Source organism: Nesterenkonia natronophila (genome assembly GCF_003595215.1).
In the GTDB taxonomy this organism is placed as follows: Bacteria; Actinomycetota; Actinomycetes; order Actinomycetales; family Micrococcaceae; genus Nesterenkonia; species Nesterenkonia natronophila.
Map to the genome: position 1 here is coordinate 113585 of NZ_QYZP01000001.1, position 115343 is coordinate 228927.

General features: G+C 59.9%; 107 protein-coding genes, 2 tRNA genes and 1 riboswitch (2 of these 110 running past the window's edge). Of the genes, 52 read left to right on the forward strand and 57 right to left on the reverse strand.

Annotation, left to right across the window (positions count from 1 at the left end; all coding sequences use genetic code 11):
- Positions 1-1098, forward strand: the 3' portion of a protein-coding gene (locus D3250_RS00565) for an aspartate aminotransferase family protein (RefSeq protein WP_225973063.1). 318 nt of this gene lie to the left of the window's left edge; the window shows 1098 of its 1416 coding nt (coding positions 319-1416); its start codon lies beyond the left edge, outside the window; its stop codon occupies positions 1096-1098.
- A gap of 248 nt (positions 1099-1346) precedes the next feature.
- Positions 1347-1535 carry a hypothetical protein gene (locus tag D3250_RS00570; RefSeq protein WP_119901435.1) on the forward strand — a complete coding sequence of 63 codons (189 nt, stop codon included), beginning with the start codon at positions 1347-1349 and terminating at the stop codon, positions 1533-1535.
- A 283-nt stretch (positions 1536-1818) separates the two neighbouring features.
- Here the strand turns inward: D3250_RS00570 and D3250_RS00575 are convergent, their stop codons facing one another.
- The 7 genes from D3250_RS00575 to D3250_RS00605 all read right to left on the reverse strand — a co-directional run bounded on the left by D3250_RS00575 (position 1819) and on the right by D3250_RS00605 (position 11301).
- Complete coding sequence (locus D3250_RS00575; protein WP_225973064.1) at positions 1819-3177, reverse strand: APC family permease; 1359 nt, start codon at positions 3175-3177, stop codon at positions 1819-1821.
- 10 nt (positions 3178-3187) lie between these two features.
- A complete protein-coding gene (locus D3250_RS00580; protein ID WP_119901437.1) occupies positions 3188-4837 on the reverse strand; it encodes an amidohydrolase in 1650 nt (549 codons plus the stop codon).
- Positions 4838-4945: 108 nt separating this feature from the next.
- Positions 4946-6673 (reverse strand): amidase, encoded by a 1728-nt coding sequence (locus D3250_RS00585; RefSeq protein ID WP_119901438.1) that lies wholly within the window; start codon positions 6671-6673, stop codon positions 4946-4948.
- 128 nt (positions 6674-6801) lie between these two features.
- The gene (locus D3250_RS00590) at positions 6802-8253 is read right to left on the reverse strand and encodes a flavin monoamine oxidase family protein (RefSeq protein ID WP_119901439.1); all 1452 of its coding nucleotides are present in this window, start codon (positions 8251-8253) and stop codon (positions 6802-6804) included.
- Positions 8254-8635: 382 nt separating this feature from the next.
- Positions 8636-10042, reverse strand: coding sequence for a glycosyltransferase family 2 protein (locus D3250_RS00595; protein WP_119901440.1), 1407 nt, complete (start codon positions 10040-10042; stop codon positions 8636-8638).
- Positions 10039-10389 (reverse strand): hypothetical protein, encoded by a 351-nt coding sequence (locus D3250_RS00600; protein WP_158583028.1) that lies wholly within the window; start codon positions 10387-10389, stop codon positions 10039-10041. The genes D3250_RS00595 and D3250_RS00600 overlap by 4 nt, the downstream gene beginning before the upstream one ends.
- 66 nt (positions 10390-10455) lie before the next feature.
- The gene (locus D3250_RS00605; protein WP_158583029.1) at positions 10456-11301 is read right to left on the reverse strand and encodes a HEAT repeat domain-containing protein; all 846 of its coding nucleotides are present in this window, start codon (positions 11299-11301) and stop codon (positions 10456-10458) included.
- A gap of 44 nt (positions 11302-11345) precedes the next feature.
- On the opposite strand from D3250_RS00605, the gene D3250_RS00610 reads away from it, so the two are divergent.
- Positions 11346-11792 (forward strand): response regulator transcription factor, encoded by a 447-nt coding sequence (locus D3250_RS00610; protein ID WP_119901443.1) that lies wholly within the window; start codon positions 11346-11348, stop codon positions 11790-11792.
- Positions 11793-11802: 10 nt separating this feature from the next.
- Here D3250_RS00610 and D3250_RS00615 read toward each other — a convergent pair whose 3' ends face one another.
- From D3250_RS00615 to dnaA, 12 genes are all read right to left on the reverse strand, one after another.
- Positions 11803-12399 carry a glycoside hydrolase family 16 protein gene (locus D3250_RS00615; protein ID WP_119901444.1) on the reverse strand — a complete coding sequence of 199 codons (597 nt, stop codon included), beginning with the start codon at positions 12397-12399 and terminating at the stop codon, positions 11803-11805.
- A gap of 51 nt (positions 12400-12450) precedes the next feature.
- Complete coding sequence (locus D3250_RS00620) at positions 12451-15234, reverse strand: PAS domain-containing hybrid sensor histidine kinase/response regulator (RefSeq protein ID WP_119901445.1); 2784 nt, start codon at positions 15232-15234, stop codon at positions 12451-12453.
- A 254-nt stretch (positions 15235-15488) separates the two neighbouring features.
- A tRNA-Ala gene (locus D3250_RS00625) sits at positions 15489-15561 on the reverse strand.
- A gap of 11 nt (positions 15562-15572) precedes the next feature.
- The gene (locus tag D3250_RS11875; RefSeq protein WP_225973066.1) at positions 15573-15692 is read right to left on the reverse strand and encodes a DLW-39 family protein; all 120 of its coding nucleotides are present in this window, start codon (positions 15690-15692) and stop codon (positions 15573-15575) included.
- A gap of 2 nt (positions 15693-15694) precedes the next feature.
- Positions 15695-15768 (reverse strand) — tRNA-Ile (locus D3250_RS00630).
- Between the two features lie 97 nt (positions 15769-15865).
- Complete coding sequence (locus D3250_RS00635; RefSeq protein ID WP_438830119.1) at positions 15866-16516, reverse strand: DUF3566 domain-containing protein; 651 nt, start codon at positions 16514-16516, stop codon at positions 15866-15868.
- A 60-nt stretch (positions 16517-16576) separates the two neighbouring features.
- Positions 16577-19180, reverse strand: a complete 2604-nt coding sequence (gyrA, locus tag D3250_RS00640; RefSeq protein ID WP_119901446.1) for a DNA gyrase subunit A — start codon at positions 19178-19180, stop codon at positions 16577-16579.
- Positions 19181-19247: 67 nt separating this feature from the next.
- Complete coding sequence (gene gyrB, locus D3250_RS00645) at positions 19248-21356, reverse strand: DNA topoisomerase (ATP-hydrolyzing) subunit B (protein ID WP_498365834.1); 2109 nt, start codon at positions 21354-21356, stop codon at positions 19248-19250.
- Between the two features lie 220 nt (positions 21357-21576).
- Positions 21577-22125 (reverse strand): DciA family protein, encoded by a 549-nt coding sequence (locus D3250_RS00650; RefSeq protein ID WP_119901448.1) that lies wholly within the window; start codon positions 22123-22125, stop codon positions 21577-21579.
- The gene (gene recF, locus D3250_RS00655) at positions 22118-23347 is read right to left on the reverse strand and encodes a DNA replication/repair protein RecF (RefSeq protein ID WP_119901449.1); all 1230 of its coding nucleotides are present in this window, start codon (positions 23345-23347) and stop codon (positions 22118-22120) included. The genes D3250_RS00650 and recF overlap by 8 nt, the downstream gene beginning before the upstream one ends.
- Before the next feature lie 21 nt (positions 23348-23368).
- Positions 23369-24496, reverse strand: a complete 1128-nt coding sequence (gene dnaN / locus D3250_RS00660; protein WP_119901450.1) for a DNA polymerase III subunit beta — start codon at positions 24494-24496, stop codon at positions 23369-23371.
- Positions 24497-25054: 558 nt separating this feature from the next.
- Positions 25055-26584 carry a chromosomal replication initiator protein DnaA gene (gene dnaA / locus D3250_RS00665; protein ID WP_119901451.1) on the reverse strand — a complete coding sequence of 510 codons (1530 nt, stop codon included), beginning with the start codon at positions 26582-26584 and terminating at the stop codon, positions 25055-25057.
- A gap of 261 nt (positions 26585-26845) precedes the next feature.
- On the opposite strand from dnaA, the gene rpmH reads away from it, so the two are divergent.
- The 8 genes from rpmH to D3250_RS00705 all read left to right on the forward strand — a co-directional run bounded on the left by rpmH (position 26846) and on the right by D3250_RS00705 (position 32665).
- Positions 26846-26983 (forward strand): 50S ribosomal protein L34, encoded by a 138-nt coding sequence (gene rpmH / locus D3250_RS00670; protein ID WP_119902207.1) that lies wholly within the window; start codon positions 26846-26848, stop codon positions 26981-26983.
- Positions 26984-27065: 82 nt separating this feature from the next.
- A complete protein-coding gene (gene rnpA, locus D3250_RS00675; RefSeq protein ID WP_119901452.1) occupies positions 27066-27440 on the forward strand; it encodes a ribonuclease P protein component in 375 nt (124 codons plus the stop codon).
- 173 nt (positions 27441-27613) lie between these two features.
- Complete coding sequence (gene yidD / locus D3250_RS00680) at positions 27614-27886, forward strand: membrane protein insertion efficiency factor YidD (protein WP_225973143.1); 273 nt, start codon at positions 27614-27616, stop codon at positions 27884-27886.
- An 87-nt stretch (positions 27887-27973) separates the two neighbouring features.
- A complete protein-coding gene (gene yidC, locus D3250_RS00685) occupies positions 27974-28987 on the forward strand; it encodes a membrane protein insertase YidC (RefSeq protein WP_119901453.1) in 1014 nt (337 codons plus the stop codon).
- Positions 28984-29529: a Jag family protein gene (locus tag D3250_RS00690; RefSeq protein WP_119901454.1), complete on the forward strand. Its 546-nt coding sequence runs from the start codon at positions 28984-28986 to the stop codon at positions 29527-29529. The genes yidC and D3250_RS00690 overlap by 4 nt, the downstream gene beginning before the upstream one ends.
- A 15-nt stretch (positions 29530-29544) precedes the next feature.
- A complete protein-coding gene (gene rsmG / locus D3250_RS00695) occupies positions 29545-30228 on the forward strand; it encodes a 16S rRNA (guanine(527)-N(7))-methyltransferase RsmG (RefSeq protein ID WP_119901455.1) in 684 nt (227 codons plus the stop codon).
- Positions 30229-30318: 90 nt separating this feature from the next.
- Positions 30319-31209: a ParA family protein gene (locus D3250_RS00700; RefSeq protein ID WP_119902209.1), complete on the forward strand. Its 891-nt coding sequence runs from the start codon at positions 30319-30321 to the stop codon at positions 31207-31209.
- 187 nt (positions 31210-31396) lie between these two features.
- Complete coding sequence (locus D3250_RS00705; protein WP_225973067.1) at positions 31397-32665, forward strand: ParB/RepB/Spo0J family partition protein; 1269 nt, start codon at positions 31397-31399, stop codon at positions 32663-32665.
- A 78-nt stretch (positions 32666-32743) separates the two neighbouring features.
- On the opposite strand, the gene trxA is transcribed toward D3250_RS00705, so the two are convergent.
- The 5 genes from trxA to D3250_RS00730 all read right to left on the reverse strand — a co-directional run bounded on the left by trxA (position 32744) and on the right by D3250_RS00730 (position 37762).
- Complete coding sequence (trxA, locus tag D3250_RS00710; RefSeq protein ID WP_119901456.1) at positions 32744-33070, reverse strand: thioredoxin; 327 nt, start codon at positions 33068-33070, stop codon at positions 32744-32746.
- A 35-nt stretch (positions 33071-33105) separates the two neighbouring features.
- Positions 33106-34107 carry a thioredoxin-disulfide reductase gene (trxB, locus tag D3250_RS00715; RefSeq protein WP_119901457.1) on the reverse strand — a complete coding sequence of 334 codons (1002 nt, stop codon included), beginning with the start codon at positions 34105-34107 and terminating at the stop codon, positions 33106-33108.
- Between the two features lie 70 nt (positions 34108-34177).
- Positions 34178-35398: a hypothetical protein gene (locus D3250_RS00720; protein ID WP_119901458.1), complete on the reverse strand. Its 1221-nt coding sequence runs from the start codon at positions 35396-35398 to the stop codon at positions 34178-34180.
- A 77-nt stretch (positions 35399-35475) separates the two neighbouring features.
- The gene (gene murJ, locus D3250_RS00725; RefSeq protein ID WP_225973068.1) at positions 35476-37245 is read right to left on the reverse strand and encodes a murein biosynthesis integral membrane protein MurJ; all 1770 of its coding nucleotides are present in this window, start codon (positions 37243-37245) and stop codon (positions 35476-35478) included.
- 22 nt (positions 37246-37267) lie between these two features.
- Positions 37268-37762, reverse strand: coding sequence for an NUDIX domain-containing protein (locus tag D3250_RS00730; RefSeq protein ID WP_119902212.1), 495 nt, complete (start codon positions 37760-37762; stop codon positions 37268-37270).
- A gap of 93 nt (positions 37763-37855) precedes the next feature.
- Here D3250_RS00730 and D3250_RS00735 point away from each other — a divergent pair, with 93 nt between their 5' ends.
- Together D3250_RS00735 and D3250_RS00740 are read left to right on the forward strand one after the other, a co-directional pair.
- Positions 37856-39280 (forward strand): CCA tRNA nucleotidyltransferase, encoded by a 1425-nt coding sequence (locus D3250_RS00735; RefSeq protein WP_119901459.1) that lies wholly within the window; start codon positions 37856-37858, stop codon positions 39278-39280.
- A 112-nt stretch (positions 39281-39392) separates the two neighbouring features.
- Positions 39393-39716, forward strand: a complete 324-nt coding sequence (locus D3250_RS00740) for a DUF4333 domain-containing protein (RefSeq protein ID WP_119901460.1) — start codon at positions 39393-39395, stop codon at positions 39714-39716.
- Here the strand turns inward: D3250_RS00740 and D3250_RS00745 are convergent.
- Positions 39689-41134, reverse strand: a complete 1446-nt coding sequence (locus D3250_RS00745; protein ID WP_147383449.1) for a glycosyltransferase family 87 protein — start codon at positions 41132-41134, stop codon at positions 39689-39691. The genes D3250_RS00740 and D3250_RS00745 overlap by 28 nt on opposite strands.
- A 90-nt stretch (positions 41135-41224) precedes the next feature.
- Between D3250_RS00745 and D3250_RS00750 the strand changes: the two genes are divergently transcribed.
- The 11 genes from D3250_RS00750 to rplI all read left to right on the forward strand — a co-directional run bounded on the left by D3250_RS00750 (position 41225) and on the right by rplI (position 50862).
- Positions 41225-42310, forward strand: coding sequence for an inositol-3-phosphate synthase (locus tag D3250_RS00750; protein WP_119902213.1), 1086 nt, complete (start codon positions 41225-41227; stop codon positions 42308-42310).
- A gap of 21 nt (positions 42311-42331) precedes the next feature.
- A complete protein-coding gene (locus tag D3250_RS00755) occupies positions 42332-43537 on the forward strand; it encodes a DUF418 domain-containing protein (RefSeq protein ID WP_119901462.1) in 1206 nt (401 codons plus the stop codon).
- 110 nt (positions 43538-43647) lie between these two features.
- A complete protein-coding gene (locus D3250_RS00760; RefSeq protein WP_119902214.1) occupies positions 43648-44571 on the forward strand; it encodes an ABC transporter ATP-binding protein in 924 nt (307 codons plus the stop codon).
- Entirely contained in the window at positions 44568-45437 is an 870-nt protein-coding gene (locus D3250_RS00765; RefSeq protein ID WP_119901463.1) for an ABC transporter permease subunit, read from the forward strand. The genes D3250_RS00760 and D3250_RS00765 overlap by 4 nt, the downstream gene beginning before the upstream one ends.
- 12 nt (positions 45438-45449) lie before the next feature.
- Positions 45450-46883, forward strand: coding sequence for a sensor histidine kinase (locus D3250_RS00770; protein WP_119901464.1), 1434 nt, complete (start codon positions 45450-45452; stop codon positions 46881-46883).
- Positions 46880-47713 carry a response regulator transcription factor gene (locus tag D3250_RS00775; protein WP_119901465.1) on the forward strand — a complete coding sequence of 278 codons (834 nt, stop codon included), beginning with the start codon at positions 46880-46882 and terminating at the stop codon, positions 47711-47713. Before D3250_RS00770 ends, D3250_RS00775 begins: the two co-directional genes overlap by 4 nt.
- Before the next feature lie 22 nt (positions 47714-47735).
- Complete coding sequence (locus D3250_RS00780) at positions 47736-49049, forward strand: M18 family aminopeptidase (RefSeq protein WP_119901466.1); 1314 nt, start codon at positions 47736-47738, stop codon at positions 49047-49049.
- Between the two features lie 138 nt (positions 49050-49187).
- Positions 49188-49487 carry a 30S ribosomal protein S6 gene (gene rpsF, locus D3250_RS00785; RefSeq protein ID WP_119901467.1) on the forward strand — a complete coding sequence of 100 codons (300 nt, stop codon included), beginning with the start codon at positions 49188-49190 and terminating at the stop codon, positions 49485-49487.
- A 58-nt stretch (positions 49488-49545) separates the two neighbouring features.
- The gene (locus tag D3250_RS00790; RefSeq protein ID WP_119901468.1) at positions 49546-50064 is read left to right on the forward strand and encodes a single-stranded DNA-binding protein; all 519 of its coding nucleotides are present in this window, start codon (positions 49546-49548) and stop codon (positions 50062-50064) included.
- 74 nt (positions 50065-50138) lie between these two features.
- Entirely contained in the window at positions 50139-50381 is a 243-nt protein-coding gene (gene rpsR, locus D3250_RS00795; RefSeq protein WP_119901469.1) for a 30S ribosomal protein S18, read from the forward strand.
- Between the two features lie 28 nt (positions 50382-50409).
- A complete protein-coding gene (gene rplI / locus D3250_RS00800; RefSeq protein ID WP_119901470.1) occupies positions 50410-50862 on the forward strand; it encodes a 50S ribosomal protein L9 in 453 nt (150 codons plus the stop codon).
- Positions 50863-50988: 126 nt separating this feature from the next.
- Here rplI and D3250_RS00805 read toward each other — a convergent pair whose 3' ends face one another.
- Both D3250_RS00805 and D3250_RS00810 read right to left on the reverse strand, forming a co-directional pair.
- Positions 50989-52128 (reverse strand): LLM class flavin-dependent oxidoreductase, encoded by a 1140-nt coding sequence (locus tag D3250_RS00805; RefSeq protein ID WP_119901471.1) that lies wholly within the window; start codon positions 52126-52128, stop codon positions 50989-50991.
- Between the two features lie 761 nt (positions 52129-52889).
- Entirely contained in the window at positions 52890-53672 is a 783-nt protein-coding gene (locus tag D3250_RS00810; RefSeq protein WP_119902215.1) for an alpha/beta fold hydrolase, read from the reverse strand.
- A 132-nt stretch (positions 53673-53804) separates the two neighbouring features.
- On the opposite strand from D3250_RS00810, the gene D3250_RS00815 reads away from it, so the two are divergent.
- Complete coding sequence (locus D3250_RS00815) at positions 53805-55181, forward strand: condensation domain-containing protein (RefSeq protein WP_119901472.1); 1377 nt, start codon at positions 53805-53807, stop codon at positions 55179-55181.
- 93 nt (positions 55182-55274) lie between these two features.
- Positions 55275-56639 carry a replicative DNA helicase gene (gene dnaB, locus D3250_RS00820; protein WP_438830120.1) on the forward strand — a complete coding sequence of 455 codons (1365 nt, stop codon included), beginning with the start codon at positions 55275-55277 and terminating at the stop codon, positions 56637-56639.
- A 13-nt stretch (positions 56640-56652) separates the two neighbouring features.
- On the opposite strand, the gene D3250_RS00825 is transcribed toward dnaB, so the two are convergent.
- The 3 genes from D3250_RS00825 to D3250_RS00835 form a co-directional block, all read right to left on the reverse strand.
- On the reverse strand, positions 56653-57078 hold the full coding sequence (locus D3250_RS00825) for a hypothetical protein (protein WP_119901473.1): 426 nt from the start codon (positions 57076-57078) through the stop codon (positions 56653-56655).
- A 55-nt stretch (positions 57079-57133) separates the two neighbouring features.
- Positions 57134-57343: a hypothetical protein gene (locus D3250_RS00830; protein WP_119901474.1), complete on the reverse strand. Its 210-nt coding sequence runs from the start codon at positions 57341-57343 to the stop codon at positions 57134-57136.
- A 139-nt stretch (positions 57344-57482) separates the two neighbouring features.
- Positions 57483-58286, reverse strand: a complete 804-nt coding sequence (locus D3250_RS00835) for a pyroglutamyl-peptidase I (RefSeq protein ID WP_119901475.1) — start codon at positions 58284-58286, stop codon at positions 57483-57485.
- On the opposite strand from D3250_RS00835, the gene D3250_RS00840 reads away from it, so the two are divergent.
- Positions 58287-59099 carry a transglutaminase-like domain-containing protein gene (locus D3250_RS00840; protein ID WP_119901476.1) on the forward strand — a complete coding sequence of 271 codons (813 nt, stop codon included), beginning with the start codon at positions 58287-58289 and terminating at the stop codon, positions 59097-59099.
- A 36-nt stretch (positions 59100-59135) separates the two neighbouring features.
- Here D3250_RS00840 and D3250_RS00845 read toward each other — a convergent pair whose 3' ends face one another.
- The 3 genes from D3250_RS00845 to D3250_RS00855 all read right to left on the reverse strand — a co-directional run bounded on the left by D3250_RS00845 (position 59136) and on the right by D3250_RS00855 (position 62973).
- Positions 59136-60776, reverse strand: coding sequence for a sodium:solute symporter family protein (locus D3250_RS00845; RefSeq protein WP_119901477.1), 1641 nt, complete (start codon positions 60774-60776; stop codon positions 59136-59138).
- Complete coding sequence (locus tag D3250_RS00850; RefSeq protein ID WP_119901478.1) at positions 60773-61411, reverse strand: OsmC family protein; 639 nt, start codon at positions 61409-61411, stop codon at positions 60773-60775. Before D3250_RS00850 ends, D3250_RS00845 begins: the two co-directional genes overlap by 4 nt.
- Positions 61412-61420: 9 nt before the next feature.
- A riboswitch (SAM riboswitch) is annotated at positions 61421-61517 on the reverse strand.
- A 124-nt stretch (positions 61518-61641) separates the two neighbouring features.
- Positions 61642-62973 carry a galactokinase gene (locus tag D3250_RS00855; RefSeq protein WP_119901479.1) on the reverse strand — a complete coding sequence of 444 codons (1332 nt, stop codon included), beginning with the start codon at positions 62971-62973 and terminating at the stop codon, positions 61642-61644.
- Between the two features lie 150 nt (positions 62974-63123).
- Between D3250_RS00855 and D3250_RS00860 the strand changes: the two genes are divergently transcribed.
- Positions 63124-63552, forward strand: a complete 429-nt coding sequence (locus tag D3250_RS00860) for an organic hydroperoxide resistance protein (protein ID WP_119901480.1) — start codon at positions 63124-63126, stop codon at positions 63550-63552.
- 89 nt (positions 63553-63641) lie between these two features.
- On the forward strand, positions 63642-64898 hold the full coding sequence (locus D3250_RS00865; RefSeq protein WP_119901481.1) for a pirin family protein: 1257 nt from the start codon (positions 63642-63644) through the stop codon (positions 64896-64898).
- 38 nt (positions 64899-64936) lie between these two features.
- Here D3250_RS00865 and D3250_RS00870 read toward each other — a convergent pair whose 3' ends face one another.
- The 5 genes from D3250_RS00870 to D3250_RS00890 form a co-directional block, all read right to left on the reverse strand.
- Complete coding sequence (locus D3250_RS00870) at positions 64937-65830, reverse strand: PaaX family transcriptional regulator (protein WP_119901482.1); 894 nt, start codon at positions 65828-65830, stop codon at positions 64937-64939.
- A gap of 122 nt (positions 65831-65952) precedes the next feature.
- A complete protein-coding gene (locus D3250_RS00875; RefSeq protein WP_119901483.1) occupies positions 65953-68346 on the reverse strand; it encodes a bifunctional salicylyl-CoA 5-hydroxylase/oxidoreductase in 2394 nt (797 codons plus the stop codon).
- A gap of 13 nt (positions 68347-68359) precedes the next feature.
- Positions 68360-70012, reverse strand: coding sequence for an AMP-binding protein (locus tag D3250_RS00880; protein WP_119901484.1), 1653 nt, complete (start codon positions 70010-70012; stop codon positions 68360-68362).
- A gap of 25 nt (positions 70013-70037) precedes the next feature.
- On the reverse strand, positions 70038-70958 hold the full coding sequence (locus tag D3250_RS00885) for an acyl-CoA thioesterase (protein WP_119901485.1): 921 nt from the start codon (positions 70956-70958) through the stop codon (positions 70038-70040).
- Positions 70959-70964: 6 nt separating this feature from the next.
- Positions 70965-71447 carry a cupin domain-containing protein gene (locus D3250_RS00890; RefSeq protein WP_119901486.1) on the reverse strand — a complete coding sequence of 161 codons (483 nt, stop codon included), beginning with the start codon at positions 71445-71447 and terminating at the stop codon, positions 70965-70967.
- A 119-nt stretch (positions 71448-71566) separates the two neighbouring features.
- Here D3250_RS00890 and D3250_RS00895 point away from each other — a divergent pair, with 119 nt between their 5' ends.
- The 8 genes from D3250_RS00895 to D3250_RS00930 all read left to right on the forward strand — a co-directional run bounded on the left by D3250_RS00895 (position 71567) and on the right by D3250_RS00930 (position 80573).
- Positions 71567-71965, forward strand: coding sequence for a RidA family protein (locus D3250_RS00895; RefSeq protein WP_119901487.1), 399 nt, complete (start codon positions 71567-71569; stop codon positions 71963-71965).
- A 366-nt stretch (positions 71966-72331) separates the two neighbouring features.
- Positions 72332-73222 (forward strand): fumarylacetoacetate hydrolase family protein, encoded by an 891-nt coding sequence (locus D3250_RS00900; protein ID WP_119901488.1) that lies wholly within the window; start codon positions 72332-72334, stop codon positions 73220-73222.
- A 102-nt stretch (positions 73223-73324) separates the two neighbouring features.
- The gene (locus tag D3250_RS00905) at positions 73325-74689 is read left to right on the forward strand and encodes an MFS transporter (RefSeq protein ID WP_225973069.1); all 1365 of its coding nucleotides are present in this window, start codon (positions 73325-73327) and stop codon (positions 74687-74689) included.
- The gene (locus D3250_RS00910) at positions 74686-75426 is read left to right on the forward strand and encodes an alpha/beta hydrolase (protein ID WP_119901490.1); all 741 of its coding nucleotides are present in this window, start codon (positions 74686-74688) and stop codon (positions 75424-75426) included. The genes D3250_RS00905 and D3250_RS00910 overlap by 4 nt, the downstream gene beginning before the upstream one ends.
- Positions 75427-75461: 35 nt before the next feature.
- The gene (locus tag D3250_RS00915) at positions 75462-77102 is read left to right on the forward strand and encodes a thiamine pyrophosphate-binding protein (RefSeq protein WP_119901491.1); all 1641 of its coding nucleotides are present in this window, start codon (positions 75462-75464) and stop codon (positions 77100-77102) included.
- A gap of 49 nt (positions 77103-77151) precedes the next feature.
- Positions 77152-77931 (forward strand): cyclase family protein, encoded by a 780-nt coding sequence (locus tag D3250_RS00920; RefSeq protein WP_119901492.1) that lies wholly within the window; start codon positions 77152-77154, stop codon positions 77929-77931.
- A 279-nt stretch (positions 77932-78210) separates the two neighbouring features.
- Entirely contained in the window at positions 78211-78747 is a 537-nt protein-coding gene (locus D3250_RS00925) for a flavin reductase family protein (RefSeq protein WP_119901493.1), read from the forward strand.
- A gap of 194 nt (positions 78748-78941) precedes the next feature.
- A complete protein-coding gene (locus D3250_RS00930) occupies positions 78942-80573 on the forward strand; it encodes a phytoene desaturase family protein (RefSeq protein WP_119901494.1) in 1632 nt (543 codons plus the stop codon).
- 12 nt (positions 80574-80585) lie between these two features.
- Here the strand turns inward: D3250_RS00930 and D3250_RS00935 are convergent, their stop codons facing one another.
- Positions 80586-81614 carry an AraC family transcriptional regulator gene (locus tag D3250_RS00935; RefSeq protein WP_119901495.1) on the reverse strand — a complete coding sequence of 343 codons (1029 nt, stop codon included), beginning with the start codon at positions 81612-81614 and terminating at the stop codon, positions 80586-80588.
- 252 nt (positions 81615-81866) lie between these two features.
- Here D3250_RS00935 and D3250_RS00940 point away from each other — a divergent pair, with 252 nt between their 5' ends.
- Both D3250_RS00940 and D3250_RS00945 read left to right on the forward strand, forming a co-directional pair.
- Positions 81867-82643, forward strand: coding sequence for an SDR family oxidoreductase (locus tag D3250_RS00940; RefSeq protein WP_119901496.1), 777 nt, complete (start codon positions 81867-81869; stop codon positions 82641-82643).
- 40 nt (positions 82644-82683) lie between these two features.
- Positions 82684-83919, forward strand: coding sequence for a styrene monooxygenase/indole monooxygenase family protein (locus D3250_RS00945; protein ID WP_119901497.1), 1236 nt, complete (start codon positions 82684-82686; stop codon positions 83917-83919).
- Positions 83920-83977: 58 nt separating this feature from the next.
- On the opposite strand, the gene D3250_RS00950 is transcribed toward D3250_RS00945, so the two are convergent.
- Positions 83978-84838: a methylenetetrahydrofolate reductase gene (locus D3250_RS00950; RefSeq protein WP_119901498.1), complete on the reverse strand. Its 861-nt coding sequence runs from the start codon at positions 84836-84838 to the stop codon at positions 83978-83980.
- A 144-nt stretch (positions 84839-84982) separates the two neighbouring features.
- Positions 84983-85699 (reverse strand): GNAT family N-acetyltransferase, encoded by a 717-nt coding sequence (locus D3250_RS00955; RefSeq protein WP_119901499.1) that lies wholly within the window; start codon positions 85697-85699, stop codon positions 84983-84985.
- 50 nt (positions 85700-85749) lie between these two features.
- Between D3250_RS00955 and D3250_RS00960 the strand changes: the two genes are divergently transcribed.
- Together D3250_RS00960 and D3250_RS00965 are read left to right on the forward strand one after the other, a co-directional pair.
- Positions 85750-86292: an NADPH-dependent FMN reductase gene (locus D3250_RS00960; RefSeq protein ID WP_119901500.1), complete on the forward strand. Its 543-nt coding sequence runs from the start codon at positions 85750-85752 to the stop codon at positions 86290-86292.
- Between the two features lie 57 nt (positions 86293-86349).
- Positions 86350-87639 carry an alpha-hydroxy acid oxidase gene (locus tag D3250_RS00965; protein ID WP_119901501.1) on the forward strand — a complete coding sequence of 430 codons (1290 nt, stop codon included), beginning with the start codon at positions 86350-86352 and terminating at the stop codon, positions 87637-87639.
- On the opposite strand, the gene D3250_RS00970 is transcribed toward D3250_RS00965, so the two are convergent.
- The 9 genes from D3250_RS00970 to D3250_RS01010 form a co-directional block, all read right to left on the reverse strand.
- A complete protein-coding gene (locus D3250_RS00970) occupies positions 87629-88267 on the reverse strand; it encodes a prepilin peptidase (protein ID WP_119901502.1) in 639 nt (212 codons plus the stop codon). The two genes, D3250_RS00965 and D3250_RS00970, sit on opposite strands and share 11 nt — an antisense overlap.
- The gene (locus tag D3250_RS00975; RefSeq protein ID WP_119902217.1) at positions 88264-89163 is read right to left on the reverse strand and encodes a type II secretion system F family protein; all 900 of its coding nucleotides are present in this window, start codon (positions 89161-89163) and stop codon (positions 88264-88266) included. Before D3250_RS00975 ends, D3250_RS00970 begins: the two co-directional genes overlap by 4 nt.
- Before the next feature lie 5 nt (positions 89164-89168).
- Positions 89169-90122, reverse strand: coding sequence for a type II secretion system F family protein (locus D3250_RS00980; protein ID WP_119901503.1), 954 nt, complete (start codon positions 90120-90122; stop codon positions 89169-89171).
- Positions 90119-91606 (reverse strand): TadA family conjugal transfer-associated ATPase, encoded by a 1488-nt coding sequence (locus tag D3250_RS00985; RefSeq protein WP_119901504.1) that lies wholly within the window; start codon positions 91604-91606, stop codon positions 90119-90121. Before D3250_RS00985 ends, D3250_RS00980 begins: the two co-directional genes overlap by 4 nt.
- Entirely contained in the window at positions 91603-92793 is a 1191-nt protein-coding gene (locus tag D3250_RS00990) for a CpaE/TadZ family protein (RefSeq protein ID WP_119901505.1), read from the reverse strand. The genes D3250_RS00985 and D3250_RS00990 overlap by 4 nt, the downstream gene beginning before the upstream one ends.
- Positions 92790-93503: a CpaB family protein gene (locus D3250_RS00995; RefSeq protein ID WP_119901506.1), complete on the reverse strand. Its 714-nt coding sequence runs from the start codon at positions 93501-93503 to the stop codon at positions 92790-92792. The genes D3250_RS00990 and D3250_RS00995 overlap by 4 nt, the downstream gene beginning before the upstream one ends.
- 9 nt (positions 93504-93512) lie before the next feature.
- Complete coding sequence (locus D3250_RS01000; RefSeq protein WP_119901507.1) at positions 93513-94493, reverse strand: pilus assembly protein TadG-related protein; 981 nt, start codon at positions 94491-94493, stop codon at positions 93513-93515.
- Positions 94481-94867: a TadE/TadG family type IV pilus assembly protein gene (locus D3250_RS01005; RefSeq protein WP_119901508.1), complete on the reverse strand. Its 387-nt coding sequence runs from the start codon at positions 94865-94867 to the stop codon at positions 94481-94483. Before D3250_RS01005 ends, D3250_RS01000 begins: the two co-directional genes overlap by 13 nt.
- 105 nt (positions 94868-94972) lie before the next feature.
- Entirely contained in the window at positions 94973-95185 is a 213-nt protein-coding gene (locus tag D3250_RS01010) for a Flp family type IVb pilin (protein WP_119901509.1), read from the reverse strand.
- 312 nt (positions 95186-95497) lie between these two features.
- On the opposite strand from D3250_RS01010, the gene D3250_RS01015 reads away from it, so the two are divergent.
- On the forward strand, positions 95498-96172 hold the full coding sequence (locus D3250_RS01015) for a TetR/AcrR family transcriptional regulator (protein WP_119901510.1): 675 nt from the start codon (positions 95498-95500) through the stop codon (positions 96170-96172).
- 11 nt (positions 96173-96183) lie between these two features.
- Here the strand turns inward: D3250_RS01015 and D3250_RS01020 are convergent, their stop codons facing one another.
- Positions 96184-97119, reverse strand: coding sequence for an electron transfer flavoprotein subunit alpha/FixB family protein (locus D3250_RS01020; protein WP_119901511.1), 936 nt, complete (start codon positions 97117-97119; stop codon positions 96184-96186).
- Positions 97116-97913 carry an electron transfer flavoprotein subunit beta/FixA family protein gene (locus D3250_RS01025; protein ID WP_192892537.1) on the reverse strand — a complete coding sequence of 266 codons (798 nt, stop codon included), beginning with the start codon at positions 97911-97913 and terminating at the stop codon, positions 97116-97118. The genes D3250_RS01020 and D3250_RS01025 overlap by 4 nt, the downstream gene beginning before the upstream one ends.
- 137 nt (positions 97914-98050) lie before the next feature.
- Between D3250_RS01025 and D3250_RS01030 the strand changes: the two genes are divergently transcribed.
- Genes D3250_RS01030 through D3250_RS01040 form a run of 3 tightly spaced genes read left to right on the forward strand, consistent with a single transcriptional unit; the run spans position 98051 to position 102105 of the window.
- On the forward strand, positions 98051-99412 hold the full coding sequence (locus tag D3250_RS01030) for a GntP family permease (protein ID WP_119901512.1): 1362 nt from the start codon (positions 98051-98053) through the stop codon (positions 99410-99412).
- 16 nt (positions 99413-99428) lie between these two features.
- Positions 99429-100574, forward strand: coding sequence for a glycerate kinase (locus tag D3250_RS01035; protein ID WP_119901513.1), 1146 nt, complete (start codon positions 99429-99431; stop codon positions 100572-100574).
- A gap of 10 nt (positions 100575-100584) precedes the next feature.
- Positions 100585-102105: an AMP-binding protein gene (locus tag D3250_RS01040; RefSeq protein ID WP_119902219.1), complete on the forward strand. Its 1521-nt coding sequence runs from the start codon at positions 100585-100587 to the stop codon at positions 102103-102105.
- A gap of 24 nt (positions 102106-102129) precedes the next feature.
- On the opposite strand, the gene D3250_RS01045 is transcribed toward D3250_RS01040, so the two are convergent.
- Positions 102130-103026, reverse strand: a complete 897-nt coding sequence (locus D3250_RS01045; protein ID WP_119901514.1) for a LysR family transcriptional regulator — start codon at positions 103024-103026, stop codon at positions 102130-102132.
- 105 nt (positions 103027-103131) lie between these two features.
- On the opposite strand from D3250_RS01045, the gene D3250_RS01050 reads away from it, so the two are divergent.
- From D3250_RS01050 to D3250_RS01060, 3 genes are all read left to right on the forward strand, one after another.
- Entirely contained in the window at positions 103132-104526 is a 1395-nt protein-coding gene (locus D3250_RS01050; RefSeq protein WP_119901515.1) for an NAD-dependent succinate-semialdehyde dehydrogenase, read from the forward strand.
- A gap of 71 nt (positions 104527-104597) precedes the next feature.
- Positions 104598-105752: a M20 family metallopeptidase gene (locus D3250_RS01055; RefSeq protein WP_119901516.1), complete on the forward strand. Its 1155-nt coding sequence runs from the start codon at positions 104598-104600 to the stop codon at positions 105750-105752.
- A gap of 19 nt (positions 105753-105771) precedes the next feature.
- Entirely contained in the window at positions 105772-106611 is an 840-nt protein-coding gene (locus tag D3250_RS01060) for a hypothetical protein (protein ID WP_119901517.1), read from the forward strand.
- On the opposite strand, the gene D3250_RS01065 is transcribed toward D3250_RS01060, so the two are convergent.
- The 3 genes from D3250_RS01065 to D3250_RS01075 all read right to left on the reverse strand — a co-directional run bounded on the left by D3250_RS01065 (position 106597) and on the right by D3250_RS01075 (position 109078).
- Positions 106597-107259, reverse strand: coding sequence for a cyclase family protein (locus D3250_RS01065; RefSeq protein WP_119901518.1), 663 nt, complete (start codon positions 107257-107259; stop codon positions 106597-106599). The two genes, D3250_RS01060 and D3250_RS01065, sit on opposite strands and share 15 nt — an antisense overlap.
- Positions 107260-107273: 14 nt before the next feature.
- A complete protein-coding gene (locus tag D3250_RS01070; protein ID WP_225973070.1) occupies positions 107274-108674 on the reverse strand; it encodes a purine-cytosine permease family protein in 1401 nt (466 codons plus the stop codon).
- 101 nt (positions 108675-108775) lie between these two features.
- Positions 108776-109078 carry a hypothetical protein gene (locus D3250_RS01075; protein WP_119901519.1) on the reverse strand — a complete coding sequence of 101 codons (303 nt, stop codon included), beginning with the start codon at positions 109076-109078 and terminating at the stop codon, positions 108776-108778.
- A gap of 156 nt (positions 109079-109234) precedes the next feature.
- Between D3250_RS01075 and D3250_RS01080 the strand changes: the two genes are divergently transcribed.
- The 4 genes from D3250_RS01080 to D3250_RS01095 all read left to right on the forward strand — a co-directional run bounded on the left by D3250_RS01080 (position 109235) and on the right by D3250_RS01095 (position 113488).
- Positions 109235-109813: a helix-turn-helix domain-containing protein gene (locus D3250_RS01080; protein WP_119901520.1), complete on the forward strand. Its 579-nt coding sequence runs from the start codon at positions 109235-109237 to the stop codon at positions 109811-109813.
- 105 nt (positions 109814-109918) lie between these two features.
- Positions 109919-110890, forward strand: a complete 972-nt coding sequence (gene speB / locus D3250_RS01085) for an agmatinase (protein WP_119901521.1) — start codon at positions 109919-109921, stop codon at positions 110888-110890.
- A 39-nt stretch (positions 110891-110929) separates the two neighbouring features.
- A complete protein-coding gene (locus D3250_RS01090; RefSeq protein WP_119901522.1) occupies positions 110930-112315 on the forward strand; it encodes an NAD-dependent succinate-semialdehyde dehydrogenase in 1386 nt (461 codons plus the stop codon).
- A 57-nt stretch (positions 112316-112372) separates the two neighbouring features.
- Positions 112373-113488: a zinc-binding dehydrogenase gene (locus D3250_RS01095; RefSeq protein WP_119901523.1), complete on the forward strand. Its 1116-nt coding sequence runs from the start codon at positions 112373-112375 to the stop codon at positions 113486-113488.
- 89 nt (positions 113489-113577) lie between these two features.
- Here D3250_RS01095 and D3250_RS01100 read toward each other — a convergent pair whose 3' ends face one another.
- On the reverse strand, positions 113578-115343 hold the 3' portion of the coding sequence (locus D3250_RS01100) for a beta-phosphoglucomutase family hydrolase (RefSeq protein WP_119901524.1). The gene runs 1459 nt beyond the window's last position; only the last 1766 of its 3225 coding nucleotides appear in the window; the start codon falls outside the window, past its right edge; the stop codon is at positions 113578-113580.

Here is a 115343-nt window from a genome sequence, read left to right on the forward strand (position 1 = left end):
GCGTCTGATGCGCCTGGAGACCTCAACCGCGTGTTTTTCACAAACAGTGGCAGCGAGTCAGTGGAAACGGCGTGGAAGCTAGCTAAGCAGTACTACAAGCTCACCGGAAAGCCCAGCAAGCACAAAGTCATCAGTCGCGCAACGGCATACCACGGCACCACTCAGGGGGCCCTATCCATTACCGGAATCGCCGACCTGAAACAGAACTTCGAACCACTGGTGCCCAGCACGTTTCACGTAAGCAACGCCAACGCCTACCGCGCTCCAGAACTCACAGCAGGGGCTCTTGAAGTCACGGACCGCGAGAGCCTCGAGCGTTTTGGCCGCTGGGCCGCGGATCAGATCGCCTTGACCATCGAAGCACAAGGTCCCGAAACCGTGGCCGCCGTCTTCCTAGAACCGGTCCAGAACGCTGGTGGTTGCTTCCCTCCCCCGCCCGGCTACTTTGAGCGGGTACGGGACATCTGCGATGAATACGACGTCCTGCTCGTCTCCGATGAGGTGATTTGCGCCTTCGGGCGCCTGGGCCACATGTTCGGCGCCGAGCACTTCGATTATCAACCGGACATAATTACCACCGCCAAAGGAATCACCTCTGGTTATGCACCGCTAGGTGCTGTTATAGCCTCCGACAAGCTCATGGAACCGTTCCTGAAGCCCGGTGAAATGTTCGGTCACGGCTACACTTTCGGCGGGCATCCAGTCTCCACCGCCGTGGCACTTAAGAATCTCCAGCTCTTCGACGAGGAGAAGATCCTGGAGCACGTCCGCAGTAACGCCGGAAGCTTCCGCGGCACCTTAGAAAAGCTGCTCAACCTTCCAATCGTTGGTGACGTCCGCGGTGAAGGATTCTTCTACGGGATCGAGCTTGTCAAGGACAAAGTCACCCGAGAGAGTTTCAACGCCGAGGAATCGAACCGCATTCTCTACAAATTCATCTCAAAGAAGCTCTTCGAAGAAGGGCTGTACTGTCGCGCTGATGATCGCGGAGACCCAGTGATTCAGCTCAGCCCCCCGCTTATCGCCGGGCAGTCTGACTTTGAAGGGATCGAACAGATACTCCGCGGCGTGCTCACCGAAGCCTGGACTCTTATCTGAGGTATGATCCGCCAAAGTCGACGGGCTCCCCATCGCGGTGACGACCCGGGCTCTGCAGCTCTCTATTTAGCGATAACTATCGGGAGCTGGATGCGCTATTCGATTCTCACCGCCATGATCCTGAATACGGCTACCGATTCTTCCTCGTTGAGGCCCGTGATGCCCGCCAGTCCACGACAGATCACACGGCATCGCGAATCTTTCGCAAAGTTAGTTAGCCCGGCACGCCTGTCCACAATGACCGGGTCATGCGCGATTGCGCCGCCGATGGCCTCAATCAGCTCTGGCTCAGCGACATCACAGAGCCCAAGGCCGCGGAGGGAAAGCTCTACCTCTACGCCATCCAGGACGTCTCCTCAAACCGGTTCCTAGAGTATTCGGTCAGTGACCGGATGAAGGCGCACACGCAAGCTGGTGCGCGCTCTGGGCCGGCATGACCTCCCCGGATCGATGGGCAGAGTCGGTGCCGCCAGTAACGGTGCGGCAATGAAATGCTTTCTCTCGTCGCTTCGGCAATGCGTCCTGGATCGCCGTTAATGATCCTCACGAGAACAGCTGCTGATCGCGATCGTAACCTGGTTCGACCGCACCTACCACCGTCGACGCAGTCAGAAACTGCTCTATGGACTGACCCCCTTAGAGGACGAAGCAATGATGAAGACCTGCGTTGCTCTCGCGGCGTGACGACAACTGTCAACTACTCGCGCGGCAGACCCACGATCATGAGCTGACCTCCTGCATGTCCAGGGTAGGTGCCGAGCGGCGGAAGCCTCTAGTCAGTACGATCAACCAGAGAAGACCTATGGCAACCCATCCGAAGCCCACCATGAAGGTCTCTGCAGTGAGTGAGGTCCATAGCCAGAGGCAGAGCCCCACCCCGAGAAGCGGAAGCATCACATACTTAACCGCGTCGTACCCGACGTACCGCTTCTGATCGATCGCGTAGTGCTTGAGGACGCTCAAGTTCACGAAGCTGAACGCAATCAGTGCTCCGAAACTGATCATTGAAGAAGCCAACCCCAGCGGGAACACCAGCGCCAGAAGCGAGACCCCTCCTACGATCAGCGCCGCCACATACGGCGTCCGGAACCGCTTGTGGAGCACACCGAAGATCTTTCGAGGCAGCACACCGTCGCGCCCCATGGAGAAAAGTATTCGCGAAACTGAAACTTGGGAGGCGATTGCCGAAGCGATACAACCCGACACATACGCAGCTGTGAAGAATGCTGCCAAGAAGGCGCCACCGGCCTGAGTCATCACATCAACAGCCGCTGTATCGGGATCAGTAAAGCTTTCGTAATTGGGGAAGACCATGTGGCCAACCCAGGAGAGGAAGACAAACAACGCGCCCGCCGTCAGTGTGCAGATCACAATTGCCCGCGGAATGGTCGTGCGCGGGTTCTGAGTCTCCTCTGACAGGGTCGAGACCGCGTCGAATCCGAGGAACGAAAGGCAGAGGATCGCTGCCCCGGCTGCAATAGCTGTAAATTGGAAGTCAGCGTTCATGAACGGCTCGAACGGACTGATGGTCTCGGCGTAACCACTAAATGTCACGAAGCTCATCAAAGCGAAGACCACAATGAAGACCACCTGTATGCCAACCAACACACTGTTCATACTGGCAGCGACCTTGATGCCAAGAATGTTCATTGCGGTGACTAAAACAATGGCAGCGACAATGATGGCCCAGACGGGAAGATCAGGCATCGCGGCGTTCAAATATAGACCAATAACCATGAAGTTGATCATGGGAAGGAACAGATAATCGAGCAGCAGGGCCCAACCAGCCGCAAAGCCGATCCCTGAGCCGAAGGACTGTTGTGTGTAGGTGTATGCCGAACCCGCGATGGGGAACGCCTTCACCATATTGGCATACGCTAGCGCCGTGACGATCATCGCCGCGAGCGTGAACAGATAAGCCATAGGCAGATGACCGGCTGTGACCTGAGTGACGATGCCGTAGGTAGTGAATACTGTCAGCGGCACCATATATGCGAGACCGAAAAATACCGCTGCAGGGAGCCCTAGGGTGCGCTTGAGGCCTGCGGGGGCCCGGGTAGGCGTTTGAATGGAGGTCAAGGGGGTCTCCTTATGAGTGATAAACGGGCGCGCCACCGAGCATGGTGAGCCGTACCGGTAGGTTGACGAGTTGATCTGCATCCGCCGTGAGGGGATCTTCCTCCCAAAGCGTCAGGTCCGCGATGGCTCCTGGCGCAATAACGCCGAGGTCCCCATGGCCAAGGGCCTCGGCAGCCCACCGCGTATACGCAAGGAGCGTCTCCTGACCGCTCAGACGCTGGCGGGGTTCGAAGACCGGTGCCTCTGGATTTCCGGGCTCCCGGCGCAACCTGGCCCAAGCCATTCCCACCCGGGCGTCCTGCTGGGCCACGGGCCAGTCGGAACCCAAGACAACCCGACCGCCCGCGTCGAGGATGTCTTTAACCCGATACGCGTGTGCTACCCGTTCGGAGCCGAGGCGAGCTGCGAAGGAATCAGAGTTGTCCCCCTCTCGCCATTGCATATGCAGCGGCTGCATGGAAGCCACAACTCCGGTGTCGGCGAGCGCGGCAACGTCTTCGTCAGTCAGCGTCTCAAGGTGTTCAACTCGATGTGGGGTGCCCTTGAGTGAGTGGGCAGGACCGGTGGGGCCATCCAATGAGCGGTAGACGGAGACAGCTTGGGCTACTCCGGCATCGCCACAAGAGTGGGTGGCAAGCTGATATCCAGCGTGGTGATAGGCCCGGCAAACTTCCTCATAACGCCCTACGGAGTGCCAGAAGGGACTGGATGAATCCCCCTCAGTATCCGGCTCATGGAGCCAGGCTGTGCCGTTGTCTATGACGCCGTCGATGAACATCTTGATCATACTGACTTGGTAACGAGGCCCCCCGGGATACCCACGGCCACATCTCCCCCGCAACCGTAGACGTTCCTCGACTGCCGCATCATCATCGCCCGGTTGGTGCCAAAGACCGAGGTGAAGGCGTACCGGTAGGCCACCGGGAAGTTGCTCCACGGCGTCGAGGGTTTGGAACGTGGCGGGTCGTCCATCCATTACAGCTGCGCTAGTGACACCGCTGGCCGCGCTTCTGAGGAGAGTCCTTCTCACCCGCTCCGCGAGGTTGCCATTCTCCTGGTCAGGGGCGGCGTCCAGTAATCTCATATACGCGGGAATCTCCCGCAACTCACCGGTTGGCTTTCCGTCGGGACCCACTACAATCTCACTGGCGTCCGAGAAAGTTTCACTACCGTTGATGTTTGCGGCTTCCATAGCCGCAGCGTTGGCCAGACCGGTATGCAGGTCGTAGAAGACAAGTGCTAGAGGCCGCCCAGCCGCAGCCTCCTCAAAGAGGTCACCCCGGATTCCCGTGGCATCAAAGGCTTTGTAATCGAGATTCCATCCGCGGATCCACGCACCGGGCGGAAGATTTACCGAGAACGCCCCAAGCGCCTCACGCACCTGATTCAGAGTGGTCAATCCTCCAAGATCGAGTCCTACGGTGAGTTCAGTGCCCCACACTGGGTGCATGTGGGAGTCAATGAGCCCCGGCGTGAGAACTGCCCCAACTGCGTCGATGATGTGCGTAGTGCTCTGTGCGAGCGCCAGGACCTCCTTATCTCGACCGACCGAGACGATTCGTCCGTCCGAGATGGCGACCGCGGTTTCAACTGCATATCCGACTCCCGCCGATTGGCTCATGGGACGAATACGCGCGTTAAGGATGATTGTGTCTACCATATCGACACCTTACATCGATTTATGCTTCGTTATCAGTAGTAGAAACGAATTTTATGCATGAAAAGCGAATTAACCGCGCTCTCTCTGGTTAACCTAGAGTTGCAGCCTTTACAAGCGCGGCGTTCGAACAGGCTCAGTCCTTCGCGGCCCTGTCTGCTCGAACGCAGCCGCGATCTGAAGCAACCTTGTGTCGTCGTAGGCCCGCCCTGCAAAGGTCAACCCAACCGGCATGCCGATGCCATCAATCGTTCCCATCGGTACCGTTACCGTGGGGACCCCCAAATGCCGAGGTACCAGGTTGCCATTGGCAACCCACACCCCGTTCCGCCACGCGATGTCGGCAGACTGGAGATTATGGTCTGCGTCCGCCGGGGCCACGTCAGCAACCGCTGGGAAAACCACCGCGTCGAGTCCGAGAGCATCCATCCAGTCCTCGAGATCTAGGACGCGGCTTCTTTCCAGTCCGCGCAACCCCCTTTCCAAGTGGGGGATGGCCGTCAAAGGAAACCGGCCCTTTTTTCGCAGAAACTCGGGGTAAGTGGCAATATCGTCATGAAATCCGGTGTATCGATCAGGAAGAGCTCCTTCGGGCGCCGGGAAGATTTGTTCCCCGTCGACATCTGCCAGGCGGTTCAGAGACGGATCACCATTCGCTGCAAGGAAGTCATCCCAAGCCCAGGCGGACAGGTCAAGGAGCTCGTGTTCTAGAAAGGCTGGATCGACCAACCCACGGGTGGCAATCGTCGGCATGCCCGGGCGGTCACCCTCATAGCGGGAGACGACGGGAAAGTCCGTCTCAACGACTGTGGCACCGGTGCGCTCCAGGTCCTCCCGGGCCCTCTCCCAAAGCTCGATGACACCCGGTCGCACCCGAATAGCCTGTCCAGTTGCCCCACCTATGCCTCGCCTCTGGCCTTCGCCTCCCGGGCCGCTCCCGGCGGCCGGGTCGGTCCCGATGTACATCTTTGGTGCGCCAAAACGCAGCCCGGAGAGCAAACTGTGAGCCGCGGTCTCGTTCTCAGGACGCAACGTTGGGTAGCTCCGCGGCCGGACGCTCTCGACTCTGGGGAGAGCGACCCAAGGCTGAGTCCGCCACAAATCGCCACGAGATGAGGAATCCTCCTTGACGATTACATCAAGAACTTCAAGCAGGTCCGCCATGGTGCGAGTGTGCGGCACGACCACATCCATCGTGGGCACCAGAGGCCAATTCCCTCGTAAAGAAACCACCCCGCGCGAGGGCGTGTAGGCGCAGAGAGCATTATGTGACGCTGGAGCCCGTCCGGAGGACCAAGTTTCCTCTCCAAGTCCGAAAGCTGCGAAGCTAGCCGCCGTCGCAGTGCCGGATCCGTTGGAGGATCCAGAAGCAAAAGCCGATGTCAGGTACTCACCGTTATAAGGACTTTCAGCCCGCCCGTAAAGTCCGCGCTGCATGCCGCCATTGGCCATCGGCGGCATATTCGTGAGACCAAGCAGGATCGCTCCTCCGGCTCGGAGCATTTCGATAACGAAGGCATCCTGCTGGGCCACGAGATTTGCGAACGCGGGGGAACCTGCAGCGACGGTCAGGCCACGAACTTTGAAGCTGTTCTTGGCTGTGTAGGGGATTCCATCGAGAGGACCCAGTGTCTGGTTGCGGCGCCGTCGACTGTCCGAAGCTCTTGCCTCCGCTAACGCGTCTAGATTGTCGACTATGACCGAGTTCAGCTGAATACCGTTTCGATCATAGGCCGCGATTCGACGCATGTACTCTTCCACCAGCTTCTCGCTGGTCGTCAGACCCTTTTCAAGTGCGGCACGCAACTCTGAAATGGTTGCCTCAACAACGTCGACCAATGCTGCTGCTCCTCTACGTCCAGCAGTTCTAACTGGCCGGACTTTGGTCGGTTTACGAATCGAACTCGCGCGGCCTCGCGGTCACTGGTTGGTCGTCAGAACGCGCACCAGGAGCCATGGGCTGAACTTCATCTCTCTTGAGCCAGACCCGCATGCAGAGCAAGGATGTCCTCAGCTGCTCGTCTGCCTTGTCGAAGCGCACCGTCCACGTGCTGGTAACCTTCCGCTGCAATATCGGAACAAGCCCAATGCAGAGCCCCCACCGGCTCTCGTTGGAGTGGACCATAGCGGTGCAGACCTCCAAGATCGAAACTGGCGGCGTAGGCGCCACGAGTCCATTCTTCAGAAGCGAAATCCGACTCATAGTAAACTTCCGGCTCACGCGCCTCGTGTCCCAGATACCGCGACAGCGACTCCAGAATTTTGGCTCGCCGATCAGCGTCCGAGACTGCGAGTAGCTCGTCTGCTGTCTCATCGCTTACGAAGGCAACCAGGGTCCCTCGCTCATCGTTGTAATTAGTGTTGTCATAGACTTCCTGGCAGGTCTCAGCGGGTCCAAAGCCGGTGCCGGATAGCCCCTTGGTCCGCCAGAAGGGTGTGGAGTAAACCGCATGAACCTTGATGACAAGTCCCATGGATTGATGTTGGTGCATTTGGTGCTGTTCTCGAGGCAGCGGGGGATCAAAATTGATAGCCCCATAAAGGTTCGGAGGAACTGCGATTACTGCGAACCGGGACTCCACGGTCATCTGATCGGACCAGACGGTGATTCTGCCCGCAACGCTGCCTTTGGCCGCTTGGGGTTCATCACGAGCTTGCGCGGTTGCCTTCCTGCGAATAGCGCGAACCGGCGTGTTGAGGTGAACGACTCCCTCACCTAGTTCCAAAGCGAGTCTTTCGGAGACCGACTGCATGCCCCCAATCACTCGACGGTCGAGGATGAAGTCTTCGTCGGTGAGGTTGGAGAAAGATCCAGCCGACGCAGCCATCAATATTGCCTGAAGGGCAGAGAATGCGTGGGCCGGCTTAGTGAGCATGCCGCCGGCAACGAAGAGTCCCACAGTTTGGCAGGCCAATTCGTCCCCAGACTGGAGCCTTAGCCAATGATGAAAAGAGACTGTGTCTAACTCCCGAGCCCGAGGATGAGCCCATGGTGCAGCGGGATCAATTTCATCCGAAAGTTCGTCGAGTAAATGCGTCAGCCGGTTGATCTCCAGGGTGGTCTCTGCCGTGCCAGGGAAGTCGTTCCCGTCATAAATGTGCCGCTCACCGTCAGGAGCCATGTAGACACTTGACCCGTCACGATGACGGGCAAATGTTTGCATATCCAATGCATCCAAAAGGCCAAGTAACTCGGTTTGATCCGGCGATACCCACTGTCCCCCGACCTCCAAGCGTGCCCCATTTACAGTACTTGACCAGGTCCGCCCACCCACACGGTCTCGTGCCTCCAACACAATGACACTTAGTCCGTCCTCCTGTAAGCGGCGCGCAGCCATCAACCCAGCCGGTCCGGCTCCGACCACGACTACGTCACTGCGGATGGGATGTTTGCTTCCTATTGTGCGCGTTCCAACCATGCTCCAACAATATACGCAATCAGCGCTCTAAGCCTATCTGTATGACGAAATTAGTTGCAATATGGTCTAAACACGACGGAAGAATGTCCACACGCACGGTTCCTTTTCGACCGCAAGAAGTAAGAGCTCTCCGTTGCGGCGTTGCCCCCAGCCATATTCGCTCGTCCACCTCATCGAACCCCAGAGGGGCCCCGAGTTACTCATCCCCCGAACCACCAACGAGAACTTCATCAACGATTCGCGGCATAATCGAAGAACACTCAGACGCAGACGCCCTTAGCTGCGCAGAGACTCAACTTGCCCCGCGTGTGACGCTCGGTGATATCTGTCAACATCGCCTCGTCCGGGCCCTCGGAGATAGGAGCTTAAGCCCTAGGGTGATCTAGTTCCCATGCCTGTCAAAACCCTGTCGCTCCATGGCGCCCCAGGACTTGTTTTTTCTTAGGTAAGTGAGAATGGCGAAGGCCCTCCAGAGGGCGTTCAGCTGCCGGTATCCAAAATTTTCCAGCACGGCATAGGCCGTGAGTCTAACCAGATCCGACCATCGGTGATAGCGCCGAAGTCGCATTTCCTCTAGCAGAACAGCCGCGATAGATAATATGATTCCCAGCCCGACGGCTGCGACGAAGAAGGCCAAGGCGAATCCGATGTCAAGGATTCCTAAAAACAGTCCTGTTGCAAATGCTAAATATCCGACGAGCTCTATTACTGGCCCTACCGCTTCAAAGAAAACAAAGTAAGGCATTCCCAACAGCCCTACTGTTCCATAGCGAGGTTTGAAAAGCATAGAGCGGTGATGATGGAGGGTGTCGAGCAGGCCCCTGTGCCATCGGTCCCGCTGCCGACGTAGTACTCGAAGCGAGGACGGAACTTCTGTCCAGGCAACTGGGTCGGGGACGAAGACTATCCTTTCCCTGGACTTATCGTTCCGGAGGGTGCGCTGCAGCCGGGTCACGAGTTCCATATCCTCACCCACGGTGTCGGATAGGTAGCCGCCGACGGCGACTACATCGCGCCGCCGGAACATGCCGAACGCGCCGGAAATGATTAGCAACGCGTTTAGTGAGCTCCAACCAGTTCGGCCGGCGAGGAAAGCCCGCAGGTATTCCACAATCTGGAAATTTGGTAGGGATCGTGGGGAAGTTTTCACGTCGGTGACCCTGCCAGCTTCGACCGTGCATCCGTTCGCCACGCGAACGATGCCCCCTACCGCCGCAACATCGCTAGATTCGATCATGGGACGGGCTACGCGTAAGAGGGCATCTTCTTCCAGGATGACGTCGGCGTCGATACAGCAAATGAGAGGGTGCCGCGCGGCACAGATCCCAGCGTTGAGAGCATCTGCTTTCCCCCCATTCGTCTTGTCGACGAGGAGCATATTCTCCGTCGCCGAGGTGTAGACGACATTGACAGGTTGAGTTTCCAGCTCTTGTTGGATTCTCTGGTCAGAGGCCTTCAGTCCAAACTTTTCACGCAGGATCTCAACTGTACGGTCTTTCGAGCCGTCATTGATTACCACCACTTCGAAGCGAGGGTAGTTGAGTGCAAGGAATGAACGAACGCTGGCCACTATGTTGGCTTCCTCATTGAATGCAGGGACTATCAGAGACACAGCAGGTGCGTACTTCGACACCGCCATCTCTGCGAATCCGGAAAAAACTTCCCGTCGTGCGTAGTCGGAGATTTCCCGGAACGAAATGGCGTAAAGCGCCAAGTAGAATCCATTCAGTCCTAGAAAATAGCAGAGGATGCCGTAGTTGATGGCTAAGATTAATCCTTCCACAGTCACGCGCGCCCCCTTGCCCTTGGCTCGCTCTCGACTTTCTCCTGTGCGGCAGTCACTGTTAGCAGAGTCCCAAGAATTTGCCGTTCAGTCTCGCCGAGGTCGGGTAGCACGTCGGTGAGGTGTCGTCTCGAGCCAGCACAGACGATGCTCGCGATCGCTTCTTGAGCGCGCCTGCCCCGCTTATCCTCCGCAGCCAGTTGTCGCGCGAATCCAGCCGTGGCGCCACTACTTTCCAGGGCCGCCACTGCGCGATCTCGGATGTCGGTTTCGGCTGAACAAACGAGCTTCAGCAGCGCATTCTCTCCGGATGAACCCATTTTTCCGAGAGCCTCAGCGGCAGCGGTTCGCACCGAGCACACCTTGTCTGACACTAGTTGTTCAAGCGCAGAGGCCCCGGAGGTGTCGCCGATAGCTCCTCAGGCGTTCGCGGCCTGCTTCCGGACTGCCCAATCCTTGTCGCCGGCACAAGTGATCAGCAACCGCACATCACCCGGTCCGCCGCAACGCCCCAGCGCCCAAACAGCCTCAGCGCGCACCGTCGCATTGGTCGCCGTGTCGATGGTGGCCCTCAGCACCGAACGAGCCTGAGGAGAGCGCATTCCACCCAAGACACTAAGCATGGTCATGAGCCCGGTGCACCGGGAATTGTCATCGCAGGCGGACCACTCCCGCGCCCGCGAGATGAGGTGGGGTACAGCTTGGGGTCCTAACCGATCCAAGTTCTCCGCGACGCGCAGGCGGGTCAGCTCCGATGGGTCATCGAGGGTGCGCACCAGGATATCGACCGCACTAGGTGTCGCAATTTGTGTCAGGGCACGCGCAGCGACTGCACGCACGGTCTCATCCTTATCAACCAGCAGAGCACCAAGAGCTTGAACCTGCTCGGCGCCACCGAGATAACCTAGCCGCTCAGCCGCGCGCGCCCGGTGCCAACGGCGACGGGAGTTCAGAGCTGAGTGATTCTTGCGAACCAACCCCAAATCGTGGGCCAGCTGAGTCATGTGACCTCGAGAAGCACCACGCACGTACCTGATGCGTTCGATCAACAATGGTGTGAGGTACCGGTTGAGTTTTCTCGAACTGACACCGCACAGCGCGTCCAAACCCACGCCGTGATGGAGGTAGTTCTCTAATAGGGGTTCGAGTTTTTTCTGGTTGAGGCCCTGCCAAAGCTCCCCGATGGTACGCAGTGACTTAATGCCGACAGTGGCTAACACCATCAACAGAATGACGAGCCCCAATAGTGTGATGATGACTAGCATGGAAGTTGGTATTGAGGCACCCATCGATACAATGTATCGGACATATGATTCGAACGTTGTTTGCGCTTTCCAATTTGGGGGTAAGATTGGCGGGACTTGACGGAATTAAAACGATGATTGTTGATGACGAGCGTGTGATTCGGCGCATGATTTCCGCCAAGCTCTCCGGCCTGGGTTGTCAAGTCAATGAGTTCGCCGATGGGCAAGAAGCCCTCGGTGCGCTACGCAAGGGCGCCAGGCCTGACATTATCCTGGTAGATAGACTCATGCCCCGACTGAACGGTCTGGAGCTGGTGCGCGAGCTTCGCAAGAGCGAAACCGATGAACTGGCTAAGTTGCCGATCATCATGCTCACCTCACGACAGGGCGAGAACGAAGTCATTGAAGGGTTGGAAGCGGGTCTAGATGACTACATCGCCAAGCCGTTCTCCCCCGATGAGCTTGCCGCGCGGGTTCGCACCGTGCTCTGGCGCACCACTGGACGCGGTTGAGCCCCTCGGACTACTCTGCGAGAGGCCGCTGTGGAATTACTCGGATGTGGTCCACCAACACGAAGTGATCTTCTGTCTCGACCCGACCTTGGTGCCAGGTGGGAAACCACGCGTTGAGATGCAGGCGAAGCGGACCAGCCGGCATTTCATCGTGCAGGGTCTCCAATAATTCTCCGTCGGCGAAAAACTCGACAGAATCTGCACGATAATCAAAGCGGTAGTCATGAAACCCTGCCGTCGGATCAAAAGGCAACTCATGGGTTCTGGTGACTTGCTTGCCGGCTAAATAGTATGTGAACATCACCTTGCCGCTCCGGTCGTTGAAGATTTCAATGTCGACTTCGTGGGCTTCATCCGGCGGTTCGTAGAGAAAGAAACCGGTGATCGAAGACGGAGCGTCAGGAACTCGCAGGCGAGCCTCAAACCTCGCATAACCATGACTTTCAGTAGAGCGTATTTCCGCTCCGTTGGTGGATCCCCGCGGCAACCTCAGACGCAGAGCGTCACCGGTGGTGTCTACGTTCGATGGTTCGAGAAGACTTCGTCCCAGACGATGACTGCTCTTGGTCCACAATCCCTGCTGAAAAGCAAAAGAGTCAGCGTCCATACAGGCTCCTTATGTCGTCACGAACACACGCGTAGTCCCCTCCGTGACCCTCTATCCTGACTCGGAGATCTCATTCCTCAAGGCCTTCTGAACGGTGTCGAACTCAGCCTCCAGCATCCTCAGTGCTTCAGAGACCTGTGATAAGTCCCGGGCTCTGCTCAACTTCTGCACCTGTTCAGCCTGTGCACTCAGGCGAAAAGAGCCCATCATGCCGCTACTGCCCATGAGGGTGTGGGCAAGGTGCTCCACTCTTCTGGGATCCCCCTGCTCATGAGCATTTTTCATTTGCTGAATTAAACCGGGGACATCTTCCAAGAACAGATCCACCAACTCAGCGAACACCTCACGCTCGCATTGCTCCTGCAATCCGGGCAAAGTCGGCGAAGGCCCGCTATCGTCAGGGTCAGAGGTCAAGTCTGCATGTATCGCGGTTTCCGGATCCGCACCTTTCGATGTACCGACCCAGCGCGATAATGCCTCCGCCAACTGCTCTTGGTGGATAGGTTTGGGCAAGTAATCGTCCATTCCGGCAGAAAGTGCCTGGTCACGTTCCCCTGCCAGAGCGTTCGCAGTGAGTGCTATTACTGGTAAGCGACCGCGTCCAGATGCTGCCTCCATCTGACGCAGTTGCGCGGTGGCGGCATAACCATCCAGTTCAGGCATCTGGATATCCATCAGCACAGCATCGAATGCGTTGATGGCTACAGCCTCAAGCGCCTCTCGGCCGTTAGCTGCCGTGTCCACGCCGTATCCCAATCTTCGCAGCATGGCACAGGCGACCTTCTGGTTGACTTCGTTATCTTCTACCAGCAAGATTCGAGCGCCGCTTTGTGTGCCTTGCGATGCGTCCTCTGCTGATAGGGCGGGATTCTTGTGTCCCTGTTTGATCGATGACCTCGCAACGCCCTTTCTCGTGTCAGGTGCCGACAACACACGGGTGAGCGAGTCCAATAGCTGAGACTGGCGAACAGGTTTGGTCAGGTAGGCAGAGATTCCCGCCTGGCGGGCTTGCGTCCCAAGGCTCTCGCCAACCGACGTTAGCAACATGAGCCGAACACCTGCGTGTGTCGGGTCCGAGGTGATGACCCGCGCCAGCGTGATGCCGTCCATGCCGGGCATGTGCATATCGAGTATCGCCAAGTCAAAGGGCTCTTGATCCTCCGCAGCCTCACGCAGTCGCTGAAGCGCCTCTGGCCCATCCTCCGCGCTCACGCTGTGGACCCCCCAGCTAGCGAGCTGATGATCCAGAATGCACCGGTTTGTGGGGCTGTCATCGACCACCAAGACACGTGAACCTACAACGTCTTGGGCGCGCTCAGCAGAGTATTCCGCCGCGACGCTGCGGTCCTGTTTGACCAGCGGTGCAGTGAAGGTGAAAGTGCTGCCCTCTCCGGGGACACTGTCCACATCCATTTCACCACCCATAAGCGCGCTCAGCCGACTTGCGATCGAAAGCCCCAGGCCCGTTCCGCCAAACCGCCGAGAGGTAGAGTCCTCAGCTTGGGCGAATGCGGAGAAAAGATGCCGTTGTTGGGCTTTGGTAATCCCGATACCTGTGTCAGTGATGCGGAAACGGATTGTGGCCACCTCTTTGGTCTCTGCCACGCATGTCGCACTGAGCATGACGTTTCCCAATTCCGTAAACTTCAGCGCGTTCCCAACGAGGTTGCTCAACACCTGCCGGATACGAAACGGATCACCGCGCAACGCCATAGGTGTGCTTGGCTCAACGAAGCCACTTAGCTCAATGCCCTTATTGTGTGCAGTAGCCGCAAAAAGCTGAGTGACGCCCTCAACCACCTCACCCAGATCAAAGTCCGTGGTCTCTAGCTCCATTCGGCCAGCCTCGATCTTCGAAAAGTCCAGAATGTCGTTGATCACCGACAGCAGCGCCTCGCCCGAACTCTGCAACGTATGCACGTAATCACGCTGTTCCGCTGAAAGCTCCGTCCCTAACAGCAGCTCCGTCATGCCAATGACACCATTCATCGGCGTGCGGATCTCATGAGACATATTGGCCAGAAACTGGCTCTTCGCGCTATTGGCTGCCTCTGCGGACTCCTTGGCAGTGCGAAGCTGCGCTTCCACCAGATCGCGGTGAGTTACATCGACGGCAACGCCAATCACCCCTGTCACCTCACCGTCATCATCACGGACCGGTGAGAACATCGCAGAGTACACGACATCAACCATCCGCACATCAATGGTCGACGACAAGCCTGTCAAAGCCTTTTGGGTTGCTTCAATGACCTCACCATTCTCAACATTGAGGTCGAAAATGGACTTACCCACCAGCTCCCCCGGGGTGACGCCCAGAGCCGCCAGACCCTTGCCCTCGGATAAGGTCAATACCCCGTCTGAGTCGGTGGCGAAGAGCACCACTGGAGCATTTCTCACCACTGTTTGCAGCCGAAGTTCACTGGCCCTCAACTTCTGCTCTGTCTTCCTATGAGCGGTGAGGTCATCGTTGATGACGATGATAGCGTCAGGTGTGCCGGCTTCATCACGCATCAAGACCCACCGACACAACACCACCATCTCGGTGCCATCACTGGCGGCCTGCGTCAACTCACTTTCCCACCGGCCCTCACGCAGCAGGGTCCCATTTATCTCTTCGAGCGGTGCAGGAAACTGTGTCCGCAAGAGTTCATAGGCGATCTCTCCCTCAGCCTCCTGCCTGGACCAGCCATACATTTGCTCGGCACCACTGTTCCAGAACAGTATGTGACCATCTAAGCCGCGAATGTAGACCGCTTCATGCACCAAGTCGAGCAGCCATTCTTGAGCGGTAGAAGATAGCCTCCACCCCACCCCCGAGGGACCTTTCCTATCCATCGCCTACACCGCCGCCTTGACTAGGATCGACAAACATGGGTCCACTCTAAATGGAGGTGCCCCACAGATGGATGAACCCGGCTCAGTTTCCTGCGGATGCCCAGCAGTCTGGCCACCAGCTACTCGCTAACAGCTGTTGTGGGTGCCCTCCGACCCGTTCACAGCGAAAGAGCCCCTCTTCGTCAAGAAGAAGGGCTCTGACATGTTGTTTTCTTGAATCTCAGCCTCAGACTTCATCTGGACTGAACTTTGTGTGGAGCCTAGGAGACTCGAACTCCTGACATCCTGCTTGCAAAGCAGGCGCTCTACCAACTGAGCTAAGGCCCCGTGATGGGTATTCAGTTCTTCACTGCGTCAGTTGCCTGGTCCCAGACCTGGCGCGTCTCTTCGTTCTTCTTCCATTCGCGGTACACGGCAAGGCCTGCCACCGCTGCTGCTACTACCAGGATTCGTTTCATAGTGGGCGTACGTGGACTTGAACCACGGACCTTCACATTATCAGTGTGACGCTCTAACCGCCTGAGCTATACGCCCGAAACCTGTTCCTTCAATCGCCCGGAGAGCGACCACTACACATTACACCGGCGCTCCCGCGCCTAACAAATCAGACGATGGTCGGAGGCTCCGAGCATCAGTCGTCAGTCAGGGTGACGCCGATACCTCCCACCAAGGATGCGGAGAGGTTGTACAGAACTGCAGCCAGCATGGACAGTACTGTCAACAGCACCACGTTCACTACGGCGATGATGGTGGCGAACGAGGCGACCTGCCCGACCGTAACCAGCTCTTGGAGCTGGAATCCGCCGGCATCTCCGTTCCCACCCAGAATCTGACCAGCGAGGTCGTTTACGCGGTCAAAGACCCCTGTGAGGTCCATCATGGACCACAGGGTGACGGCGCAGACCACCAGCATGATGCCCAGCGCCACCGAGAGCAAGAAGCTCATCTTCAGCACCGACCACGGGTCGACCTTAGACACCAGCAGCCGAGCTTTGCGGACCTTCGCCTTCGGTGTTGGCCGCACCAACGGTTGCGCCTGCCGTGACGTTGCCGGGCGCCCCCCAGGCTGCGGACGTGCCGTTGGCCTGTTCGGGCTAGGGCGCGGGCGCGGAGCCGTAGGCTTAGGCGCCGCCGATCCGGCAGTCTGCGGCGCTGGGGCGATCTCTTCCTTGATAGCCGGCATGTTCGTCATCGTGGCACCACGCGGCCTTGGCGCTGGGAAGCGCCGTTTGGCCTCAGCCGCGCCGTTCTGGCTCGTCCGGCCGTCGTTGATTTCGCTCACAAATGACCTCCATGGGCGTGTGAAGTCGTACTCATCGAGAGACCACGGTACTGCATATGACTATTCTGAGCTTTCAGAATACTGAACCTGAGCTTCAGGTGTTGCGGCTTCGTTATCAGCCGGGTCGTCCTCTGGGCCCGCTGTCTCGCCCAGCTCCTCCCCCGCCGCGGCCAAAGCTGCGCCTGACGATTTGGCCACTTTGAGGATAAGGTCGTTCTTCCGCGGCTTCGCGAAGATCACACCCATCGTGTCGCGCCCACGGGGCGGAACCCCGGAAACAGGGGACCGAACCACGTTGCCGGAGTTCATCACCACCAGCACCTCGTCGTCCTCCTCCACCACCATAGCGCCTACCAAATTGCCACGGTCCTCCACAAACTTTCCGACCTTAATCCCCAAACCGCCCCGGCCCTGGACCCGGTAGTCGTCTACGTGCGTCCGTTTGGCATAGCCCCCCTCTGTGACGATGAACACGTAAGAATCTGAGGTGACCACATCGGCGGTCAGCAGTTCATCGTCGGCACGGAACTTCATGCCCGTCACTCCGGAGGTGGCCCGCCCCATGGGGCGCAACGCCTGGTCGGTAGCGGTGAAACGCAGCGACTGCCCGTTCCGGGACACCAGCATTAGGTCATCCGCAGCCGAAACCAGCTTGGCAGAGACCAGCTCATCCTCTTCACGCAGATTGATAGCGATCACCCCAGCTTGACGAGGTGAATCGTAGTCCGTGAGCTTGGTCTTCTTCACCAGACCGGACTTAGTTGCCAGGACCAGGTAGTCGGCATCGTCGTAGTTTTTCAGCGCGAGCACCCCGGCGATCGTCTCATCGGGTTGGAACGCCACCACATTGGCCACATGTTGGCCCTTGGAGTCCCGCCCGGACTCCATCAAGTCGTAGCACTTAGTGCGGTACACCCGACCCAGGTTGGTGAAGAACAAAATCCAGTGGTGCGTGGTCGTGACAAAGAAGTGCTCGACGACGTCGTCCGCTCTTAGTTGAGCTCCTCGGACTCCCTTGCCACCACGGATCTGGGCCCGGTAATTGTCGATCCGGGTCCGCTTGACGTAGCCGTCGCGGGTGATGGAGACCACCACATCCTCTTCGGGGATGAGATCCTCCATGGACATGTCTCCGCCGTATCCGCGCAGTATGTGGGTGCGCCGGTCATCGCCGAACTTGTCCACAATGGTGGTCAGCTCGTCGCTGACGATCTGCCGCTGCCGGTCCTCACTGGCGAGGATGGCCTGGTAGTCCGCGATCATGCGCATCAGTTCGTCGTATTCGTTCTGCAGCTTCTGCCGCTCCAGACCGACCAACCGGCGCAACTGCATATCCACGATGGCTGTGGCCTGGCTGTCATCGATATCCAGCAGCCGCTTCAGACCTTCGCGAGCCTCTTCCACGTTGGCGGAGCCGCGGATGGTCTCGATCACCCGGTCAATGTCATCCAGCGCCTTGAGCAGTCCGACTTTGATGTGGGCCTCAGCCTCAGCTTTGGCCAACCGGAACCGGGTCCGCCGGACAATGACTTCGATCTGGTGGGTCACCCAGTGGTGCACAAACGCGTCCAGGCTGAGCGTCCGGGGCACACCGTCGACCAGGGCGAGCATATTTGCGGAGAAGTTCTCCTGCAGCTGGGTGTGCTTGTAGAGATTGTTCAGCACCACTTTGGCGACGGCGTCGCGCTTGAGGATGATGACCAGGCGCTGGCCCGTGCGGCCGGAGGACTCATCGCGGATCTCAGCGATGCCGCCGATCTTGCCGTCTTTGACCAAGGCGGCGATCTTGCGGGCCAGGGCGTCAGGGTTGGCGTGATAGGGAAGTTCGGTGACTACCAGGCAGGAACGGCCCTGAATTTCCTCCACATTGACCACAGCACGCATGGTGATAGACCCACGGCCTGTCCGGTAGGCGTCCTCGATGCCCTGGGTTCCCAGAATTTGGGCGCCGGTGGGAAAGTCTGGACCCTGAACGCGCTCCAGCAGGGCTTCCAGGAGCTCCTCACGGGAAGCTCCGGGGTTCTGCAGGTACCACTGCACCCCTGAGGCGACCTCGCGAAGGTTGTGCGGCGGAATGTTGGTGGCCATACCCACGGCAATGCCGGAGGAACCGTTGACCAAGAGGTTGGGGAACCGGGCGGGCAGCACCACGGGTTCCTGCTGCTTGCCATCGTAGTTGTCCTGGAAGTCAACGGTGTCCTCATTGATGTCCCGGACCATCTCCATGGCCAGTTGGGCCATTTTTGTTTCGGTGTATCGGGGTGCTGCGGCGCCGTCATCCCCGGGGTTGCCGAAGTTTCCCTGGCCGGTGGCCAGCGGATAACGCATCACCCAATCCTGGATGAGCCTGACCAGGGCGTCGTAGATCGCCGAATCGCCATGTGGATGATAGGAACCCATCACCTCGCCAACCACGCGAGCACACTTGTTGAACGACCGGTCCGGACGGAAGCCGCCGTCGTACATGGCGTAGAGCACCCGGCGATGCACAGGCTTCAGGCCATCTCGGACATCGGGCAGCGCCCGTCCGACAATCACGGCCATGGCGTAGTCCAGATAAGACCGTTTCATCTCAGTCTGCAGTTCTATCTGGCGTACGCGGTCCACTTCGACTCCGGTCAGCGGAGCCGGGACGTCCGGGTTCTCTGGAGTGTTATCGCTCACGTATTCTCTTCCTTCGAGGTATCAACAGCTGACGACGACGCCTGGGCAAGCCTCAGTGCGGTATCGATCAGATATCGAGGAAACGGACGTCTTTGGCGTTCTGCTGGATGAAGTTGCGGCGAGATTCCACATCTTCTCCCATCAGGATGGAGAAGATCTCATCCGCTGCGGCAGCATCTTCCATGGACACTTGGAGCAGGGTGCGATTCTCCGGGTCCATGGTGGTTTCCCACAGCTCGGAGTAGTCCATCTCTCCGAGGCCCTTGTACCGTTGGATCCCCAGCTCCTTGGGCAGCTTGCGTCCCGCTGCGCGCCCGGCGGCCAAAGCTTCATCCCGCTCATGGTCGGTGAACACATAATCAGGATCCCCGCCGGTCCATTTGATCTTGTACAGCGGTGGTTGGGCCAGAAACACGTAGCCGTGCTCGATCAGCGGACGCATGTAGCGGAACAGCAGAGTCAGCATCAAGGTGGTGATGTGCTGACCGTCAACATCAGCGTCGGCCATGAGCACAATCTTGTGGTACCGGAGCTTGGTGATGTCGAACTCTTCACCGATGTTGGTGCCGAAGGCTGTGATCATGGACTGCACCTCTTGGTTGGAAAGCGCCTTGTCCAACCGGGCCCGCTCCACATTCAGGATTTTGCCGCGCAGGGGAAGGATCGCCTGGGTTCGAGGGTTGCGGCCGCGTTTGGCCGAACCGCCGGCGGAGTCCCCCTCCACCAGGTAAACCTCCGACTCACTGGGATCCTTGGAGGAGCAGTCGGCCAGCTTTCCCGGCATACCGAAAGTCTCCAGCGGTGATTTACGCCGAGCCTGTTCACGAGCTTTGCGGGCAGCCAAACGTGCTTGAGCAGCTGATTGAGCCTTGCGGATGATGTCCCGGGCCGGGCCAGGGTTACGTTCCAGCCAGTCTCCGAGCTGGGTGTGGACCACGCCCTGGACGAATCCGCGAGCCTCTGAGTTGCCGAGCTTAGTTTTCGTCTGACCTTCGAACTGCGGTTCGGAGAGCTTCACAGAAATCACTGCGGTCAGTCCCTCACGGATATCTTCGCCAGTTAGGTTGTCTTCTTTGTCCTTGATGTAGTTCTTCTCCCGCGCGTACCGATTCACCAGCGTGGTCATCGCTGAGCGGAAGCCCTCCTCATGGGTGCCACCCTCATGAGTGTTGATGGTGTTTGCGTAGGTGTGCACCGATTCGGAGTAGGTCAAAGTCCACTGCATCGCGATTTCGGCAGCGATCCCACGGTCAGTGTCTTCCGATTCGAAAGCGATGACATCCTCGTGGACGGTCTCAGTCTTCTTCGCGGAGTTGAGGTGCTTGACATAGTCCAGCAGGCCGTCGTCGTACTGGTAAACGACTACACGGCCCTTGGGGGATTCCGCGAAAGCCTCCTCATGCTCCCCCGGCTCAGCGGGAGACGGCTCTTCCCCTTCGGACAGTGGTGCTTCTGTGGAGTGGTGCTGCTCCACGATCTCATCAACGACGATGACATTGTCATCAATATCGCGCTCATCCCGCAGCGTGATACGCAGGCCTTTGTTGAGGAAAGCCATCTGCTGAAAGCGGGCGCGCAGCGTCTCAAAACTGAACTCCACGCTGTCGAAGATGCTCGCATCCGGATAGAACACCTGAGTGGTGCCGGTCTCCGAAGCTTCACCACGCTGGGCAAGCGGCATGATCGTCTCCCCGCCCTCTGCGAAGACGATTGACCATTCGTAGCCCTGCCGACGCACAGTCGTTTCGACCCGGGAGGAGAGAGCATTGACGACTGAAATTCCCACGCCGTGAAGACCACCAGATACGGCATATCCGCCGCCCCCGAACTTACCTCCAGCGTGCAGAACAGTCATGACGACCTCTACGGTGGGTTTGCCCTCGGTCGGGTGCATATCCACGGGGATGCCACGACCATCATCCTCAACACGCACCCCACCGTCGTTCTGCAGGGTGATTTCGATGTGGGAGCAATAGCCGGCCAAGGCTTCATCGACTGAATTGTCGACTACTTCGTAGACCAAGTGGTGAAGGCCTCGTTCTCCAGTGGAGCCGATATACATCCCTGGGCGCTTGCGTACCGCCTCGAGCCCTTCCAGGACGGTAATGTCAGATGCGCCGTAATTCCCGTATGGGGTGTCCTGTTCACTCACTTGCAATATTCTACCGCGAAACACCCCGATTACCGCATTTCTGAGCGGGTTTCGCGCCCCCAATGTGCCGCTAGGAGACTCTCCAGTGCCGCTGGAACCGGTAGTGAGATCGGCACACGGGGCTGTGGTCGTCTCCGAGACTCAAATGCGGCATATCGTCGATGAGGGCGCCGGTGGCCGGACACTGCTGACTGATGCGCTCAGACCATCCAGCGGCTCGCTCTCTGAGGCCGCTCCGCGGGGGCTAACCGTACGTATCGCGTGGCCCTCTTCCGCGCACTGAGTACCGTCCCTTCTTCCAACTTGGTGCCTGCGGGCCGCGAATATCGATCTCCGTGACGATGCCTTTGCCCAGTTCATGCTCAAAGACATCCATGATTTTTGGTTTCATCAGCTTCAAGTTGGTCGCCCAGGCCGTTGAATCGCAGCTCACAGTGACGACACCGTCTTCGAAGGACTCTGGTCGGCAGTGTTGGGCGATGGCCTCTCCGACCAGTTGGTCCCATCTGCTGATAACTGATCCCACCGCTACGGGGGCTCTCCACCCGCGGGTGCGAACAAGCGTTTGGAGCGCCTCACCCAACAACTTGGGGTCGCGAAGGTCTGCCTGCTGCTGCGTAGGACGATCATTCGTCTCACGCGGAGCAGCCTGTGAGGCCGCTCGGGGGGCGGCGTTGAGCGACATGTTCCTCGGGGGGCGGCGCAGGCGTTGCTGTCCGCTCTCCTCGGCTGCTTTGCGGAATCGATTGAAGAGAACCGTAGCCGCATCAGGCAGCTCCTCGTCCTCACTCATCGCACCATTGACCCGGTTCAGTGGGGATTGTTCGGCTGACCTGGTTGACCGATTCGACTCGATAGGCGTTGCTGAGCAGGTTGTGAGGAACGTCGTCGTCGACTGCGGCAGTGACAATGAGCTGCTCCGCACCGGTGGCAAGATCTGCAAGGCGGCGTCTACGTCGCGCGTCGAGCTCAGCAAATACGTCGTCCAGGATCAGGATGGGTTCCGCACCCGGTTCGGGGTCATCGTCGATCATCACCCGGTAACTGGCCAGGCGCAGTCCCAGAGCAAATGACCATGTCTCCCCCTGGGAGGCATATCCCTTCACGGGGGTGGAATCCAAGCTGAAGTACACATCATCCCGGTGCGGCCCGATCAAAGTGATGCCGCGCTCCCGCTCACGTCTGCGCACCGAGTGCAGCGCCGTGTGGAGCTGGTCGATCAGCTCTTCGGTAGTGGCTTCTTCGAGGGGGGAAAAGTCGCGCTCCGAATCCGCAGACTGGGCGTCAGCCGGCTCCTCACTATCCGCATCGTGCCCGGTCAGAGAGGAAAGGTAGCGTATGCGAGCGGTACGTACGGAGTGGGACAAATCCTGATATGCCTGACTCAAGTGTGGTCGCAGGGCTCCAAGAACATCTAACCTGGCGCGCAGCAATCTGCCACCCACCTGAGCCAGCTGGGTGTCCCAGACCTCTAGAGTAGATTCGTGGGTCGGAGTGAACCCCTGGTGACGAATGGACTTCAACAGAGCGTTGCGTTGGCGCAGAACCTTTCCGTATTCCTGGGAGAGCTGACCCAGTGCTGGATGCAACTGCACTGCTAGCGTGTCGAGCAGGCGCCGCCGTACACCCGGTGATCCTTTGAGCAACTCAAGGTCTTCCGGCGCAAAGAGAACTGTCCGCAGAATGCCAAGTGCCTGTGAGGCTCGCACCGGCGAGCCGCGGTTGATTCTTGCCCTGTTCGACTTCCCGGGGTTGATCTCCACCTCTACAAGTGCTTCCCGCCTGCCGCGATGGGCCTGAGCGCGAATAATGGCCTGGGACTGTCCGTGACGGATCAGCGGGGCATCATGGGTGACCCGATGCGAGGAGAGACTCGCCAAGTATCCGACTGCTTCAGCGATGTTGGTCTTGCCCACACCGTTGTATCCCAGCAGCACGTTAGGTCCTGGCTGCAGGGTAAGCTCAGTCTCCGCGTAACTGCGGAAATTTTGCAGAACTAGCTGAGAAAGCCGCACCGTGTCTCAGGGACTCAACAATCAGCGGTCCTGCAGGCGCACCGGCATCAGCAAGTACCGGAAATCGGTGGAGTTCTCTCCCTCGCCCTCCTGCTGGCCCGTGATCATGGCCGGTTTGGGCGCTGAGACGAAGCTGAAACGCAGAAACTCAGTGTCAAAGACCCCCAAGCCCTCATTGAGGTAACTCGGGTTGAATCCCACTGTGATGGGTTCGCCGTTGAGGTGAGCGCCCACTGCCTCTGAAGCTGAGGCGTTGTCGTCGACGCCGGCGTCCAATGTGACCCGGTTGTCATCCGAAAACTGCAGACGGATGTAACCGTTGCGTTCTGACACCAGGGAGACACGTCGGGCGGCTTCAATGAGTTCGGCGGTGTTCACCACAGCGTGAATCGGCGTCTCTTCTGGAAAGAGCTGCCGGATCTTTGGATAGTCACCGTCGACAAGCGTGCTGGTGGTCCGGCGACCTCCGGAAGAGAATCCCACAAGAGCGTCGTCGTCAGAGATAGCCAGTGCCAGATCTCCTGCCCCTGCCAGAGACTTAGCAACTTCATTGAGGGTCTTCGCTTTAACCTGAAGTGATGTGGAGATAGCTGGGTCGGTTGGGCGCCAAGTTATCTCACGCATTGCCAACCGATATCGGTCGGTGGCGAAGAAAGTGATCGTGTCGCCTTCAATCTCAAGTTTCACAGCTGTCAGCAGCGGCAAGGTGTCATCTCGAGCAGCAGCCGTAATCACCTGAGACACAGCTCGAGCGAAGGAGCTGCCGTCGACCACTCCAGCGACATCGGGCTGAGCAGGCAGATCCGGATACTCATCCACCGGCATAGTGGTCAGCGTAAATGTGGAGGACTTGCAAGTCACGATCACTTTGTTCTCTTCTAAGGAAAACGTGACGGGTGCATGAGGCAGCGACTTCACAATGTCGTTGAGCAGGCGCCCGGAGACGAGCACCGTTCCCTCATGGACTACCTCAGCCTCAATACTCAGCTGGGCAGAGACCTCATAGTCAAAGCTGGAGATGACAACCTGCTGGTTCTCTGCGGTGATCAGCAGGCCGGAGAGCACAGGCGCTGGAGGTCGAGGGGAGAGAGAGCGTGCAGCCCATGACACAGCCTCGGACAGTACGTCGCGGTCTACGGTGAACTGCAATGGGGGGCTCCCTCATAGTCAAGCATTCGGCCAGGTGTGTCTGAGGGACGAGCTTACAGTCTTTACCAGATATGCCGAAAGTCTGAGGTTTCACCACAACATCTAGCTCACGAGCAGAACAGTTGCTTGTCGAGAGAGATATGATTCTAAAAGATGAGAGGTGGTAGTAACTGTTGTGGATTCTGTGGATAACAGTTGATTTCGGCTCTGCAGACCGGATCTTCCTGTGCAGTCTGTGGTGATGATTCAGTGGTGGGAGTGTGAACTACACGGGGAGGATTTTCACAGGCCAATACGGTGTATCCCCAACTCAGAGGAAGTAATCCACAGAACGACCAATTAAGTGCACCCATAATCCACAATGTTGTCCACAGGGCTGGCTCCGCCCGAGGCAAAACTCCACCTGTGCCTGTGGATATGTGAGGAAAACTGTGGAATACACCTCTGTCAATCGGCCCTAGAGACGCTCATGCCGCGGAACTACATCAGTGTGAGATGTGTACGAGCGTCTCATCCACAGTGTGATTGGGACGTTGAGGGCACCTCAGGAAGCACAGCTCAGCGGCCGTGCTTGATTTTGTTGGTGAGTTCAGTGACCTGGTTGAAGACAGCTCGGCGCTCTGCCATCAGCTCGCGAATCTTGCGTTCTGCGTAGATCACGGTGGTGTGATCACGGCCGCCCAATTCTTGTCCAATCTTCGGCAACGACATCTCAGTGAGCTCCCGCAGCAAGTACATTGCGATTTGCCGCGCGGTCACTAAGTTACGGCTGCGAGACTTGGACATGAGGTCTTCAACGGTGAACGCGTAGTACTCCGCTGTGGCGTTGATGATTTGCTGGGCAGTGATGTCCTTGGCGTGATCGTCGGAAATCAGATCCCGCATCACCTGCTCGGCCAGGGAGAGGTCCACCTCTTGCTTGTTGAGTGCCGAGTATGCCGTGACACGGATCAGAGCGCCCTCAAGCTCGCGGATATTTGTCGAGATTTTGGAGCCGATGTATTCGAGCACATCGTCCGGGCAGGAGAAGTTTTCTGCATTGGCCTTCTTGCGCAGAATCGCGATGCGGGTCTCCAGATCAGGTGGCTGGATATCAGTGATGAGCCCCCACTCGAACCGTGAGCGCAGGCGCTCTTCGAATCCGGAGAGTTTCTTCGGCGGCTCATCAGAGGTGATGACGACCTGCTTGTTGTTGTTGTAAAGCGTGTTGAAGGTGTGAAAGAACTCCTCCACCGTGCGTTCCTTGTCTGCCAAGAACTGGATGTCATCCAGAAGCAGGATGTCGACATTCCTGTAGAGGTGCTTGAAACTGGCACCTTCGTCATCCCGGATGGAGTTGATGAAGTCGTTGGTGAACTCTTCGGAGTTCACGTATCGGACGCGGATTCCGGAGTATAGGCGTTGGGCGTAGTGCCCGATGGCATGGAGCAGGTGTGTCTTACCCAAACCCGAGTCGCCATAGATGAAGAGGGGATTGTAGGCCTTGGCAGGGGCCTCAGCCACGGCATTGGCAGCTGCGTGAGCAAATCGGTTGGATGACCCGATGACGAACGTGTCGAAAGTGTAACGGGGGTTCAGCCGAGAGGTTTCGTAACCTCCGTCCTGAGTGGCGTCCGCGGCCGGGGAGATTCTTTCCCCACGTGAGCGCGAGGGAGTCTCTGGAGCGCCTGGCCCAAAGGTTCTCTCCGCCCGATCGTCAGCGCGCAGAGGGGTGGTACCGGAGTCATAGGTGGGGCGAGTCGCTACGGGCGGGGTCCCGGGGTGTCCCGCGGGAGGGGCGGTTGTGTCTTCCTTTTCACTCTGCGCCCTGGCCAATTCGGGATCGATCACGTACGCGCAGAGAATGTCTTTGCCGAAGACTGTGTAAAGCGCATGTGAAAGCTCGGTCTGCAGAGTCGAATGCAACAGCTGGCGCACGCGCTCATGGGGCACTGCGAGAAGCAGAGTGTCGCCGATGAGCTGATCCGATTGTGGGACGGCACGGGCCACATCGGCAAGCTTCAGACCGGTGATGCCGTGATTTTCACGAAGTTCCGTGAGAACTTCCTGCCATTGGGAGGATACTGAGGACTTAGAGTCGGCGGGCACGCTGCTCCCTCATATCTGACTGGTGTTCGGGCAATCCTATTTCTTGACAGTATTCCACAACTACTGTGGAAAACCTCGGAAAATCTGGGGAGAAAGTGGCTTCGGAGATATGCCGGCAGTTCGAGGGCTGGTGCTCGCAGTATTTGACGTGGAGAGGCCTGCCGACCTATTGTTGACAGATCACCCTGGAACATTTGCGTGCTCTTGCACGGATCTTCTGGGGACAGCAAGACTTCACGTCCATCACAATGGGAGTACACAGTGAGCAAGCGGACTTTTCAGCCGAGCAACCGCCGTCGCAGCCGCAAGCACGGCTTCAGGTCTCGCATGCGGACCCGCGCCGGCCGTTCTATCATTTCGGCCCGCCGCCGCAGCGGACGCCAGAAGCTATCGGCATAAGCGCAGCCCAACCACACGGTGAAGGCCCATCCCACACCTTTGGGGTGGGCCTTCGGCATGCCAGCAGAGGTACTTTAGATCCATGCTTCCTGTCGCCCATCGGCTGACTACCTCACAAGACTTCGCCGCCGTGGTGCGACATGGAAGCCGCGCTGGCAGCTCCAGTGTCGTTGTGACAGCTCGGTTGCGCCGAAGGTCCACCGGTCCCACGTGGAGATGCGGATTCATCGTGTCGAAAGCAGTCGGAAACGCCGTCGTCCGTCATCGGACCACGCGCAGGCTGCGCCATATTGTCGCTGAGTTGATGCATGACAAGCAGACAATGGTGCCCGAAGGTCTCGGTGTGGACTTCGCCGTCCGAGCTCTGAAAGATTCGGCGACAGCAGATCACTGGCAACTCCGTGCCGATGTGGACTCCTGTCTGCGAAGGTCCTTGAAGAAGGCACCTCCGCCTTGAGTTGGGTCCGACATGCCGATTTCTACGTTGAGGCGTATACAACCCCTGCCGAAGGCGAAGAGCTTCAGGCGCAGCAAAAAAGCGATGGTGCGGGACCCCGTGTCCTCACTGAGGAGGAGATTCGGCGTCACTACTGGCCATTGTGGCGGCGTGCAGCGGCATACCCCATGATTATGTTCATTACTGCTTGGCGAAAGCTCGTCTCTCCGTTGTACGGACAAGTCTGCAGCTTCTATCCGAGCTGTTCCGCCTATGGGCTCGAAGCGGTCACCGTACACGGACTGCTGAGGGGAAGCGCCCTCACAGTTTGGCGCGTCCTGAGATGCAACCCTTTCACCGGAGGGGGGGTGAATCACGTCCCTCCATCTCAGCGTGTGTGGCCTGAGGAGGAGCTTCCAGACATTGTAAGACTTAACCACCCCCCAATTCCTCGAGATCCAGACTGATCAAGTACCCTGAAGGTTGGTTTTCTCACACTCCGCGTGTCCGGCTCACTACAGTGCTGCCGCCGGACCTGACACCCCGAGAGAGTAATGGCTTTCCTAGACACAATTATGTGGCCCTTCACCTGGGCAGTGTCCTTCATCCTGAGCGCCTGGCACAGTCTGCTGACCATGCTGGGGATGCCCGAAGGTTCAGGTTGGAACTGGGCCTTGTCCATCTTGCTGCTCGTGTTGGTGATCCGCATCATCCTGATACCGCTGTTTGTGCGACAGATCAAGTCGCAGCGCGGGATGCAGATCATCCAACCTGAGCTGCAGAAGCTCCAAGCTAAGTACAAGGGCAAGAAGGACCCGGTCTCCCGGCAGGCCCAGGTTGCTGAACAGCAGGCGCTGTTTAAGCGCAACAAGGTCAATCCGTTCATGACATGTCTTCCGATTCTGGCGCAGATGCCCATTTTCTTGGCACTGTTCTGGACTTTGAACCGCATTGGCGGCTCGGGCCGAATGGGTACTGGTGATGTCGACTACGAAGAAGAGGGCTACTACGCGCTCTCCAGCAGTGAAGTCACCAGCTTCGCCAGCTCGAGGATCTTCGGCGTTGGGATGCCCGATACCTTGCTCGGTGCAGTCCAAGGCGATCCCGCCCTAATGGGCGGCACGGTGGCGGTGATCGCACTGACCACAGTGATGATCATCATGATGGTCAGCACTCAGTTCTTCACTCAGAAGCAGCTGATGTCGAAGAATATGTCTGAGGCGGCACTGCAGGGACAGTTTGCCCAGACTCAGAAGATCATGCTGTACGCACTGCCCCTGGTCTTTATCTTCGGTGGCGTGTACTTCCCCGTGGGCGTGCTCATCTACTGGACTGCCACGAATTTCTGGACCATGGGTCAACAGTGGTGGGTCATTCGCAACAACCCCACTCCAGGTTCCTTGGCTGAGAAGGAATTGAACCTACGACGGGCTGCGAAAGGCCTCCCGCCCATCGGCGAAGAGGCGCGCAAGGCACGCGAAGACGCCGAGAAGCCTAAGGGTCAGCACAAAGGCCCCACCGCCCAGCCCAAGAAGAAGAAAAAGAAGAAGAAAAAGGGACAGCGATGAGCGAACAGACCACCCATGAACAGCTTGCGGAAGACGATGTGGAGACGCCACGTCCCGATACGTCTGCGAACAATGAGGAGTCCGGTGCCGACGAAGGTGATGTGGCGGCGGATTACCTTGAAGAACTTCTAGACATTGTTGATCTCGATGGCGATATTGAGATTGAAATTCGCGGTGACCGCACCTTCATCTCAATACAGGCCGAAGATGGTGGTGAGGAGCTGCAAGACTTAATAGGAAATAAGGGCGAGACGTTGGACGCTCTTCAAGAGTTGACTCGACTGGCCGTGCTCACTTCGACAGGTAATCGGACCCGTCTGGTTTTGGATATCAATGGGCACCGTGCAGCTCGGAATGACGAACTCAAGCGGCTCGCTGACACAGCCATTGACGAAGTACAGTCGGGTGCTGCGCAGTCCCACATGGAGCCCATGAGCGCGTATGAGCGGAAGATTGTCCATGACTTCATCGCGGAGGCCGGTATGGTCTCTGAATCAGAGGGCGAAGGTAAGCGGCGTCACGTCGTGGTTTCGGCAGAATAGCGAAACAAGGCTGAGATGAGTGAATCTGTCACGGGACGTCCGGACAACCCGGACGCGTTGCAGCCAATACCTGCACTCCGAGGTCGTGAGCGAGAGGCAGCGCAGACACTCTTCGGGGAACGGCTTCCGGGGGCCGAGAAGTACGTAGAACATCTTTGCACCACCGGGATTACTCATGGTCTGCTGGGCCCCCGCGAAGTCCCCAGAATGTGGGGAAGACACGTTCTTAACTGTGCTGTTGTGGGGAATGAACTTCCTGCATCGGGCACCGTGGCTGACGTGGGATCGGGCGCCGGTCTTCCAGGGATTGCCATGGCCCTGGCCCGTCCCGATGTGGAATTCACCCTGATCGAGCCCATGGAGCGTCGAGTGGACTGGCTAGACACGGTGATCAGAGATCTCGGGTTGGATAATGTGCAGGTTATTCGCGCTCGAGCAGAAGATGTTGCGGATGAAGTCATGGCTGATGTAGTGACAGCGCGTGCTGTGTCAGCTCTAAAGAAGCTTATACCTATGACGGTGCCTCTGCTGGATGACCACGGGCAGCTGATCTTCTTGAAAGGTCGTACTGTGCAGGCTGAAGTCGACGCAGCGCAGAAGGTACTCAAGCGGTTCCGGTTGCGCCACCCTCAGATTGAGCTCGTTGGTCAGGAGCTGTTGGAAGAGCCTACGACCATTGTGCGCATTCGTCACCGTTAGTGATGAGGCCCACGTTCTGCTGCCGGCAACCTAATAAGGCTGGACCGAATGGCTGCTTCGCTGCCGCGGCCAGGCGATAGTCTTGTCTCTATGACCGAATCGTTGTCTCACTCCCCGCTGGCCGCGCAGTTGAAAGATGAACAGGACCGCCGAAAGAAACTGTTGGACCGTACACTGGAGCGACCTGAAGAGACCCGCATCCTGACTGTGTCTAATCAGAAGGGCGGGGTGGGCAAGACGACTTCTACAGTCAACTTGGCGGCAGCTCTGGCTGACCATGGTTTCAACGTCTTGGTTATCGACATTGACCCCCAGGGCAATGCCTCTACAGCACTAGGCATCCCCCATTCAGCCGACACAGACTCTGTCTATGACGTGCTCATTGACGACTTGGCAATGGCAGATGTCGTCTATGAATGCCCTGACATCGACCGACTCGAGGTGGTGCCGGCTACAATCCACTTGGCCGGTGCAGAGATTGAGCTCGTCTCTCTCGTTGCTAGGGAACAGCGCCTGCAACGCGCGTTGGAGGAGTACTTTCAGACCCGGAAAACGACGGGGCAAGAGAGACTAGATTACGTCTTCATTGACTGCCCGCCGAGCTTGGGTCTCCTGACTGTCAATGCTTTTGTCGCAGCACAGGAGGTGCTTATCCCCATTCAGTGCGAATATTATGCGCTTGAAGGGCTGAGCCAGCTTCTCAACAACATTCAGATGATTCAGAAGCACCTCAATCCTGTGCTGAGGGTGTCGACCATTTTGCTGACTATGTACGACGGACGGACCAACTTGGCTTCTCAAGTTGTGAGCGAGGTCAAAGAGCACTTTGCGGATGAGGTGCTCTCCAGCAAAATTCCTCGAAGCGTCCGAATCGCTGAAGCGCCCAGTTATCAACAGTCTGTCATTACCTATGACCGATCTTCTACTGGCGCGTTGGCTTATCTTGAGGCGGCTGCCGAGATCGTCGAGCGAGGCGGGTAGCTTCGCTATGTTGTCTCGTTTCACGTGAAACATCGTTGATCGCAAATGTGGCGGGTCTTCATTGCGAGCTGTTCTCCCCTGGGATCTCTCCGGTGATCTGATGTCCTTTGTGTTCTTTCTCTGTTCAACGCGTTTCACGTGAAACGGCCTGTCTCCGCTGATGCGTGCAATTCGGCTCTAGAATTGAGTGGATTCACACGCAGACTTGGAGGAAGACGTGGCAGAACGAAAGAAGCGGGGCCTGGGCCGCGGCCTTGGTGCATTGATCAATAGCGACACGGAAAACGGGGCCGCACCGCAGCCCTCAGTCGATGCCGTGCCGCCGATGGAGCCTGATATTGCTGCCGAACCATTAAGCAGGCCCCCGAAGCCCGCACACGAGCGGCCGATCGACGTTTTCTTCTCAGCTAAGTCACACCTGGAGACACAGCGCGTTTCACGGGAAACGTCCTCAATGAATTCGACCCGTGTGGACACATCTCCCCGCAATCACACGGCCTCACGAAGAAAGAACGGCACGCGCCGCGTAGAGATGCCCGACGTGCTGGGGACACATGGTTCTAATGTCGCCGGGAAACTGGCGTCCGAGTCGGCTGAAGAAGACCGTGTTTCACGTGAAACGGCTGCAAACGAGTCCGGTGGAGCTGTTTTTCGTGAGGTGGATCTGGACCTGATACAGCCTAATCCGCGTCAGCCCCGAGAGGTGTTCGACGAAAGTGATATGGCTGAGCTTATTCACTCCATTCGTGAGATAGGGGTGCTTCAGCCAGTCGTGGTCCGTCCTGTTGAAGACAATGGGTACGAACTGATTATGGGTGAACGACGTTGGCGCGCGTCGATAAGCGCGGGGAGGACCACTATCCCCGCCGTTATCCGGAGAACGGCGGATGAGGATCTCCTGCGCGATGCGCTGCTGGAGAACATTCACCGCTCCCAGCTCAACCCATTGGAGGAAGCTGCCGCCTATAGGCAACTTCTGGATGACTTCAACATTAGTCAAGAAGAGCTCTCCCGGCGCATTGGTCGGTCACGCCCACAAATTTCCAACACCCTGCGCCTGATGAAACTTCCTGCACCCGTCCAACGCCGGGTTGCCGCGGGGGTGCTGTCTTCTGGACACGCTAGAGCGCTGCTGAGCCTCGAAGACCCGGACAGCATGGACAACCTAGCCCAGCGAATAGTTGCTGAAGGGTTGTCTGTACGCAGCGCCGAGGAAGAAGCCCTACTGATGAAAAGTAATCGGGAGCAGGGCGACGTTTCACGTGAAACTCAGCGACTTCCTACCACTACTCAAATTCAAGAGCTCGACGAGTATGCCGAGGCGCTCACGGATCGGTTAGACACTCAGGTGAAAATCAGTCTTGGCGCAAGAAAAGGGCGCATTGCCATCGATTTTGCGTCCATTGCCGACTTAGAGAGAATCTTGGAGCACATGGGCGCATATGTCCAGGCTTAGTTAAGCAAAACGTCCCCCTGTCCGAACGACAGGGGGACGTTTCACGTGAAACGGCATAAGCCGTTCATCTGATGCGTACTACTTCAACCACTCCGCGAATTCCTGCTCAAGCGCTGGTTTAGGTTTAGCGCCGATTGAAGTGTGAACCTTCTCGCCTCCATTGAATGCAAAGACAGCAGGTATGGAGGTGATGCCATACTTAGCGGCAGTCCCGGGATTCTCATCCACATTCAGCTTTACCACCTCGATCTTTGAGGAGTGCTCGTCGGCAAGCTTCTCGAGCTCTGGCCCCAGAGCACGGCAGGGCCCACACCACTCAGCCCAAAAATCTACAAGAACTGGTTTATCAGCCTTGAGTACGTCGTCCTCAAAGCTTGCGTCGGTCACAGACTTGATGTCAGCCATTGGGTTGTCCTCTCTGTCAGGGATAGATTCTGGTATCAGGTTGCCGCAGCGTGAAGATTCTGCGACTCACGGGTTTCCGAGGCATCAGTATCGGCGGCGTCAGCCAAATACTCCTCTACGTCCAAAGCCGCCACACAGCCAGACCCGGCAGCAGTGATGGCCTGACGGTAGTGCGGATCGAGCACATCGCCGGCGGCAAAGACTCCCGGCAAGGAGGTCCTGGAGGTGCGTCCGATCACTTGGACGGTTCCATCGGGGGTGAGGTCTAGTTGATCGGAGAAAAGTTGAACCCTGGGGTCATGACCAATAGCTACAAACAGACCTGTCACATCGAGTGTCGACTCGGAACCGTCTACCAAGTTGCGCAGTCCTAGCTGGCTGACTTTGCCGTCACCTCTGACCTCAGTGACCTCTGTATCCCAGATAAACTCAATCTTCTCATTGGCCTTGGCTCTATCCGCCATGATCTGTGATGCACGCAAAGTATCCCTTCGGTGAATGACATACACCTTGGATGCGAACTTGGTGAGAAAGAGAGCCTCCTCCATGGCTGAGTCCCCACCGCCCACCACGGCGATGACTTGGTCTCGGAAGAAAAATCCATCACAGGTGGCGCACCAGCTGACGCCGTGGCCTGATAGCTGCTTCTCCCCGGGCACACCGAGTTCACGATACGCCGAGCCAGTAGCGAGGATCACCGCTCTGGAGTGCAGCGTGGCCCCAGAGCCGAGGGTGATCTCCTTTATGGGGTTATTGAGCTGCAGCTGTGTGGCATCCTCGTGACGGATGTCAGCACCGAAGCGGCGAGCCTGTGCCTCCATATTCATCATAAGGTCGGGGCCCATCACGCCTTCAGGAAATCCGGGAAAGTTCTCCACGTCTGTGGTGTTCATCAGCTCACCGCCGGCGGTGACTGAGCCCGCCAGCACTATGGGGCTGAGATTCGCTCGAGCTGTGTAGACGGCGGCGGTGTAGCCTGCCGGGCCGGAGCCAACGATGATGACGTCGTGAACCTGGTCGGGTGTCTGGTGAGTCACTATAGGTACGTCCTTGATGTATCGAAAGGTGTCGATGTAGCCAACAGGTGTCTGCGGCGGGATATTCCATTCAGCGACTGAGCGCCATGAACATCATGATGGCAGCCACCAGGACAAGGATGCCAAGAACTCCAGCAGCGATCCAGCGGGTCAGACTCGGAGACGACTTTTCCGACTTCTCTGAACCGCTCTTCCCTGACGCTGAGGGGAAAGCTGTGGGGGAATTGGTTCCCACTGAGCGAATCAAACTTGCGAAACTCGTGGGGCCCTGGGCCGGAGCGCCCCGGTGCGTGGGATCCGCAGGAGCACTTTGATGGGGACGGGGTGGCGATTCGGGATCCTGGCTGGTCATCTGTGCAAAGTTGCGACGGTCGTACTTCTCCACCGGCCGCGCAGGCGGACTGTCGATCACCTCCTCTCCCTCTGCAATGAGGTCTTCCGCAGCCGCAAGCGAATAGGTGGACTCGTCGTTCCCAGGCAGGCCTGCTGATGGCGGTCCGTCGGGAGTATCTTTGCTGGAGGGCAGGACGTTGACCTCTTGCCCTGCGTCGGTCTGGACCGGGACAGGTGCAGACTTACCGAATTCCTTCTTCACGGCTGAGATCAGGTCGTCAGAGGAATCTGCAGACGGGTGTGCCGGCACCTCCTCCAGATCAGTCCTGAGTGAGAAGTCGATTCTGCTGATTTCCTGGGAGATGCTCAGCCCATGGGCATCTCCGGCGGACTCCAGCGCAGACTCCAACTCCGCCTGTGTGTGCCGGGGCTCCGAAGGTGTCGGGGACCGGTGAGAGGGAGTGACTTTGTCGAGGAAAGCTGGTCGGCGGTCACGCCTGCGCTGTTCGCGGTCCCCGGAGGGCCGCCCAGAGTGCAGCCGTGCGTAGTATTCCGCGTCGTCGTCATAGGTCTGAGGCTGCATTTCTCGGGATCGTCCGAAAAGCTCAGAGCCGAGGGAGTCAGTGAAGTACGGCTCGACGAACGGAGCGGTGTCCGGCACTACCAGATCCAGCAAGTTGTTGGGGTCCACCAATGAGGAAATCAGGAACGTGCGGTCTTCAGCGAGGCCCAGGTCCAGGACCTCAACCTCGGAATGACGTTCCCCGGTAGCCAATTCTTTTGCTGAAGTGGCAACCTGCTTGGCATTCGCGCGGGAAGCTAACAGCACAGAGACCTCCCGGCTGAGAACCTGGTCGGTCGCCTGGAAAACGATGTCCTGGTCGGCCGAGGTCACCACGTGGCGAGTGATGCGGTAGCGACCGCCCACCACATCACCGACGCCTAACGGCTGGGGCACGAGCTGTTCCTCCCGGTCTGCTGATCAGAATCGTCGAGGCCTAAGCCTACCGGGGATAGCTGGGTACGGAGGGCTGATCACGGTGCCAGTCGCGCCAGGACCGGTATCCGACGGGCTACGGGTTCCATGAACTCACCGAATTCCCGAACTTTTGCCGCCCGCAGAACTGCCAGATACACCACACCCATGACAACGACGACGGTGCTACAGGTCACTGCCGCGGTGCCGATAGAGTTCCAAGCAAAGCCCCAGGTGAAACCGCCCAGCGGGACCAGCACCAGGAATCCGGCGGTGCCTGCCGCCAAAGCCGCGAAACCTGAACCGATGTAGGCCTTGAGCACGCTGCTGAGTCCGTAGGGTCCCCAGCGTGCGACCGCGATGCGATGGAAGATGACGGTGCGAGCAATATTGAGGGCGCTGAACAGCGAGACCACCACATACGGCAAGTATTGGGTGGGTAGCAGTGCCGCACAGGAGTAGGTGATTGCCAGCCCCACAGGAGCGAGAATGCAAGTGACCACCATGGGTGTCTTGGCATCCTCTGCAGCGTAGAAGGCTCGCATGAGGTAGAACTGCGCTGATCGGAACGGCAGCCCCACCGCATAAATGAGCAGCAGCTGGCCGATTGCCGCGCCGGCCAAAGCGGCTTCAGCCGAGGTGCCGCTGAAGAGGCGCCCAATGGGGCCGGCCAGCACCACGAAGACCACCATGGAGAACATCACCGGAATCGCGAAGATTCGCAGCCCACGGTTCAGCGTTGCTCGAGCGGCAGAGATGTCAGCGTCCTGCATAGCTGCGGTCATTTGGTTGAACAGCACGGTGGCCAAGGAGAGCACGAAAACCGAATGGGGCAACAGAACGATCAGCTCCGCAATGTTCGCCGCGTACTCACCGGGCAGGTGCGCTCCATCCTCCAACTGTTCACGAACGGCGGTGGCGCCGGAGACCAGACGCATGTGCAGGAGGGAGGAGAAGTTCCCGACCATCATGGTGATCAGTGTCCATAATGCGATCTTGCCGGTCTGCTCCAGGCCGAGACCGCGGAGTCCGAACTTCGGCCTGAGCGGAATCCCCAGCTTGGACAGGGGCCAAAGCAGCAGGGCCGCCTGCATAACCACACCCAGCGTGTGACCGCCTGCCAGAACGACGGTCTGGGTGGTGGTCCACTCAGCAGCCTGATTGTCTCCCGATGAGTAGCTGCCAAAAGTGATGATGAAGGTGACGATGAACCCGATGGCGATCACGTTGTTCAGCACCGGTGCCCACATGTACCAACCGAATTTGGCGTTGGCATTAAGGATCTGACCCACTACCGCGTACAGGCCGTAGAAGAAGATCTGCGGCAGCGTCCATAAGGCAAATGCTGCGCCGAGGGCGAGTTGTGCGTCGGTCCATTCATAGGTAAGTGCCGCGATAATGGGATATGCCGCCAGCGTGATCATCAGCGCGACAGCTCCCAGCACCACCACCGTCAGCGTCAGCAGCCTTGATGTGTAATCGGCGCCCTTATCGCTGGCCCTGGCGGCCTTGATGAGCTGGGGCACCAACACCACGTTGAACATGCCGCCGGCCAACAGCACGTAGATGATGTTCGGAATTGAGTTGGCCTTCTCGAACACGTCCGCCATGGTGGTGGTCGCCCCGATGGCCACAGCCAGCAAAGCCGTCCGTACGAATCCCAGCAGACGCGAGACCATGGTGCCGCTGGCCATCAGTGCAGAGGCTGCCGCCATGCCCTGACGCGGAATGTGCGCGGGGGCCTCGTCGGTTTGTTGTGGGGCGGCGGCGCCGGGCGATTGCGGCGCACCCCGATGGCGCGGTTGGTATGAAGAAGGTGTGGGGGTCATCGGTGGTGACTATAGCTGGTACTCACAAAGAGTCCTCTATGACCTGCCTAGCCAGCTTCACGATCCGCCTTTCATTCGGGAAGGACAGGACACGGTCCAGGTCATCCAAATTGACCCACGCAACGTCCACCGCCTCACGATCGGGGTCCTTCTCGATGGTCAACTCGCCACCGACGGCCTCGAGAAGAAAGTGATGAACCGTCTTATGCACTCGGTGCGTAGGCACGGTGAACCAGTACTCGATGCTGCCGAGATCGGTCAGGATCGAGCCGGCGATTCCAGTTTCCTCCTCCACCTCTCGCACGGCAGCCTCCTCAAAGTTCTCATTACCCTCGGGGTGGCCCTTGGGCAGGCACCACTCGAGCCGACCTCCGCGGTTGTAACGGGCGATAATGGCCACATCGAAGCCTTTGGCGGCGGGGGTGATGACCACACCCCCTGCACTGACCTCCTCTTCGGTGGGCAGATGACGGCTGGACCGGCCCAGGGCATAACCATTGGCCCGGCGAGCACCCATCGACACTGTCAGAGGGGTGCGCCGTTCACCTCCGGTTTCCGCATTGGTCATGTACCTACTTTAACTGGGGCATGTGCAAAACTGTTCAGCGTGATGGTTTCCCTTCCCCAAGGCTTCCCCGCAGGTGCTGCAATACCTGACGTCGTCGTCGAGCTCGGTGAGGTGTTTGCCCGGGCCGGACACGATCTCTCCCTGGTGGGAGGTCCGGTGCGTGACCTCTTTCTGGGCCGCACCTCTCCGGATCTGGATTTCACCACGGACGCCACCCCGGATCAGATCACCGCAGCTGTGGAGGGATGGGCTGACGCCCATTGGGACATAGGCCGCGCTTTCGGGACCATCGGCATCCGGCGCGGTGAGCACACCTTAGAGGTGACCACCTACCGCTCAGAAGCCTACGATGCGACCTCCCGCAAACCGACAGTGCAATTTGGGCAGTCGCTGGCCCAGGATTTGGTCCGCCGAGACTTCACGGTGAATGCTATGGCGCTGCAGCTTCCCAGCTTCGAACTGGTGGACCCGCATGGCGGGGTACGCGATTTGCACGCCAAAGTCCTTCGTACTCCCGCTACGGCTGAGGAGAGCTTCAGCGACGACCCGTTGCGAATGATGCGCGCTGCTCGGTTTGCCTCTCAGCTCGGACTGAAAGTGGCCGAACCCGTGTGGTCCGCGATGTCAGGGATGGCTGAGCGTCTGCGCATCGTCTCCGCCGAACGGATTCAGGCGGAGCTTGTGAAGCTGATCTGTGGTGCAGATCCTCGTGCCGGGATCGATGTGATGGTGGAGACTGGGTTGGCCGATATTGTGCTGCCCGAAGTGCCGGCACTGAAGCTCACCGATGACGAACACCGCCGGCACAAGGATGTGTACCAGCACTCCCTTCAGGTCATGGAGCAGGCGGCAGAGTTGGAGACCGACTCCGACGGGCCAGTCCCACGCCCCGACTTCGTGCTGCGGTTCGCCGCCCTGATGCACGACGTTGGCAAACCCAAGACGCGACGATTCGAATCGGGTGGGGGAGTCAGCTTCCGGCATCACGATGTGGTGGGAGCGAAACTTACCCGCAAACGCATGCAGGCGTTGAAATTCGACAAAGAGAGCATTCGCGCTGTGACTCTCCTGGTGGAACTGCACATGCGCTTTTACGGCTACGGCGACCAGGGCTGGAGCGACTCAGCCGTTCGCCGTTATGTGACCGACGCCGGGGACCAACTAGACAGACTGCACCGGCTGACACGATCAGATGTCACTACGCGCAACCGCAAGAAGGCGACCCGGCTGGCCCACGCCTACGACGATCTGGAAACACGAATCAGCGAGCTGCGGGAGAAGGAGGAGCTCGCCAAGATCCGGCCGCACCTCAACGGAGAGCAGATTATGCAGATCTTGGATCTTCCCCCCGGGCCACAGGTGGGCAGGGCGTACAAGTTCTTGCTCGAGCATCGGATGGAGCACGGCCCGATGGACGAAGAGGCTGCGGTGGCGTTGCTGAGACAGTGGGCGGAAGAGCAGTTCTGACAAATGGCCCAGAACAGCTGATTAGCAGGTTCTCCTCGGTATAGACTGAGGTTGTCCCACCATTGTCCGCCATCGCCTGGGCCATTGAAGCCCCAGTTTGAAGGAGCACATTATGCCCAATGGTAAACGGATAATGGTCGCGGTAGTAGCAGCGGCCGCCCTTGGCCTCACAGGGTGCGGGGGTCAGTGGCCGGAATCGGAGATGGAATCCGAGCTGGAGTCAAAGTTCGACGCTGATTACCCTGAGGATGCCCCCCACGAGGTGGACTGCCCTGGTGACTTGGACGTCGAGGAGGGTGAGACGATCTCCTGCGATTTCACGGACGCCCGCGGAGCCGGTTCGTTCGCAATAGAGGTCGTCGCAGTGGACGGCAGCGACTTCGAGTATGAGGCCACCGTTGATGACTATCAGGAAACAGCTGACGGCTCAGACTGACGCCTGAACAGCTTCGCAACCACCACCGCACATACGTACAGCGTAGACAGAACGTGGCCCAAAACTGCCGCCACATAGATCTTTTCGTCGAAGAGGTGCTGGGGCTCAGCGTCACTTACTTGGGCGGCTAAGTGCATCCATATTGCCCAAAAGTGCAAAACTTGGAAGGCGTGCCAAGTCAGCACGTCCCGCAGGGGCAGCCCGGCAAGCACAACGAGCGGGACTAACCACATCATGAACTGTGGTGAGTAAACCTTGTTGAAGATCATGAACGCCGCCACGATAAGCAGCATCAGCTGCACGACGTTCGGGCGTTGAGGAGCTGACACACCGATCACCAGCACGGCTGTGCAACTTGCCGCAAAGAGCGCGAAGCTCCAGCCGGACACGGCGTCGGCAGACATCGGAGAGCCGGTAAGAAGCCCCCACACCTGCCAGATCGAGGACCATCCTGCACCCCGTTCTGCCGAGAAGACGTAGAACTCGCTCCATGCCGAAAAGTTCGTCAGTATGATTGGCACGTTGATCAGTGCCCACGCGAGGGCACCGCCTCCGGCGACGCGGCCGAAATCAACCCACAGGACGGCGCCATCATCACGGTGCCGATGTAGGCAGCTGCGCAAGGCTAGGGTCAATACGGCACCCAGCAGGAACAACGGGTACAGCTTGAATGAGGCCCCGATACCCACCATGACTCCCGCGGTGAACCACTTCCGCCGCAGACAGAACAACACCGCAAGTGCCAGGGCCGCTGCGGGAAAGATGTCCCAATTAATTCCTATGCCGAAGATGATGGCTGGGGAGAGCGCCACTATGCCGGCCTTCCAGGGAGTGGCGCGTGCGGCACGCATCACGGCCATAGTCAGCACAAACCAGGCCAAAGCACCGGCGACGAATGTCAGATCCCAGTACAGCAGGCCTGTACGTTCCCCCCAATAATCAAACGGAGTCCCACCCAACAGTGCGTCCACGCCATGAGTTGCTGCAGCAATTGTTGAGGCCAGGAGCATCGTCAGCGCCGGATACTCAAAGGGGGCATATGAATCAAGGAAGGGCGCCCAGGGGTGAAGGTCGAAGTCTCGTGAGGACCAGAGAGCCGAGACGTCTGAATAGCAGCCCCAGTGATACACGGCGGTCCCGTCCCAGCCGTTGATGCGGCAGTACTGCGACGCAAGCACAGCCAGCAGCACGCCCAAGGACGTCAGGACCGCTAGAAGTCGTGCGGCGCTCCATCTGTGGTGACCTATGGCGCGTGCTCTCCGCCCGGTGGGGCCGCCCCAGCGGTCAGCCAAGTGAATGAGCAACGGATCGGACTCACTGTCTACAGCCCCCTGAGTGCCAGCCACCGAACGAGGATGGAGCGGAGTTTCCCCACCGCGGCGGGGGTCAGCTGGCATAGGCTGGGAAATCTTGGTCACAAGCCCCAGCCTATGATGAGCAGGGAACGGCGGCCCAGGGAGCAGGGCAGGCTGTGCCTCTAACCTGCAGCAGACGAAAGGAACATGTTGGTGTCAGAGAATCCGGTCAGAGTGGCCCTCGTGGGTGTCGGCAACTGTGCAGCATCACTGGTCCAGGGAGTTGAGTACTACAAGGAGGCTCCGGATGATCAAGATGTGCCGGGCCTGATGCACGTGCGCTTCGGCGACTACCACGTCCGGGACGTGCGCTTCGTCGCAGCGTTCGACGTCGATGACAAGAAGGTGGGCAAAGACCTCTCTGAGGCAATTACGGCTAGCGAGAACAACACCATAAAACTCGCTGACGTTCCGTACAGCAGTGTCACGGTGCAACGGGGCCCCACACTGGATGGATTGGGTGACTATTACCGGGACACGATCGAGGAATCGGCGTTCGACCCTGTGGACGTGGTGGCGGCTCTCAGAGAAGCCCGAGCAGAAGTGGTGGTCTGCTACTTGCCAGTGGGTTCGGAGGAAGCCGCACGCTTCTATGCCCAGGCGGCTATCGACGCCGGCTGTGCGTTCGTCAATGCCCTCCCCGTGTTCATCGCCGGAACTTCGGAGTGGGCTCAGAAATTTGCTAACGCAGGTTTGCCGATTATCGGTGATGACATCAAATCTCAGGTCGGTGCCACCATTACCCACCGGGAGCTTGCCCACCTCTTGGAGGACCGCGGGGTCCACCTGGACCGGACCTACCAGCTGAACTTTGGCGGCAATATGGATTTCATGAATATGCTTCAGCCGGATCGGCTCACTTCCAAGAAAGTGTCCAAGACGCAGGCTGTGACGTCCAACACCTCAGCCAAACTAGCGGAACGAGATGTGCACATCGGCCCCAGCGACTACGTTCCGTGGTTGGATGATCGCAAATGGGCCTATATTCGACTTGAAGGCCGCAATTTCGGGGACGCGCCCCTCTCAATCGAGCTGAAGCTCGAGGTGTGGGATTCGCCGAACTCGGCGGGCGTCATCATTGACGCAGTGCGGGCTGCCAAGATTGGTCTGGACCGCGGTATAGGTGGGCCGCTGCTTTCAGCTTCCAGCTACTTCATGAAGTCTCCGCCGGAGCAGTTCCACGATTCGGTGGCGCATGAAAAGGTAGAAGCGTTCATCCGCGGTGACGTGGACTACTGAACCTGCCTAGTGCACAGACAAGTGTCCTCCGAATCTTCCAGTACTGCCCGCTCCCGGGTAGTGGCCATAGACGCTCTGCGTGCGCTGGCGCTGCTGGGGATCCTCAGCGTCAATATCTGGTTCTTTGCGCATCCGGACATGCTCACCGCCGGGATGCGTGGCGACCCCGTTGAGTCAGTGGCCGATCAGCTGGTGCGCTTCACTTCCTCGGTGCTGTTCGAAGGAAAGTCCTACGTCCTGTTCAGCTTCTTGTTCGGACTGAGCTTCGTCTTCGCCTGGGCTCAGGCGTCTGAGAGCGGGACCAATCACACCAGACGTGCGATCCGCCGTTTCACGGCACTGATCGTCCTAGGCGTGCTGCACGGGCTCTTCCTGTTCGCGGGGGACATTCTGCTGGCATACGGAATTCTCGGCTTCATTCTCTTAGGTGTCCGCAGCATCTCCACGAGAGCCGCGTTGGTCACTGCCGGCGCCCTCTACGCCGCGGTGGTCCTTCTGTTAGTGATCGTGGGGCTCCTCATGTTGACCATGGGTGACGTTGTGGGCGAGCCTTCCGTAGGCCTGGGAGATCCCACCGAAGCCGTGGCTGCCTACACCGGGTCGGTTTCCCAATGGTTGGCGTTCCAGCTCGCCGCCTATCCGGTGGCTCTGGTCTCAGTGCTGTTCGTCCAAGGACCGGTAGCTCTGGCCGCCTTCCTGGTGGGACTTGTAGTCGGCCGTGCCCGAGTCATTGAGCGGCTCATTGACGGGGATTTCCGCGCCGACCGGGTGCTGCTCATCGGATTGTCCAGCCTAGCGACCGGTCTCATGCTGAGTATCGTCGCGGCCCTGTTGCGCTGGGGACCCCTGGGCGCCACGGACCACGAGCCCGGCTTCGGCGCCGAGCTGCTGGGCATCGCAGTGAACCTCGCGGCGGGCCCCTTCCAGGCCTGCGGCTACGCGTTACTCCTGCTGCTGGTCTTCCGGTCCGCAAAGAATATTGCTGCCGCGCTGGCCCCAGCCGGCCGCATGTCCCTGACCAATTACTTGGGGCAGTCGGTGATCCTGGTGATGCTCTTCTCCGGAGTGGGCTTTGGCTTGGCCGGGCAGCTGTCCGAGGCAACTGTGGGCGTCGTCGTGCTGGGAGTCTGGCTTGCTCAGCTTGTTCTGTCCCACCTGTGGTTCCTGCGGTTCGGTCGCGGACCAGTGGAGGTGCCCTTTCGCGCGTGGACCTACAGGGGGACGTGAAGATCAGTCTGGGGGGTGATGCGCTCCGCCTGCCGGAGGAGAACACTGGAAGGCGGCGCTCCGGAGAGCCGGATGACGCGACGGACCCACGGTGGGAAGAGAGCTCAGACATGATCACCGCAGAGAATCTGCACAAGCGGTATGGCTCAAAGACCGCAGTCGACGGCATCAGCTTCCAGCTGCAGCCCGGCAAAGTCACCGGCTTCCTGGGCCCCAACGGTTCAGGTAAGTCCACCACCATGCGCATGGGAGTTGGGCTCGACAAGCCCACCGCAGGCTCCATCACCATCGACGGCAAGCATTTCGCCCAGCACAAGGCGCCCATGCGCACGGTGGGAGCCGTCCTCGACGCCGGGGCCACCCACCCCGGACGCACCGGCCGGGCCCACCTGAACGTACTGGCCGCCACGCATGGAATCAGCCGATCGCGCATCGACCACGTGATAGAGCTGACCGGACTGGGCGGGGTAGTCGGCAAACGCATCAAGGGGTACTCCTTGGGGATGAATCAGCGTCTTGGCATCGCCGCAGCTCTGTTGGGCGATCCGGCAGTGCTCATTTTCGACGAACCGGTCAACGGTCTCGACCCAGAAGGCGTGCGGTGGGTACGCGGTTTGGCTCGCGAGATGGCCGCTGAGGGCCGGACCGTCTTCGTGTCCTCCCACCTGATGAGCGAGATGTCGCAAACGGCGGATCATCTCATTGTGCTGGGTCGCGGCCGAATCATCGCTGATGCGCCGATTCATGAGCTGCTCGACTCCGGTGAGAAACGAGTCCTTGTCCGCACCGAACAGGTTGCTGAATTGGCAAACGCGATCACCAGCCGGGGAGTGACCATCGACCACCTCGACGCTGAGACCCTCCAGGTGACTGGTCTCGACCCACGCAGCATCGGCCGCCGGGCACTGGAGGCCCAGGTGATCGTTCATGAGCTCACCCCTCAGCTGAGCACCCTGGAGGATCAGTACATGAAACTGACAGGCGACCACGTCGAGTACCGCTCCGGCGGCACCTTTGGGGAGGCGCCCCAGTGAATCGTCCACACCTCAACACCGCAACCGCCACCCCACGGACCTTTGAGGTCGACAGCACGCTTCCCGGGGTCAGCTTTCGCGGGGCGGTGGTCTCGGAGTTCACCAAACTTCTAGCACTGCGAACCAGCTGGTGGCTCTCCATCATCACCATCGGGCTCGGTGGGATCATCGCTGGTGCCGTAGCAGTGTCCTATCAGTACTTCATGGCTGAGAACCCCTACTTCACAGGCGAGGCGATGCAACTGGCCACCCAGGGCCAGACCGGCAGCTATTTCGCCATGATCCTACTGGGGGCCCTGGGTGTCATTGCGATCACCACGGAGTACTCCACCGGAGCCATTCGATCCAGCCTCACGGCTGTCCCGCAGCGTGTCCTGCTGCTCAGTGCCAAGGCATTGGCGTTGGCAGGGTGGACCGCAGTCGTGACCGCGGTGCTGATCCTGATCAGCCATGTCCTGACCAGTCTGATCGCCCAACCACTGGCTCCGGCTGACATCCTCGACGCCGAGATCGCGGGGATGTACGTCGCTACCTGGACTACAGTGCTGTTGACCGCACTGCTGGGTTTCGGCCTCGGCGTCCTGCTGCGCAGCTCGGCCGGAGGAATCGTGGTTCTGGCAGTCATCATGTTCGTGCTGCAAATAGTTCTCTCCATTCTCTACGGAGTCACCGACGGTGCGGCGTGGGTAGAGACGCTGCTCAGGGTCGAATACATGAACCTGGTGGACAATTTCATCAACCCGGAGGCTGGCGCCCTCAGTCCGGCTCCTCCCCTGGAGCCGTGGCAGGCTGGCATCGGGCTATTGATGTGGGCGGCGGTCCCCCTTGCCCTGGGAGCGCTTCGGTTCACCCGCCGCGACGCATGATGAGATGAAGCCATGACGACGACGCCGCATGTGACCCACACCGTCGCCGGTGGCGGCGCTGCAGAGCCTGTGGGAGTTCCGGAGCAGGCTCCCGAAATGTTCGACCGCTGGGATGAGCTGGGTCTGGTGCGGCGGCCCGGATTCCGGGGGTGGTTCCGTCGGCATCCGCGGTGGATGAACGCCGTGGTGGTGGTCACATACGTTCTCTTCACACTGTGGGTCTACCCGATCACATTCCTCGACATGGGATCTGCTGCCTGGTGGTTGCTTCTGGGCTATGCGGGGATAGCAGCGGCGCTGTGCTTTCGGCATGCGCGGCCGATGACGGTTCTCGCGCTGGTGGCGCTGTTCGAAGCCGGCATGCTCTCCTACTATCCCTGGCAGGGCTCACAGATGTTGGGACTCTGTTTCGCGGCCTACGCAGTGGCCTATCATTATGGGCTCAAGTGGAGCTTGCTGACCGCGTTGCCAGCATGTGTCTTGGGCTACAGCACCTTTCTGGGCGCAGAAGCGTGGTTCACCCGCTATGGGGGAGGCTACTGGGCCGACTACTACTCCGACCAGGGCATCGGGACGGTCCAAGCGTTGGTGGTGTTGGTGGTGGTGATGTTTTTCTTCGTGGGGATTTCCGCGGGAATCGGAGCGGCCGTGCGTCGCGGGCATCGGCATGAGCGGGAGATCCTCGACTGGGCACAGAAATCACATCAGCTGGCGCAGTTGGGAGAACGGAACCGCATCGCCCGGGAGATGCACGACGTGGTGGCCCATTCCCTCTCCGTCATGATCTCCTTGGCTGATGGCGCCCGTGTGGTGGCCAAAAAGGACCCTGACAGGGCCGCTGAAGTGATGAGCGACGTCTCCGCGACGGGTCGTGGGGCGTTGGCAGACATGCGCAGAGTCATCGGCGTGCTGCGCAAGGGGGAGGAGCCGGAGCAGGTACGGCGGCCGATCACCGAATCACTGGAAGGGCTCTTTGAGAGCTTCCGGCAGGCTGGCCTTCCGCTGCATGTGGAGCAGACGGGTCCTCCGCTGCCTGACGACGCCGCCTTCGGGCTGACAGTCCACCGCATCATTCAGGAGTCACTGACCAACGTGCTGCGCTACGGGCGCGGGGTAACCAAGGTGGAGGTCGCCATCGAACACCTTCCCGCAACCGCGGAGGAAGACTGTGATCGCTTGCGCGAGCAGGGGTTCTCTGCGGAAGAGCAGCGCGCGTTGGGGCTCACCGGTGAGTCGCAGTTGACCATCACGGTCACCGATGACGGCACTCTGCCGACGCCGGGGACCCGGCGTGATTCGGTGGGGTCCCTCCAGGGAATCCAGGGGATGCAGGAGCGTGCAAGTTTTTACAACGGTTCGGTGTACGCCGGGCCGGGGAAGCACCGCGGATGGCTAGTCAGGGCAGTGTTGGAGCCGCCAACTGCCGTGCAGAAGGGAACAGGATGAGCGAGACGATCAAGGTGATGCTGGTCGATGACCAACACCTGCTGCGCATGGGCTTCAAGCTCATCCTCGAAGGCGAAGACGATCTGCAGGTGGTTGCCGAAGCAGGCAACGGCTACGAAGCGCTGGACACCCTCATTGCACTGGGCGAGGACCTCCCGGATGTGGTGCTGATGGATGTTCGGATGCCCCGCATGGACGGTATAGAGGCCACGGAGCGGATCGTGGAGCGCTTCTCCGCGGTGAAGGTCATCATACTAACTACCTTCGACTTGGATGAGTATGCATTCTCTGGGCTCCAGGCGGGGGCCAGCGCATTCCTTCTGAAGGATGTCGAACCGGAGGACTTGGTGGACGCGGTACGCGTCGTCGCCTCCGGGGATGCAGTGGTCGCCCCGCGCGTCACCAGGCGATTGCTGGAAATGTACGTGCGTCAGTCGCAGTCTCCCGCCCCGGCAGCGCCTAAACACAACACCGTCTTGATCCCCGGGCTGCCCCCGACGAACCGAGGCCCCACCGAGTTCCCCGTGTCGCGGCATCCGGGTGCTCCGCTCGGCGCGCACCTTTCCCACGGGGCGCGCGAACGTACACCCAATGGGCAGCAGATCGCCGCAGCGTTGGATGATGGGGTGGTGCGGGAACCGCTGACCGCCCGGGAGGCGGAGATGCTCTTCGCCGTCGCCGAGGGCCTCTCCAATGCGGAGATCGCTGAGCGGTTCTTCCTCTCCGAGGCCACGGTGAAGACTCATGTCCGCCGTATTCTGACCAAGCTGCAGTTGCGCGATCGCGTTCAGGCCGTGGTCTACGTGCACCAGTCGGGCCTGCTCGGCTGACCTCGGCCGTAGGATGGACGTCATGATCGCGATCCCCGATGCACTGACCACCGACGAGCTGATCGAAGATTTGGGCACCTTTGTGACGGAGTCGCCTTCGTCCTATCACGCGGCAGCGGTGACCGCGCAGCGTCTGGTGGAGGCTGGCTTTACGCACTTGGGTGAGCACCAGGACTGGCCTGCTGAACCCGGGAAGTACGTAGTGGTTCGCGATGGCGCCGTGCTGGCCTGGATCCTGCCGCAGAATGCAGGTCCGACGACGCCGCTGCGAGTCCTGGGAGCCCACACGGACTCTCCGGGCTTCAAACTTAAGCCCAGATCCACTGTTGTACGGCAGGGATGGGTACAGGCCGGCATGGAGGTCTACGGCGGTCCGCTGCTGAACTCGTGGCTGGACAGAGAGCTGCGCCTGGCTGGTCGGCTGGTCACGCGGGACGGAGCTACCCATCTGACGGCCACTGGGCCGGTGGCGCGCATCCCCCAATTGGCAATCCACTTGGACCGGCAGGTCAATTCGGATGGCATCAAACTGGGGAAGCAGCAGCACACCATGCCGGTCCTGGCAGTCGCCGGCTCTGCGGAAACAGCGGCTGAAGCCGATGTGTTGGAGGTGGTCAGCCGAGCCGCCGGGGTTCAACCTGAACAAGTAGACGGTTATGACGTGGTGGTCGCGGATGCGCAGCCACCGTCACGTTTCGGGTCGAAGAGGGAGTTCTTGGCCTCAGGAAGATTGGACAACCTCTCATCCGTCTATGCCGGTCTGCAGGCAATGCTCGCTGCGGACACGTCTGCTGAAGTGATCCCCATGCTGGCCGCATTCGACCATGAGGAGCTCGGCTCGGCCTCTCGGTCCGGTGCTGCCGGGCCGTTCTTGGAGGAGGTGCTGGACCGGATCTATGAGGGTCTGCAGGCGACCTCCTCGCAGCGGGCCCAGGCTTATGCCGGATCCTGGCACCTCAGCGCTGATGCCGGCCATGCGGTGCACCCGAACTATTCGGAACGACACGACCCGGCGAACCGGCCTCTGCCCAATGCTGGACCGCTGCTGAAGATCAACGCCAACCAGCGTTACACCACGGACGCACCCGGGGCGGCCATGTGGGCCCAAGTCTGCCGAGCGGCTGGGGTGCCCAGTCAGGAGTTCGTGTCCAACAATGACATTCCCTGCGGGTCCACGATCGGGCCGATCACAGCTACTCGGCTCGGGCTGCGCACCGTAGACGTGGGCATTCCGCTGCTGAGCATGCACTCGGCTCGCGAGATGTGTGGGGTCGACGACGTTGCTCACCTTCGGGATGCCGTGACTGCGTTCTTCACTGCAGAGCTCACCGTCTGACCTGCCCGTTCGTGCTCACAGCAAATCAGGGGTAATATTGGCCAGTCTGTGCTGAAGACTTTCAGCGAGAGGCAACACGCAAAGAACCTCCTGTTACGGAAATCCCGTGACCGCAAGACCGAAGGAGGTGGGTTCATAATGCGTCATTACGAACTGATGGTGCTGGTCGACCCCGAGGTCGACGAGCGCACCGTAGAGCCCACACTGGGCAAGTACATGGAACTGGTCAAGAAAGACGGCGGAACTGTCGACGAGATCGATATCTGGGGACGCCGTCAGCTGACGTTCGAGATCCAGAAGAAGACCGAGGCGATCTACGCTGTCGTGAACTTCCATTCGACTCCTGAATCCGCCAAAGAGCTGGACCGTCTGCTGCGCCTGAATGAGACCATTCTGCGCACCAAGATCATCCGGCCCGAGGAGTTCAAGGTCGCCTGAGTCAGGCGCCTGGGCCGAAATATTTGGTACATGAAACGACTGAAAAGAGGTACACCACATGGCCTATAACGAGACTGTCATCACTGTCGTCGGTAACCTGACGGCGGATCCGGAGCTCCGGTTCACCCCCTCGGGTGCACCAGTGACCAACTTCGTCATCGCTTCCACGCCACGGTACTTCGACCGGCAGGCCAACGAGTACAAGGACGCTGAGACGCTCTTCGTTCGTTGCTCGTTGTGGCGTGAAGCCGCTGAGAATGTCTGTGAATCGCTGACCAAAGGTACGCGGGTTGTCGCCCAAGGACGCCTCAAAGCGCGCAGCTTCGAGGACAAAGAGGGCAATAACCGGACCAGCTGGGAACTCGACGTCGACGAGATCGGCGCCTCGCTGCGCTATGCCACCGCCAAGATCGAACGTCAGGCCCCCCGCCAGAGCGGCGGCGGATTCGGCGGCAATCAAGGCGGCGGAAATCAGCCCGGCGGATTCGGTGGCGGTCGGCAACCGGACCCATGGGGCGGACAGCCCTCTCAGGGTGGCGGCTGGGACGCTGGAAGCAACGACGAACCTCCGTTCTGACATCTGAACGACTGACAACTATTCACCATCCCGCGTAATAGCGCGGGCTCCCACCTATGAAAAGGAGCACCACGATGGCAAAGGCTGAAATCACCAAGAAGCCGAAGCCCAAAGCGAACCCGCTGAAGGCTGCTGACATCAAAGTCATTGACTACAAGGACACCGCCCTGCTTCGGAAATTCATTTCCGACCGCGGCAAGATTCGCGCTCGCCGAGTGACCGGAGTCTCGGTCCAGGAACAGCGCAAGATCGCCCAGGCGATCAAGAATGCCCGCGAAATGGCCCTCCTGCCGTACTCCGGCGCTGGCCGCGGCTGATTACTGAGGAAGGAAAGGAACTACTGATATGTCGAAGCTCATCCTGACTCAGGAAGTCACCGGCCTCGGTGCCCCCGGCGATGTCGTCGAGGTCAAAGATGGCTACGCGCGCAACTACCTGTTGCCCCGCGGCTATGCGCTGACCTGGACCAAAGGCGGAGAAAAAGACGTTGAGCGAATTCGTCAGGCCCGTAAGGCCCGCGAAATCGCCACCGTTGAAGAGGCGCAGTCCATTGCAGAGAAGCTGCAGGCCAAGACCGTGCAGGTCGGAGTGAAGACCGGCGAGTCCGGTCGTCTCTTCGGCACAGTCGGTGCCGCGCAGATCGCCGAGGCTGTTCAGGCCGCTGGCCTTGGAAGCATCGACCGGCGCACGGTAGAACTGCCGGAGCGGATCAAAGCTGTAGGTCACTACACCGCGACCGTGAAGCTGCACTCCGAGGTCACCGCGACCATCGATCTGCAGGTCGTACCAGCCAAGTAAGGCATTCACTTGCTTATGCCGAAAGGTCCCTGTCCGGTCCTCTGAGAAGACCGGACAGGGACCTTTTCATTTTTGGAACGGCCCGGCGCCGCCGCAGGATGAGGGTCGGCTCCGGGGAGCCGGGAATCAACGGCGGGTGGTCACGTCATCTGCAGCAGCCTGTGTGCCGCCGGGGACAGGATCCCGCCCAGCGTCTCGGCGAGCGCGCAGCAATTCATGGGTAGGTGCTTCAGGTGTACCCTCTGGTGCTCGGGCAGCAACCTCCTTGCGCAGCACTGGAACCACTTCTTCGCCGAGTATCTCGATTTGTTCCAGAACCGTGTCCAGGGGCAGCCCTGCGTGATCGATGAGGAAGAGCTGGCGCTGATAGTCTCCGGCATATTCGCGGAAGCTCAGGGTCTTCTCAATGACCTGCTCGGGTGTTCCCACCGTCAGCGGCGTCATCTCCGTGAACTCCTCAAGCGATGGGCCCCCTCCGTAGACCGGCGCACGGTCGAAGTACGGCCTGAACTCCCGAACTGCGTCCTGAGAGTTGGGTCGCATGAAAACCTGTCCGCCCAACCCGACAGTTGCCTGCTCAGGACTGCCGTGTCCATAGTGTGCGAACCGCTCCCGGTAGAGGTCAACCATTCGGCCGGTGTGTTCCTTGTTCCAGAAGATGTTGTTGTGGAAGAAACCGTCCCCGTAGTACGCGGCCTGTTCAGCTATCTCCGGAGAACGGATTGACCCGTGCCAGACGAACGGGGGCACCGCGTCCAAAGGACGAGGGGTCGCTGTGAAGTGGTCCAGCGGTGTCCGAAATCTGCCCTGCCACTCCACCTCTTCCTCCCTCCAGAGGCGGTGAAGGAGGGCGTAGTTCTCCACTGCCAAAGGGATTCCGGCTCGAATGTCCTTGCCAAACCACGGATAGACCGGGCCGGTGTTGCCGCGTCCTAGGGTCAGATCGATCCGTCCGTCACTGAGGTGCTGGACATAGGCGTAATCCTCGGCGATGCGCACCGGGTCTGTGGTGGTGATCAGCGTCGTGGCAGTGGACAGCAGCAGACGTTCCGTCTGGGCGGCGATGTGCGCCATGAAGATGGGAGGGTTGGCCGGTGCTACGAATGGTGGGTTGTGATGTTGACCGATGGCGAAGACATCGAGTCCCACCTGCTCGGCTTTCTGGGCGATAGCCACCGTGGACTTGATGCGCTGGTGCTCACTCGGGACGCGCCCAGTGATGGGATCAGGCGTAACGTCGCCGATGGAGAAAATGCCGAACTGCATAGGGCTCCTAGAGGGGGCGGAAGAACTGAGTATTTGATGTACATCTAGACTACTTCAAATTTGAAATACGTTCACCTAGACGTGTACGGGAACCTCCCCGCACAGGCTGTTCGAGGGCTTCTGTGTGCCTGTGGAGAATCTGTGGAAAACAGTCTTATACAGAGGGCTATACACCTATCGGAGGGTCAACAGCAAGTGTTGAATAGGTCCTGGTAAGCAGGACGAAAATGCCAATAATTCACAGCGTGTCATCACAAACCTGCAGGTCAGAAGCATATGACTAGGATGAGCAGAATGTTTTCCACAGGTTTCCCTCAGGTTGTTCACACGACACGCCGCGCACTTCACATTTAATCCACAGGACCGCCTTTGTGACCTATTGCCCAGGGGTGATTCTCGGCCTAAAGTGGCAAGCGTCCCTCCTCCCTATCTGGAGACCTCCGGTTGCCCATACAGGGTGCTGCCGAGGCTCCCAGGAGGTGTTGGAGCTGAGACACGACGCGGATATTGGCCGATGAACGTCGGCGTGCATCAGCGTCAGAGCTCCGTCCGCCCGTTACCTGGTCGGACTGGGTGAACAGGACAAGGACGTCCCGGTTGGGGGCGTTCACCATTGTCCTGGGATCCTCATGGGGACAAACTACAGATCGGATCGCCGACCCTAGGCAGAGGGAAGGGGATCACGGCCGATTGACCGTGATCCTGCCGACGCGCCCCCAGGGGCCGGATCGGCGGTCCGATCACTCGCCCCGCACCCCGGCTCAACGACGATGGCGTTCCACAAATCTGGCTACTTGGGTGGGCCATGTGGCCAGGTCTTCAGGTGTCTCTGCGATGGAGAGCTGTGAATTTCGGTGCAGGCGGTGGAGCTCTTCGGCAGTCGATACGGGGTGGGCGCGATCATTTGTCCAAGCGAGGATCTGGAGCGGCACCTCCAGCTGTGCGAACTTTTCGGGCGGGGGCAGGTCCGTCATGGAGGCGCCGCGCAGTATCGAGGGCAGAAGCTCTTGGCTGACTACCGGGACACGCTCACGCGGACGGTCGGCCAGGGCCGGTGGTGGAAGGATGGCCTCTCCCATCCGCACGAATGCCCCGATTCCCTCGTTCTCCACAAGTTCGGCTGAGCGCAGATACTGATCCGTCTGCGCTCTCCGGGTGCTCCAGGCGGTCGGTGGTACCAGGAGGCTGAGCGAGGCGAATCGCGTCGGATCCAGCAATGCCGCACAGATCTGCGTAGCAGCACCCATCGATGGACCACCGGTGTGGACCTGCTCGCCGGGAGCCACCGCGTCCAGCAGAGCCAAAAGGTCCTCCGCCAGCTGTGACCAAAGGTAGTCCTCAGGCACCGCCCTCCCCGTGGAGGACCCGTGGCCCCGGGAGTCGTAGCGCAGAACCCGGAACCCCCCAAGCCCACCGGTGACGTCGAGTCCTGCTCGATGCTCGCGCCAGGCTGAGGAGGTGAGCCCGTGTGTCTGGACGAACAACGGGTCAGCCTCGTCCCCGACCACCTCGTAGGCAAGCTTCGCTCCTGCGGTTTGGAACATGGCCACGGCGGCGCTCTCACCTTCTTGTGCTGGTGCTGGACATCCCAGCTCACTTCAGTTTCAGGATGAATATTAATCGACAGTTTCGGCAGCGACACACCCGGGGAGGCCGCAGCGGCCTACACTACCGGTATGCGGCTGACCAATATTGCGCAAATGCAGGTGCAGCCCGGAAGGGTGTACAGCTACTCCGTCTGCGCAGAGCTCCCAGATGCCAAAGACGCTGAACGACTTCCGGTCTCATTCGACCAGCAGCGCCACGTAGGTTTCGGCTCCCGCCCAGGGTCGTGGATGGCGGTCAGTTTCTCGCTGCCTGTGCACGCTGATCGTGAGGTTATTGCTCAGGCCTGGATGGCGGTTGTTGAACGTCACGGCACCCTGCGCAGCGCCTTTCTGCAGGACGAGGAGGCAGACGGGCGCCGCTCGGACCTCACACTGGCCTCAGTCGTGGTCTGGCCCGGGGAATGGGAGCAGCTGGGGCAGGGGAGTGTGCTCACTCCTCCCGCCCTCCGGTCGGTATTGCGCGAGCATTTCGATCTCGTGTGCAGGCCACTGGAGATACCGTCTTACCGGTTATGTGTCATTGAAGATGAGGCGGGAGTGGAAACCCCGCAGGTGATCATTGGCTCTGACCACGCTCATGTGGATGCGTGGAGTCTATTGGTACTGACTCGCGATCTCGCGATGTGCCTCCAGAACCTGTTGGACGGCCGGGATCCCACTGCGGAGCTGCCTTCCACAGAATCTTTCGCGGACCATACCCGCGCCCTGGAGGAGGAGCCGGCCCCTCCTCCAGAGGTGGTGGAGCGCTGGAGTCAGATCCTGGAGGCGGGTGGTCACTCGATGCCGCGGTTTCCACTGGACTTGGGAGACGTCTCTCAGCCGGTCGGTGAGTTCGTCGAGATTCGCGATGTGTTCGACTCCGAAGAGTTGGCGCAGGTGGAGGCCCATGCAGCCGAACATAAGGTGCGCCTGATCGCGGTGGCCGTATCAGTGATGACCAAGCTCGCTGCTGAGCTCTCCGGGGAACCCCTGCGGGCAGTTTTCCCGGTGCACTCCCGGCACGGAACTCGCTGGTTCAACTCAGTGGGTTGGTTCATCACCAACTCGGTGGTGGAGAATAACGATTACGACTACCAGGCATGTTACGGGGCGGTCAAAGAGGCAATCAGGCTGGGTTCATACCCGCTGGCGCCGATCATGGAGCCCAGCGGCGGTATGCCGCAGGACCCAGGGATGTTTGCGATGTCCTGGTTGGATCACCGGAAGCTGCCGGTCAACGTTGATGACGACCTCAATCCCCAACATGTCTCGGCCGTGATCCGCACTGATGGGGTGATGATCTGGTTCGTCATCAACCACACCGGCATGCACCTGCGCTGCCGATACCCGGATACTCGGCAGGCCAGGCGTTCGATGCGCACTTGGCTTGCCGGTCTGGTGTACGGGTTGCGGGCCCCACTGGAACACCACGCACTGCGTGAGATCAAGGCCCAGTCCAGTCAGTGAGGCACCCGGTTGGGCCCGTGGTGCCTTCTGGCTGACAGCCGGTAGAGTGGGACCTCGCGTCAATCCCACGAGGTGTCTGAGGAGTGTGTCTGCGTGAGTGTGGAGACTTACAACCCCAGCACGGGTGCTGGTGCTGAGTCGCGCACGCCTCCGCAGGACATGGTGGCTGAGCAGTCAGTGCTGGGCGGCATGATGCTCTCCAAGGATGCTATTGCCGATGTGGTGGAAGTGGTCCGCGGAGGAGACTTCTACCGACCGGCCCACGAGATGATCTTCGAAGCGATCATTGACCTCTACGGCCGCGGTGAGCCAGCCGATGTGGTGACCATCGCTGATCAGCTGACCAAGACTCAGCAGCTGCAGCGAATCGGAGGTCCGGCCTATCTGCACAATCTGGCTCAGGCGGTTCCCACTGCAGCCAATGCTGCCTTCTACGCTGATATTGTCCGCGAGCGTGCCATTCTGCGCCGACTGGTGGAGGCGGGGACGAAGATTGTGCAGCTGGGGCACACCTCCGACGGTGAGGTCGACGCCATCGTCAACGAGGCCCAGGCCGAGGTCTATAACGTGGCAGAAAACCGGCAGACCGCGGACTACGCGCGGCTCTCTGAGGTGCTCGCTCCGACAATCGAGGAGATCGAGGTCAATGCCGCCAATGATGGCACGCTCTCCGGCATCCCCACCGGCTTCCGCGACTTGGACGAACTCACACATGGTTTCCATGGGGGTCAGCTGATCGTCATCGCTGCGCGCCCGGCGATGGGTAAGTCTGTGCTGGCGTTGGACTTCTCCCGCTCAGCGGCGGTCAACAACCGGATGACCACAGCCTTCTTCTCCTTGGAGATGGGCAAGGTTGAGCTGACCATGCGACTGCTGGCCGCTGAGTCACAGGTGCTTTTCGGCGACCTGCGCAAGGGCTCGAGCCTGAAGGACCAGGACTGGGAGAAGATGGCCCGTGCGATGGACAAGCTGGAGCAGGCACCGCTGTTTATTGACGATGCGCCTAACCTGACGCTGATGGAGATTCGAGCGAAGTGCCGGCGTCTGAAGCAGCGGGAGAACCTCAAGCTTGTGGTGGTGGACTACCTGCAGCTGCTGATGTCGGGCAAGCGTGTGGAGTCCCGTCAGCAGGAGGTCAGCGAGTTCTCTCGTACGCTGAAGTTGCTGGCAAAGGAACTGGATGTGCCGATCATCGCTCTCTCTCAGCTCAACCGAGGCTCTGAACAGCGCCCCGATAAGCGTCCCCAAGTCTCTGATCTGCGGGAATCGGGGGCCATTGAGCAGGATGCCGATATGGTCATGCTCCTGCACCGCCCTGAGGTCTACGACAAGGAGACTGAGCGCGCCGGTGAGGCTGACATCATCGTGGCCAAGAACCGCAACGGCCCGACGCGGGATCTCACGGTGGCATTTCAGGGGCACTTCCAGCGGTTCCGAGACATGGCCCGCGACTTCTAGCTGGGGTTTCTGTCTAATGCAGACCGTACGGCGCCAGCACCCCGAGAATCTGTTCTAGAAGCAGGAAACCAGCGACTGAGTATACTGCCCCGGTCCAGAGTCCGTGGGTGAGACTGAACCAGAAGCGGCCGGTGGCCACCAGCAACCCAAAGGTCACCGGCAGACAAGACATTCCGTAACCTGCGACTATAAGCCATAGACCGAGCCACTCTAAGTTGGCGATCATGAACACACCGACCCCGATGGTCCATACCATAGTGGGTTCGAAAAGGAGGGCTGCGATGACAAGCCCGGTGGTCACCGCCCAGAGGTAACGAGCGGCGAGGAGTGTGTGGTTGGTCGCAGGCTGGCGTCTTGATCTTGGGGCTTGATTCGCTGGGGTGGTGCGGCGTGGCCGTTTCGGGGTGTGGGTCCGGGTGGGCTTCTGGTTCCTGCTCATTCTCTGATCAGACTATCGGGAGGCCCGTAGCCGCAGGACTACCGCACCCAACCTTTCAGATTTCGCTGAGGTACGGAAGCATGAGGATCAGCAGCATCAGTGAGATGCCGATGATGAGTGTGGCAGTGATTGTTCGGTTGGATGCGGCGAAACCGAGATTGTCGGGATCATCGTGGCGCGGACGCCGGTGATGGCGGTCTTTCTCTCGGCGGATCAATCCGAGCCCGAAACCGCTGTGGAGCTCGCCCCGCTCTTGTGACGTCATGGCCACCTCGCTGCATGGATATCGACGGAAAAATGCTTAGTACGTTCTAAAACGGTAAGCACCTACTCTGAGAGCGACCTGAGCGCACGGTCAATCTTGGCGTCGAATCTGCGCCGGTTCCTGGATGTGGAGCTTAGATTCAGTGCAGCGCGCCCATAGCGGCATGCGTGTCTGGTGCGGGGCTCATCGATTCGCAGATAAGCAGATCAAGCGCCATGACGGCCTCATCCACGGTGATAGGCGCGTCTGTTGCGAGCAGATCGGGCACGTGCACGAACCCCGCACGGGCACCTGACTCCTGGCTGCGCAGGTGGGCCAGGACGGTGTACAGGAGGTCGTTGCACACGTAGCTGCCAGCGGAGAGCGACAATGAGACTGGGATGTTCGCCTCCGCGATGCGCTGGCCTGCAGCTTTCAGCCGCAGTGTGCTGAAGAGAGCGTTCTCGCCATCGGCAATGATCGGCTGGTCCACGGGCTGGGCGCCAGCATTGTCCGGGATTCGGGCATCGCGTAGGTTGAGGCCGACCCGTTCGAGCCGTATGGCGTCAGTTCCGTCCGCCAGCCCTACGGAGATCACTAGGTCCGGGGAGTGTTCGCGGGCTGCTTGGGTGAGGATCTGCCCGGCAGTGGTGAACTCCACCGGCAGCAGGACGGGTACCACCACGATGCCGCCGCGCTCGCGTTGTGCGGCGAGCTGCCCACGTCCTGCCCGTTCGGTCAGTTCCCGGACCACGTCTTGGGAAGGGTTGTGGTCGGCACCATCGAAGGGTTCGAAGGCGGAGAGGAGGACTCGACATATCTCGGCCATGGCTCTAGCTTCTGCAGGAAGCGCACTGAAGTCAAAGAACTGGCGAGGCCGCCCATCGAGCTGATACCGATTCCACGTGAGCCCAGGATCCGCCGCCGTTAACCTCTCACCTCCACTGGTGCCTAGACTGGCCATATGAAGACGCCACCTCGGGACGTGACTTCAACCCTTGAGGTTGAAGTCACCGCCGCCACCGAACTCGAATTCCAGATTGCCGTGGCAAAGCTGCCCGGCCTGACCGTAGACGAATCTTTCCAGTTTGTACTCGACGACCAGACCATCACCCCGGAGGAGATCCCAGCGGGCTGTGGTGGTCGGATCCACCGAATGCACGTGGGCCCGGGCCGTCTTATTGCACAGTATCGGGCACACGTGGAAGGCCAGGCGGAGCCGCTCACAGCTCAGGATTATGACCGGTCGCGGTACCTGCGGCCGAGTCGGTACGCGGAGTGTGACAAGTTTTATGGCTTTGTGGCAGGCCAGTTCAACCTCTCCCGGTCCATCGAGGAGAAGATCGCTGACGTCACCGAGTTTGTCGCGAGCCGGCTGAGCTACGTTCCGGGTTCCAGTGACCCCATTGACGGTGCTACGGACACACTTCTTGCCGGGGCCGGAGTCTGCCGCGACTACGCGCACCTGGTGGTGGCACTGCTTCGGGCCATGCACATTCCGGCGCGGCTGGTGGCTGTCTATGCCCCCGGGTGCGATCCCATGGACTTCCACGCGGTGGCCGAGGCCATCGTGGACGGCAGATGGATGGCGGTCGATCCCACCTGGCTGGCTCCGCGGCAGTCACTGCTGCGCATCGCCACCGGTCGCGACGCAGCCGACACAGCATTCCTTGACAATCACGACGGCGGCATCATCTTGGAGTCGGCGGTGGTCACCGCCACCGTCGATGGTGACCTCCCCACCGATAAGGGCAGCGACCTCATTCCCGTTCGCTGACGGGTGCGGGGCACCTCGTCAATGTTCGATGCAGAGTCACCGTGTGGTGACAGGCTGCTCTTCGGGTGTCTCCCAGAAGCTGGTGACGGACTCGGAGGGGTCTTGGGACACGATCGCAAGGAACGCGGCAGCGAAAAGCCCCAAGGTCACGAGGAATAGGGCCAATCCGGCGAGGCCGAAGCCAGCCACCCACTGCCAGTTCAGCGCGGTGAGCACCGCGATGGCGAGGGCGGAGAACAGCGCTGCTGTGCCGCGGCGTCTTGCCTGCGGGCAGGGACTCGGACGCCACTGAACCTGGACCAGGCTGACTACCACCAGCAAGGCCATATTCACTATCATTCCTATCCACACCGGGTGGGTGCCCAAGAAGAAGTCTGTGGCGCTGAAGCCCGACATCGCGTACCAGCCCAAACCGGCACCGAAGCCACCCAGCAGGGCGGAGACAGCTGCACTTCGGGTGGCCAGCGGCCAGAAGAATGCCGCCAGGACGGGGGCGAAGGTTGCACCGTTGCGCAGGGTCCAGGCCATGATGTTCCACCATGCAGACTGTTCTGAGCGCAGCAGGCTCAGACCGATGAGCACTGCGGTGAGGCCGACCAGTGCGATGCGAGTGTAGCGAACCAGCTCGGCCTGGGTGGCTTTGGGGCGAATGGCGCGGCCGAAGTCCCGACCCAATGACGTGGCCCCAGAGAACTGGCAAGGTCCGGCCCAGCCGAGCGCGCATGCCCACATGCCGACGAAGAACAGGGCGGCGGCCCATGGCGGAAGGGCCCCGGAGATGTATTCCGAAATGGCTACTAGCGGAAGGCCGGTATCGGGCACCACTATGGCTGCAGCAACACCGACGAAGATGCCCAGCAGGATCAGGGGGATGCCAATCACAGCTGCTAAGAAAAGGCCCTTCTGGCCGTCTTCGGGAGTACGGGCTGACATGGACATTTGGAACGCGGCCTGAGCCAACGGCACGTTGACGATGAATGTGCCGAACCAGGCAACGATCAGCGAGACACCAGCGTTCGCTGGTTCGAACATCTCCGGCCGGTCAGCGCTGAACTCAGCAATTTCGCCGGACCCCGGGGACATCACTAACGCCCAGATTCCGACGGCGAACATCACGAAGATCATGATCACGTTCATGGTCTGACTGAAGGCCACTGAACGCATGCCGCCAAAGACCAAGAAGGCCAGGAGGATGATTGCGGTCAGAGTGATCGACTGCCACAGTGCGATGTCAGTGATCGCGTAGAGTGCTGAGGCGAACGCGATACTGGTGGCCAGTGAGTACATTGGGAACGTGAAACCGGTGATCAGCGCACTGATGCCTTGCGCGGATCGTCCGAAGCGATCCCCAATGATTCCGGTGACGGTCACCACGAGTTTGCGACGTAGGGGTTTGACCAGCAGCAGGGCGATCAGCAGGACCTGGACGGTCTCGGCGACGCCGTACCAGACTGCTGAGATACCGGTGCGGTAACTGAGCTCCACTATGGCTATATAGGAAGACCCGGAGAAAAGTCCGGTGATGCAGAAAGCCACCGTCCACGGGCTGAAGCTGCGGCCGCTGACAAAGAAGTTTGCCCGGCTCTCCTGACGGGCCACCACCCATCGGCCGCCGATGACCAACCAGGCGGTATAAGCCAGAGCGAGTCCTAGAGTCCAGACGCCGACTGCACTCATGCCGATACCGAGGCGGCGAGGTCTGCGTTGGTGACGGTGAGAAAGGGTTTAGGAGCGTCGTGCTCCTCGGTGTACCCCACGGCGGCGTTGCTCAGGCGCTCGGCAGCTTCAGCAGTGGGCTGCTCTGTGAAGCTCCAGACGACCTTGAGGCCGGTGTTGGCATCGCGAAGCAAATTGATGGCAGGGCAGATGTGCTCCGCGCGGGCGGCGAACTGGCGCAGCGTGTGCTCGTCGCGTTCAGGTGTCGTGATCGCAATTTGCAGCCGGTATGCGTGGGCATATGGCTGCACATCGGCAGTGCCAGCCAGCCCGCGGGTGTCCTGGGAGGCCAGAGTGTAGGTCTGCAGATCCTCCAGGGTGAGCTGCTGCCGAGCGGCCAGTTGGTCGATCACCACAGTGATGCAGCTGTTCACCGCTCCGGCAAGGTACTCCATGGGGGTAGGCCCCTGGTCACGGCCGCCGACTTTGTGCGGTTCATCGGCGGTGAACTCAAAGTGACGGACGTTGAGCCGAGTCTGCTGAGCACCGGTCCACACGCCGGCGGCCCTGAGCGTCTTGGAGCTCTGGAGCGCAGGCCGCTCAGTGAACCGAGAGACTGACTCTGCCGCCTCGGGCACGGAAGAGCATGGAGACATATGATTCGCCTTTCATCGAAACTGGCGTTAGCACCTGTCCACCACGAATTTGGCGGGGTTGCTGCGACGTCGTTGAGCCAGATCTCTCAGTCGCTCTGGATGATTCAGTCAGCGAACATACCTCAGGTCGGTTCGCCGATCAAATTGCTCCATCCATCAGTGCCGCGTCGTAGGGCACCACCAGGTGCCTGATGGTTCCTCGGTCCATTGGATGGATGGGCTGAGCTCGCCTATACGGCCCGAGCTGCTTGGGAAGGAACGACCTCCAGGAAGCGGATCCCAGGCGAGAGTCGGGAGGCTGCGGCGGTGACGTTCTCCATTCGGCTGCGGGGGACGAGCACCAGAACGGAGCCGCCGAACCCTCCACCGATCAGCCGGGCACCGGATGCTCCTGCCTCGATCACTGCGTCGACCACCTGGTCGGCCAGAGCGAAGCTGACCTCAGCGTACTCCTTCATGGAGGTGTGGCCGGCAGACATAATATCCCCGATCATCTCTGCGGTGTGATCCACCCCATGAGCATCTCCGTTCAGGATCCTATGGATCTGTTCGCTGCGCAGCATTTCCGTCAGGGCATGCTTCAGTCGCCGACGACAGGCTGCAGCTTCTAAGCCCTCCAGATCAGCACCCGTTGCCAGGGCGCGGTCGAACTCCTCCAGCACCAGCTCCACATGTGTCTTGTTGGGCTTCTCCGGCAGCGCATCGCGCAGCCTGCCCACTCCCAACACAGCAGTGGCAGCCTCCGCCTCAGCCCTACATGCGGCGAACCGTCCATCAGCCAACTGGTGCGGGTGGCCGGTATCAACGGCCAAGAACCGGTAGTTCCTGAGCAGGAAGGTGATGTCGGTGCGCTTCAGTGAGAAGTCCCGGCAGTCCAGTGAGATCACCTTCCCCTCCGTAGCACGCAGGGCGGTGGTCTGGTCCAATCCTCCAGTGCCCGCGCCGACCGACTCCACCTCAGCTCTGACACATATCTGAGCCAGCACCGCCCGCAAGGGGTCGGTGAGCGCTCGGGTGAGATCATCACCTTGGTTCTCAGTACCTAGAGGGGTGCCGATGGCCACGAACGCCAGCGCGGCAGCACACTCCAATGAGGCCGAGCTGGATAGTCCAGCCCCGATTGGCAGCGTCGAACGGATGAGAAGGTCTGCTCCCATAGTGGGGTCCAGCTCCAACTCCGGATGCTGATCCCCCTGCCGAACCAAGGACCACAGCACCCCTGCCACGTAGGTTGTCCAGGGTGGGGCGTCCTCCGAAACGGGGGAGGAGGCGGCGCTGGGAACCTCCACGATTCCGGTGTCGAGTGAGGGGTCCAGCGTGCGCAAGCGCAGCAGGCCATCGGTCCGCGGGGAAGCGGCCACATAGGTCCCGTGGCGCAGTGCCATCGGAAGGCACCGCCCGCCGTGGAAGTCGATGTGCTCACCGTTGAGATTGGCCCTTCCCGGGGCGAACCACACGCCTTCGGGGTCGTAGTTGTACACCTGTGAGAATCGGGTAGCCAGTGCTACAGAGATGGACTCAGGGTCCCCGGGCGCCAGCCAGCGGGCGGAATTTTCACGCATGGGCTCCAATTCTGCCACTGACTATGGGTATCCGCGCATCGCGGAGCTGAGCCCCTAGCCAGCGGCACCAGACTGTGGTGATGTAGGAGAGCAAGAAACGACGATGCCGTCGCCCCGGCTCGTCATCGACACCGTTGGAAAGGAACCCACATGGCAGTAGATGTGAAGTACACCGCAGAGGCGCTCGCCAGCGGCGACGGCCGCAACGGGCAGGTCAAGACTGCCGACGGCTCTTTGGACCTCCGGATGGCCGCACCGAAAGAAATGGGGGGATCTGGTGAGGGCAATAACCCTGAGGAGCTCTTCGCCGCAGGTTACGCAGCCTGCTTCCATGGAGCGTTGCGCAAAATGGCAGGCGAGGCGGATCAGGACGTGACTGACTCTTCCGTTGGCGTGAAGATCGGCATTGGCGGTGACAACAACGGCGGCATGGCCCTCGCCGCGACTATCGAGGTTGTGCTCCCGAACGTGGACAAGAAGACCGCCGAGGACCTGGCCCAGAAGGCCAACGACTTCTGCCCCTACTCCAAGGCGACCCGCGGAAACATCGATGTCGAGGTCATAGTGACCGACGACTGAACCGACTGGTAGAGCGTCGCTGTACGGGACATTTCAAATTTGAAATACTGGATTGACTATCCGTGCAGCGACGCCCACAGGAGGCCCCCATGAGCAACACCGAGACTCGTCCCACCGAACAGGTGTGCATCAACGGTCCCCACACCTTTGATCTCGCTCCCACCGCGCAGCGCCGCACCTCCCAGGACGGAGTGTCCTCACCGCCGGAGGGCCAGCTCAGTCCCGGCATCACCGAAACCCCCAGCGGAGTGCAGCTGCTGGAACCCCGTGAAGTCCCGCTGGGCGGCCCCCGAGCAATGACGGTACGGCGGACCATGCCCCAGCGGGCCAGGTCCCTGGTCGGCGCCTGGTGCTTTCTGGACTTCTATGGTCCCGACGATCTCACCCAAGCCACGCCCATGCGAGTCCCTCGGCACCCGCACACGGGTTTGGCCACCTGCTCCTGGCTCTTCTCCGGACGCATTGACCATATGGACTCCGCGGGAAACTGGGCCACCGTCCGTCCTGGAGAAGTGGCTTTGATGAATGCCGGGCGCGGCATCAGCCACTCCGAGTACTCCACCGAAGACACCACGGTCCTGCACGGCGCGCAGCTCTGGTACGCCTTCCCAGAGGAGCACCGCTTCGTGGAACCCAGTCTGGACACCCACTGGCCCGAGCCTGTGCTCGGCGAGGGATGGGAAGCTAGGGTCTTCATCGGTGACCTCTTGGGCTACCGCTCACCGGTGAAAACCTACATCCCGCTCACCGGAGCGGAAATCAGACTCCAACCCGGTCGCACCCTCGACATTCCCGTCCCCACCGGGCACGAGCACGGCCTGCTGCGTGTCTCAGGGGCGGTGAGCCTCAACGAATCTGAGGTGCCCGCCGACCACCTCGCGGTGGTGGATTCAGGTCCCGAGGTGCTGAGACTTCAGGCCCATGATGAGCCGGTGTTGGCGCTGTTGATTGGGGGGCAGCCACTGAACGAACAGATCGTCATGTGGTGGAATTTCGTGGGCCGCTCCCACGAGGAAATTGCAGCTTACCGGGCCGCCTACCAGGCGGAGATGGGCTTTGAGGCTCCGGCAGAGGACTCGCCCATGAAGTCCATGCTGCCACCGGCGTCGTCGCTGTCTGATTCCCGGACCGAGCGGGCATCCCAACCTGATGGCACCCAGGAGGAGGTCCAGGTCGCCTCCGGCGCCCTGGGTGAGCCTGTCAGGGGGGAGTTGCGCGACGCGCTTGCCGCAGCTCGGTACGGCGACGGAACGCCTTTTCCGCAGTTTGGTGACTTCCCGCCGGGACAAGCCGCTCCTCTGCCGGCGCCTGCGCTGCCGAATACCCGCATGAAACCGCGCGGCTGAGTCCCCCGTCCAGACAATCCACCAGCAGCCACGTACGTTTAGGGCAGATGGGCTGCCACGGTCCGGGCTACGTAGCGCGAAGCCAATGGGCCGATGAGTTGGTGAGTGCCGACAAACGCGCGCCGGGCGTCAGGTTCTTTCCAATCTGCGGGCAGATATTCCGCCGGAAGGTTTGGATCTTCGTAGGGTAGTCGGCGCCAAATAGTGAGCATCGGCACGTAATACTGAAAGGCCTGCCGGTCTCGCTCCTCTGCGGAGTCTGTTCCGTCCTCACATCTCAGTTCTTCTAGACGCTGGGTCCATAGCTCGAAGGCGTTGTGGTAGGTCTCCAAAAACCTTTGCATGGACAAATGGATGGTATCCAAATCCCACCACTGGGCCACCTGGTCTTTCACGTCTCCATTGAAGAAGTACTCCCCACGGAAAAATTGGACATACTCGGCCAAACCGTGGCGGCTCAGCCGATGGCGTGCCTGCTCCAAGAGCTGCCCCGCTCCGATCGAAACGCCGGACGCTACGGTGCCGAAGCCGAGTCGGCGCAGGTGTTTGCGCAACTGGTGACGAAGGTGACGTTTGGATTCGGGGACTGAAAAGAGCACCAAAGACCAATCGTTGGGTCTCCGCTGTGGGTACTCGGCGAAGATTCGCTGATCACCTTCGTCGAATGTGGCCTGCACCGATTCGGCCAAATTATATGCAGCTACCCCTGCAACGGACTCTGATTGCAAGACCCCTTTGCTCTTCAGTCGCGACACAGCCGAGCGCACGCCGGGTCCGTCATACCCCAAGTCACCCAGAAGATCCACGAGTGCGGCCACCGGGATCGCGGTGGTCGCCGTTCGGCGATAGATGCCGAAGAGCGTGATTATGAGGCTCTGGTGAAGGACCGGGGGTCGAGGGATCTCTTTCGGTGAAGTCTGGGGCGCACCCATCTGTAGGTCTCTCCTATGAACCGTCATTGCCACTTGCCAGCCACAGAAGTGCGACCCGAGATACGTCCGCCTGCCGGTGGTGGCGAGAATCGTAGTCTTCCACCACCGGCAGGCTCAAACGTTTAGGACAGTGTAACCAACGACCTCGCCGACTCTGGACGCCACCGAAGATGCGTTGGTTGATCCTCGGGATCTTCACGCACTAGAGCCAAGCGAGGACGGATGTCGTCGGTGCGCCCTGAAGTTGGCGGTTTCCGGCGCCCGGCCCGGAACTGGTTGGGCCAGGTAGTGCCGTCGGTGGCGTCAATCCCTTGTTCGGCGGCGGCGTTAAGGGTCCAGTTCGGGTTGTAGAGGTGAGGTCGTCCCAATGCGCAGAAATCCGCACGCCCAGCCAACAGGATCGAATTCAGGTCGTCGTAGGAGGAGATCGCTCCCACTGCGATGACCTTCACCCCTGCTGGCTGTGTCACCTCGTGGCGGATGCGGTCCGCGAACGGGGTTTGGTAGCTGCGGCCATAAGCTGGACTCTCCAACTTGGTCACTTGCCCAGAGGACACATCAATAGCATGAGCCCCGTGATCGACAAAGGCCTGGGCTATCTCTACGGCGTCGTCGACTGTGTTGCCCTCTTCATACCAGTCGGTCGCGGAGATGCGCACGGTCAATGCACGATCTTCGGGCCAGACCTCACGGATTGCATCGAAGACCTCTAGTGGGAACCTCAGCCGGTTCTGCATGGGTCCGCCGTATTCGTCGGTTCGCTTATTGGAAATCGGTGAGAGGAAGGAGGAGAGGAGGTACCCGTGTGCTGCGTGAACCTCTAACAAGTCGAAGCCTGCCTCCGCGGCCCGTTGAGCGGCCTGGACGAACTGGACCACGACTTTGTCCATGTCTGACCTGGTCATCTCCCGCGGAACCTGGTTGTTGGGACCGTAAGGCACTGCACTCGGGCCCATAGTCTGCCAGTTTCCACTCTCTAAGGGGTTGTCGATGCCTTCCCACATCAGCTTTGTGGAGCCCTTGCGTCCAGAATGGCCGAGTTGTACACCGATTTTGGCGGTGGAGTAGTGATGAACAAAGTCCACCACCTCCTTCCAGCTCTCGGTGTGTTCGCCGGTATAGAGCCCGGAACAGCCAGGCGTAATACGACCTTCGGCTGAGACACAGGCCATCTCGGTCATCACCAGACCAGCTCCGCCGAGAGCTTTGGATCCCAAGTGGACCAGATGGAAATTACCTGCCACCCCATCTTCTGCTGAGTACATATCCATCGGTGAGACGATCACCCGGTTCTTCAGACGAACGGGGCCGATCGAGCCGGGCTGAAACATCGCGGGCTCCACACTGTTCAACCCGTGGGAAGCCGCAAAGTGCTGATCCACCCGCTGGGCGAACTCTGGATCCCGGAGCCTCAGGTTCTCCTGAGTGATGCGGCGGGAGCGGGTCAGAAGGTTGAAGGCGAACTGCAGATCATCCTGGCCCACATACCGGTCGATATCTTCGAACCACTCCAGTGAGGCTTGGGCGGAACGTTGTGTCGATTCAACCACGGGACGCCGCTCGGTTTCATAGGCTTTCAGGGCCGCTGGCACATCAGCGTTCTCGTGCAGGCATGCCGCCAGCGCGAGAGCATCCTCCATTGCCAATTTGGTTCCGGAGCCTATGGAGAAGTGTGCGGTATGGGCGGCATCACCCACTAAGACCACGTTCCCGCGGGACCAGTTGTCACATCTTACGGTGCCGAAATTGATCCACTTGGAGTTGTTGGTGATCAGCTCATAACCTGCCAACTCCTCGGCGAAGATCTCGCGTAATCGGTCCACTGCCTGATCGTCGGAGACTCCTGGTGGAAAGACGGTGTCTTCGGTGGAATCGAATCCGGCGCGGCGCCAGACATCCTCATGCATTTCCACGATGAAGGTAGAGCGTTTGTCCGAGAAGGGGTACCCATGGACCTGCATGACTCCCCATTTGGTCTCCTTGATGAAGAACTTAAACGCTTCAAAGACTTGGTCTGTGCCCAGCCACATGAACTTGTTACGTCGCCGGTCAAGCTGAGGCCGGAAATCATCTGCGTAGGCAGCACGAACCTGAGAGTTGGCACCGTCGGCGGCTAGCACCAGGTCGTAGTCAGCCTCTAGCTGGGCCACCGGTGGAGCTTCACTTGCAAAGTGCACGGTCACTCCGAGGTTCAGGGCCCGCTGCTGAAGCATTTGCAACAGCTCCTTCCGGCCCATCGCTGCAAATCCCTGACCACCCACGGTAATTTCTTGGCCCCGGTAGTGGATGTCAATATCTGACCAGCGGGCGAACTGCTGGGTCATATAGTCAGCCACCACAGAATCAGCGTTTTCGATACCCCCGAGAGTTTCGTCTGAGAACACGACCCCAAAGCCGAAGGTGTCGTCGGCGCGGTTGCGTTCCCACACCACGATCTCGTGGTGAGGGTCCAGCTGCTTCATTAGGATGGAGAAGTAGAGCCCTGCCGGACCGCCTCCAACAATTGCTGTTTTCACTGTCAATGCCTCTCTATGCCGCCGGGGTCTTTTCTGGGGCTTGCTCCGCAGCGAGCTGCTGCCGCAACTTGAAATGCTGTAATTTCCCACTGAGGTTTCGCGGCAACTCATCGATGAAGCGGATATCACGTGGGTACTTGTACGGAGCAATACGTTGTTTGACGAAGTCTTGGATGTCCTTGCGGGTTCGTTCATCGGCTTCGGAGCCGTCACTCAATACCACGAAGGCGCAAACTACAGTGCCACGGTCCGGGTCGGGACGTCCCACCACAGCGTTCTCGACGACCGCGGGATGCAAGTCAATAGCAGCCTCCACCTCTGGGGCGCCGATGTTGTATCCGGAAGACACGATCATGTTGTCGGTTCTCGCCTGGTAGATGAAGTACCCCTCTTCATCCCGAGAAAAGGCGTCGCCGGTGACGTTCCAACCGTTCTCAACATAAACCGTCTGACGACTGTCGTTAAGATATCGACAACCGGTGGGACCAATGACTGCCAGACGTCCGACGGTCCCGACTGGAGCCTCGTTGCCGTCCTCGTCCAAGACGGTAGCCCGGTACCCCGGCACCGGCTTCCCCACGGCGTCGGAACGCACCTGATCGCCAGATGCTGAGATGAAAACATGCAACATTTCTGTGGCACCGATGCCATCGATAATCTCCAGGCCGGAGGTCTTCTTGACGGATTCCCACACGGCTTCAGGCAGATGCTCACCGGCGGAGATAGCAATCCTCAGTCGGCTCAGCAGGTCGGATCGCCCTTCTTTGAGAAGAGCTCGGTACGCAGTGGGTGCGGTAGCCAAAATCGTGACCCCAGCCTGGGCAGCCTGCTCTGCCATGGCCACCGGAGAGGACTTTTCAAAGAGAAGTACTGCTCCTCCGAAGTAGAGTGGAAACACCACCGAGCAGCCCAACCCAAACGTGAATGCCAGGGGCGCGGAGCAGGCCCACACGTCGTCCGCTGTCGGTTTCACGATGTGGCGGGCAAAGGTGTCAGCATTGGCGAGAATATCGCGGTGAAAGTGCATAGTCAGCTTCGGAGCCCCTGTGGTGCCAGAGGTGGGACCGAGCAGGGCGACATCGTCGGCAGCTGTCTCTACGTTAGTGAAATCCATCGTTTTCTGAGCGGCCTGGGCCACGAGGTCAGCCGCCGATGTTGAGCCGTAGGAAATGACGGGGGGACGCTTCTCCTCAGAGACCTCTTCGACGGACTCTAAGAACCTGTGATCTGCGATGATGGCGCTGGGCTTGGTTCTTTCGATCAGAGCTAATACTTCAGTGCTGCGCAGGAGTGGCATGGTGTCGACTACCACGCCGCCAGCTTTGAGTACGGCCAGCCACGCAGCCACATGCCAGGGATTGTTGGGGCCCCGCAGCATAACCCGGTTTCCTGGCACCAGGCCGTAGTCCTCGGTGAGCACACGGGCTATTTGGTTGGCCCTGTCACGCAACTGACCGTAGGTCCAGGTCTCGCCTGCTGGTGTTGACAAAGCAGTGCGATCGGCACCGAAGCGCTCGGACGGCTGATCAATCAGGGCGGTGGCAGCGTTGAGACGATCCGGATACTGCACATCTGGGATGGTGAACTCTAGGGTGGGCCACTGGTCTTCAGGCGGCAGGTTATCGCGGGTGAAGCTGTCTTGATGAGCAGATGGTGTCAGAAGCACGAGGACTCCTTTCCTAGATTCCGATTCACGCTCGGATCATTCCCTCTTGGGCGACGCTCGCTACCAGCTCCCCGGTGCGGGCATAGAAATTTCCCGTAGCCAAGCCACGCTGTGACTGAGCGGATACGGCTTCCTGAACGTAGAGAATCCAGTCATCTACTCGAGCGGGTCGATGAAACCACATGGAATGGTCCAGACTGGCGGTGACCAAGCCTTCGGTGCCCCAGGCTAGGCCGCGTTGGCGCAAGAGAGATTCCAGGATGGTGTAGTCACAGACGTAAGCCAATCCGGCCCGCTGCAAGTCCTTGTCCTGCTTTGTCTCCACTCGTTCGGTAAGCCGATCGAAGGCTCGTATCCACACCGCTTGCTCAGGTTCTTGAACTTCCACGCCACCCCGGTAAATGGCCCCTTGCACATGGCGCATATCAAAGCTGCGTCCAGTAGCCCAGTACTGCGCGGCATCGTCATGGTGGCCCTCGAGCACCTCGCTGGCACTCGGCAGAGTTTCAGGAGGCACCTCGGTGAGCACCTTGGGTGCCGATTGGCTGAACTGATCCCCCTCGGAAGGCACCTGGAAAGACCCCATCGAAATATAAGCAGTCTTGCCATTCTGCATGGCACGGACTTCGCGGGTGGAGAAACTCCGACCATCACGCAGGAGCTCTACGTGGTATGTCACGGGTTGGCTGATATCCACCGGGCGCATGAAGTACGAGTGAGTGGAGTGAACCGCGCGGTCCGTGCTCACGGTGCGCATCATGGCCATCAACGCTTGAGCAACCATATCGCCGCCGTAGGCCTTGGGCCAGGGCACCCATTGGGTGGTGGCTTGAAAGGTGCGCACCGACTCTACGGGAGGGGAGAGCTCAACCATGTCCATCGCCCGCAGAAACGTCTCAGAAGTCCCGGGAGCGTGAATCTGCTCAGTCTGGTTCTGGGTGGTCATTACTGCTCAACTCCTGCGGTACCCGGTCAGAGTCGAGTCATCGACGTCGTCCAAGTTGACCACGATGTTCTCCGGGGTGCGGGTGGTCAACCAGACCAGATCCTCCGTGACTGACATATTGGCTTCCACATGCGGCATGTATGGCGGGACAAAGACCCAGTCCCCGGCGGTCATGTCCACATATTCGGAGTAGTTTTCTCCGAAGTAGATCCGGCCGTGGCCTCTGAGGACGTAACCGCCGGTTTCAGCCTCCCCGTGGTGGTGCGGCAACGAGCGGTAACCAGGCACGTTGGAGACCTGGCCAAACCAGATTTTGGTAGCAGGAGTGTGTTGAATGGAGACCCCCGAGATCCGCACTGCGCCACCAGACTGACCGGTGCTGGTGTCCTCCTGGCCGGCACGGGTGATCACCGGAACGACTTTGCCATCCGCTCCGGCGTACTGCTGATTATCACCGTCGACTGCTTGGTTCAAGGGCTGGGCTGTCATGGCATCCTCCGTCAGACTTTCTCGAATATGTCGTCTTTATTGCGATCGTCGCGTAAAGTAAATGTAACACGCTGTCAGGGCGTGCGCCAGGTCACATTCAGACACTTTCGGAGGAATTCATGCAGAACCAGATCATCAACCCCGAGACCCTGGGTAAACCGTCGGGGTTCGCTCACGGGGTGAAATCCGGAGACACTGTCTACCTTGGTGGACAGACGGCGTTGGACAAGAACATGGAGATCGTCCCGGGCGGAATCGTCGAACAGTTCCGGCAGGCTTTCTCCAATGTTTTGGAGACTCTCCGGGAAGCTGGCGGCCAGCCTGAGGACTTGGTGAGCGTTACCATTTATCTCACCGATGTCGATGATTACCTGGCGAACGGCCGCGAGATTGGCAAGATCTGGCGCTCGATGGCCGGCTCCGACTACCCTGCATTGGCTGGCATAGGTGTCTCCCGCCTCTGGCAACGAGAAGCCCTCATCGAGATCCAGGGCACCGCAGTGATTCAGGCCCGCTAAGAATTTCCTCACGCCGAAGCGCAAAGGGCCCGGCCGCAGCAGATGCGGTCGGGCCCTTTGCGCTTTCAAAAGACAAAGTCACTCTTCATCACCTCATGAACCGCTCTATCACGCTGAATCACACAATCAGCGGCTCTCATCATGCCGGAATGATTCCAGTTTGGGCTGTGACAGGTGGTTCTCGTAAGGAGTCCTAGAAAAAGATCGCGTGTGATCTGGCACACTTTCCAGCGAGGTGTTACATTTGCTGAAATTACCGATCGCAAGAATTGCGACATATGGACAGCAAGGCCGGGCGCACAGAAATTTCAACCGTCCGCCTGGTAGCGATACCTTCATTCAATCGACTTATAGGAAGGTCACCTCTTGAAGCTGGCAACCCTACACATCAGAGGAAAGACCGTCGCCTGCGTACAGACGGAGTCGGATTTCGCCGTCGTGCGTGACGGCGACGTCAGCTCTCTCATGGAACAGCCCGAATGGCGATCACAGGCCGCGAAAGCGGCTGAATCCTCTTCGAGACGTCTTACCCATGCGGAAGCGGTATTCGCTCCCCTCGTGACCACCGACCGAAAGATCATATGCTGTGGCCTCAATTACGCGGACCACATCAGTGAGATGGGTCGAGAGCTGCCGGAACACCCGACACTCTTTGCAAAGTTTGCAGACACCCTCTGTGGCGCCAATGATCGGATCGAAGTCCGCGCTAGCGAGAAAGTCGACTGGGAAGCTGAGCTAGCGGTGATGGTTGGCAGTCACCTGCACGAGGCTGACGAAGCTGAGGCGTCGGCAGCTATTGCTGGTTATGCGGTCGCGAATGATGTCTCGATGCGCGACTGGCAGAACAGAACAACTCAGTGGCTACAGGGCAAAGCTTTTGATGCAACTACACCAGTAGGTCCAGTGCTTGTGACCGCTGACGAGTTCGGCGAAGAACCCATCTTCGATGTGTACTGCTACGTCAACGACGAGCAGGTTCAACATGGCGATACCTCGCGTTTGGTGTTTCCTCCGGCGAAGCTCTTGGCGTACGTCTCCACCTTCACCCAGTTGCGCCCGGGTGACTTGATTCTCACAGGGACGCCCGGTGGAGTCGGGGCTGGGGCAAAACCACCTCGCTTCCTGGCCGATGGCGATTTCCTACGGACGGAGATCCCGGGTGTGGGCTCCCTTCGTAACCAGGTGAGGGTTGAGGGTATGACGTCTGAGGAGTCTTGCGCGCCCGATCTGGAGAGAAGACAACTTACTCACCCGTAACCCGACCTCACACCACGACCGAAACACCTCATGTCAAGGGGACTATCAATGCAAAACACGAAAAGAAATTCGTCACTTCTGCCATGGAATATTCCAAAAAGAGTGACCTGGCTAGTACTGGGAGCTTGTTGGTTCTCAATCCTCGCTGAGGGTTACGACATCGGCGTTCTTGGCGCTGTGTTACCCACGCTCGGCGAGTACGAACCATGGAATCTGAGCCCCATGGATCTCGGTGGTCTTGGCGCATACGCCTTGATAGGCATGCTCATCGGGGCTCTCTTCATAGGCCAACTCAGTGATCTGTGGGGACGGCGACGTGTCCTGCTGATCGCATTCGTGATCTACAACGGCTCCGCGCTTGGCGCGGCTCTGGCTCCCTCCGCAGAGGTCTTTGGCCTGTTTCGCTTCATCGGCGGCCTCGGCATGGGGGGACTCATACCTATTGCAGCGGCCATGACGATCGAGTTTTCGCCACCCTGGCGGCGGTCGCTCAACTACACGCTCATGTTTTCAGCTTACTCATTGGGCATCGTAGCTGCGGCGCTGGCTGCGCTAGCTATTCTCACCCGCTCCGATGACCCTGATGCATGGCGCTGGGTGGTCGGTATCGGTGCTGTGCCCATCGTCTTTCTTCCCATCATCGCCAAGATGCTTCCAGAGTCATTGGAGTATCAGGTGAACAAGGGACAGATCGAAAAAGCTCGCACTCAGGCCGCGAAACTGGGAATATCTCCGTTCAATCCGGATACCGTACGCGTGGCCGATTCGGAGAAAGTGTCGAACGTCCCGTGGCGGCAGGTTCTGGCGGCGATCTTCTCTCGACGTTTTCTGCGTTCGACGCTACTCTTCTGGATTGCCCTATTCTGTGGTCTGCTTCTCGTATATGGACTCAACACTTGGTTGCCTTCGATTATGCGCGAAGCTGGTTACGACCTCGGCAGCTCGCTCACTTTTCTCCTCGTCTTCAGCCTGACCGCCGCCATCGGAGGCCTGGCAGTCGGCTGGGCTTCCGATCGCTTCGGGCAGAGGCCAGTATTGGTCATCTTCTACATTCTCGGTGGACTCGGTACGGTCCTTCTGATGATGGATTATCCGTTCGGAGTGAATATGATCCTGGTGGGCTTTGCCGGGCTGGGCGCAATTGGCACGTCCGCGATTCTCACCGGCTACATCACCGACTACTATCCCCCGAATGCTCGCGCAACCGCCGCAGGCTGGGCTCTGAGTTTCGCGCGAATAGGTGCCATCATGGGGCCGATCATCGGTGGCTGGATCGCAGCATCTACGCTTGGCTTTGCATGGAACTTCTACGTATTTGCCGCAGCTGCGCTGGTCGCCGCCATCTGCCTCGCCCTGATCCCGAAGGAGAAGCCCAGTGCTACCGCGATAGAACTCCAAATCGCGGGGGAGGAGCCACGTGACGCTGAACCAGCTGAGGATCTTGAAAAAGCTCCCGCCACCTCATGATGAACGCTACGCCTGAACTTCTCTCACGGGCGTCGGCAACACCGGTCCGGACCCTGTCCACGGGGCAGGGTCCGGATATGGTGGCTGACCTTTGGGATCCCATCGGCGATCCCCTCGGCACGGTCGTTCTTCTGCACGGCGGATTTTGGCGGGCGCACATTGATCGGCAGCATCTCAGCCACATGGCCAAAGCCCTGGCCGAAGACGGATGGCAAGCTATCTCATTGGAGTATCCTCGCGCAGCGGGTGACCCCGATCTGACTCATCAGTCTGTGAAGTCCGCTCTGACGGAGCTGCTGCAGACCACCCACCTCACCGCCGCACCAACCGTTCTACTCGGTCATTCGGCAGGTGGACAGCTTGCGTTATGGGCCGCCAGCACCCATCAGTTCGAGTTCACCTCACTGATAGCGCTGGCGCCAGTGACGTCGCTCCAGCAGGCGGAAGAACTAGGCCTGGGCGAGGGGGCCGTGCTCAGCTTCCTGGGCCGGTCCGCTGCCACCAGGCCCGACTTGGACCCGGAACACCTGCTTACACCCACCACCCCCACGCTCCTGATTCACGGAGGCCAAGATTCGCGCGTGCCGATTGCCATGAGTCGGAATTACGCGCAGGATCGGCCAGACGTCAGTTTGCACTCGATCGAAGGAGCAGATCATTTCGATCTGATCGACCCTCAAAGCATTCACTGGCCCGCAGTGCGCGAAGCTCTGCGACAGGCCAGATTATCGCAGTAGCACACCACCCATTTCCAGCAATCTAGGGAGCACAGATGATTACGGTTGCAGAACAAATCGGCGCCTATCTGGCACGTCTCGGCGTCGGTCACGCCTTCGGTGTGGTCGGGAGCGGAAACTTCGTAGTCACCAACGCACTTCGCCAGGCCGGAGTCCCCTTTACTGCTTCCCGCCATGAGGGGGGCGCAGCCACAATGGCAGATGCCTACTCTCGGATGAGCGAGCGAGTCAGCGTGCTTAGTCTCCACCAGGGCTGCGGGCTGACCAACGCCGGTACCGGGATCAGCGAGGCAGCTAAGTCACGTACTCCCATGATCGTGCTGGCCGCTGAAACCGCAGAGCACCAAATCTACTCCAATTTCGCTATGGATCAGCGCAATTTTGCACGCTCGGTCATGGCCGAGCCAGAACGAGTCTATTCACCAGAGTCCGCCCTGAGCGACACCCTGCGGGCCTATCGCACCGCGCTGCGGGACCGAAGAACCGTGGTGCTGAACCTACCCCTGAACGTGCAATCGGCCGAAGCAGTCGGCGAAATCCCAGATGTGCGAGTGGAGCCGCGGCCCGATATCGCACCTTCCGCAGTCGATGTAAGAAAGTTGAGCGACGCGATCTCAGCCAGCAGGAGACCCGTGTTTGTCGCCGGACGCGGAGGGCGCGGAGCCAAGCACGAAATCTTGGCCCTGGCCAGGGCCACCGGAGCGCTCGTGGCAACCAGTGCGGTGGCCAAAGGTCTGTTCAACGACGACGACTTCAACCTGGGAATCTCCGGAGGGTTTTCTTCGCCGCTGACCGCAGAGCTTATCAGTGAGGCCGATCTGATCGTAGCCTTCGGCTGCGCACTGAACATGTGGACGATGCGCCACGGCAAGCTCATTGGCAACAACACCGTGGTCGCCCAGATCGACGTGGAGGATTCCGCGCTCGGTGCCCACCGGCCGGTCGATGTGCCTGTGCTGGGGAGCTCGACCGGCGTCGCTTCCGCTCTGTTGGAAGTCTTCGCAGGTGAAGAGCGTGCCGGCTATCGCACCGCTGACGTACGTCATCGTATTGAGAAGCATGCTCGTTGGGACCAGACGCCCACCGAAGACCTCGGCATGCCGGGCCAAACCATCGACCCCCGCGAATTGTCCAGGGAGATCAACCGTCGTCTGCCGGCGGAGCGTATAGTCAGCATCGATTCGGGGAACTTCATGGGTTACCCCAGCCAGTACTTCGATGTCCCCGACGAGTTCGGCTTCTGCTTCACCCAGGCTTTCCAGTCGATCGGGCTGGGTCTTTACACCGCCATCGGCGCCGGCCTGGCCCAGCCTGAACGCATGCCGGTGCTGGGAACTGGCGACGGGGGGTTCCTCATGGCTGTCCAAGAACTTGAAACCGCAGTCAGGCTCAGACTGCCCCTCGTGGTCGTTGTTTATAACGATGCCGCCTATTCGGCAGAAGTTCACCACTTCGGGCAGGACCACGACATGGCCACCGTAACGTTCCCCGATACCGACATCGCCGCCATCGCCCGCGGCTTCGGCGCCGAGGGCATCACCGTGCGTTCCATCGAGGACCTTGAGGCATTGGGCGAATGGGCCGCCTCTGCCCCTAGCACCCCGTTGGTGATAGATGCGAAAGTCGCCGATGACGGCGGCTCCTGGTGGCTCGCAGAAGCATTCCAAGGCCACTGAGTACTTCCAAGCGCGACAGAAACCACACAATCCACAACAAGGAGTAATCATGACCGCGGTACATTCCCTGATGGCTGGCCTGGCTGACACATCGGTGCGCATTGTCGACCTGACCAACCCCCTCTCCTCTACTACGCCGACCCTGAAACTGCCCGATCCGTTCGTGAACCTGATCGACTTCAGCCTCGACAAGGTCAGCGAGTACGATGAGCCCGGTCCTTTCTGGAAGCACCACAATATTCACACTGGTGAACACGTGGGCACCCATATTGACGCTCCAATCCACTGGATCTCCGGCCGCGAGGGCCACGACGTCGCCACTATCCCACCACATCGATTGATCGGGCCCGCTGCGATCATCGATGTGCGCGCTCAGGTCGAGGCCGATCCCGACTTCCTCCTTCAGGTCGACGATATTCATGCATGGGAGTCAGAGAACGGTGCTCTTCCGACCAACGGCTGGCTGTTGCTGCGCACCGGCTGGGACCGGTTCTCCCACGATCAGGAGGCCTTCGTCAACACTGACGAAACCGGTTCCCATACCCCCGGAATCTCAGCGGAAGCGGCTAAATGGATCGCTGAGGAGACCGCACTTTCTGGCATCGGCGTTGAAACAGTGGGGATTGATGCCGGTCGCGGCGCCGAACTGGATCCGCCGTTCCCCGTGCACTATCACCTGCTAGGCAACGACAAGTACGGGATCACCTCGCTGCAGAACCTTGACCAACTGCCGGCAGTAGGCGCCATGCTGATTGTGGCACCACTTCCTATCGTCGGCGGTACCGCAAGTCCCTCCCGTGTGTACGCATTAGTTCAGGACGAGGCATAGCATCATCACTCTCCGAGGGAACCAGCACGACAAGGCTGGTTGAGGTCGGAGGATGATTTTTGGGGTTCCTTACGTCGTGGTTCGACCTCAGCTATCTTCGGAAAACTTCAGGTGCTCCACACTGCAACAGCGAAGAGACCTCGCGACCTTGCGCTGAGGGGACTTACTGGCTCGCTTCCTGGATAGAAGTGGCGCGTGTCACATGGTTAGCTGGTAGCTATCACATAAACCGCTAATCAGACACACTCTTTTGTCGCCCACGGTGAAAGGAACCCCAAAATGACTACCACAATTACTGAAAACGAGAAACTTACACAACCGACATTTGATCCCAGGGAATTGCGTAGTGCATTCGGACAATTCGTAACCGGAGTCACGATCGCCACCTCACGAGACCTCGATGGATCTCTGATCGGTATGACAGCAAACTCCTTTAGCTCTGTTTCGATGGACCCGCCACTACTGATGTTCTGCCCAGCCAGTCACCTGCCTTCACTGCCAGCATTCGAGCGCGCCGGTCATTTTGCAATAAATATACTCGCAGCCAGTCAAGGCGAACTAGCTAAACACTTTGCGCGACCCTCTGAAAATAAATTTGCCGGAGTAGATTACTCTTCTGGTATTTTCGGAGCACCAGTCATCAACGGGAGTGTGGCCACATTCGAATGCACTCTTTTCGCATCTCACGATGCTGGTGACCACAAGATCCTGATTGGAGAAATTCATGACTTCGTGGCGAATCCTGAGAGTCGTGCACTGGTGTTTCATCGAGGAAAAATGGTCACGAATCATAACGAGAGGAAGAGTCATGAATGAGCAGACACCTCAGAGTCAGGATTTTCCACCAGACGGTGAACAATACATGCTTGTCTCAGACCCGTGGTCCGGGTGGATTGTAGAAATGCGGCGAACACTGCCAAATCAGCGCCGCGTCCAGCTAACTTTGGCGTCATAAGCAGTACATATATAAATTCTAAACGTTTTCAATATAGCTAAATATAAGGAACTAAATGTCGCTCAACAGCTATGATACCGTTATTATTGGTTCGGGAATCAACGCTCTCGTGGCCGGAGCGAAAATTGCACACACAGGCTTAAAAGTGGCTATTCTCGAAGCTAACCATGATATAGGCGGATTCATTGCTTCGAGTGAACTTCTGAAGCCGGGTTATGTTCATGACACGTACTCGTCTTGGCACCCGTTGTTCGTCACCGGTGCTGCATATGCTGAGCTGGGCCCGGAGCTCGAATGCCGTGGCCTAACCTACTGCAATACTGAAGATGCGGTCACGGCATCCATCTCCACAACGCCCTCCGGTGAGGTGCGGACAGTAGTGGGGTACCGAGACGTGGCTAAGACCGTTTCACGTTTCGAGGATCCGGGGGATCGCGCCGCCTACCGCGATATGCTCAACGAGTTTCACCACTTATCGAACATCGTTTTCGGTGCACTCGGCTCTGAGTTGTCTCCGACCAACATGGCCCGCCTCGGAACTCGGTTGTTCCGCTCTGCCAAAATGCGCGGGAGTGTTCGTTTTGCCCGAACTGCATTGATGAGCGGAAGAAGCTATGTGCGCCAGCAGTTTCGCGGTTGGGAGGTTGACCAGCTGTGGACGCCTTGGCTCCTCCATGCGGGCCTAACCCCCGATTCGGCAACTGGAGGAATGATGATTCCAGTTTTCGCATCTAGCCTGCATGAAGCCGGACTTCCGATCGTCAAGGGTGGAGCACGCCACTTCACGACAGCCTTCGCGAAACTGTTGGACGACCTTGGGGTGGACATACACACTGGAACACGCGTCAATCGCATCATTACCCAAGCTGGCCGCGCGGTCGGTGTGGAGACCGACAACGGAGATCGCTTTCACGCCACCAATTCAGTGCTCGCTTCGGTTTCTCCGCAGGCTCTGTACCAGGAACTTCTGGCAGACGAACCCTCAGTCGAGGTTCAGAGAGGGGCCTCGCAGAGGTACCTTCAAGGTCGCGCCGCCATGCAGATTCATCTCACGCTTTCCGGAGATGTTCCATGGAGCAACCCAGACCTCAAGGACGTGCCCCTGATTCACCTATCTGATGGTTCGAACAGCACTGCGGTCGCCTGCGCTCAGGCGGAAGCGAGCCGCTTGCCCGCAGAACCGACGATAGTTGTGGGGCAGCAAGCCGTGCTCGATTCTTCGCGTGCTCCCGCTGGGGCCTCCACGTTGTGGGTGCAACTCCAAGAAGTGCCCTACGTGCCGAAGACCGATGCAAGTGGCGACCTGCTTGTGGAGGGGGCCTGGACAGAAGAGCTCAAAGAACAGTACCTGCAAAGAGTTCTCACGCGGATCGAGACCTTTGCCCCTGGATTTCGTGATCTAGTCACCGCCTCCAAAGTCATCTCACCGGCCGACCTGGAATATTTCAACGCTAACGCGGTGTCTGGAGACCCCTATGGGGGAAGCGCCGAGATTCACCAGAACTTGCAGTGGCGGCCTTTCGCGGACGGACCCAGTTGGAATAGACCCGTAAAGGGCCTGTTCCACATTGGCGCCTCGGTGCACCCTGGACCAGGATTGAGCGGTGGTAGCGGTTATCTTGCCGCGGCACGCATAGAGAAGCTCACGCGGCGGCGTCCTGCATTTCTCGGGGGTATCAACAAATGAGCACCCACCATGTCAATAACGCGGGGTGACACTTTGGCGAGTTTGGCGTGGTAGCTCACCGAAGTATTGTTTATATGCAGAAGCGAATCTTCCGAGATGATTGAAGCCACTAGCAAGAGCAATATCAGCGACCGGCCGATGGGAGTTCTCAGACGTACTAAGCAATTTACGACTGTGTTCCAGCCGACGTCGTAAGAGGACCTTACTCGGCGTGAGATCAAAAGCGGCTGCCGTAGCAACTTGGAGAGTACGGATCGAGACTGACAATCGTTCAGCAAAGTCGCTGATGGCAACATCCTCGTGGAAATGGTGATCCACCAATGCCTCAAAATCGTGGGCTAACCGCGATGACTGTTCGTTGCGAACCGGGCCGTCAGCAGGCCACACATCTAGGGATTGGCTCAAGGAATTCGGGGCCGCCAAGAGTAAGCGTCCCAGTAGATTTTCTTGAGATAAGCGGTGCATTCCTGTGACATTTCCGTGGGATTGGAGGTCGTCGTGAAAATCGCGCAGTGCTGCAAGAAAGCGTTGCCCGGGCTCAGTTCGCAGGTCAATTGCAGACCCTAGCTGAACGTCTTGAGCGAGCTCGGGGACTCCGTATAGTGATGAAGCGACCCTATTTATTTGATCCTGACGCACGTAAAGACATAGATGCGGGGTTTTCTTGCTCCATTGCATGACCGAGGGCTCTTGGCAAGAAGGCAGACTCGCCTTCCCTGGAGTGGATTCAATAGTCTTGTGACCGATCTTCAGCTGCGCCGCCCCTTCGAGGGGCACTTGCACAAGGACGAAGCCCGTCAACGGCTCTGGCGATATTCTGACTCGATCGCCGTAGTCCATGAAGATGAGGCCGGTGCTCCCTGACCACACAGCACGCAGTTTCAGGTTGAGCTCCGCTCCCCGGGACAATAATTCAAGCTGGTGCGGCACGAACAAATTGCTTACGAAAGCCTGTGCTTCTTCAACAGTTGAGATCGTTTTCGACTCAGCCAAAGGAAGCCATTTGCGTCCCGCGTGCCTCGTGCGATCCGGCTCCTCCATCAGTATCCCTTTCGCTACATGCGCATGATCCTACCGAGGCCACAAGTGTGTGGACAGTCACATATGCGCGATTCTTAGCCACAACGCGCAGTCCCAAGCCACATTTCGTAGTGCTCGTCTTGTGGCGAGCGACGGGACACCGGGATGGAGCACTTCGATCGCTAATCGGACAGAGCAATGCGCGTTCTGGCTCCCGCACCCGCCTGCCCAGTGGCTAATGTCACATTGTAGGACCAATCAGAAGGAGCCCTTATGAACCAGTCACCACAACGGATTGCTCTGGTTACCGGTGGTGTCACCAAAGTAGGAGTTGGCGTTGTTCAGGCACTTCTCGACGCCGGTTGGAGGGTTCTAGTCGTCGATATTGATGAGCAAGGAGCCCAGGACCTACCTGAGGGTGTCGAATTCCATGCGGTAGACATCACAGACGATGCGGCGATTGCGCAGCTTGTACGAACGGTCGAGAGTTCTTATGGGTGTCTCGACGCGCTAGTGAATCTTGCGTGCACCTACGTCGACGACGGGCCTGATTCAACACGTGACCAATGGAACATAGCTTTCAGCGTCAACTCGATCTCAGCAGTGATGATGGCCCAAGCATTCCGTCCACTCCTCCGTCGCTCAGTGGCCCCTGCAATCGTTAATTTCACATCCATTTCTTCATCAGTGGCACAGGTCGGACGCTGGTTGTATCCGGCGACGAAAGCCGCGAATGTCCAAATCACACGTTCTATGGCGGCGGATTACGCGCAAGATTCGATCCGAGTCAATTCTGTGAGCCCCGGCTGGACCTGGTCGAAGGTAATGGACGACCTCACCGACGGCGATATTGCGAAGACTGACGCAGTAGGTGGCTCCTTCCACATGCTAAGCCGGGTCGGTCGGCCTGAAGAAGTGGGCAACGTCGTAGCATTCCTGATTTCTGAAAAGGCTTCTTTCGTCACCGGTGCGGACTGGGCCGTTGACGGTGGTTATTCCGCGCTTGGACCAGAACAGGCCACCCCTGCTATTCCCAAACTCGCCGAATGATTGATCACTTACCCCCACCCCCGAAGAGGATGTTGCCATTATGTCAAATTTCTGCATTGTAGGAGCCGGTCAATCCGGCCTGCAGCTCGGTCTCGGCCTCTTGAAGGAGGGCCACGACGTCACGATCATCTCTGATCGTGACCCGCAGGAAATTTACGACGGTCGTGTGGCATCGAGCCAGTGCATGTTTCACGACCCTTTGAGCTACGAGCGCGAAGTGGGCGTCACGTTTTGGGATGACGCTCCCTGGGTTGAAGGCATAGGTTTCAAAATTCCGCACCCGGAGGTTCCCGGGGAGACCGCGGTTTCGTGGGCCCATCGGCTAGACCACCCCGCGCAGGCAATCGATCAGCGCGTGAAGTTTCCTCGGCTTATGGAGTTCTTCGAGCGCCAGGGAGGTTCAATCGTCGTTGAAACCGCCGATATCGATTGCCTCGAACGCTACTCCCGAACCTACGACTTGGTAATTGTGGCAGCAGGCAAGGGTGAAATCGCCCAACTGTTCACGCGCGACGATGATCGCAGTGTCTTCTCGGCACCCCAGCGAGCCCTGGCTCTCACATATGTTCACGGAATGCGACCGCGTGATGAATTCTCGGCGGTCAGCTTCAACCTGATCCCAGGAGTCGGTGAGTATTTCGTATTCCCTGCGCTCACGAAATCGGGACCCTGCGAGATCATGGTCATGGAAGGCCTGCCTGGGGGGCCGATGGACTGCTGGAAGGGCCTATCGCCCCAAGAGCATTTTGAGCAAGCGCTGAAGATTCTTGACACTTATCTGCCATGGGAAGCGGACCGTTGCCGGGAAGTGGAACTCACAGATGACGGTGGCGTCTTGGCGGGGCGCTTCCCCCCAACTATCCGCAAACCCGTCGCCTATCTACCTTCAGGAGCCCCAGTGCTTGGTATGGCAGATGTAGTTTTGCTCAACGACCCAATCACCGGGCAGGGATCGAACAACGCCTCGCGTTGTGCGCATAGTTACTTGCATTCGATCCTGAGCCATGAGGGGCCCTTCGACGCTGATTTCATGCAGGATTGCTTTGAGGAGTACTACGACTACGCTCAGCACGTGGTGCGGTGGACCAACGCGCTCTTGGCCCCGCCCACCGATCACATGCAAAGGGCCCTGCAGGTCGCCGATGATAGTCCGGATGTCGCTCACCGGCTCGTTGAGATTTTCAATGATCCGAAGGATTCTGCCTGGTTCCTGGAGGAAGAAGTTGGCAAACACTACTTGGATGAGGCTGCCCGTGTCTACGCTCCGACAGCCTAAGCTTTAGGATTCGCGGAGGCTGCGGTCTACGTCATCTCACTGGGGGCAACTGACCGCGTTACTTGCTCTGTGAGATCAGGTCACGTCGCCATGCCTCAGTGTTGGCAAGGTCGTTGAAAGTGAAAATATGGAAGCCTGTGACTGTGGATTCTGACTGAGCTAGATTCCGAACGAGCCCGCGAACCAGCTTTGACGGGTTGTAGCCGGATGGGCTGAACATCTTCCAGAACATGTTCTGCTGCTTTTTCAGGAAGCTCGCTGACTGGCCAAGCCCAAGACCGGCCGAAATTCGCATCAACTTCTGCCGGCTGACCGCGCCAGGCATACCTACATACACGGGCAGGTCTACCCCGCGGTCCCTGAGCCCTGACGCCCAAGCCGTGATGGTGTCTGGGTCGAAACATATCTGTGTCAGGATCCGGTCCGCGTACTCCGCCTTATCATCTAAGACCCGCTCGATGTCGCTCTGCGAGAACTTCGCATGTCCCTCCGGGTAACCGCCGACCCCCACATCTTTGAAATGATGTCCCCGTTCACGCAGGCTGCGCAAGAGGCTTAGGGCGTCAGTGAACGTGCCAGCCGGTTCTTCGACGTCGCCTCCAACAATAAAGATTCTGTCGACCTGTGCCGCCTCGAGTCGAGATACCACAGCATCGAGCTCGTCGGGCCCAGAGACCATGCGTGCTGGCACGTGGGGAGCCACCGTGTAGCCCTTTTCGCGCAGAAAGATACTTGTTTCAATCGTCGGCTCAAGACCCTGCTTGCCGGTAGCGGTCACAGTCAGCGGCACCTCGTGAGGAACTGCCGCCAGGACCTTGGCCCGAACCGACTTGAAGGGCATCACTTCATAACTGATATTGGCCACCAAGGACGCGAGAACGCGCTTTTCATCATCGCTGCGGGCGACGGGACTGGACATGCAAATTCCTTGGGGGTAGGCATCGGTAGACAAAGCTACATTTGCGACCCTGCTCATTGATCCTAGGGCGTGACATGCGCTGTGCTCTGGGGCAAACTGCTGAAGCTGATTGTAACGGCTAGTCCTGGTTCTCTGCCCTGGGCGTCAGCCCAGGGTGACGGTGGTCTGGTGTCCCGAAAGCGTGAAGCCGAGGGTGATGGCAAGGCGTAGAGAGCCCGGCGATTCAACGGCGGCACGCCATTGTGGAATCAGCCCTTCACCGAACGCTTCCTCCACTGCGACTGCAGCGGCGAACCGCGCCAACCCTAGGCCGCGGTGACTCGGGTGAGTGAGCACGCCGATGTCTCCTAGGATCTCCTGCCACACATCCCGGCCTGCTGCGGCGACTACTTCGCCGGTGTCTTCGCGAACCAGCGAAGCAGTCCATGCAGACGCCCCGACCCCAGACCGCGCCACATCATCAGCTGGAGATCGTGTGGTCAGTTGCCGAACATGCTCCGGGTTGTGCGATACGGACAGTCGATCTGAGCCCTCTAGTTCAGGGGGTTCTTCGCAGTAGAGCAGATGAGTCTCGCCGAGGATGCGCGCACCGGGATACTGTGGACGCGCAATATCCAGCAGCCTCGTTTCCAATGCGAGTTCCTCGTCCGGAATGTCCCGTGCGGCACGTAGAAGCGTTGCTGGCCCGTAGAGAACAGTCCTGCCAAATAACTGCACCAGGCTCACTACTGCCGCGTCCTCGTCAACTGCGTCGATGCGCTCGCCACGGGAGCTGGCCGCCAAGCTCATGTCGTCCAAACCGAGTGCCCGGGACCAGGCCAGCATAATGATGTGCTCGGTGTGGGACTCTAATCCCGTCATAACACCAGACTACTGAGCTGTGGCGAGGTTCAGGGCGGTACCTTTGGCATATGGTGAAGATCGGATACATGATTGGAAGTTTCGCCAGAGACTCCATTAACCGAAAGCTGGCGGGGTTGCTCTTGACCCAAGCTCCGCGGCGTGCGGCGCTGGAGGAGATTGAGATCTCCCAACTGCCTATCTACGACCGTCATATGGATGAGGACTTCCCGGAGGTGCTGCGGAGGTTCAAGGAGCAGGTGGCCGGCGTTGATGGACTTTTGATCGTCTCACCGGAGCACAATCAGTCTTTCCCGGCTGCAGTAAAAAATGCTGTCGATGTGCTTTCGCGTCCCCGGCAGCAAGGGCAGCTGAAGGGCCTGGCCGTGGGGATCGCTGGGGCTTCTACGGGACGCTTCGCAACCATTAATAGCCAGGCCCAGATGCGGCAGTTCTTGCCTCCGCTGGGTGTGAAACTCATGGGATCGCCTCTGCTGGCGATCCAGGTGGGCCCTGATACTTTCAGTGACGACGGTACCGCCGACGAACGCACCACCAAGCGCGCCAAGGCGTTCATCGAGGCATTTGTCGAATTCACAGACCCCACCTCTTGACACAAACACCCATTTTCTCGGCTAGTGTCGCTATTACGTTGACCTTGAGGAGAACGCATGACTGAGCATTCCGTCAGTGATAGTACCGTCAGCAACGCACGTATCCCGGTGAAGCGCCAGCTGCCCAAACCCGCGGACATCGCCCCGTTGATGAAGTTCAAGAAGTTCGACTTCAATGCCTCGCGACGTCGTCTCAGTGCCGCCCTAACCATCGAGGATCTCTACAAGATCGCCAAGCGCCGCACGCCAAAAGCCGCTTTTGACTACACCGACGGCGCCGCTGAGGGTGAGTTCTCCCTGACGCGCGCCCGTCAGGCCTTCGAGGATGTGGAGTTCAACCCCTCAATTCTGCGCAACGTCACCTCCGTGGACATGTCGTCCCAGATCATGGATGGCCCCTCCGCCCTGCCGTTCGCCATTGGGCCCACCGGCTTCACCCGGTTGATGCAGACTGAGGGCGAGATCGCGGGAGCTTCCGCGGCAGGAGCCGCCGGAATTCCCTTCACACTGTCCACCTTAGGCACCACGTCCATTGAAGACGTTCAGGCGGCCAACCCGCACGGACGGAACTGGTTCCAGCTCTATGTGATGAAGGACCGGGAGATTTCCTATGGTCTTACCGAGCGTGCAGCCGCAGCCGGGTTCGACACTCTCTTCTTCACCGTCGACACTCCGGTGGCGGGGGCTCGTCTGCGGGATAAGCGCAACGGGTTCTCTATCCCACCCCAGCTGAGCCTCAGCACTATCGTCAACGCCATCCCCCGGCCCTGGTGGTGGATCGACTTCCTGACCACACCGCCGCTGGAGTTTGCCTCACTCTCCAGCACCGGCGGCACGGTCGGGGAGCTGCTGGACAAGGCCATGGACCCTTCAATCTCCTTTGAGGACCTGGAGATCATCCGTGAGCTCTTCCCCGGTAAGTTAGTGGTGAAGGGCGTGCAGAACCTCGAGGACGCTAAGAAACTTGCGGACCTCGGTGTGGATGGAATCGTGCTGTCCAATCACGGCGGGCGCCAGCTGGACCGGGCGCCGGTGCCGTTCCACCTGCTGCCTAAGGTAGCGCGTGAGGTCGGAGCCGATCTGGAGATCGGCGTGGACACCGGTGTGATGAACGGCGCAGACATCGTCTCAGCTGTCGCCCATGGAGCCAAGTACACGTTCATCGGGCGGGCATACCTCTACGGACTCATGGCAGGCGGCCGCCCCGGGGTGGACCGCGCCATCGAGATTCTGGCAGAGCAGATCGAACGCACTATGAAACTGCTGCAGGTCTCCGATCTCAGCGAGCTGCGCCCAGAACACGTGACCCAGCTGACTCGTCTGGTACCTGTCGACCCTAAACGCTGATAGCCACAGCGAGGACTGCACCGAACACCATCGAAGGGCCGAAAGGGATCTCCGAGCTCCTGCCCCCACCCCGGCTGAGCACCAGCACCAGAGCGATCACTCCGTTGATAGTGAAGCCCAGAAGCGTCCCCATGGCCACTTCACTCCAGCCGAACCAGCCGAGTAGGCAACCGATGACTGCTGCGAATTTCACATCCCCGAGCCCTAAGCCTGACGGGGTGATCAGCGCCAGTAGGAAATATCCAAGCAGAAGGACCATACCGGCCAAGAGGCTCCGTCCAAGCGCACTCCACTGATGGCCGAGAGAAGAAGCAACAACTAGCGGAACCAGAAGGGCGCCTAGGGTACCCGCCACGAGCAGATCAGGCAGCCGATGTGAGACAAGATCAATCACGATCAACAGGGAGCACCCCACCCCCACGGCAGCAAGAGCCACAAGTTCAGCCGCGCTCTCTGCAACAACGGCAGCGCCCCACCCGGCCAGCGCGGCGAGCGGCAGATGTGCGCGCGTACGCAGCCAGACCGTTCCCGGCTCGGCGAATGCCCGGACCACAGGGGTGAAGCACCAGGCCAGCAGCGCGGCGAGGAGCGCCGTGATGGCAAGGGCCCAGAGAGACTCCGCCGTCATAGGTTGCTGAAGGTTTCGAAGATGTTGATCGCGGCGGGGCCCATCACCACTATGAATATCACTGGGAGGATGAAGAGCATCAGTGGTGCGAGCACCTTCACCGGAATCTTCTGGGCCTTCTCCTCAGCCCGCTGCCGTCGTTTTAGACGCATCTCATCAGCTTGCGTGCGTAGGACTCCGGCGATCGACACTCCGTAGGCGTCGGCCTGAATGACGGCGCGAACAAAACGGCGCAGATCGGTGACTGTGGTGCGCGTGGTGAGGCTTTCGAAGGCCTGCCGACGGGAGTTGCCCATCTGGATGTCCTGCAGGGTACGTACCAACTCATCGGCAAGCGGACCTTTCCCATTGTCCGCCGCTCGTGCCATGGCGGCGTCGAACCCCAAGCCTGCCTCAACTGCGATGGTCATCTGGTCCAGAGTGTCCGCAAGTTCCAGCTCGATCTGCTGGCTGCGCTTCTGACCTTCGCTGCTGAGCAGCAGCTCGGGCAGGAAATAGCCGACGAGCATGACGATCACGCTCATCAGGATCAGCAGGGGCGGTGGGCCCGAGAGGACAAGGAGGACGTTGATCGTGATCGACGCCGCGAGCCACAGGAGCTTCAGGGTGAGCAGCTTCTCCACCGGCCACGCGGCCGGTCTCCCGGCGAGGGTGTGCTGCCGGTCAAGGATATTGACGATCAGCTCCGGCGTCATGCGCCGGGCAAACGTAGCGGCAGACTGCCTGGGTCGCTCGCTGTGGCTATCGCGTGTGGCAGCAAGCAGGCTGACACCACCCCGCCGGAGGTTGGCTCGGGCCCGTCGGGGTACGGGATCAACGGCCACCCAGATGGCCCAGCTCCCCAAGCCCACGGCAAGTCCCGTGCAGAGGGCTGCAATGACCACCAGCTCGGGCACGGCGTTCAAAATTTGATCTCCACGGTCTTTCTCAGCCAGAGCCCGCCGACAATGAGCATCAGCACGCCCGCAATCATCAGTCCGTATCCGAGGAGACTCTCAGTGAACGGCGCCAGATACGAGGGGTTGGTGACCAGTAGGAAAGCCGCTAACCCGAACGGGAGCGCCATGAGGATCAGTGCCGAAAGTCGGCCCTCTGCGCTCAGGGTGGCTACTTGGCGGCGGATGTCATTGCGTTGTCGGATGGTGTCTGCCACGCCGTCGAGCACCTCAGCAAGGTTGCCGCCGACTTCCCGGTTGATTGCGATGGCTTGGGTGATCCAAGAGAAGTCGTCACTGTTCATCCGTTCGGCCGTGACGTCGAGAGCCACGCCGATGTCACGGCCTACGCGGGTCTCATTGATGATGCGCACGAACTCATCCGAGGTGGGGCTCTCTGCCTCTTTGGCCACGGAGGAGAGTGCCTGAGGCAGACTGTGTCCGGCCCTCAGATTAGAAGCCATCAGCTGGAGGACGTCATCGAGCTGTTCTGCGAACTGCTTCTGACGTTTGGTGATGCGCAGGCCGAGAAAGATCCGTGCACCCAGCGGGATCACTGCCGCCAGCAGGACTGCCAGAAGCGCACCGTGGAGCAGCAGGCCCACGGCTACGCCGACAAGAGATCCGACGATGATCAGAAAGACAAAATCCTGGGGGCGGGTCTTCATTCCCGCTAGGTCCAAGGTGGATGCTCCTACTGGAGTGCCGCGACGTCCCATGGCTCGTTCGACCGTCCGGGTGGCCGTGGCCGCGCCTCTCTGCAGGGCGCTTTGGGTCGGGATGTGCCCGGGGCGCCGACGTTCAATCGGGATCTGCACCGGTCCAGGGGAGAGCACCAGATAGCACAGGAGCCCGGCAGCCAGTGCTGCGGCGATAACGGCCCCGGCAATCGTCGGGTTCTCGGTCAGAATGTCCGTCATCGCCCTGACCCAGTGGGTGGTTGGGCGAAAACCTGTGGGGATACGGTGATGCCCAGTTCGGCGAAACGGTCGGTGAAGCGGGGCCGGATGCCGGTGGAGACCGGTTTGCCAAGGAATCGGCCGGATTCGTCGACACCTGCGGAGTAGTCGAAGAGGAAGACGTCTTGAAGGGTCACCGTTTGGCCCTCCATGCCGTGAACCTCGGTGACTGCGGTCACCCGTCGGGTGCCGTCACGCAGGCGCGTGAGCTGCACAATCACATCTACCGCAGAGGCGATCTGCTCCCGAATGGCGCGCAGCGGCAGGTCCATACCTGCCATGAGCACCAACGTCTCCAACCGTGCGATGGCGTCACGTGGAGAGTTCGCGTGCACCGTGGAGAGCGAGCCGTCGTGGCCGGTGTTCATGGCTTGCAGCATGTCCAGGCTCTCTCCGCCGCGGACCTCGCCCACCACAATGCGGTCAGGGCGCATACGCAGGGAGTTGCGCACCAGGTCCCGGATGCTGACCTCGCCTTTACCCTCCACATTGGGCGGTCTCGACTCGAGCCGGACTACGTGCTCCTGCTGCAGCTGCAGTTCCACAGCATCCTCAATGGTGACGATCCGTTCACCTTCGGGAATGAAGGAGGAGAGCACATTGAGCAGGGTGGTCTTCCCTGAGCCGGTTCCTCCGGAGACGATGACGTTGAGCTTGGCCGCGACGCAGGCATCGAGTAGTTCCGCCATCTCGGGGCTGAGGGTGCCGAACTGGATGAGATCCTGGACCTTGAAGGGGTCCTTGCTGAACTTTCTGATCGTCAGCGAGGAGCCGTTGAACGCCAGCGGCGGGATCACCGCATTGACTCGGGAGCCGTCCATGAGCCGCGCATCCACCATCGGTGCCGACTCATCAATACGACGCCCGATCCGGGAGACGATCCGCTCAATCACCAGACGAAGGTGCTCTTCCGAAGCGAAGCGGCTGGAGGCCCGCTGCAGCTGCCCCAACTTCTCGATGTAGATCATCTCCGGACCGTTGACCATGACCTCCGTGATGTCTGGGTCATCGAGAAGACGCTGGAGCGGACCGTAGCCGAGAACGTCGTCCTGAACCTCAGTAGTCAGTCGTCGGCGCTCGTCGGTGCTGAGCGGGACGGAGGACTTTTCGATCACCGCGTTGAGCTCGGCACGGACCAGCGAGTGCAGCTGCTGCTCACCCAGGGAGGGGTCGTTCAGGCGGGCGCCGATCCGTTTGAACAGGGTGGCTGCCGCCTGGTCCTTGAGTTGCCGCAGCGCGTCATCGGGTTCGGTCTGAGCCGCGGGACTCGGTTGTTTCTTGGCGTGGGCAGCAGACTTGCGCACGGCGGCGCGGGTAGTGGGCGCGGAGGCCGTGTTGTCCGGCGTGCCGGGCTCTTGCGATGAGGCGTCTGAACTCGCCTGGCTGGAGCCACCGCGGGGCTGCTGACGGCGTTGAGCGGCCTGGAGCCTTTCCGATAAGCTCATGTCTTTGCCCTCTTCCGCTCGCGAACCCTTCCTCGCTTATCCAGATCTACCCCGTCGGGAAGAAGTCTGCTGGCAAGCGGGGCCAGTGCCTTCACCAGCGGATCCCGCGCCCGGCTCTGCATGAGGGGGACCCCGGTGTTGACTGAGGCAGGAGCCCCTTTGGAGACAGGGATCGACGTCTCGACCGGCACGCCTAGAGTCTCGTCGACGTCCTTCTGGGAGACTCCGTGGGTGGTGTCGGCGAAGTTGACCACCAGGTGATTGTGGTCGGTAAACATCTGCAGGACGGACAGGGTGTCCACAACCTTGCGCAGTCCGCTCACCCCGGGAACGCTCAGCGTGGTCAGCAGAATGGGGTCCGTGGTCTGGTCGAGTGCTCCTAGGGTGTGGTCCGTGATGCCTGGCGAGGTGTCCACCACCACATAGGCAAACTCTCGGCTCAACAGCTGAAGAAGCTGACTGACCTGGCCGCTGGTGATGCTGTCGGCGGCAGCCGGGTGGTCAGGGGCCGGCACCACGTACAGGCCAGTGTCGTGCAGAGTCAGGCGCGTTTTCATCGCAATGGTGTCCCCGGTGGCCACGCTCTGCAGCACATCCGGCAGAAAATGTTGCGGGGTGAGATTCAGGGCGGTCGCCACATCGCCGAACTGGAGATCAAGGTCAACGATCACTGTTGAGTGGGGCATGGCGCTGGCCAGCGCTACCGCAAGGTTGGTGGCCACCGTGGTCTTTCCTGCCCCTCCCTTGGGTGAGACGACGGTGATGACCCGCCCGGTGGGTTCATTCTCCTGAGGTGCGGCATGGTGCGCCGCGAGCTTCTTCGCCAGGTGAGCGGCATCATGAAGAGCCTCAGTCACCTGTTGGGTGTCCGCAATAGCGGGAACGAGGTCCTTCACACCGGCGCGCATAGCCCGGAGACCCAGCGTCTCAGCTTGATCGGTGATCAGCAGGACTACGGTGTCCGGATGCTCTGTGGCGAGGCGACCTGCAAGTCCCAGGCACAGTTCGAGGTCTGTGCGGGAGTCGAGGACTATCACGCCCGGTGCCGGGGCCCCGTTGAGCCGTCCCAGCAGGTCAGCGGGATTCTCGGAGTACGGCGCGGGAAAAGCGACGTATGCTTCCTGGGCGGCTGTGGCGTAGGTGCTCTCCACATCCGGCCCGGCTCCGGCCACTGCAATGCGGATCATTCGAGCACATCCTCTGGGCTGACTGGGTCGGTTTCATCCTCAGGGCCCTCTTCGGGCTCTAGGGAGAGCCAAATTCCATGGAACTCTGCGGCATGGGCGACGAGCTTGGCGTCCTCGACCTCTGCAGCAAGGGTCACCATGAGCGTGTCCTCGGCGGGCTCGGTGCTCTCTGCGCCATCCTCGTCCTCGATGACGGTGACTCCGCCCTGCACCCGGGTCACCAGGACCTTCTGCAGCGTCAGCTGCGTTTCGCCTTCTTCAGGGCTGACGAAGAAACCCACTGTATCCCCGGCGGCGAGGTGCCCTCCGATGACTCGGGTGGTAGGAAGTTGGACTGTGATCTGGTGGTAACCCTCTGGTGCTTGAACCTCATCATCGGGCTCGAGGTCCTCCGGCCGGGCGAAACGGCCGGGCACCAGCTGCTCGCCTGGATAGAGCGGGGCGGTGGTCACCTGTCCTGCCACGTCCTCGAGCGAGGTGAGGCTGTTCGAAACCACTGTGGCAGCAGGCACATTGTCTTCGGTGACGTATTCCTGCAACTCCGATGCCGGCGTACCTTCCGCCACGGAGTCGGTGACGATAAGCACGCTCTCCGGTGACATGTCAGCCATTGCGCGTTCATCCGCCTGAGTCACATAGTTGATGACGAGCACAGCCGCTACTGCGGCGAGGATCACCGCGACGATTGCGGCGAGGATACGGCGGGACATATAGGTGCCTTATTCTGTGAGGGCTACCACAGAGGCGCCCATGCGGGGACTTGTGGGGCTGTAGTCAAAGTCTTCGGACAGGTCCACGAAGCGGTCGAAGCTGCCGCGCACGCAGCGATCACTGCCGCTGCACGGCGCGTTGTAGCTGAATGATCCACCGAGGTGGTAGCTGGACAGAGTGAATGCCGCATATCCAAAGATCTGGTACCTGGCGTTGTTGCCCGTGCCTTGGGCCAGGTCGAATATGGGCAGGAGGACGGTCTTGCCCACCCATTTGCGAAAGTCAGCGTTGGTGCACGGCGAGGGAGCGCTGTTACCAGGATCAGTCTCGACCCATCCGTCGATCACCGATTCAGTCTTACCGCAGTTCTGGGGATTGGGTTCTAAGTACCCGAACCCGCCAGGCAATTTGTTGTTGGAGCGGCCGGTGCACTCAGTCTTGGAAGACTTTGTGGAGTAGATGGTGCGCTGGGGTGTGGTCGATGGGATATCGACGCCGATGACGGCACCAGATCCATCGCGCAGGACTTCGATGCCTGTCTGGGCTTCGAGCTCACACCATGAGTAAGCCAGGGGAAGCACTGCGGTTCCGCCGGTGGGGTATCCCCATCGTGCGCTGGCTTGGGCTTCTAACCGGGTCTGGTCAATGCCCGCGATGGGTCCGAACCAATGCTCCCGGACAGCGCTCGTCTGTGCGCTGACTGATCCGGTGGTCTCATCGAGCTCAATAATGGCACCGGTTGCCCCGTCGCCGTTGAAGTTAGCGTCCGCCATGGTTTGGGCTGTGGATTCAGTGGTGGTGCAGTCGTCTCGGGCGCAGTCCTGGGCTGCCGCGAGTGCTGCGGCGTCGGCTCCGGTCCGCAGCTGCTGGCGGTCTGCGTGCATAGCGGCCACATCGATAGCTAGGGCCGCGAGGATCAGGATTGGAACAATCATCAGCGAGACGATCACGGCGACCGCACCGCGGTCATTGTTTTTCAACCGTTGCATCGCATGGTCCCTTTGCCCGTCAGGTTGACGGGCGTGCCTAAGCCGAGGAGGTTGAGCGGGTAGGTGATCGTCACGGTGGCGGTACCCGGCCCGGATGTCCCGGCAGCCGCGCAGCTGGCGGGAGTGACAGTGATTTGTGAGGCGGCGACGTTTGCCGAGGGAGAGGCGGACTCAATAGCCGTTTGGCGTGCGTCTGCAGGGGCGTCGCTCAGCGCCATGACTCGCACACCATCGCGGGCGGCATTGGAAAGAACGGACTGGACGTGAAAAGCGTGGCCAAAAGCGATAATCCCGAGCAGCAGGAGGACCACGATGGGAGCGACGAGAGCGAATTCTACAGCTGAGGCACCGCGATCACGCCGGTGTGTTTTCACGGACCGGTCCTCTCCTTTGGGTGTTTCAGTGTGTTGGTTATGTGAAAGTTGCCGGTGGAGCCCGAAGGCAGTCCACCGGCAACTTTCTTCCTGAGGTGTTACAAACTATTCGTTCCAGCCGCTCACGGTGTCGGAAAGGCTGCTGAAGTAGTCATTCAGAGCACCACCGAATAGACCTACCCCGACGATGAGGACGACGGCAATGAGGCCGACGAGGAGGCCGTATTCGACGGCGGTGGCTCCGCGGTCCTTACGACCTTCGACACGGTCCGCGACCATGGACTGGAGGGTGGCTACAAGCGCGTATGCACGGGTCATGGGGGTTCCTTCACGTGAGAGTACGGGGCCGAATGGCCGTCTGAGGCCCCTTCGTCCAGGTGGGAATCAGGTGCCATAAAGGATTCTGTCATGTTATTGCTGATACTGCAAAGATCAGTTTGCGCAATGTTACGCTCTGAGAGTTTTGCCCGAAAAGCATTCGCTGCAATTGCATCTCGCAGCACACACCAGTCAGACCGACGATGAGGTCGCGACGCCGCTTTTGAAGGACTTAGTGGGTCACTCGGATGCCACGATTAATGCCTGACAAGCAACAATGCCTGTTTGGCATACCTGCGGTACCATTGAGGCATGGATGATGAGCATCTCGGTCTGCGGGAGCTGAAGAAACGGCAGACGCGAGATTCCATTTCGGCTGCGGCGTTGAAGCTGACGGAGGAGAAAGGCCTCAGCGAAGTCACAATTGAGGAGATTGCCCGCGAGGCTTTCGTCTCTCCGCGCACCATCTCCAACTATTTCGCCTCCAAGGAAGAGGCGGTCCTCGCTGCAGGACCGGTCGCCACTGAGCAGGTGCTGCAGGACTTCAGCACCAGTAACTCTGACGATCCTCCGTTGGAGGTACTTGGACGCCTCATGAGCAACTATGCGCGGGATTACCCGGAGTGTTTACGAAAAGCTGCACGAATGGTGGAGCTGGAGGAGGCAAACCCGTCCCTTCGACCGTTTCGGCTAGCGCGGGAGGTCGAACTGGTCATCGATCTCGGACGGCGAGTCGCACAGCGCACCGGCACTGACTTTGCCGCTGACGTCTACCCCTCATTGGTCGCCTCAGCGGCCTCCGCCGCCCTGTTGACGTCATTGAGCCTTTGGGCCCAGGCAGGATTTCCCGAGGGTCGCCTGCAGCCCCTCATCGAAGAGTCATTCAGCTTGGCTAGCGCTGGATATCGGCGCCGCGCAGCTTCCCCAATCAGTGTGCAGCTCGAAAGCAGCGCCACCCCGCAGTCCCCAGATGCTCAACCAGTCTGAGCCGACTCAGATCACTTTGCGCGGCGGCGCAACTCGGCGATCATCTGTGGCAGCACGTCATTGAGATCTCCCACCACTCCAAAATCAGCAATCTCGAACACCGGGGCGTCCTCGTCCCTATTGATCGCCACAATGGTGCCTGACGTCTGCATCCCGGCTTTCTGGTGGACCGCACCGGAGATGCCAACGGATATGTAGAGCTGCGGAGCAACGGTCACCCCGGTCTGACCTACCTGAGCGGAGTGGTCGATCCACCCGGCGTCAGTGGCCACACGGGAGGCCCCGAGGGCCGCACCGAGCTCGTCAGCCAGCTGCTCCACCAGGCTCAGGTCACCATCCACTCCCCGTCCGAACGCCACCACAGTGGACGCCTCGGTCAGGTCTGGTCTGCCGGAATCGGGCAGTTCCGCCTCCTCCAAGATTTCTACAGCGGACGACGCCGCCACCTCCAATTCCACTACCTCGGGCGCCTCAGCGGGAATCACTTGCTGGGAGGCGGTATTGGGGCGAAGTGTGGCCAGGAGCGGTCCCTCCTCGCTGATCCGTGCGGTAGTCCTCCACGAACCCGCCAGCACAGATTTAGTTGCCGACCCCGACCCCGTGACCCCGTTGGCGCCGGTGATCAGGCCCGCATTGAGGCTCACCGCTGCTCGTGACAATGCGTCCACGGTGTCTGGCGTATCAGGCCCCAGGATCAGATCGGGGCTCAACTCTGCCGCGGCCGCCGACACAAGATCGGCTAGGGCCGGATCTGGGGCGTACATGGGACCCGCGCCGGTGAGCACACCGGTGACGCCCTGTACCGCTAGGGGAGCGGGCCCCTCAGGCGGCAGGCTCCCAGTGACCACCACCGCATCACCCAAAGCGTCGGCGTGTGTGAGCAGCTCAGCTTGGGCGGGAGTCAGCTGATTCTCTACCCGGTCGAAGAACACCAGAACCTGCGTCACAGCAGTCCCTCCTTCTCCAGGAACTCGACGGTTTTCTGCCCCGCATTGCCGTCGTCGTGAATGATCTCTCCGGCCTGACGCTCCGGCCGAGGCTCGGCGGCGATGAGGGAGACCTTCGACTCCACCGCATAACGGGTCAGGCCAAGCTCCGTGAGGCTGAATGTGGTCGTGGGCTTCTTCTTCGCCTTCATGATCGCCCGGAAGTTCGGGTAGCGCGGCTCATTGGCCTGATCGGTCACCGCGACCACTGCTGGCAGTGCGGCAGAGACCTTCTGCAGGCGGTTGCCGGAGAGCCTTTCCACCACCACTTGACGGTCGGTGAGCACGACGCTTCGAGCCTGGGTCAGCGCCGGCACGCTCAGTCGCCCGGCCAACTGAGCGGGGACTGCGGCGGTCTCCCCGTCCTCGGAGGCCATCCCTGTGAGCACCAAGTAGTCACTGTCCTCGGCTGTGGTGCGCACATACTTGATCGCGGCTGCCAGGGCCCCTGAGGTGGTCCAGATGTCCGCGGCCTGCAGTGCCTCATCGGTGAGATGAAAGCCGTCGTCAGCGCCAATTTGCAGAGCTTTTTTCACCGCCGCGGAGGCACCGGGAGGCCCCATTGTCAGGGCAGAGACTCGCACGTCGGCGTCGTGCTGCTCCTTGATCTGCAGTGCAGTCTCCAACGGATGCTCATCCAGCTCGCCGAGGATGCCCTGACTGCGGTCCAGCCGGCGGTCCTCGCCGATCCGCCGCTCCAGCTGAGCATCAGGCACCCACTTGACCAGGGTGATGATATGCAGTGAGCCCGGCATAATCCCTTCCATACGACAGCGGATGGTGTACAAGCTGTTCTATGGTCGCATGATTCCGGGCAGCCCAGGTCTCACTCGGATAGGGTCAGTTATCAACATCACCTCCGTTGTTCGCTGCCAGAAGAGAGGCGCCCGCCATGGTTGATCTTATTATTCTGCTCGCTTTGGTCGCCGCGATCGTCTTGGTGACAGCACGGTGGCACATCAGCCCCTTCCTCGCGCTCCTGGGAGCCGCACTCCTGGCGACCTTCTTGTACCGGATACCGCTGGAGGACAGCGTCACCACGGTCACCGAGGCCTTCGGCAGTACGCTGGGCAACATAGGTCTCGTGATCATCTTTGGCACCATGATTGGGGTGATACTGGAGCGGTCCGGTGCTGCGATTTCCATGGCCGATGCCATCATCCGGCTCATCGGAAACAGGTTCCCGAACCTCACAATGTCGCTGATCGGCTACATCGTCTCCATACCGGTGTTCTGCGACTCCGGTTACGTCATTCTCAACTCGCTGCGGAAAGCGATCACCTCCCGAGCGGGCATCTCAGGCCTCGCGACAGCCACCGCTCTGATGACCGGTCTCTTCGCTACACACACCCTGGTGCCGCCGACACCTGGTCCCCTTGCGGCCGCAGAGGAGCTGGGTGTCACGGCTCATCTTGGACTCCTCATCGGACTTGGGATTCCGGTGGCGCTACTCTCCGCCCTAGCCGCACTGCTATTCGCCTCGCGACTGTCTCATAAAGAGTTCGCGGCACTACCCCCGGAGCGCGAGGATGACATTGAGGTGCAGGACTATGAAGCGTTGCGCAGATCCTTCGGCACTCTGCCCAACCCCTTTCTCGCCTTTTCGCCGATCGGTGTCCCGCTGCTCCTGGTATGTCTAGGGTCCATCGCGCAGCTGCCTGGCGAGCCGTTCGGTCCCGGCGCTGTGACACCGACGCTGGTGTTCCTCGGAACGCCGGTCATCGCGCTCATTATCGGCCTGATCATTGCCACCAGCCTCCTGTCAGGAGAAGTCAAACTTAACCAGTTCAATTCGCAGATCCACGAGGCGGTCCGAGTAGCAGCACCAATCCTCCTCATCACCGGCGCTGGGGCCTCCTTCGGCGCCGTGCTCAACGCGTCTCCCCTGACCGAGTACCTCTCGGAAAATATCGCCGGTTTAGGCCTGGGACTGGGCGTTCCGTTTCTGATTGCCGCCGCTCTCAAGACCGCCCAAGGATCCTCCACGGTAGCTATCGTGACCGGTTCCGCTCTGGTCTCACCGTTGCTCGGGTCGCTGGGGCTCGACTCCACCGAGGGTGCTGTTCTGGCGGTTCTCGCGGTAGGCGCGGGGGCAATGGTGGTATCCCACGCCAACGACTCATTCTTCTGGGTGGTCTCGCAGCTGTCACGGATACCAGTCGCCACCGCGTACCGAACACTGACAGTGGCCACAGCAATCCAAGGTCTGACAGCTTTCATCGCCATCCTGCTGCTGTCACTCGTCATTCTCTAGTCACAGGAGCCAAGACATGAAGATTGTGTGTGCCCCGGACTCGTTCAAAGGATCGGTGAGCGCAGCCGAGGCCGCTGCAGCTATGGCCGCCGGCGCGCGGGAGGTGCTCCCTGACGCCGAGATTGTTCAGCTCCCCTTCGCCGACGGGGGAGAAGGCACCTTGGAGGCTCTCCTAGCCGCCTGGGATCAAGCCCCGCAGACGGTCACTACTGTGGACGCTCTGGGGCGGCCTACCCAGGCCAGGTACGGGCTCTCCCCTGATGGGCGGACCGCTGTCATCGAAGCCGCCGAGGCCAATGGTCTTCCGCAAGTCTCCGATGGCCCACTGCAGCCGCTGCGCGCCGACACATACGGGGTGGGTCTGATCGCACGCCAAGTGCTGGACGCCGGTGCCGAGGAGATCCTGCTGTGCATCGGGGGATCCGCCACCACCGACGGTGGCACAGGAATCCTCCGCGCGCTGGGGGCTGAGTTCCCCGACCACGACGACGCCCCCACCCCACCTGGGGGCGGGGGACTGGGTCATATCGCGCGAGTAGATCTCTCTGAAGTAGACCCCCGCGCTCACAACATCCGCTGGCGAATCGCGGTGGATGTGGACAACCCGTTGACCGGAGACCGTGGTGCCGCGGCCGTCTTCGGACCGCAGAAGGGCGCTACAGAGCAGGACATAGCTCTTCTGGACCACGGTCTCTATCAGCTCGCTGAGGTGCTCGCCGAGGCTGCCGGGGTTTCCGTGGAGCAATACCGGGACGCAGCCGGGTTCGGAGCAGCCGGTGGGATACCGCTGGGGCTGGTCAGCGTGTTCGGCGCTGAGGTGGTTCCGGGATCGGCCATGGTTTCTGAGGTGCTCGGCGTGGAGGAGGCGCTCGCGGAGGCTGATCTGGTCTTCACTGGCGAGGGTCGGCTCGACTCCCAGTCCCTCGGCGGCAAAGTGGTGGACGCCATCGCCTCGCGCGCCCCGGAGTCCTGCTGCGTCGTCGTGCTAGCTGGATCGGTTCAGCTCTCCCCGCAGCATTGCCGAGCAGCCGGTATCACGGCAGCCTTCTCCGTCGCGCCCGGTCCTGCGAACCTTGAGGACCTGCAGGGCGAGGCTGCGCAACTGATTCAGGAGACCGCTGCCCACGCCAGCGCACTTTGTGCATTCCAGTTGGGTCGGTGAAGAGTCCAACATGCCAGCACCCTTCGTTTCGATGTACCAGCGGTTTCTCAGGAGCGTGGAGGAGAACCCGGACAAACCGCTGTTTCTCCTTCAAGGGGGCGAAACGGTCAGTTACAGCCAGACGCTGGAGACCTCTCAGGCAATAGCCGCGCGCCTGATCGACGATGGGGTGAAGCCCGGTGACCGAGTCGCAATGCAGGTGGGCAAATCACCTGAGGCGATCGCCTTGTACCTCGCATCGCTCCAGATCGGTGCCGTGTTCCTACCGCTGAACTCCGCGTATACGAGCAAAGAGATGGAATATTTCGTCACCGACGCCACACCCCGGGTTCTTGTCTGCTCACCGGATTCGGCTGCTGACTACCAGCACTGGGAGGGACTGGTGGTGGAGACCCTAGGGGTGGTCCAGGATGGCACACTGCTGAGCTCGCACCGTAAGCACTCGGAAATCTTTACGGCAGGACCCGAGGACCTCACCTCCATCCTTTACACCTCAGGGACAACCGGGCGTTCCAAAGGCGCGATGCTCACTCACCAGAATCTGGCCTCCAACTGTGAGGCACTGCTGGAGGCGTGGGAGTACACCGCGGAGGACACGCTCATACACGCGTTGCCCATCTTCCACATTCACGGCCTGTTCGTGGCAACCAATATGACGTTGGCGGCCGGGGCCTCAATGCATTATCTGCCCACATTCGACGCTGAAGAGATCATTCATCTCTTCTCAGAGGCGACGGTGCTGATGGGCGTTCCGACCTTCTACACCAGGCTGCTGAAGAACCTCAGGCTATCCGAGGAGTCCTGCGCGGGCATGCGCCTCTTCGTCTCCGGATCAGCTCCCCTGCTCGCCAGCGACCACGAAGCTTTCAGGAAGCGCACCGGTCACGCGATCGTGGAGCGCTACGGTATGACAGAAACTGGCATGAACACCACCAACCCGTACTCCGGAGGTCCGCGCAAACCCGGCACGGTGGGCAGGCCCCTTCCAGGCACTCGCGTCCGGGTCGTCGACCGCGAAACCGGGCAAAGACTCCCGGACGGCGAAGTCGGGCTCGTGGAGGTACTCGGCCCCAATGTCTTCCGCGGGTACTGGCAGATGCCTGACAAAACAGCTGGAGAGTTTCGCCACGACGGTTTCTTCATCACTGGTGACCTGGGCCGCATAGATGAGGACGGGTATCTGTGCATCGTCGGCAGAGACAAGGACCTTGTCATATCCGGTGGTTACAACGTTTACCCCAAAGAAATCGAAGAGCATATCGACGCGCATCCGGACGTCCAAGAGTCGGCCGTGATCGGAGTGCCGCACTCTGATCTCGGTGAGGCGGTAATGGCAGTTGTGGTCCCTATCTCCGGAACAGACCCGCAGCCTGAGGACCTCCTTGCCTTCATCGCGAATGATTTAGCGCGGTTCAAACAGCCCAAGGCTGTTCGCATCATCGGTGAGCTGCCCCGCAACCTCATGGGCAAAATTCAAAAGGCCACCCTGCGTGAGCGGTACGCTCATCTCTTCGCCTCCGCTGACCTCTGACGAAGGCGAGCAGCCCAGCGTCTTCTATATTGCGCTTAGGTTGCTCTTTGGCGCGTAGCGGGCCTGGCAGAAGTCCCTGAGACGCATCGCGAGATCCTCCAGAGAACTGTGGGCGTGATGTCCTGCTCTCCACCCGGCATAGAGGTGGATCTGCAGCGGTTGACCCAGATGGTGGATCTGCAGCGGATGGAGGCCGTAGCGGGCGTCGTCGGTCAGGACTGCGACTCCGCGCCCGGCCGCAGCCAGCGCCTGTGCTACCTGGCTGTGCCGGGTCTCCAAGGTGGTCACGGGCCCAAGGTGCGCGTGGTCGAGTGCTGCTTCGAAGACGCGCCGGGCTTTGAATCGCAAGGTGGGCAGGATGAGAGTCTCGCCCACCAGGTCCGCCAAGTCCACGTGCTCCTGCCCGGCCCACCGGTGGTCCAGTGGGACGTACGCCCATACGGGAAGGTTAACCAAATGCGGGGCATGGGCCGTGTGCGGCCAACGCACCGGAGAGATGACCATGTCGTAGCTGCTCAGGACACGGTGCACCTCCGAGTCAATCGAGATCTCACTCACCGAGGGCACGGGATCAATGGATCGGAAAGTCGCCACGAACGGAGCGACGATATCGGTCAGCGTGGTGGTCGGTGCCGCCAAGGAGACTCTTGCCATACGGCCATCCGCCAGCTGGGCGGCATACTCAGCGGCCTCACGATGATGATGGAGCAGTTCTTCTGCCGTCTCAAGGAACTCGCGCCCCTCAGTGGTGAGGTGCAACCTGCCACTCTGTCGGAGAAACAGCGTCAGGTTGAGCTCGCGTTCTAGCTGCCGCACCTGCCGAGAAAGCGAGGGCTGCGTCATATGCAGACGCTGGGCGGCGGCCGAGACAGTGCCAGATTCGACCACCGTGACGAAATAGCGCAGCAAACGAGTATCCATGCCTCCAGAGCATACTATTCAGCTCAATCAGGTATTGGACGGCATGACCCTGAAATGTGAAGCTGGGATCAGCTTTCGCCACACTACGACCAGCATGGAGCGTCGATGACCGACCCAGCCACCTTTCCTGTCACCAATCCTGCCACCGGGGAGCACCTGGAGGACATCACCGACCTCAATGCCGAGCAGGCGCTCGCCCAAGTCGGAGAGGCGCAGGAGGCTTTCCTCCGGTGGCGGGAGACCGCCCCCCGTCACCGCGCGGACGTATTGAACAGAGCGTATGACCTGATGATTGATGATCTGCCGCGGCTGCGGGACATCATCGTGGCCGAGAACGGCAAATCACAGACCGATGCCGAGGCTGAGGTTCGATACGCTGCGGAGTTTTTCCGCTGGTACGCCGAAGAGGCGGTGCGTCTGGGCGGGGACTACACCACTGCGCCAGCGGGAGGAGTGCGCAACATCGTGACGCACCACCCAGTGGGTGTCGCACTGCTGGTCACCCCGTGGAACTTCCCTGCGGCCATGGCCACGCGAAAAATGGGACCTGCACTGGCGGCCGGCTGCTCGGTGGTCCTCAAGCCAGCGCGTGAGACACCGCTGACGGCGATCGCCATCGCCGAGATCCTCATCAAGGCGGGCCTGCCCCAGGGTGCTGTCCAGGTGGCGACCACCACCGCAACGCGGGAAGTGGTGTCAGCGCTGCTGGCCGATGATCGGATCAAGAAGCTCTCCTTCACCGGATCGACGCCTGTGGGACGAACTCTGCTTGCACAGTGTGCCGAGCGAGTGGTCAATGCCTCCATGGAGCTGGGCGGAAACGCGCCGTTCATTGTGACCGCCGATGCTGATGTCGAAGCTGCTGTGGCCGGGGCGATGGTCGCAAAATTCCGCAATGGCGGCCAGGCCTGCACTGCGGCGAATCGCTTCTACGTTCACGCCGATATTGCGGAGGAGTTCATCGCCGCCTTCGGCGCAAAGATCAGCCAGCTGACCGTGGGGGACCCAGCTGAAGGGGCCCAGATCGGACCGCTCATCCACGACAAGGCGGCCTCAGGTGTGCGCCAGCTGCTTGATTCGGCACTCGATGAGGGAGCGACCATCGCCGACCAGGCCAGCCTCCCCGAGGGTGCCGCAACCGAATCATTTGTGGCACCGACGCTGCTGCGGGACGTGCCGGCCGGAGCCGCAATCCTCCAGGAAGAGATCTTCGGACCCGTAGCACCGGTGGTGGTGTGGTCGGACCTCGAGCAGATGCTGGAGCAGGCCAATGCCGCCGAAGTCGGGCTCTCCTCCTACGTCTACGCTGGAAATCTTCAGGACGCCATTCGTATCGGAGAGCGCCTGGAGACCGGAATGGTCGGGATCAACCGCGGCGTCGTCTCGGATCCCAGCGCACCGTTCGGCGGGGTCAAGCAGGCTGGCATAGGTCGCGAGGGCGGCCACTGGGGTATTGAGGAGTTCACCGAGCCGCAGTACCTGTCCGTGGACTGGCCTTAGTACTCGCTGCCACCGCAGTTTCCGAACCTGCCCGAAACTTGTTGCCACGGTTCGCCGGTAGAGTTGCTTCTATGCCTGCCATCTCACCTGCACTGCTGGAGGCCGCAGAGTCGCGGCTGGATCAGATCATCGCTGACATTCAGACCCTCGTTGAGGTCGAAACACCCTCTGATGACAAGGATGCCGTAGCCGAAGGGGCGGCGGTCGTGGCCGATCTGATGGCCGCGCGTTTGGGGCTGGAAGCCGAACCCGTTGTGGTCGACGACGTCACTCACCTGCGGCTGCGGGTGGGGACGGAGAAGCCCAAGGTGGTGGTGATCACCCATCAGGACACGGTGTGGCCCACGGGCACTCTTGCCCGCAAGCCCTTCAGCAACGACGGCGAGGCGCTGCGCGGACCCGGCGTGTTTGACATGCTCACCGGTTTGGCGATGGCCATCCACGCCGCCAAGATGCTCCAAGAGGCCGGACACAGCCTTTATGGCCTGAGCATCATGGTCACCGGAGACGAAGAGCTGGGTTCGGTCACCTCCCGGGACCTCCTTCTGGAGGAATCCTCGGAGGCTAGGGCGGCCTTTGTCATGGAGGGTGCACTGGACACCTCCCTCAAAGTCGCTCGCAAAGGTACCTCCAACTACACGGTGGCCGTCCACGGAGTCGCCGCCCACGCCGGTCTGGACCCGGAAAAAGGCGTCAACGCCGGCATCGGCCTGGGGCTTCTGCTTCCGGAGATCGCGGAGCTGGGTGACACCTCAATGGGCACTACTGTGACCCCAACGGTGATGCGGGCAGGCACGACGACGAACACTGTTCCGGACTACGCTGAAGTGGTCATTGACGCCCGCGCGACCACTATCGCCGAGCAGGAGCGGGTCGATGAACAGATCCGTGCGCTGAGTTCGCGGGTGGACGGAGCGGAGGTGGAAGTCACCGGGGGTGTGAACCGCCCGCCGATGGAACGCAGCTCTTCAGATGTCCTTTTCGACCGCGCTCAGCAGGTGGCAGCGGCGATGAACATCGGGGACATCACCGGTGAGGCGGTGGGAGGCGCCTCGGACGGAAACTTCACCGCGGCCGCCGGTATCCCCACTCTGGACGGCATGGGCGCCTGCGGGGCAGGAGCACACGCCGAACACGAACACGCGCTGGTGGAGCACATCGCACCGCGGACAGCACTGCTCGCCGGCCTGATCGCCGCGCACCTGGACCCACCGGCCGCTGGGTGAATTGAACGGAACCGGCACAGTGAATCAGGCGCATCAAGAAGCAGTGCGGGCAGCAGAGTCTGCTGGCGTCGTCGTAAGGTCACTGCACACCCCTGAGCAGATGCAGCGTGCCGCTGAGGTGCTCGCTGAAATCTGGGCGCCGGGCGGCAGCGGCGAGGCTCCCGTTGAGCCAGGACTCCTGGTGGCGCTGGAGCACGCCGGAAACTACGTGGCTGGAGCGTACGCCGGTGAGGAGCTGGTTGGCGTCACGGTCGGATTCTTCGGCGCCCCTGATGCCCGCACCGGGCGCTCGCAGATGATGCACTCCCATATTGCCGGAGTGCTGCCGACTCATGCCCGCGGTGGGGTCGGAGCTGCGATGAAACTTCATCAGCGCGCCTGGTGCCTGGACCGGGGAGTCACCGTGATGGAGTGGACTTTCGATCCGCTGATCTCGCGGAATGCCCGGTTCAACCTCCACAAGCTCGGCGCGCGGTTTGCGGAATACCTGCCGCAGTTCTATGGGGTGATGCGTGACGGGATCAACGCGGGCCAGGGCAGTGACCGAGCACTGATTCAGTGGTACCTGGAGGCGCCTGAGCAGGCGCAGGAGCTCGAACCGCAGCTGATGCTGCTGGAGCCCGATGACGACGCCGCACCCCACTTAGGTGCCGGTGCGACTGAGGTTGTCTCCGCAGCCGGAGACGCGGGCGTGGTCGGACTCAGAGTCCCGACTGACATGATGAAAATGCGAGCGGATCGGCCGGAGGTCGCTGCCCGGTGGCGCACGGCTCTGCGCGAGGTGATGGTGCCCCTGATGAGCTCAGGGTGGACTGTCACCGGCGTGAGCACCGACGGCACCTACCTACTCACCCGCTGAGCAAATAGGTTCCGCCACCGCACGAATCGGTGAACCATCCATCCCTGTCAGGCGGAGTGGCAGTCCAATGAACCGCACGCGCGAAGGCAGTTGGTCCAGTTTTCGTAGATTCTCGATGATGAGCCCGCCATCGCCAAGGACAGTCCGATGCACAGGTAGCCCATTCTCGGCATCGCGTGTGGAGTCGGGACTGAGGGTGTCGACCCCGATAACACGTGCGCCCAAGTTCAGCAGACGAGTGGCCAGCATCGGCTCCAGGAATGGGTGATCAAGGTACTCTTCAGCACCCCAGTAACGATCCCATCCTGTGGCAATCAATACGATTCGGGCCCCGGCGAGCCCTCCCTCTAGCTGGTGCCCCACATGGGTGAGTCCTATAGGGGTTCCGGGCGGAACGCTACCGGCGTGCAGCACGACGGCCTCTCCCATGAGCTCATTCAGATCAATGGATTCGATGGTACGGCCCTCGCCGATGATGTGGGAGGGCGAATCCACATGCGTACCTGAGTGCGTACCCATGTGCAGAGAGTGCACCTCGAAGCCGTGCGCAGCGACTGTCGCAGCAGGCTCGATCCTTACCCCCGGATCACCCGGAAAAACCGTCATCCCACTCCGGATCTCGTGGGAAAGATCGATCCACCCCGACATGCTCAAGTCCTTCGCTACTCTATGGGCGCCATCTCGAACTCATCGGCAAGGTGCCTTGACTCGACACCCTCAGGCTCAGAGATACGGGCCAGCTTCGTCCATATCCAGTACATCAGACCTGAAAGGACCACTGTCGGAAGTGCCGCTCCCACAGGTGAGAACCAGACGGTGGTCAGCAACGTGTAGAAGCCGGCACCTGTGGCCCAGACTAGAATTGCCCCAATGTTCCATCCACGTGTGAACCAGTACTTTCCACCTTTGTAGTTCAGAATCTCGCGGTTGTAGCTGCGGCGGCGAGCCAGATAGTAGTCAACAATCATGACTGCGAACACCGGGATGAACAGTGCGCCGATGGTGGCGAGGAAGTTCGTGAACTGGTCAAGCAGGCCCAGCCACGTCGCGCCGATAACTGCCACCACGCCAAGGCCTAGAGCGGTCGGCAGGAACGGGAGCGGCTTGCGCCGGGGGAAGGCGTGCTGCAGTGACAGGGTCATTCCATACATCACCATCGTGTTCGTGGCCATCACCGATAGGAACATCACCGCAGCCAGCGGAGCTCCGAAGGCTGTAATGATCAGGGTCGGATCGAAGGGGATCGCTTCATTGCCTTCCAGCAGCACGTACGAAATCGCAGTGACCCCGAGAGTCATGGCCAAGATTGTGGAGGTGGTGTAGCCGATGGCGGCACCGGCAGCACCAGCTCGGACACTGCGCGCGGTGCGCGTGAGGTCCGCGCTGAGCACCGTCCAGGAGATCGCGGTAGCGAAGACGATGTCGAAGACGATCGCACCGTCCATCCCCAGTGCCGGATCGATGGCGATGGCGAAGTAGTCCGCGGGTGGGTGGGTGGTGAACGCGACGGCGAAGACGTAAATGATAATGCTCACGATGACGAGGGCGAAAAGTGGCTCGATCCGCGCGATTCCGACATGGCCGAAAATCGCCAGAAGTACGACCAGCGCCTGACAAAGCGCGGCAAAGAGGATCGGATTGGAATATCCGGTCCAGGCGTGGATGAGGTAGTCCACCGAAATTCCAGCCAGCATGGCCTGCACCCACGACCACCCCATGAGGATGACTAGATTCGACAAAGAGGGCACAATCGAGCCGCGCAGGCCGAATGAGCCCTTAGTGAGTGCCATGGTCGACAGCCCCGTACGGACACCCATAACAGCCACCAGAGTGAGTACGATCGCACCGAGCACGGTACCGCACACAATCCACACCAGAGAGTCGCCGAACGAGACGCCTGGAACGAACAGCGTGCCCGTGAGCAACGTCGTGACCACGAGGTTGGCGGCGAGCCAGATGAGCATGATTCGACCGCCCCTGAGAGTGCCTCGGAGTGGCCCCTGCTCTCCGTCGGGCTCTGCAGTGAGGGCGGACACGGGCGCTTCTTTCAGGGAGTTCTTCACAGTTGCGGTCCTTCCTCGGTTGCCGACGAAAGGTGCTCATGTACCGCTAGCAGTCCTTCGTGGCCTTGCTCAAAGACAATGGTTTCGTGTTCGCGATACGTCTAGTGCACACCGTCAATGACGGCCGTAGTTTCCAGCAGGTGCCAGAAGACGCCTCCATTGGTGAGGAGCGTTAATCCAGATTCGAGAGTGCGGCAGCGGCTGACGCTCCATCCTGATCTCTGCATGCTGAGCCATGCAGCCTGCCAGCTCGCACGATCGCGGTGCACTGCATTATCAGGCGCGAAGACGAAAGTGCACTCGGGTGAGAAGCGACTGAAGTAGTCGCTTTCGTCGTTGCGTTCAAAGGCTCTTACGATCGCTTCTGCGGCCTCCGAGATGTGGTGCTCTAATATCTGAGTCATGGGACCTACTCTCTTCGCCCCTCACCCCGACTCCGCTTCGGGCCGATTGATGTGATGCGCGATACAGGGATTAGAATGCAACAAAAGTTGTTCATCAGTCAACATTCATTCGAGCCGCGATTATCAGTGGTTTGAGCACGGGGAAGCAGAGACAGTATGCGTAACGTCAATCCAGCTGCACACGAAAGCCCTCCCCGTGTGGGAGCAAAGCTGCGGGCAGCTCGACTGGCGCAGCATCTCACACTCGAGACCGTCGCCCAGCATTCCAATCTCACTAAGGGCTACATCTCGCGGGTCGAGCGGGATGACACCTCGCCCAGCGTGGCCACGCTCATGGCGCTCTGTCAGGTGCTCGGGCTGTCCATCGGCCAGCTCTTCGAGGAGCCCGACAGTGCGATCGTGCGCTTGGACGATGCGCCATTCATCAACTTGGGTGGTGCCGGAGCGATGGAGCATATGGTTACTCCTCGGGGTCAATCCCAGGTCCAGATGATCCATTCTGAGATCGAGAGCGGGGCCCACGGCGGTGAGAATCTCTACACCATCAACTGCAAAGTCGAGGTTCTGCACATTATCCACGGTGAACTGCACCTGCGGTTTGCCACGTCTACTGAGGTACTCGAGGCAGGGGACACCATCACTTTTCCGGGAAGCGAACCTCACACCTGGTCGGCGCCGGTCCAAAGTACTGCGTTGTGGGTGTTAATACCTGCCCCCTGGAGCGGCCTTGTTTAGTGGACGACTTCGCACAGTACCAGCGCACCAAGAATGTATTCTATAGAGTACAAATGTTATCTAGACGATCACTGGCCCAACCACGGCCAGGGAACGGAGACACCTATGTCTTCACCGGAGTACGTACAGTTTGAGTCAGGGAATATCGGACCTGCGGATGCGAGCAAGTCACCCAGGTTCGCGGGGATTGCAACCTTCGCGCGCCTCCCTCGGTATGAAGATGTTGGTCACGCTGATATCGCCGTGACCGGTGTGCCCTTCGACTCTGGAGTGAGCTACCGCCCCGGAGCACGGTTCGGTCCCGCGCACGTCCGTGAAGCGTCTCGACTACTGCGGCCCTATAACCCCGAAGCCGACATTTCCCCCTTTGCTGAGGCTCAGGTTGTCGACGCCGGTGATATCTCCGTCAATCCGTTCAGCATCGCTGAAGCTGTGACTGACATCGAGCGTGCGGCCGATGAACTCCGCGCCGGTGGCACCCGAGTCGTCGCGATCGGGGGAGACCACACCCTGGCGTTACCGATGCTGCGCTCTGTCAACAAGACTCATGGTCCAGTAGCTGTAGTGCACTTCGATGCGCACCTGGACACCTGGGATACCTACTTCGGCGCGCCGATGACACACGGAACTCCATTTCGTCGGGCGTCCGAAGAGGGCCTGATCGACATGGAGGCCAGCTTGCATGTCGGCATCCGCGGGCCCCTGTACGGCAAGGATGACCTTCGCGACGACGAGCGACTCGGATTCGCCATCATCTCGACCCATGAGATCGAAGTGGAGGGTGTCCAAGCCGCGGTGGAGCGGATGCATCGCCGCATCGGGGACCGCCCCGTCTACCTGTCCATTGACATCGATGTACTCGATCCAGCCCATGCACCGGGCACCGGAACCCCTGAGGCGGGTGGAATGACGAGTCGCGAGTTGATCCGAATGCTGCGGTCCTTCTCCAGCACCCGAATTGTCGGTGCAGACGTTGTTGAGGTGTCACCTCCATACGACCACGCCCAGCTCACGGCTGTCGCAGGGTCCCATGTGGCCTACGAAGTGATCTGTGCCATGGCCACCCAGCGCTCGTGACGTGAAACCTGCAGACAAGAAATTAAGGAGCACCGGACCATGACGGAACCGACGAATTACCACGTCACCAACCCAGCGACAGGTGAGCTCTTGGAGACCTTCCCTGCTGCTGCCGATGTTGAGGTGGAAGCAGCCCTGACCAACGCCACAGTGGCTTTCGCCACCTGGAAGGCGACACCCTTGGAGGCCAGGGCAGAAACGGCCTTGCGAGTATCGGAGCTCTTCACCGATCGAGCCGATGAGCTCGCTCGGACAATCAGTCGTGAAATGGGGAAGTCCCTGACGGAGTCCGAGGAGGAGGTTGAGTTCGCGTCGGCCATCTTCGCTTACTATGCGAAAAACGCAGCCGAGTTCACCGCCAATCGGGAGATCGAAAGCTATTCGGGCGGCAAAGCTGTCATAGAGCACCTGCCTATGGGGCCCCTATTGGGAATCATGCCCTGGAATTTCCCCTACTATCAAGTTGCGCGTTTTGTCGCCCCGAACCTGATCATGGGCAACACCATAATCCTCAAACACGCCGAATCTTGCCCTCGCTCAGCGCTCGCGATTGAGCAGCTCCTGCAGGACGCAGGTGTGCCGAAGGGTGTATATACAAATGTCTTTGCCTCACACGATCAAGTCGCGCGGATGATCGCTGATCAGCGACTTCGCGGAGTCTCGCTCACTGGCTCAGAGCGAGCTGGGGCTGCCGTGGCCGAACTCGCCGGTGCGCACCTGAAGAAAGTCGTGTTGGAGCTGGGGGGATCCGACCCCTACATTGTGTTGGATGCTGATGATGTGGCTGCCGCTGTCGACACCGCGTGGAAGACGAGACTCTACAACATGGGGCAGGCCTGCAACTCCAATAAGCGGATCATCGTTAGTGAAGAAATTTACGACGAGTTCGTCGACCGCATGGCCGCCCGAGCTCAAGCGCTCCAGCCTGGAGATCCAATGGAGCCGACCCTCGGCACGTATTCACCAATGTCCTCCATGGTTGCGGTAGGACTGCTCAAGGAACAGGTCGACGACGCTGTGAGCAAAGGGGCGAAGCTGCATGCTGGTGGCGAGATCCTTGGCGACCGAGGCTTCTACTTCTCTCCGGCCGTGCTCACAGGGGTCACTCCAAGCATGCGAGCTTACAGTGAGGAGCTCTTCGGCCCGGTCGCGGTCGTTTACCGGGTAGATAGTGATGAAGAAGCGGTCCGACTAGCCAACGACAGTCCCTACGGTTTGGGGGGTGCAGTCTTCTCCGCCGACGTGGAACGTGCCTCAGCTGTGGCGCGCCAGCTCGAGGTAGGTATGGCCAACGTAAATACGCCTGCTGCCGAGGGGCCCGAGATTCCGTTCGGAGGAGTCAAGAACTCCGGTTATGGCCGTGAACTGGGCCCGCTCGGAATGGATGAGTTCGTCAGCAAGCGTCTTTTCTACATCGCAGAGTGACAATGGTGTGTGATCGCGAACACTATTAGGGTGGCAGGTGACCGAAAGGAATCTGTCATGCCAGAATCTGCATCATATGTGCTGGAATCGGCCAATGAGTCCCTGCGGCCCGACACACTGACCGTCGAGGGCCCGGCGAATGAGGAAGTGTTGATCGAAGTGGCCGCCTGCGGGGTCTGCCACACAGATCTCCACGTCATGAAAGATGAAGTCGCCTTCCCGAAGCCTGCCGTATTGGGGCACGAAGTCTCCGGCATAGTCCGCGAGGTGGGCGCAGGTGTCACTCACGTGGCCCCTGGTGACCGCGTCGCATGCAGCTTCATTATGCCCTGCGGCCGGTGTAGGCACTGCGAGAAGGGACTGGAGGATCTCTGCGAAAACTTCTTCAACTTTAACCGGCTGGCCGGTCAGCTCTACGACGGCACTACCCGGCTGACCCGCGAGGGAGAGGGTATCGCGATGTACTCCATGGCAGGCCATGCAGAATACTGCGTGGTGCCCTCGCGGGCGGTCTTTGCGCTGCCTGAGAACGTGGATCTTCTCGACGCGGCGGTGCTGGGATGCAGTCTCTTTACCGGTTTCGGAGCCGTGCGCACGGTGGCCGATGTCAAGCCAGGCGAGACGGTGGCAGTCATCGCGGCCGGGGGAGTGGGTCTAAGCATCATTCACCTGGCACGAGCTGCCGGTGCTGAGCGGGTCATTGCTGTCGACATCGACGATGAGAAGTTGGCGTTGGCCCGCGAACTCGGGGCCACTGATGTTATTAACTCAGCCGAGACTGAACCGGTCGAAGCAGTCGTGGGCATGCTCGGACACGGCGTTGATGTTGCTTTTGAAGCCCTGGGCTCGGTGGCGACTGTGCGGCTTGCAGTTGATCTGCTCGACGCCGGTGGACGGGCTGTATTGGCGGGCATCGCTCCGGCGGGTCAGACGATGGATGTCGACATCACGAAGGTGGTGCGCAGGAAGCTGCGTATTCTCGGATCCTTCGGTGCGCCGGCGTCGACCGCCATGCCAGAAGTGATCCGGCTGGCAGCGGAGGGGCGAATCGATCTGAAGAAGCTCATCACCCAACGATTCACCTTCGACCAGACAGCTGAGGCGTATGAGCTGCTAAATGAGCGAAAGATCTTGGGGCGGGGGCTCATTGAGACCAACGCCACACTGGCCTGAGTAGGGGACAGTTCGCCAAGGTCTTTCAATGGTGCGGCATGGCATGGGGGAAGTATGAGAGATCCTGACCGGGCAGCCGCGCGGGGGTACTACCCAGGTTTCTGTCCGGCGAGCTGGGTCTCATGAGCGCGGGCCTGGTGTTCAAGCTTGACCGTCCACACCTCGCCCGGTTCCATGAGTTTGTGCTTGCCCTCGACGTTGATGTCGATCGGTTGAGCTGAGCCTTGAGAGAGGTTCAGGGTGACGTCGTTATGGTTGATGCGGACCAGGATCGGCTGATTGCGGTACCGCATACGGAATGTCACCTCTGGAAGCTCATCCGGCAACAGCGGACGCAGCCACAGGGCGTCTGCGCGGGTCTCCACACCCCCGTAGCAGCGGATGACCATATCGACCGTTCCCGCCATTGCTCCCAGATGAATGCCTTCGCGTGTGGTGCCGCCCTGGGTGTCGGCCAAGTCGGCTTCCAGCGCCTCCCGGAAGAGGTTCCAGGAACCGGCACGGTCGAACCGAGCAGCCACCCAGCCGTGCACCACTCGTGAGAGTGTCGAGCCGTGGGACGACCTAGCCAGGTAGTACTCAATAGTGCGACCGAAGTCAGTCATCGTGAGCTCATACCCCATGTGCCGCAGCGAATTAATAAGTTCGTCTGCGCTGAACAGGTAGCAGAGCATAAGCACGTCAGCTTGTTTGGAGAGCTTGTAACGGTTGGAGGAGTCCCCTTCTGCCTGCAGAATAAGATCCAGCCGGCCGATATTCCCGTACTGGGCCTTGTAGGTCGCCCAATCGAACTCGAGCAGGTCCTCGTAACCCTCGAATTGGCTGATGATGCCGTCCTCATGGAAAGGTACGCGAAGCCGCCGCGAGATATGTTCCCAGCGGACCAGCTCGTCTTCGAAGATGTCGAGCCATTCGCTCAGCGGGTCATCCCGAGAGTCCAATTCTCGCACTAGATGCGCAGTGTGGCGCAGCATCCAGGAGGCCAGCACGTTCGTATAAGCGTTGTTCTTGAGGCCCGATCCGGGCGTCTCCGGGTATCCGTCGTGATACTCGTCTGGGCCCATCACCCCGTCGATGCTGTACCTGTCTTCGGCGGCGTCGTACTCCGTCATGGAGACGAAGAATCGCGAAACCTCCACCAGCAGCTCTGCACCGTAGTCGGAGAGGAAAGTGTAATCCTGAGTCGCTTCAAAGTATTGGAGCACCGAGTAGGCCACGGCGAGTGAAATATGCCGTTGACGGTGGGAGTGGTCCGGCATCCACATCTGAGATCGAGGATTCCACAGCTCGGTGGGAGTCTCCTCCCGACCGTCGGAGCCCGCCTGCCAGGGGAACATCGCACCGGCGTATCCTTCTGCGCGGGCAGCGGCGCGGGCCTCGCCCAGGCGCCGGAACCGGTACATAAGGATCCCCCTGGTGAGTTCCGGGCGGCGCAGAGTGAGCATCGGGTACATAAAGAGCTCGTCCCAGAACAGGTGGCCGCGGTAGCCTTCCCCGGAAAGTCCGCGCGCAGGCAGGGAGGCGTCCAGGTCACGGCGAGCGCCGAATGCGGTCTGCAGCATGTGGAAGGTGTGCAGGTTCAGCGCCAGCTGCTGGCGGGAGTGACCGGGACCGATGGAGACCGCAAACCGATGCCACAGTGTTCCCCACATCTCTTCGTGGTAGGTCAGCATCTGCCGGAAGCTGGTGGCGCGCTGGACTCGCTTGACGGCGTTGTGCCACACGGTGGAGACAGCGTGATCGTGCGAACTCGACGCAGCTCCAATTTTCTCGAGGACTACAGGCTCGCCTTCCGTCAGGCTCAGTGAGATGTCATGTCCGGCCACCAGGTCCGACTCCATCACCGGCCGGCGCA

What these genes read in the sequence shown, in the direction of transcription:
- D3250_RS00570 (WP_119901435.1), top strand. Translation starts at nt 1,347, where the DNA reads ATGCGCGATTGCGCCGCCGATGGCCTCAATCAGCTCTGGCTCAGCGAC.
- D3250_RS00580 (WP_119901437.1), bottom strand. Translation starts at nt 4,837, where the DNA reads ATGGTAGACACAATCATCCTTAACGCGCGTATTCGTCCCATGAGCCAA.
- D3250_RS00590 (WP_119901439.1), bottom strand. Translation starts at nt 8,253, where the DNA reads ATGGTTGGAACGCGCACAATAGGAAGCAAACATCCCATCCGCAGTGAC.
- D3250_RS00605 (WP_158583029.1), bottom strand. Translation starts at nt 11,301, where the DNA reads ATGCTAGTCATCATCACACTATTGGGGCTCGTCATTCTGTTGATGGTG.
- D3250_RS00610 (WP_119901443.1), top strand. Translation starts at nt 11,346, where the DNA reads ATGATTCGAACGTTGTTTGCGCTTTCCAATTTGGGGGTAAGATTGGCG.
- D3250_RS00615 (WP_119901444.1), bottom strand. Translation starts at nt 12,399, where the DNA reads ATGGACGCTGACTCTTTTGCTTTTCAGCAGGGATTGTGGACCAAGAGC.
- D3250_RS00620 (WP_119901445.1), bottom strand. Translation starts at nt 15,234, where the DNA reads ATGGATAGGAAAGGTCCCTCGGGGGTGGGGTGGAGGCTATCTTCTACC.
- D3250_RS11875 (WP_225973066.1), bottom strand. Translation starts at nt 15,692, where the DNA reads ATGAAACGAATCCTGGTAGTAGCAGCAGCGGTGGCAGGCCTTGCCGTG.
- D3250_RS00650 (WP_119901448.1), bottom strand. Translation starts at nt 22,125, where the DNA reads ATGAGTGAGGACGAGGAGCTGCCTGATGCGGCTACGGTTCTCTTCAAT.
- rnpA (WP_119901452.1), top strand. Translation starts at nt 27,066, where the DNA reads ATGCTTCCTGTCGCCCATCGGCTGACTACCTCACAAGACTTCGCCGCC.
- yidD (WP_225973143.1), top strand. Translation starts at nt 27,614, where the DNA reads ATGTTCATTACTGCTTGGCGAAAGCTCGTCTCTCCGTTGTACGGACAA.
- yidC (WP_119901453.1), top strand. Translation starts at nt 27,974, where the DNA reads ATGGCTTTCCTAGACACAATTATGTGGCCCTTCACCTGGGCAGTGTCC.
- D3250_RS00690 (WP_119901454.1), top strand. Translation starts at nt 28,984, where the DNA reads ATGAGCGAACAGACCACCCATGAACAGCTTGCGGAAGACGATGTGGAG.
- rsmG (WP_119901455.1), top strand. Translation starts at nt 29,545, where the DNA reads ATGAGTGAATCTGTCACGGGACGTCCGGACAACCCGGACGCGTTGCAG.
- D3250_RS00700 (WP_119902209.1), top strand. Translation starts at nt 30,319, where the DNA reads ATGACCGAATCGTTGTCTCACTCCCCGCTGGCCGCGCAGTTGAAAGAT.
- trxA (WP_119901456.1), bottom strand. Translation starts at nt 33,070, where the DNA reads ATGGCTGACATCAAGTCTGTGACCGACGCAAGCTTTGAGGACGACGTA.
- murJ (WP_225973068.1), bottom strand. Translation starts at nt 37,245, where the DNA reads ATGACCCCCACACCTTCTTCATACCAACCGCGCCATCGGGGTGCGCCG.
- D3250_RS00730 (WP_119902212.1), bottom strand. Translation starts at nt 37,762, where the DNA reads ATGGGTGCTCGCCGGGCCAATGGTTATGCCCTGGGCCGGTCCAGCCGT.
- D3250_RS00735 (WP_119901459.1), top strand. Translation starts at nt 37,856, where the DNA reads ATGGTTTCCCTTCCCCAAGGCTTCCCCGCAGGTGCTGCAATACCTGAC.
- D3250_RS00740 (WP_119901460.1), top strand. Translation starts at nt 39,393, where the DNA reads ATGCCCAATGGTAAACGGATAATGGTCGCGGTAGTAGCAGCGGCCGCC.
- D3250_RS00760 (WP_119902214.1), top strand. Translation starts at nt 43,648, where the DNA reads ATGATCACCGCAGAGAATCTGCACAAGCGGTATGGCTCAAAGACCGCA.
- D3250_RS00770 (WP_119901464.1), top strand. Translation starts at nt 45,450, where the DNA reads ATGACGACGACGCCGCATGTGACCCACACCGTCGCCGGTGGCGGCGCT.
- D3250_RS00775 (WP_119901465.1), top strand. Translation starts at nt 46,880, where the DNA reads ATGAGCGAGACGATCAAGGTGATGCTGGTCGATGACCAACACCTGCTG.
- D3250_RS00780 (WP_119901466.1), top strand. Translation starts at nt 47,736, where the DNA reads ATGATCGCGATCCCCGATGCACTGACCACCGACGAGCTGATCGAAGAT.
- rpsF (WP_119901467.1), top strand. Translation starts at nt 49,188, where the DNA reads ATGCGTCATTACGAACTGATGGTGCTGGTCGACCCCGAGGTCGACGAG.
- D3250_RS00790 (WP_119901468.1), top strand. Translation starts at nt 49,546, where the DNA reads ATGGCCTATAACGAGACTGTCATCACTGTCGTCGGTAACCTGACGGCG.
- rpsR (WP_119901469.1), top strand. Translation starts at nt 50,139, where the DNA reads ATGGCAAAGGCTGAAATCACCAAGAAGCCGAAGCCCAAAGCGAACCCG.
- rplI (WP_119901470.1), top strand. Translation starts at nt 50,410, where the DNA reads ATGTCGAAGCTCATCCTGACTCAGGAAGTCACCGGCCTCGGTGCCCCC.
- D3250_RS00805 (WP_119901471.1), bottom strand. Translation starts at nt 52,128, where the DNA reads ATGCAGTTCGGCATTTTCTCCATCGGCGACGTTACGCCTGATCCCATC.
- D3250_RS00810 (WP_119902215.1), bottom strand. Translation starts at nt 53,672, where the DNA reads ATGTTCCAAACCGCAGGAGCGAAGCTTGCCTACGAGGTGGTCGGGGAC.
- D3250_RS00815 (WP_119901472.1), top strand. Translation starts at nt 53,805, where the DNA reads ATGCGGCTGACCAATATTGCGCAAATGCAGGTGCAGCCCGGAAGGGTG.
- D3250_RS00825 (WP_119901473.1), bottom strand. Translation starts at nt 57,078, where the DNA reads ATGAGCAGGAACCAGAAGCCCACCCGGACCCACACCCCGAAACGGCCA.
- D3250_RS00830 (WP_119901474.1), bottom strand. Translation starts at nt 57,343, where the DNA reads ATGACGTCACAAGAGCGGGGCGAGCTCCACAGCGGTTTCGGGCTCGGA.
- D3250_RS00835 (WP_119901475.1), bottom strand. Translation starts at nt 58,286, where the DNA reads ATGGCCAGTCTAGGCACCAGTGGAGGTGAGAGGTTAACGGCGGCGGAT.
- D3250_RS00840 (WP_119901476.1), top strand. Translation starts at nt 58,287, where the DNA reads ATGAAGACGCCACCTCGGGACGTGACTTCAACCCTTGAGGTTGAAGTC.
- D3250_RS00845 (WP_119901477.1), bottom strand. Translation starts at nt 60,776, where the DNA reads ATGAGTGCAGTCGGCGTCTGGACTCTAGGACTCGCTCTGGCTTATACC.
- D3250_RS00850 (WP_119901478.1), bottom strand. Translation starts at nt 61,411, where the DNA reads ATGTCTCCATGCTCTTCCGTGCCCGAGGCGGCAGAGTCAGTCTCTCGG.
- D3250_RS00855 (WP_119901479.1), bottom strand. Translation starts at nt 62,973, where the DNA reads ATGCGTGAAAATTCCGCCCGCTGGCTGGCGCCCGGGGACCCTGAGTCC.
- D3250_RS00860 (WP_119901480.1), top strand. Translation starts at nt 63,124, where the DNA reads ATGGCAGTAGATGTGAAGTACACCGCAGAGGCGCTCGCCAGCGGCGAC.
- D3250_RS00865 (WP_119901481.1), top strand. Translation starts at nt 63,642, where the DNA reads ATGAGCAACACCGAGACTCGTCCCACCGAACAGGTGTGCATCAACGGT.
- D3250_RS00870 (WP_119901482.1), bottom strand. Translation starts at nt 65,830, where the DNA reads ATGGGTGCGCCCCAGACTTCACCGAAAGAGATCCCTCGACCCCCGGTC.
- D3250_RS00885 (WP_119901485.1), bottom strand. Translation starts at nt 70,958, where the DNA reads ATGACCACCCAGAACCAGACTGAGCAGATTCACGCTCCCGGGACTTCT.
- D3250_RS00890 (WP_119901486.1), bottom strand. Translation starts at nt 71,447, where the DNA reads ATGACAGCCCAGCCCTTGAACCAAGCAGTCGACGGTGATAATCAGCAG.
- D3250_RS00895 (WP_119901487.1), top strand. Translation starts at nt 71,567, where the DNA reads ATGCAGAACCAGATCATCAACCCCGAGACCCTGGGTAAACCGTCGGGG.
- D3250_RS00910 (WP_119901490.1), top strand. Translation starts at nt 74,686, where the DNA reads ATGATGAACGCTACGCCTGAACTTCTCTCACGGGCGTCGGCAACACCG.
- D3250_RS00915 (WP_119901491.1), top strand. Translation starts at nt 75,462, where the DNA reads ATGATTACGGTTGCAGAACAAATCGGCGCCTATCTGGCACGTCTCGGC.
- D3250_RS00920 (WP_119901492.1), top strand. Translation starts at nt 77,152, where the DNA reads ATGACCGCGGTACATTCCCTGATGGCTGGCCTGGCTGACACATCGGTG.
- D3250_RS00925 (WP_119901493.1), top strand. Translation starts at nt 78,211, where the DNA reads ATGACTACCACAATTACTGAAAACGAGAAACTTACACAACCGACATTT.
- D3250_RS00930 (WP_119901494.1), top strand. Translation starts at nt 78,942, where the DNA reads ATGTCGCTCAACAGCTATGATACCGTTATTATTGGTTCGGGAATCAAC.
- D3250_RS00935 (WP_119901495.1), bottom strand. Translation starts at nt 81,614, where the DNA reads ATGGAGGAGCCGGATCGCACGAGGCACGCGGGACGCAAATGGCTTCCT.
- D3250_RS00940 (WP_119901496.1), top strand. Translation starts at nt 81,867, where the DNA reads ATGAACCAGTCACCACAACGGATTGCTCTGGTTACCGGTGGTGTCACC.
- D3250_RS00945 (WP_119901497.1), top strand. Translation starts at nt 82,684, where the DNA reads ATGTCAAATTTCTGCATTGTAGGAGCCGGTCAATCCGGCCTGCAGCTC.
- D3250_RS00950 (WP_119901498.1), bottom strand. Translation starts at nt 84,838, where the DNA reads ATGTCCAGTCCCGTCGCCCGCAGCGATGATGAAAAGCGCGTTCTCGCG.
- D3250_RS00955 (WP_119901499.1), bottom strand. Translation starts at nt 85,699, where the DNA reads ATGACGGGATTAGAGTCCCACACCGAGCACATCATTATGCTGGCCTGG.
- D3250_RS00960 (WP_119901500.1), top strand. Translation starts at nt 85,750, where the DNA reads ATGGTGAAGATCGGATACATGATTGGAAGTTTCGCCAGAGACTCCATT.
- D3250_RS00965 (WP_119901501.1), top strand. Translation starts at nt 86,350, where the DNA reads ATGACTGAGCATTCCGTCAGTGATAGTACCGTCAGCAACGCACGTATC.
- D3250_RS00970 (WP_119901502.1), bottom strand. Translation starts at nt 88,267, where the DNA reads ATGACGGCGGAGTCTCTCTGGGCCCTTGCCATCACGGCGCTCCTCGCC.
- D3250_RS00980 (WP_119901503.1), bottom strand. Translation starts at nt 90,122, where the DNA reads ATGACGGACATTCTGACCGAGAACCCGACGATTGCCGGGGCCGTTATC.
- D3250_RS00985 (WP_119901504.1), bottom strand. Translation starts at nt 91,606, where the DNA reads ATGAGCTTATCGGAAAGGCTCCAGGCCGCTCAACGCCGTCAGCAGCCC.
- D3250_RS00990 (WP_119901505.1), bottom strand. Translation starts at nt 92,793, where the DNA reads ATGATCCGCATTGCAGTGGCCGGAGCCGGGCCGGATGTGGAGAGCACC.
- D3250_RS00995 (WP_119901506.1), bottom strand. Translation starts at nt 93,503, where the DNA reads ATGTCCCGCCGTATCCTCGCCGCAATCGTCGCGGTGATCCTCGCCGCA.
- D3250_RS01000 (WP_119901507.1), bottom strand. Translation starts at nt 94,493, where the DNA reads ATGCAACGGTTGAAAAACAATGACCGCGGTGCGGTCGCCGTGATCGTC.
- D3250_RS01010 (WP_119901509.1), bottom strand. Translation starts at nt 95,185, where the DNA reads ATGACCCGTGCATACGCGCTTGTAGCCACCCTCCAGTCCATGGTCGCG.
- D3250_RS01015 (WP_119901510.1), top strand. Translation starts at nt 95,498, where the DNA reads ATGGATGATGAGCATCTCGGTCTGCGGGAGCTGAAGAAACGGCAGACG.
- D3250_RS01025 (WP_192892537.1), bottom strand. Translation starts at nt 97,913, where the DNA reads ATGCCGGGCTCACTGCATATCATCACCCTGGTCAAGTGGGTGCCTGAT.
- D3250_RS01030 (WP_119901512.1), top strand. Translation starts at nt 98,051, where the DNA reads ATGGTTGATCTTATTATTCTGCTCGCTTTGGTCGCCGCGATCGTCTTG.
- D3250_RS01035 (WP_119901513.1), top strand. Translation starts at nt 99,429, where the DNA reads ATGAAGATTGTGTGTGCCCCGGACTCGTTCAAAGGATCGGTGAGCGCA.
- D3250_RS01040 (WP_119902219.1), top strand. Translation starts at nt 100,585, where the DNA reads ATGCCAGCACCCTTCGTTTCGATGTACCAGCGGTTTCTCAGGAGCGTG.
- D3250_RS01045 (WP_119901514.1), bottom strand. Translation starts at nt 103,026, where the DNA reads ATGGATACTCGTTTGCTGCGCTATTTCGTCACGGTGGTCGAATCTGGC.
- D3250_RS01050 (WP_119901515.1), top strand. Translation starts at nt 103,132, where the DNA reads ATGACCGACCCAGCCACCTTTCCTGTCACCAATCCTGCCACCGGGGAG.
- D3250_RS01055 (WP_119901516.1), top strand. Translation starts at nt 104,598, where the DNA reads ATGCCTGCCATCTCACCTGCACTGCTGGAGGCCGCAGAGTCGCGGCTG.
- D3250_RS01065 (WP_119901518.1), bottom strand. Translation starts at nt 107,259, where the DNA reads ATGTCGGGGTGGATCGATCTTTCCCACGAGATCCGGAGTGGGATGACG.
- D3250_RS01075 (WP_119901519.1), bottom strand. Translation starts at nt 109,078, where the DNA reads ATGACTCAGATATTAGAGCACCACATCTCGGAGGCCGCAGAAGCGATC.
- D3250_RS01080 (WP_119901520.1), top strand. Translation starts at nt 109,235, where the DNA reads ATGCGTAACGTCAATCCAGCTGCACACGAAAGCCCTCCCCGTGTGGGA.
- speB (WP_119901521.1), top strand. Translation starts at nt 109,919, where the DNA reads ATGTCTTCACCGGAGTACGTACAGTTTGAGTCAGGGAATATCGGACCT.
- D3250_RS01090 (WP_119901522.1), top strand. Translation starts at nt 110,930, where the DNA reads ATGACGGAACCGACGAATTACCACGTCACCAACCCAGCGACAGGTGAG.
- D3250_RS01095 (WP_119901523.1), top strand. Translation starts at nt 112,373, where the DNA reads ATGCCAGAATCTGCATCATATGTGCTGGAATCGGCCAATGAGTCCCTG.